Origin of the sequence: Streptomyces sp. NPDC102467 (assembly GCF_044765445.1) — a bacterium.
Taxonomy (GTDB): domain Bacteria; phylum Actinomycetota; class Actinomycetes; order Streptomycetales; family Streptomycetaceae; genus Streptomyces.
Genome location: NZ_JBIWKA010000009.1, coordinates 57672 through 172752, shown reverse-complemented (window position 1 = coordinate 172752; position 115081 = coordinate 57672). Strand labels below are relative to the sequence as shown.

At 71.5% G+C, this 115081-nt stretch carries 99 protein-coding genes (2 of these 99 only partly in view); 42 read left to right on the top strand and 57 right to left on the bottom strand.

All coding sequences use genetic code 11. From position 1 onward, the window contains the following. From ACIREE_RS20330 to ACIREE_RS20315, 4 genes are all read left to right on the top strand, one after another. Nucleotides 1-485 carry the 3' end of a sugar ABC transporter permease gene (locus tag ACIREE_RS20330; RefSeq protein ID WP_404153706.1) on the top strand. The gene continues 796 nt to the left of window position 1, outside the view, so the window shows 485 of its 1281 coding nt (coding positions 797-1281); its start codon lies beyond the left edge, outside the window; the stop codon is at nucleotides 483-485. 237 nt (nucleotides 486-722) lie between these two features. Next, nucleotides 723-2651: a 1-deoxy-D-xylulose-5-phosphate synthase gene (dxs, locus tag ACIREE_RS20325; RefSeq protein WP_404153703.1), complete on the top strand. Its 1929-nt coding sequence runs from the start codon at nucleotides 723-725 to the stop codon at nucleotides 2649-2651. Nucleotides 2652-2837: 186 nt separating this feature from the next. Further along, the gene (locus ACIREE_RS20320; protein WP_404153700.1) at nucleotides 2838-4373 is read left to right on the top strand and encodes an amino acid permease; all 1536 of its coding nucleotides are present in this window, start codon (nucleotides 2838-2840) and stop codon (nucleotides 4371-4373) included. Nucleotides 4374-4445: 72 nt separating this feature from the next. Next, on the top strand, nucleotides 4446-5912 hold the full coding sequence (locus ACIREE_RS20315; protein WP_404153697.1) for an ArnT family glycosyltransferase: 1467 nt from the start codon (nucleotides 4446-4448) through the stop codon (nucleotides 5910-5912). 29 nt (nucleotides 5913-5941) lie between these two features. On the opposite strand, the gene ACIREE_RS20310 is transcribed toward ACIREE_RS20315, so the two are convergent. Beyond that, nucleotides 5942-6292 (bottom strand): NTP pyrophosphohydrolase, encoded by a 351-nt coding sequence (locus ACIREE_RS20310; protein WP_404153694.1) that lies wholly within the window; start codon nucleotides 6290-6292, stop codon nucleotides 5942-5944. A gap of 63 nt (nucleotides 6293-6355) precedes the next feature. Here ACIREE_RS20310 and ACIREE_RS20305 point away from each other — a divergent pair, with 63 nt between their 5' ends. Next, complete coding sequence (locus ACIREE_RS20305; RefSeq protein ID WP_404153691.1) at nucleotides 6356-7387, top strand: hypothetical protein; 1032 nt, start codon at nucleotides 6356-6358, stop codon at nucleotides 7385-7387. A 66-nt stretch (nucleotides 7388-7453) separates the two neighbouring features. Here the strand turns inward: ACIREE_RS20305 and ACIREE_RS20300 are convergent, their stop codons facing one another. The 5 genes from ACIREE_RS20300 to ACIREE_RS20280 form a co-directional block, all read right to left on the bottom strand. Next, entirely contained in the window at nucleotides 7454-9595 is a 2142-nt protein-coding gene (locus ACIREE_RS20300; RefSeq protein ID WP_404153689.1) for a 3-hydroxyacyl-CoA dehydrogenase NAD-binding domain-containing protein, read from the bottom strand. Further along, nucleotides 9592-10818 carry a thiolase family protein gene (locus tag ACIREE_RS20295; protein WP_404153688.1) on the bottom strand — a complete coding sequence of 409 codons (1227 nt, stop codon included), beginning with the start codon at nucleotides 10816-10818 and terminating at the stop codon, nucleotides 9592-9594. Before ACIREE_RS20295 ends, ACIREE_RS20300 begins: the two co-directional genes overlap by 4 nt. A gap of 408 nt (nucleotides 10819-11226) precedes the next feature. Beyond that, nucleotides 11227-12498 carry an HRDC domain-containing protein gene (locus tag ACIREE_RS20290; RefSeq protein WP_404153686.1) on the bottom strand — a complete coding sequence of 424 codons (1272 nt, stop codon included), beginning with the start codon at nucleotides 12496-12498 and terminating at the stop codon, nucleotides 11227-11229. Nucleotides 12499-12606: 108 nt separating this feature from the next. Continuing rightward, nucleotides 12607-13269, bottom strand: a complete 663-nt coding sequence (locus ACIREE_RS20285) for a response regulator transcription factor (RefSeq protein ID WP_324773580.1) — start codon at nucleotides 13267-13269, stop codon at nucleotides 12607-12609. A 274-nt stretch (nucleotides 13270-13543) separates the two neighbouring features. Then, a complete protein-coding gene (locus ACIREE_RS20280; RefSeq protein WP_404153683.1) occupies nucleotides 13544-14311 on the bottom strand; it encodes a DUF3000 domain-containing protein in 768 nt (255 codons plus the stop codon). A gap of 99 nt (nucleotides 14312-14410) precedes the next feature. On the opposite strand from ACIREE_RS20280, the gene hemE reads away from it, so the two are divergent. Next, entirely contained in the window at nucleotides 14411-15490 is a 1080-nt protein-coding gene (gene hemE, locus ACIREE_RS20275) for a uroporphyrinogen decarboxylase (protein ID WP_404153680.1), read from the top strand. 23 nt (nucleotides 15491-15513) lie between these two features. Here hemE and ACIREE_RS20270 read toward each other — a convergent pair whose 3' ends face one another. From ACIREE_RS20270 to ACIREE_RS20260, 3 genes are all read right to left on the bottom strand, one after another. Next, complete coding sequence (locus tag ACIREE_RS20270) at nucleotides 15514-16449, bottom strand: NAD-dependent epimerase/dehydratase family protein (RefSeq protein WP_404153677.1); 936 nt, start codon at nucleotides 16447-16449, stop codon at nucleotides 15514-15516. Nucleotides 16450-16966: 517 nt separating this feature from the next. Beyond that, nucleotides 16967-18358, bottom strand: a complete 1392-nt coding sequence (locus ACIREE_RS20265; RefSeq protein WP_404153674.1) for an FAD-dependent oxidoreductase — start codon at nucleotides 18356-18358, stop codon at nucleotides 16967-16969. Nucleotides 18359-18368: 10 nt separating this feature from the next. After that, complete coding sequence (locus tag ACIREE_RS20260) at nucleotides 18369-19298, bottom strand: DUF4349 domain-containing protein (protein ID WP_404153672.1); 930 nt, start codon at nucleotides 19296-19298, stop codon at nucleotides 18369-18371. 143 nt (nucleotides 19299-19441) lie between these two features. Between ACIREE_RS20260 and hemG the strand changes: the two genes are divergently transcribed. Together hemG and hemQ are read left to right on the top strand one after the other, a co-directional pair. Continuing rightward, nucleotides 19442-20998: a protoporphyrinogen oxidase gene (gene hemG, locus ACIREE_RS20255; protein ID WP_404153669.1), complete on the top strand. Its 1557-nt coding sequence runs from the start codon at nucleotides 19442-19444 to the stop codon at nucleotides 20996-20998. A gap of 4 nt (nucleotides 20999-21002) precedes the next feature. Beyond that, nucleotides 21003-21734, top strand: coding sequence for a hydrogen peroxide-dependent heme synthase (gene hemQ / locus ACIREE_RS20250; protein ID WP_404153666.1), 732 nt, complete (start codon nucleotides 21003-21005; stop codon nucleotides 21732-21734). A gap of 71 nt (nucleotides 21735-21805) precedes the next feature. Here hemQ and ACIREE_RS20245 read toward each other — a convergent pair whose 3' ends face one another. From ACIREE_RS20245 to ACIREE_RS20230, 4 genes are all read right to left on the bottom strand, one after another. Then, complete coding sequence (locus tag ACIREE_RS20245) at nucleotides 21806-23407, bottom strand: alpha/beta hydrolase (protein ID WP_404153664.1); 1602 nt, start codon at nucleotides 23405-23407, stop codon at nucleotides 21806-21808. 161 nt (nucleotides 23408-23568) lie between these two features. After that, entirely contained in the window at nucleotides 23569-24339 is a 771-nt protein-coding gene (locus ACIREE_RS20240) for a DUF4142 domain-containing protein (protein WP_404153661.1), read from the bottom strand. 150 nt (nucleotides 24340-24489) lie between these two features. Continuing rightward, nucleotides 24490-25803, bottom strand: coding sequence for a DUF692 domain-containing protein (locus ACIREE_RS20235; RefSeq protein WP_404153658.1), 1314 nt, complete (start codon nucleotides 25801-25803; stop codon nucleotides 24490-24492). A 593-nt stretch (nucleotides 25804-26396) separates the two neighbouring features. Further along, nucleotides 26397-27149, bottom strand: a complete 753-nt coding sequence (locus tag ACIREE_RS20230) for an aminoacyl-tRNA hydrolase (RefSeq protein WP_404154255.1) — start codon at nucleotides 27147-27149, stop codon at nucleotides 26397-26399. An 85-nt stretch (nucleotides 27150-27234) separates the two neighbouring features. Between ACIREE_RS20230 and ACIREE_RS20225 the strand changes: the two genes are divergently transcribed. Together ACIREE_RS20225 and ACIREE_RS20220 are read left to right on the top strand one after the other, a co-directional pair. Next, on the top strand, nucleotides 27235-28107 hold the full coding sequence (locus ACIREE_RS20225; RefSeq protein ID WP_404153655.1) for an ATP-binding cassette domain-containing protein: 873 nt from the start codon (nucleotides 27235-27237) through the stop codon (nucleotides 28105-28107). Further along, nucleotides 28104-28772: an ABC transporter gene (locus ACIREE_RS20220; protein WP_404153654.1), complete on the top strand. Its 669-nt coding sequence runs from the start codon at nucleotides 28104-28106 to the stop codon at nucleotides 28770-28772. The genes ACIREE_RS20225 and ACIREE_RS20220 overlap by 4 nt, the downstream gene beginning before the upstream one ends. A gap of 29 nt (nucleotides 28773-28801) precedes the next feature. On the opposite strand, the gene ACIREE_RS20215 is transcribed toward ACIREE_RS20220, so the two are convergent. The 6 genes from ACIREE_RS20215 to zapE form a co-directional block, all read right to left on the bottom strand. Further along, nucleotides 28802-28945, bottom strand: a complete 144-nt coding sequence (locus ACIREE_RS20215) for a hypothetical protein (protein ID WP_404153651.1) — start codon at nucleotides 28943-28945, stop codon at nucleotides 28802-28804. Between the two features lie 16 nt (nucleotides 28946-28961). After that, complete coding sequence (locus ACIREE_RS20210; RefSeq protein WP_404153649.1) at nucleotides 28962-29822, bottom strand: polysaccharide deacetylase family protein; 861 nt, start codon at nucleotides 29820-29822, stop codon at nucleotides 28962-28964. A 164-nt stretch (nucleotides 29823-29986) separates the two neighbouring features. Beyond that, entirely contained in the window at nucleotides 29987-30874 is an 888-nt protein-coding gene (locus ACIREE_RS20205) for an ABC transporter substrate-binding protein (protein WP_404153646.1), read from the bottom strand. Between the two features lie 89 nt (nucleotides 30875-30963). After that, the gene (locus ACIREE_RS20200; RefSeq protein WP_404154252.1) at nucleotides 30964-31794 is read right to left on the bottom strand and encodes a polyphosphate kinase 2 family protein; all 831 of its coding nucleotides are present in this window, start codon (nucleotides 31792-31794) and stop codon (nucleotides 30964-30966) included. A 158-nt stretch (nucleotides 31795-31952) separates the two neighbouring features. Next, nucleotides 31953-33329 (bottom strand): alkaline phosphatase PhoX, encoded by a 1377-nt coding sequence (locus tag ACIREE_RS20195; protein WP_404153643.1) that lies wholly within the window; start codon nucleotides 33327-33329, stop codon nucleotides 31953-31955. Between the two features lie 138 nt (nucleotides 33330-33467). Continuing rightward, nucleotides 33468-34583 carry a cell division protein ZapE gene (zapE, locus tag ACIREE_RS20190; protein ID WP_404153641.1) on the bottom strand — a complete coding sequence of 372 codons (1116 nt, stop codon included), beginning with the start codon at nucleotides 34581-34583 and terminating at the stop codon, nucleotides 33468-33470. A gap of 37 nt (nucleotides 34584-34620) precedes the next feature. Between zapE and ACIREE_RS20185 the strand changes: the two genes are divergently transcribed. The 4 genes from ACIREE_RS20185 to msrB all read left to right on the top strand — a co-directional run bounded on the left by ACIREE_RS20185 (nucleotide 34621) and on the right by msrB (nucleotide 38052). Beyond that, nucleotides 34621-35442 carry a pyrimidine reductase family protein gene (locus tag ACIREE_RS20185; RefSeq protein WP_404153639.1) on the top strand — a complete coding sequence of 274 codons (822 nt, stop codon included), beginning with the start codon at nucleotides 34621-34623 and terminating at the stop codon, nucleotides 35440-35442. Nucleotides 35443-35575: 133 nt separating this feature from the next. Further along, nucleotides 35576-36049, top strand: a complete 474-nt coding sequence (locus ACIREE_RS20180; protein WP_404153636.1) for an indole-3-glycerol phosphate synthase — start codon at nucleotides 35576-35578, stop codon at nucleotides 36047-36049. Between the two features lie 157 nt (nucleotides 36050-36206). Continuing rightward, a complete protein-coding gene (murC, locus tag ACIREE_RS20175; RefSeq protein ID WP_404153633.1) occupies nucleotides 36207-37613 on the top strand; it encodes a UDP-N-acetylmuramate--L-alanine ligase in 1407 nt (468 codons plus the stop codon). Between the two features lie 31 nt (nucleotides 37614-37644). Next, nucleotides 37645-38052 (top strand): peptide-methionine (R)-S-oxide reductase MsrB, encoded by a 408-nt coding sequence (msrB, locus tag ACIREE_RS20170; RefSeq protein WP_404153630.1) that lies wholly within the window; start codon nucleotides 37645-37647, stop codon nucleotides 38050-38052. Here msrB and ACIREE_RS20165 read toward each other — a convergent pair whose 3' ends face one another. Together ACIREE_RS20165 and ACIREE_RS20160 are read right to left on the bottom strand one after the other, a co-directional pair. Beyond that, entirely contained in the window at nucleotides 38053-39333 is a 1281-nt protein-coding gene (locus ACIREE_RS20165) for a cytochrome P450 (RefSeq protein WP_404153627.1), read from the bottom strand. Beyond that, nucleotides 39330-40106, bottom strand: coding sequence for an alpha/beta fold hydrolase (locus ACIREE_RS20160; protein ID WP_404153624.1), 777 nt, complete (start codon nucleotides 40104-40106; stop codon nucleotides 39330-39332). The genes ACIREE_RS20165 and ACIREE_RS20160 overlap by 4 nt, the downstream gene beginning before the upstream one ends. Nucleotides 40107-40208: 102 nt before the next feature. Here ACIREE_RS20160 and ACIREE_RS20155 point away from each other — a divergent pair, with 102 nt between their 5' ends. Then, nucleotides 40209-41045 carry a pentapeptide repeat-containing protein gene (locus tag ACIREE_RS20155; protein WP_404153622.1) on the top strand — a complete coding sequence of 279 codons (837 nt, stop codon included), beginning with the start codon at nucleotides 40209-40211 and terminating at the stop codon, nucleotides 41043-41045. Between the two features lie 6 nt (nucleotides 41046-41051). Here the strand turns inward: ACIREE_RS20155 and ACIREE_RS20150 are convergent, their stop codons facing one another. Continuing rightward, the gene (locus ACIREE_RS20150) at nucleotides 41052-41681 is read right to left on the bottom strand and encodes a chorismate mutase (protein WP_404153619.1); all 630 of its coding nucleotides are present in this window, start codon (nucleotides 41679-41681) and stop codon (nucleotides 41052-41054) included. Between the two features lie 17 nt (nucleotides 41682-41698). Beyond that, complete coding sequence (locus tag ACIREE_RS20145) at nucleotides 41699-42190, bottom strand: hypothetical protein (RefSeq protein ID WP_404153616.1); 492 nt, start codon at nucleotides 42188-42190, stop codon at nucleotides 41699-41701. A 212-nt stretch (nucleotides 42191-42402) separates the two neighbouring features. On the opposite strand from ACIREE_RS20145, the gene cyc2 reads away from it, so the two are divergent. Both cyc2 and phsA read left to right on the top strand, forming a co-directional pair. Beyond that, entirely contained in the window at nucleotides 42403-44631 is a 2229-nt protein-coding gene (gene cyc2, locus ACIREE_RS20140; protein ID WP_404153614.1) for a germacradienol/geosmin synthase Cyc2, read from the top strand. A gap of 75 nt (nucleotides 44632-44706) precedes the next feature. Further along, nucleotides 44707-46623: an O-aminophenol oxidase PhsA gene (gene phsA, locus ACIREE_RS20135; protein ID WP_404153612.1), complete on the top strand. Its 1917-nt coding sequence runs from the start codon at nucleotides 44707-44709 to the stop codon at nucleotides 46621-46623. Here phsA and nhaC read toward each other — a convergent pair. From nhaC to ACIREE_RS20120, 3 genes are all read right to left on the bottom strand, one after another. After that, entirely contained in the window at nucleotides 46620-48140 is a 1521-nt protein-coding gene (gene nhaC, locus ACIREE_RS20130) for a Na+/H+ antiporter NhaC (protein ID WP_404153609.1), read from the bottom strand. The genes phsA and nhaC overlap by 4 nt on opposite strands. A gap of 165 nt (nucleotides 48141-48305) precedes the next feature. Beyond that, nucleotides 48306-49391, bottom strand: a complete 1086-nt coding sequence (locus ACIREE_RS20125) for a P1 family peptidase (protein ID WP_404153606.1) — start codon at nucleotides 49389-49391, stop codon at nucleotides 48306-48308. 59 nt (nucleotides 49392-49450) lie between these two features. Beyond that, nucleotides 49451-50206, bottom strand: coding sequence for a GntR family transcriptional regulator (locus ACIREE_RS20120; protein ID WP_404153603.1), 756 nt, complete (start codon nucleotides 50204-50206; stop codon nucleotides 49451-49453). A gap of 349 nt (nucleotides 50207-50555) precedes the next feature. Here ACIREE_RS20120 and ACIREE_RS20115 point away from each other — a divergent pair, with 349 nt between their 5' ends. Together ACIREE_RS20115 and ACIREE_RS20110 are read left to right on the top strand one after the other, a co-directional pair. After that, a complete protein-coding gene (locus ACIREE_RS20115) occupies nucleotides 50556-51569 on the top strand; it encodes an asparaginase (protein WP_404153600.1) in 1014 nt (337 codons plus the stop codon). A 139-nt stretch (nucleotides 51570-51708) separates the two neighbouring features. Further along, the gene (locus tag ACIREE_RS20110) at nucleotides 51709-52311 is read left to right on the top strand and encodes a PDZ domain-containing protein (RefSeq protein WP_404153598.1); all 603 of its coding nucleotides are present in this window, start codon (nucleotides 51709-51711) and stop codon (nucleotides 52309-52311) included. Between the two features lie 27 nt (nucleotides 52312-52338). Here the strand turns inward: ACIREE_RS20110 and ACIREE_RS20105 are convergent, their stop codons facing one another. Next, on the bottom strand, nucleotides 52339-53091 hold the full coding sequence (locus ACIREE_RS20105; protein WP_404153595.1) for a metallophosphoesterase: 753 nt from the start codon (nucleotides 53089-53091) through the stop codon (nucleotides 52339-52341). A 312-nt stretch (nucleotides 53092-53403) separates the two neighbouring features. Here ACIREE_RS20105 and ACIREE_RS20100 point away from each other — a divergent pair, with 312 nt between their 5' ends. Together ACIREE_RS20100 and ACIREE_RS20095 are read left to right on the top strand one after the other, a co-directional pair. Then, entirely contained in the window at nucleotides 53404-54540 is a 1137-nt protein-coding gene (locus ACIREE_RS20100; RefSeq protein WP_404153592.1) for an aminopeptidase P family protein, read from the top strand. A 6-nt stretch (nucleotides 54541-54546) separates the two neighbouring features. Then, on the top strand, nucleotides 54547-55455 hold the full coding sequence (locus ACIREE_RS20095; RefSeq protein WP_404153589.1) for an aminoglycoside phosphotransferase family protein: 909 nt from the start codon (nucleotides 54547-54549) through the stop codon (nucleotides 55453-55455). 200 nt (nucleotides 55456-55655) lie between these two features. Here the strand turns inward: ACIREE_RS20095 and treZ are convergent, their stop codons facing one another. Continuing rightward, the gene (treZ, locus tag ACIREE_RS20090) at nucleotides 55656-57401 is read right to left on the bottom strand and encodes a malto-oligosyltrehalose trehalohydrolase (protein ID WP_404153587.1); all 1746 of its coding nucleotides are present in this window, start codon (nucleotides 57399-57401) and stop codon (nucleotides 55656-55658) included. A 190-nt stretch (nucleotides 57402-57591) separates the two neighbouring features. Next, on the bottom strand, nucleotides 57592-58443 hold the full coding sequence (locus tag ACIREE_RS20085) for a GNAT family N-acetyltransferase (protein ID WP_404154249.1): 852 nt from the start codon (nucleotides 58441-58443) through the stop codon (nucleotides 57592-57594). A 197-nt stretch (nucleotides 58444-58640) separates the two neighbouring features. On the opposite strand from ACIREE_RS20085, the gene ACIREE_RS20080 reads away from it, so the two are divergent. Beyond that, nucleotides 58641-59192 (top strand): FHA domain-containing protein, encoded by a 552-nt coding sequence (locus ACIREE_RS20080; protein ID WP_404153584.1) that lies wholly within the window; start codon nucleotides 58641-58643, stop codon nucleotides 59190-59192. Nucleotides 59193-59347: 155 nt separating this feature from the next. Further along, the gene (locus ACIREE_RS20075) at nucleotides 59348-59788 is read left to right on the top strand and encodes an SSI family serine proteinase inhibitor (protein WP_404153582.1); all 441 of its coding nucleotides are present in this window, start codon (nucleotides 59348-59350) and stop codon (nucleotides 59786-59788) included. Between the two features lie 49 nt (nucleotides 59789-59837). Here the strand turns inward: ACIREE_RS20075 and ACIREE_RS20070 are convergent, their stop codons facing one another. Next, the gene (locus ACIREE_RS20070; RefSeq protein WP_404153579.1) at nucleotides 59838-61082 is read right to left on the bottom strand and encodes a M14 family zinc carboxypeptidase; all 1245 of its coding nucleotides are present in this window, start codon (nucleotides 61080-61082) and stop codon (nucleotides 59838-59840) included. Nucleotides 61083-61475: 393 nt separating this feature from the next. Here ACIREE_RS20070 and ACIREE_RS20065 point away from each other — a divergent pair, with 393 nt between their 5' ends. Then, nucleotides 61476-62642: a cytochrome P450 gene (locus tag ACIREE_RS20065; RefSeq protein WP_404153576.1), complete on the top strand. Its 1167-nt coding sequence runs from the start codon at nucleotides 61476-61478 to the stop codon at nucleotides 62640-62642. Here the strand turns inward: ACIREE_RS20065 and treY are convergent. Then, nucleotides 62602-65061 (bottom strand): malto-oligosyltrehalose synthase, encoded by a 2460-nt coding sequence (treY, locus tag ACIREE_RS20060; RefSeq protein WP_404153573.1) that lies wholly within the window; start codon nucleotides 65059-65061, stop codon nucleotides 62602-62604. The two genes, ACIREE_RS20065 and treY, sit on opposite strands and share 41 nt — an antisense overlap. An 81-nt stretch (nucleotides 65062-65142) precedes the next feature. Here treY and ACIREE_RS20055 point away from each other — a divergent pair, with 81 nt between their 5' ends. Next, nucleotides 65143-66408: an MFS transporter gene (locus tag ACIREE_RS20055; protein WP_404153570.1), complete on the top strand. Its 1266-nt coding sequence runs from the start codon at nucleotides 65143-65145 to the stop codon at nucleotides 66406-66408. Between the two features lie 9 nt (nucleotides 66409-66417). Here the strand turns inward: ACIREE_RS20055 and glgX are convergent, their stop codons facing one another. Then, a complete protein-coding gene (gene glgX, locus ACIREE_RS20050; RefSeq protein ID WP_404153567.1) occupies nucleotides 66418-68535 on the bottom strand; it encodes a glycogen debranching protein GlgX in 2118 nt (705 codons plus the stop codon). A gap of 161 nt (nucleotides 68536-68696) precedes the next feature. Between glgX and ACIREE_RS20045 the strand changes: the two genes are divergently transcribed. From ACIREE_RS20045 to ACIREE_RS20030, 4 genes are all read left to right on the top strand, one after another. Further along, nucleotides 68697-69488, top strand: coding sequence for a Tat pathway signal sequence domain protein (locus ACIREE_RS20045; protein ID WP_404153564.1), 792 nt, complete (start codon nucleotides 68697-68699; stop codon nucleotides 69486-69488). Between the two features lie 58 nt (nucleotides 69489-69546). Beyond that, nucleotides 69547-70866 carry a copper amine oxidase gene (locus tag ACIREE_RS20040; RefSeq protein WP_404153561.1) on the top strand — a complete coding sequence of 440 codons (1320 nt, stop codon included), beginning with the start codon at nucleotides 69547-69549 and terminating at the stop codon, nucleotides 70864-70866. 114 nt (nucleotides 70867-70980) lie between these two features. Then, the gene (locus ACIREE_RS20035; RefSeq protein WP_404154246.1) at nucleotides 70981-72249 is read left to right on the top strand and encodes an SAV2148 family HEPN domain-containing protein; all 1269 of its coding nucleotides are present in this window, start codon (nucleotides 70981-70983) and stop codon (nucleotides 72247-72249) included. Nucleotides 72250-72340: 91 nt separating this feature from the next. Then, nucleotides 72341-73087 (top strand): 3'-5' exonuclease, encoded by a 747-nt coding sequence (locus tag ACIREE_RS20030; protein ID WP_404153559.1) that lies wholly within the window; start codon nucleotides 72341-72343, stop codon nucleotides 73085-73087. A 52-nt stretch (nucleotides 73088-73139) separates the two neighbouring features. Here the strand turns inward: ACIREE_RS20030 and ACIREE_RS20025 are convergent, their stop codons facing one another. Then, a complete protein-coding gene (locus tag ACIREE_RS20025) occupies nucleotides 73140-74018 on the bottom strand; it encodes a phosphotransferase enzyme family protein (protein ID WP_404153556.1) in 879 nt (292 codons plus the stop codon). Nucleotides 74019-74208: 190 nt separating this feature from the next. On the opposite strand from ACIREE_RS20025, the gene ACIREE_RS20020 reads away from it, so the two are divergent. The 6 genes from ACIREE_RS20020 (at nucleotide 74209) to ACIREE_RS19995 (ending at nucleotide 80660) form a co-directional block, all read left to right on the top strand. Continuing rightward, entirely contained in the window at nucleotides 74209-75132 is a 924-nt protein-coding gene (locus ACIREE_RS20020) for a carbohydrate ABC transporter permease (RefSeq protein WP_404153553.1), read from the top strand. Further along, a complete protein-coding gene (locus ACIREE_RS20015; RefSeq protein ID WP_404153550.1) occupies nucleotides 75132-75962 on the top strand; it encodes a carbohydrate ABC transporter permease in 831 nt (276 codons plus the stop codon). The genes ACIREE_RS20020 and ACIREE_RS20015 overlap by 1 nt, the downstream gene beginning before the upstream one ends. Then, nucleotides 75962-77251 (top strand): ABC transporter substrate-binding protein, encoded by a 1290-nt coding sequence (locus ACIREE_RS20010; protein WP_404153547.1) that lies wholly within the window; start codon nucleotides 75962-75964, stop codon nucleotides 77249-77251. The genes ACIREE_RS20015 and ACIREE_RS20010 overlap by 1 nt, the downstream gene beginning before the upstream one ends. Before the next feature lie 66 nt (nucleotides 77252-77317). Continuing rightward, a complete protein-coding gene (mgt, locus tag ACIREE_RS20005) occupies nucleotides 77318-78529 on the top strand; it encodes a macrolide-inactivating glycosyltransferase (RefSeq protein ID WP_404153544.1) in 1212 nt (403 codons plus the stop codon). A gap of 274 nt (nucleotides 78530-78803) precedes the next feature. After that, a complete protein-coding gene (locus tag ACIREE_RS20000; RefSeq protein ID WP_404153542.1) occupies nucleotides 78804-80012 on the top strand; it encodes a S8 family serine peptidase in 1209 nt (402 codons plus the stop codon). Nucleotides 80013-80105: 93 nt separating this feature from the next. Further along, on the top strand, nucleotides 80106-80660 hold the full coding sequence (locus ACIREE_RS19995; RefSeq protein ID WP_404153540.1) for a DUF1697 domain-containing protein: 555 nt from the start codon (nucleotides 80106-80108) through the stop codon (nucleotides 80658-80660). Here the strand turns inward: ACIREE_RS19995 and ACIREE_RS19990 are convergent. Next, nucleotides 80644-81537 (bottom strand): aldo/keto reductase, encoded by an 894-nt coding sequence (locus ACIREE_RS19990; protein ID WP_404153538.1) that lies wholly within the window; start codon nucleotides 81535-81537, stop codon nucleotides 80644-80646. The two genes, ACIREE_RS19995 and ACIREE_RS19990, sit on opposite strands and share 17 nt — an antisense overlap. A gap of 242 nt (nucleotides 81538-81779) precedes the next feature. Here ACIREE_RS19990 and ACIREE_RS19985 point away from each other — a divergent pair, with 242 nt between their 5' ends. Further along, nucleotides 81780-82784, top strand: coding sequence for a ketopantoate reductase family protein (locus ACIREE_RS19985; RefSeq protein ID WP_404153535.1), 1005 nt, complete (start codon nucleotides 81780-81782; stop codon nucleotides 82782-82784). A gap of 64 nt (nucleotides 82785-82848) precedes the next feature. Further along, complete coding sequence (locus tag ACIREE_RS19980; RefSeq protein WP_404153532.1) at nucleotides 82849-83442, top strand: TIGR03086 family metal-binding protein; 594 nt, start codon at nucleotides 82849-82851, stop codon at nucleotides 83440-83442. Here ACIREE_RS19980 and ACIREE_RS19975 read toward each other — a convergent pair. Continuing rightward, nucleotides 83432-84730, bottom strand: a complete 1299-nt coding sequence (locus ACIREE_RS19975) for an MFS transporter (protein WP_404153529.1) — start codon at nucleotides 84728-84730, stop codon at nucleotides 83432-83434. The two genes, ACIREE_RS19980 and ACIREE_RS19975, sit on opposite strands and share 11 nt — an antisense overlap. An 83-nt stretch (nucleotides 84731-84813) precedes the next feature. Between ACIREE_RS19975 and ACIREE_RS19970 the strand changes: the two genes are divergently transcribed. Further along, entirely contained in the window at nucleotides 84814-85794 is a 981-nt protein-coding gene (locus ACIREE_RS19970) for a DUF5937 family protein (RefSeq protein WP_404153526.1), read from the top strand. Nucleotides 85795-85884: 90 nt separating this feature from the next. Here the strand turns inward: ACIREE_RS19970 and ACIREE_RS19965 are convergent, their stop codons facing one another. From ACIREE_RS19965 to ACIREE_RS19880, 18 genes are all read right to left on the bottom strand, one after another. Beyond that, the gene (locus ACIREE_RS19965; RefSeq protein ID WP_404153523.1) at nucleotides 85885-86631 is read right to left on the bottom strand and encodes a sirohydrochlorin chelatase; all 747 of its coding nucleotides are present in this window, start codon (nucleotides 86629-86631) and stop codon (nucleotides 85885-85887) included. A gap of 8 nt (nucleotides 86632-86639) precedes the next feature. Next, the gene (locus ACIREE_RS19960; protein ID WP_404153520.1) at nucleotides 86640-87569 is read right to left on the bottom strand and encodes an ABC transporter permease; all 930 of its coding nucleotides are present in this window, start codon (nucleotides 87567-87569) and stop codon (nucleotides 86640-86642) included. Next, on the bottom strand, nucleotides 87556-88347 hold the full coding sequence (locus ACIREE_RS19955; protein WP_404153517.1) for an ABC transporter ATP-binding protein: 792 nt from the start codon (nucleotides 88345-88347) through the stop codon (nucleotides 87556-87558). The genes ACIREE_RS19960 and ACIREE_RS19955 overlap by 14 nt, the downstream gene beginning before the upstream one ends. A 63-nt stretch (nucleotides 88348-88410) precedes the next feature. Continuing rightward, complete coding sequence (locus ACIREE_RS19950) at nucleotides 88411-89523, bottom strand: aliphatic sulfonate ABC transporter substrate-binding protein (RefSeq protein ID WP_404153514.1); 1113 nt, start codon at nucleotides 89521-89523, stop codon at nucleotides 88411-88413. Between the two features lie 256 nt (nucleotides 89524-89779). Next, nucleotides 89780-91129 carry a sulfate adenylyltransferase subunit 1 gene (locus ACIREE_RS19945; protein WP_404153512.1) on the bottom strand — a complete coding sequence of 450 codons (1350 nt, stop codon included), beginning with the start codon at nucleotides 91127-91129 and terminating at the stop codon, nucleotides 89780-89782. Between the two features lie 2 nt (nucleotides 91130-91131). Further along, nucleotides 91132-92067, bottom strand: a complete 936-nt coding sequence (cysD, locus tag ACIREE_RS19940; protein WP_404153509.1) for a sulfate adenylyltransferase subunit CysD — start codon at nucleotides 92065-92067, stop codon at nucleotides 91132-91134. Next, on the bottom strand, nucleotides 92064-92660 hold the full coding sequence (gene cysC / locus ACIREE_RS19935; RefSeq protein ID WP_404153506.1) for an adenylyl-sulfate kinase: 597 nt from the start codon (nucleotides 92658-92660) through the stop codon (nucleotides 92064-92066). Before cysC ends, cysD begins: the two co-directional genes overlap by 4 nt. After that, on the bottom strand, nucleotides 92653-93375 hold the full coding sequence (locus tag ACIREE_RS19930; RefSeq protein ID WP_404153504.1) for a phosphoadenylyl-sulfate reductase: 723 nt from the start codon (nucleotides 93373-93375) through the stop codon (nucleotides 92653-92655). The genes cysC and ACIREE_RS19930 overlap by 8 nt, the downstream gene beginning before the upstream one ends. Beyond that, entirely contained in the window at nucleotides 93372-93560 is a 189-nt protein-coding gene (locus ACIREE_RS19925; RefSeq protein WP_404153501.1) for a hypothetical protein, read from the bottom strand. The genes ACIREE_RS19930 and ACIREE_RS19925 overlap by 4 nt, the downstream gene beginning before the upstream one ends. Further along, on the bottom strand, nucleotides 93557-95254 hold the full coding sequence (locus tag ACIREE_RS19920) for a nitrite/sulfite reductase (protein ID WP_404153498.1): 1698 nt from the start codon (nucleotides 95252-95254) through the stop codon (nucleotides 93557-93559). The genes ACIREE_RS19925 and ACIREE_RS19920 overlap by 4 nt, the downstream gene beginning before the upstream one ends. Nucleotides 95255-95591: 337 nt before the next feature. Continuing rightward, nucleotides 95592-96173, bottom strand: a complete 582-nt coding sequence (locus ACIREE_RS19915; RefSeq protein WP_404153496.1) for a GNAT family N-acetyltransferase — start codon at nucleotides 96171-96173, stop codon at nucleotides 95592-95594. Between the two features lie 46 nt (nucleotides 96174-96219). Next, nucleotides 96220-97506, bottom strand: a complete 1287-nt coding sequence (locus ACIREE_RS19910) for a GAF domain-containing protein (protein WP_404153493.1) — start codon at nucleotides 97504-97506, stop codon at nucleotides 96220-96222. A 240-nt stretch (nucleotides 97507-97746) separates the two neighbouring features. Beyond that, a complete protein-coding gene (locus ACIREE_RS19905; protein WP_404153491.1) occupies nucleotides 97747-99390 on the bottom strand; it encodes an acyl-CoA dehydrogenase family protein in 1644 nt (547 codons plus the stop codon). 52 nt (nucleotides 99391-99442) lie between these two features. Beyond that, on the bottom strand, nucleotides 99443-100423 hold the full coding sequence (gene sbnA, locus ACIREE_RS19900) for a 2,3-diaminopropionate biosynthesis protein SbnA (RefSeq protein ID WP_404153488.1): 981 nt from the start codon (nucleotides 100421-100423) through the stop codon (nucleotides 99443-99445). A gap of 61 nt (nucleotides 100424-100484) precedes the next feature. Next, complete coding sequence (gene sbnB, locus ACIREE_RS19895) at nucleotides 100485-101513, bottom strand: 2,3-diaminopropionate biosynthesis protein SbnB (RefSeq protein ID WP_404153485.1); 1029 nt, start codon at nucleotides 101511-101513, stop codon at nucleotides 100485-100487. Then, nucleotides 101510-102517 (bottom strand): TauD/TfdA family dioxygenase, encoded by a 1008-nt coding sequence (locus ACIREE_RS19890; protein WP_404153482.1) that lies wholly within the window; start codon nucleotides 102515-102517, stop codon nucleotides 101510-101512. The genes sbnB and ACIREE_RS19890 overlap by 4 nt, the downstream gene beginning before the upstream one ends. 12 nt (nucleotides 102518-102529) lie before the next feature. After that, nucleotides 102530-104632, bottom strand: a complete 2103-nt coding sequence (locus ACIREE_RS19885) for an amino acid adenylation domain-containing protein (RefSeq protein WP_404153480.1) — start codon at nucleotides 104630-104632, stop codon at nucleotides 102530-102532. A gap of 4 nt (nucleotides 104633-104636) precedes the next feature. Next, nucleotides 104637-107042, bottom strand: a complete 2406-nt coding sequence (locus ACIREE_RS19880; RefSeq protein ID WP_404153477.1) for a Pls/PosA family non-ribosomal peptide synthetase — start codon at nucleotides 107040-107042, stop codon at nucleotides 104637-104639. A 604-nt stretch (nucleotides 107043-107646) separates the two neighbouring features. Here ACIREE_RS19880 and ACIREE_RS19875 point away from each other — a divergent pair. Both ACIREE_RS19875 and ACIREE_RS19870 read left to right on the top strand, forming a co-directional pair. Further along, nucleotides 107647-108846 carry a YihY/virulence factor BrkB family protein gene (locus ACIREE_RS19875; protein WP_404153474.1) on the top strand — a complete coding sequence of 400 codons (1200 nt, stop codon included), beginning with the start codon at nucleotides 107647-107649 and terminating at the stop codon, nucleotides 108844-108846. Between the two features lie 43 nt (nucleotides 108847-108889). After that, the gene (locus ACIREE_RS19870) at nucleotides 108890-109618 is read left to right on the top strand and encodes a helix-turn-helix domain-containing protein (RefSeq protein WP_404153471.1); all 729 of its coding nucleotides are present in this window, start codon (nucleotides 108890-108892) and stop codon (nucleotides 109616-109618) included. A gap of 41 nt (nucleotides 109619-109659) precedes the next feature. Here ACIREE_RS19870 and ACIREE_RS19865 read toward each other — a convergent pair whose 3' ends face one another. Next, on the bottom strand, nucleotides 109660-110028 hold the full coding sequence (locus ACIREE_RS19865; protein WP_404153468.1) for a VOC family protein: 369 nt from the start codon (nucleotides 110026-110028) through the stop codon (nucleotides 109660-109662). Between the two features lie 96 nt (nucleotides 110029-110124). On the opposite strand from ACIREE_RS19865, the gene mmuM reads away from it, so the two are divergent. Further along, nucleotides 110125-111078, top strand: coding sequence for a homocysteine S-methyltransferase (gene mmuM / locus ACIREE_RS19860; protein ID WP_404153466.1), 954 nt, complete (start codon nucleotides 110125-110127; stop codon nucleotides 111076-111078). A 205-nt stretch (nucleotides 111079-111283) separates the two neighbouring features. Next, nucleotides 111284-112675: an RICIN domain-containing protein gene (locus ACIREE_RS19855; RefSeq protein ID WP_404154244.1), complete on the top strand. Its 1392-nt coding sequence runs from the start codon at nucleotides 111284-111286 to the stop codon at nucleotides 112673-112675. Between the two features lie 10 nt (nucleotides 112676-112685). Here ACIREE_RS19855 and ACIREE_RS19850 read toward each other — a convergent pair whose 3' ends face one another. The 3 genes from ACIREE_RS19850 to ACIREE_RS19840 all read right to left on the bottom strand — a co-directional run. Continuing rightward, nucleotides 112686-113834, bottom strand: a complete 1149-nt coding sequence (locus ACIREE_RS19850) for a serine hydrolase domain-containing protein (protein WP_404153464.1) — start codon at nucleotides 113832-113834, stop codon at nucleotides 112686-112688. A 93-nt stretch (nucleotides 113835-113927) separates the two neighbouring features. Further along, entirely contained in the window at nucleotides 113928-114662 is a 735-nt protein-coding gene (locus ACIREE_RS19845) for a hypothetical protein (RefSeq protein ID WP_404153461.1), read from the bottom strand. 190 nt (nucleotides 114663-114852) lie between these two features. Further along, nucleotides 114853-115081, bottom strand: partial view of a hypothetical protein gene (locus ACIREE_RS19840; protein ID WP_404153459.1) — the 3' portion only. 1142 nt of this gene lie beyond the right edge of the window; only the last 229 of its 1371 coding nucleotides appear in the window; its start codon lies off the right edge, out of view; the stop codon is at nucleotides 114853-114855.

Below are 115081 nucleotides of genomic sequence, written 5' to 3'. Positions count from 1 at the left end.
GCCTGCCGCTCGCGGTGCTGCTCTTCGCGATCGTCCTGGTCGGCTCGGACTTCGTGCTGCGCCGCACCACGTACGGCCGCAAGGTCTTCGCGCTCGGCGGCAGCGTCGAGGCGTCGCGCCGTGCCGGTATCAACGTCACGGCGGTGCGGGTCTCCGTGTTCGCCATCGCCGGTCTGTTCGCGGCGGTCGGCGGTCTCTTCTGGGCCTCCAAGATCGCGGCGGCCAACCAGAGCGCCGGCTCCGGTGACCTCCTGATGAACGTCATCGCCGCGGCCGTCATCGGTGGCACCAGCCTCTTCGGTGGCCGGGGCCGCACGTGGAACGCGCTGCTCGGTGTGCTGGTCATCACGTCGATCCAGTACGGCCTGGCGCTCCAGGGCATCGCCACTCCGATCCAGTACATGATCACCGGCGGTGTGCTCCTCGCCACGGTCGTCATCGACTCGATCACCCGCAAGACCCAGAAGTCGGCCGGCCGCGCCTGACCGCTTCTGACCCGGTTCACCTGGGCTGACTGTGCCCGGCGTCAAGGACGACGCCGGGCACAGTCATGTCCGCGCGCTCCTCGTAGGAACGCATGTTCCCATCAGGGAGGGCCGGTCGGGTGGTCGGCAACGCACAGCCCGCCCGCCGCCCACGACGGCGGAACATTAGACTCGACAGACCCGGCAAGCTCGAACAGCTCAGCCAGCTACTCACAGCTCTATCGCAAGGAGGCACGGGTGCCGCTGCTGACCCGCATCAAGGGACCGCGCGATCTGGACCGACTCACCCTGGAGCAGCTGGACCAGCTGGCGGGAGAGATCCGGACCTTCCTCGTCGACGCGGTGTCCAAGACCGGCGGCCACCTCGGCCCCAACCTCGGTGTCGTCGAGCTGACCATCGCCCTGCACCGCGTCTTCGAGTCGCCCCAGGACAAGGTCCTGTGGGACACCGGTCACCAGTCGTACGTGCACAAGCTGCTCACCGGGCGCCAGGACTTCTCCAAGCTGAAGATGAAGGGCGGCCTCTCGGGCTACCCCTCGCAGGCCGAGTCCGAGCACGACGTCATCGAGAACTCGCACGCCTCCACCGTCCTCGGCTGGGCCGACGGCCTCGCCAAGGCCAACGAGGTGCGCAAGAAGGACGACCACGTCGTCGCGGTCATCGGTGACGGCGCCCTCACCGGCGGCATGGCCTGGGAGGCGCTGAACAACATCGCGGCCGCCAAGGACCGCCCCCTCGTCATCGTGGTCAACGACAACGAGCGCTCGTACGCTCCCACGATCGGCGGCCTGGCGAACCACCTGGCCACTCTGCGCACCACGGACGGCTACGAGCGCTTCCTGGCCCGCGGCAAAGACCTCCTCGAGCGCACCCCGGTCGTCGGCAGGCCGCTCTACGAGACCCTGCACGGCGCCAAGAAGGGACTCAAGGACTTCATCGCGCCGCAGGGCATGTTCGAGGACCTGGGCCTGAAGTACGTCGGCCCGATCGACGGCCACGACATCGAGGCCCTGGAGTCGGCGCTGGTGCGCGCCAAGCGCTTCGGCGGCCCGGTCATCGTGCACTGCCTCACCGAGAAGGGCCGCGGCTACACGCCCGCCCTCCAGGACGAGGCGGACCGCTTCCACGGCATCGGCCCCATCCACCCCGACACCGGCCTGCCCGTCAAGGCGTCCGGCGCCGACTGGACCTCCGTCTTCGGCGACGAGATGGTGCGGCTCGGCGAGGAGCGCCAGGACATCGTGGCCATCACGGCGGCGATGCTGCAGCCGGTCGGCCTGAAGAAGTTCGCGGACGCCTTCCCCGACCGGGTCTACGACGTGGGCATCGCGGAGCAGCACGGCGCGGTGTCGGCGGCGGGCCTGGCGGCGGGCGGCCTGCACCCCGTCTTCGCCGTCTACGCGACCTTCCTCAACCGCGCCTTCGACCAGCTCCTGATGGACGTGGCCCTGCACAAGTGCGGCGTCACCTTCGTCCTGGACCGGGCCGGTGTCACCGGCACCGACGGCGCCTCGCACAACGGCATGTGGGACATGTCGATCCTCCAGGTCGTCCCCGGCGTGCGGATCGCCGCCCCGCGCGACGCCGACCAGGTCCGCGCCCAGCTGCGCGAGGCCGTCGCGGTGGAGGACGCCCCGACCGTCGTGCGCTACTCCAAGGGCGCGGTCGGCCCGGCCGTCGAGGCGATCGGCAAGGTCGGCGGCATGGACGTGCTGCGCGAGCCCGGCTCGGACCGGCCCGACGTGCTGCTCGTCTCGGTCGGCGCGCTGGCGCCCATGTGCCTGGAGATCGCCACGCTCCTCGACAAGCAGGGCATCACGACGACCGTCGTCGACCCGCGCTGGGTCAAGCCCGTCGACGAGGCGATGGCCCCGCTCGCCGAGCGGCACCGCGTCGTGGTGACGGTGGAGGACAACTCGCGGGTCGGCGGTGTCGGCTCGGCCGTCGCCCAGGCCCTCCGCGACGCCGGCGTCGACGTCCCGCTCCGCGACTTCGGCATCCCGCCGCGCTTCCTCGACCACGCCTCCCGCAAGGAGATCATGGCGGAGATCGGCCTCACGGCCCCCGACATCGCCCGCCAGGTCACGGGCCTGGTGGCAAAGCTGGACGGCCGCAATGAGCGCGACCGTTCCGCGCAGGAGGAGATGGAGCCCGCTCGGGACTGAGCGCCGCGCCACGGGGCTCCGCCCCGGACCCCGCTCCTCAAGCGCCGGAGGGGCTTGATCGGGCCGGACTCACCCATCGGGGGGTCCGGCCCGGCTTCTTTCGCGTGAACCTGTAGGACTGATCAGCCCGCCGGCGGCAACTCGTCCCGATCATGTCGGGGACGACAAGGCGCACGGAGGCAACCGGTGACCACCCAGCCAGCAGCGGGACGCGAACGCAGCGGCCTGTTCAGGACGAAGTCCATCGAGCAGTCCATCAAGGACACCGAGGAACCCGAGCACAAGCTCAACAAGTCGCTCTCCGCCCTGGACCTCACGGTCTTCGGCGTCGGCGTCGTCATCGGCGCCGGCATCTTCGTGACCACGGGCACCGTGGCCAAGAACTACGCGGGCCCCGCCGTCGCCCTGGCGTTCGTCGTCGCGGGCATCGTGTGCGCGCTCGCGGCGCTGTGCTACGCCGAGTTCGCCTCCACCGTCCCGGTGGCGGGCTCCGCGTACACCTTCGCGTACGCCTCGCTCGGCGAGTTCGTCGCCTGGATCATCGGCTGGGACCTGGTCCTGGAGCTGGCCCTCGGCGCGGCCACCGTCTCCGTCGGCTGGGCGGGATATGTCCAGTCGCTCCTCGACAGCTGGGGCATCCCGCTGCCGACGGCGCTGCTCGGCCCGTCCGACGGCAAATTCGGCTTCAACCTCGCCGCCGCGCTGCTGATCCTGGTGATGACCGCTGTCCTGGTCGTAGGCGTCAAGCTGTCCGCGCACGTCACCTCGATCGTCGTCGCCGTCAAGGTGCTCGTCGTCCTGATCATCATCGCCGTCGGCAGCTTCCACATCGTCGGCGCCAACTACTCGCCGTTCATCCCGCCGAAGCAGGACGTGTCCGGCGGCTCAGGAGCCGGCGCGACGCTCCTCGAAACGATCTTCGGCTACACCCCCTCGGCCTTCGGCATCATGGGCATCTTCACGGCCGCCGCCATCGTCTTCTTCGCGTACATCGGCTTCGACGTCGTCGCCACCGCCGCCGAGGAGACCGTCGACCCGGCCAAGGACGTACCGCGCGGCATCATCGGCTCGCTCGCCATCTGCACGATCCTGTACGTCGCCGTGTCGATCGTCGTCACGGGCATGCAGAAGTACAGCACCCTCAGCGCGGAAGCACCGCTCGCCGACGCGTTCAAGGCGATCGGCCAGCCGTTCTGGGCGGGTCTCATCAACTTCGGCGCCATCATCGGCCTGGTCACCGTCGTCATGATCCTGCTGCTCGGCCAGGGCCGCGTCTTCTTCGCGATGAGCCGCGACGGGCTCCTGCCGAAGGTGTTCAGCGAGGTCCACCCCACGTTCCGTACGCCGTACCGCTCGACGATCATTCTCGGCGTCGCCTCCGCGATCCTCGCCGGGTTCGTCTCCCTCGAAGAGCTGTCCAAGCTGGTCAACATCGGCACGCTGTTCGCCTTCGTCGTGGTCGCCCTCGGCGTGATCATCCTGCGCCGCACCCGCCCCGACCTGCCCCGCGCGTTCCGCGCCCCCTGGGTGCCCGTGCTGCCGATCGCCTCGGTCGCCGCGTCGGTGTGGCTGATGCTCAACCTGTCGGTGGAGACCTGGCTGCGCTTCCTCGCCTGGATGGTGCTCGGCCTCGTCATCTACTTCCTCTACGGCCGCAAGCACAGCAGGCTGGAGCAGAGCAGGCTGGAGCAGGGCACGTCGGAGCGCGACAACTCGCAGTAACCGTCAACGAATACACCCGGCCCCGTATGTCCCGCTTCGATGCGGACTGCGGGGCCGGATAGTTTGGCGCCCATGCTCACCGAGGCGCGGACATCACTACCGTACGTATCCGAACACCCTCGCGCCTCGGACCAAGGACCCGCGCCCGGGTACTGGCGGCGCCTGGCCCCGCTCCTCGCCGTCCTCGCCTGCCTCACCCGCGTGCCGTCCTTCGTCCGGCCGCTCTGGAACCCAGACGAGGGCTATCTCGCCGTCCAGGCACGGATGTTGGCGCACGGCGGCCGGCTCTACGAGACCGTCGTCGACCGCAAACCACCGCTCGTGCCCTGGCTGTACGAGGCCGCGTTCGCGGTCTTCGGCTCCGGCTCACTCACCCCGCTGCGGGTCTGCGCGGTCGCCGCACAGCTGGCAACAGCCGTAACTCTCGCCTCGATCGCACGCCGACGCTGGGGCGACACCGCGGGACGCACCGCGGGCGTGCTCTACCTGCTGGCCTCCGTCGGGCTCAACCCGGAAGATGCGCAGGCCGCCACCTTCGAGGTGTTCATGCTGCCGTGGACCGCGGCCGCCCTGTGGTGCGCGGACCGGCGCCGGTGGAGCCTGTGCGGGGCCGCCGTCGCCTGCGCGTTCCTCGCCAAGCAGACCGGGGGAGCGGTCCTCGTGCCCGTCGCCTGGATGCTGTGGCGGTACGGTGCGCCCCGAAGGGACCTGGCGCGGTGCGCGGCCGGGGCGGCGCTGCCCGTCCTCGCGGCCGCCCTCGCCACCGACCCGGCGGGCTTCCTCTTCTGGACGGTGACCGGCTCGGGCGCGTACGCCTCCTTCACCGGCTCCGAACTCCACGTACTGGCACGGGGGTTGACGAACGCGGCGATCCTCGCGGTGGCCTGCGCCGGATTCCTGCCCGCGATCGTGCGCGCGCCGCGCGCCGCCCGTACGGGGTGCGGAGAGCTGTGGCTGTGGCTCGGGGCATCCGCGGGCGCGGTGCTCATCGGCTTCCACTTCTTCGGCCACTACTACCTCCAACTCATCCCACCGCTCGCCCTGTTGGGCACCGCCGCACTGCAGGCCCTGCCGCGCGAACGCCTCGGCGCGGCGCTGCTCACCTCCGCGTGCTGCTGCGCGCTGTTCCTCACGTGGGGGATGCTCGCGCCGCGCCCCGAACTCGCGCACGCCCAGCGGGTCGCGCAGGAGGTGCGGGCGCGCTCGACGCCGGGCGAGCCGGTCCTGGTCTGGGGCATGCACCCGGAGACGTACTGGCTGGCCGACCGGCAGCCCGCGACCCGCTTCCTGACGGCCGGGCTGCTCACGAACTACAGCGGGGGGCGGGACGGGCCGCAAGTGGGGGAGAAGTACGCGGTGGCGGGCGCCTGGGGCGCCTTCCGGCAGGAGTTCGCGGCGCGGGCGCCACGGCTCGTGGTGGACGACTCCCGGGGAGCGCCCTACGGAGTGCAGCGGACGCGGTCCCTGCGGCGGATACTGATGCCCTACGAGGTGGCGGGGAACGTGGACGGCGCCGTGGTGTACGTGCGGCGGGGCTGAGTTCGGGGTAGTGGGGGCATGGGTCCGCGCTACGGGTAGACCGTCCGCGGCCCCACACAGCGCGCCCCCGACTCCTCGACCCTGCGCCGCAGTTCACGGTCGGCCGTCACGACCACGCACGGCCCTGCCGCACCGGCCGCCACCGCCACGATATGGTCGTCGCCCTCGCCCGGCGCCTCCTCGACACGGACCCCGGGCACCGCCTCGACACCCCGGGCGCGCCCCTCGACCACCAGCACCACCTCCTCCTCCGGATGCCGCTCGGCGTAGACCGCGAGCCGGTCGCGCAGGCGCACGGCGGCACCGTGCCGGTCGCGCCACCAGCCGTCGGGTACGGAGCCGACGACATTCGCGCCGTCCACCACCAGGAGAGTCGTCATGCGGGAACGGTACGTGCCGGGGGTGGGACAAGGGCATGACACGCCCCCATTTAAGGTGGAGCGGTGAACGGCGACTGGCTGATACACGCACGCGACGGCAGACTCTGCGCCTACGCGTACGCCCCCGACGGCGACGCGGTCGTCTGCCGCACCGAGCGCACGCCCGGCGGCGCCTGGAGCGACCCCCGCACCGTGGGCGGCGACCAGCGCCTGCACACGGTCCTCGCCCTGGCCCAAGGCCCCGGCGGGTACACCCACTTGGTGTCCTGGCGCCCCACGGTTCCGGGCGAGTCGGGTCTGGTCCACTCGACACACTTCCAGCCGCACCTCGCCGCGCTCGACTGGACTTCCATCGGCCATCCGAACAGGACGGGCGACCGCACGGGACCGCCCGCGGTGGCCGTCGACGCCCAGGGCCGCGCCCACGTCTTCGTCCGCAACAAGGGCGGCGGCGTCAGCATGCGTGCCCAGCTGGAAAAGGGCGGCTGGGGCCCCTGGCGCGACCTCAAGGGCAAGGGCACCCGCGGTCAACTCGCCGCGGTGGCAAGCGAGTCGGGGCTTGTCGTCCTGTACGCGGCGACCGCGGACGGCATTCTGCGCTGGCGCCAGGAGAAGCCCGGCGGGACGCCGGTGCTCGACGAGAAGCCGCAGCCGGCGGCCGTGCGCCCGGACACCCTGCGCGCCCTGGCCACGTCCCCCGAGCACACCACGCTCTTCTACACGGACGAGGACGGCGACCTGTGCGCCTGGCGCGGCGACGACGCCCCGGTGCCCGTCATGGCCGCGGCCGGCCCCGGCACCGTGGCGGCGATCCGCTGCTCGCTGGACGGCGTGGACTGCACCCTGCTCGCCCAGCGCGCCCACAGCGGCCGTATCGCCTTCGCCGCGTACCCGACGGAACTGGAGTCGGCCGGTGCCTGGTGGGCGGAGTCGGGCCCGGCTCTGCCCCCGGACGCGCGGATCGCCCTGGCGGAGGACGCGGGCGGCCGGGTGGTGGCGGCGACCTACGTCCCCGGCAACCCGCCCCGCATGCACCTCACCCGCCGCAAGGACGAGCCGGGCCTGGCCCTGGAGGCATGGCACCAGCTGTACTGAGAGCCTGCCTTGAACGCGAAAGCCGCCCCCACGTCGTGAGGGCGGCTTTCGGTGGAGCAGAGGTGGCTACGCGGGCACGCTGGCGACCCCGGCCTCCAGGAACCGCTTGCCGGTGACCCGCTCCGAGACACCTTCACGGTCCAGGTACGGCGTGATCCCGCCGAGGTGGAAGGGCCAGCCGGCGCCCGTGATGAGGCACAGGTCGATGTCCTGGGCCTCGGCGACGACACCCTCGTCGAGCATGAGCCCGATCTCCTGGGCGACGGCGTCGAGCACGCGGTCGCGGACCTGCTCCTCCGTCAGGACGACATCGCCCTGCTTGAGGAGCGCGGCGACCTCCGGGTCGAGCTCCGGCTTGAAGCCGTTCTCGGCGGAGTACACGTAGAAGCCGCGCTTGCCCGCCTTCACGACGGCCGCGAGGTTCGGGGACACGGTGAAGCGCTCCGGGAAGGCGCGGTTCAGGGTCTCCGAGACGTGCAGACCGATGGCCGGACCGACGAGCTCGAGAAGCACCAGCGGCGACATCGGCAGGCCCAGCGGCTCGACCGCCTTCTCGGCGACCTCGACGGGGGTGCCCTCGTCGATGACGTTCTGGATCTCGCCCATGAAGCGGGTGAGGATGCGGTTCACGACGAACGCCGGGGCGTCCTTCACAAGCACAGCCGTCTTCTTCAGCTTCTTGGCGACGCCGAACGCCGTGGCGAGCGCCGCGTCGTCGGTCCGCTCGCCGCGCACGATCTCCAGGAGCGGCAGGATCGCGACCGGGTTGAAGAAGTGGAAGCCGACGACCCGCTCGGGGTGCTTCAGCTTCGACGCCATCTCGGAGACCGACAGCGAGGAGGTGTTGGTGGCGAGGATCGCGTGCGCCGGGGCGACCGCCTCGACCTCCGCGAACACCTGCTGCTTGACGCCGATCTCCTCGAAGACGGCCTCGATGATGAAGTCCGCGTCGGAGAAGCCCTCCGCCTTGTCGAGGACGCCGGAGACGAGCCCCTTCAGGCGGTTGGCCTTGTCCTGGTTGACGCGGCCCTTGCCGAGCAGCTTGTCGATCTCGGCGTGGACGTAGCCCACACCCTTGTCGACGCGCTCCTGGTCGATGTCGGTGAGGACGACCGGGACCTCCAGGCGGCGCAGGAACAGCAGCGCGAGCTGCGAGGCCATCAGGCCCGCACCCACGACGCCGACCTTCGTCACCGGACGCGCCAGGCTCTTGTCCGGGGCGCCGGCGGGACGCTTGGCGCGCTTCTGCACCAGGTTGAACGCGTAGATGCCGGACCGCAGTTCGCCACCCATGATCAGGTCCGCGAGGGCCTTGTCCTCGGCGTCGAACCCGGCCTGCAGGTCACCGCTCTTCGCGGCGGCGATGATGTCGAGCGCGCGGTACGCGGCCGGGGCCGCCCCGTGCACCTTGCCGTCGGCGATGGACTTGCCGCGCGCGACGGCCTGGTCCCAGGCCTCGCCGCGGTCGACGTCCGGACGCTCGACCTTGACGTCGCCCTTGAGGACGTTCGCGGTCCAGATCAGCGACTGCTCCAGGAAGTCCGCACCCTCGAACAGGGCGTCCGCGATGCCGAGTTCGAAGACCTGCTTGCCCTTGAGCTGCTTGTTCTGGTTGAGCGAGTTCTCGATGATCACCGAGACGGCCTTGTCGGCGCCGATCAGGTTCGGCAGCAGCGCGCAGCCACCCCAGCCCGGGACCAGACCGAGGAAGACCTCGGGCAGCGAGAAGGCGGGGAGCGCCTTCGACACGGTGCGGTACGAGCAGTGCAGACCGACCTCGACGCCACCGCCCATGGCGGCACCGTTGTAGTACGCGAACGTCGGCACGGCCAGGCCCGCGAGGCGCTTGAAGACCTCGTGGCCTCCCTTGCCGATGGCCAGCGCGTCGTCGTGGTTCTTCAGCAGCTCGACGCCCTTGAGGTCGGCGCCGACCGCGAAGATGAACGGCTTGCCGGTGACCCCGACACCGACGATGTCGCCGTCGGCCGCCTCCTTCTCGACCTGGTCGATGGCGACGTTCAGGTTCGCCAGCGAGCCCGGCCCGAAGGTGGTCGGCTTGGTGTGGTCGAAGCCGTTGTCCAGCGTGATCAGCGCGAACCGGCCGGCCCCGTACGGCAGATCGAGGTGCCGTACGTGCGCGGAGGTGACGACCTCGCCGGGGAACAGCTCGGCCGCGCCCTTCAGGAGCTCAGCGGTGGTGGTGCTCACTTGTCGCCTCCGGCGTCCTTGTGGTGCGGGTTCTCCCAGATCACCGTGGCGCCCATGCCGAAGCCGACGCACATGGTGGTGAGGCCGTAACGGACCTCGGGCTGCTCCTCGAACTGACGGGCCAGCTGCGTCATCAGACGCACACCCGAGGAGGCCAGCGGGTGGCCGTACGCGATGGCGCCGCCGTACTGATTGACGCGCGCGTCGTCGTCGGCGATGCCGTAGTGCTCCAGGAAGGCGAGCACCTGGACCGCGAAGGCCTCATTGATCTCGAAGAGGTTGATGTCCTCGATGGACAGGCCCGCCTTGGCGAGCGCCTTCTCGGTGGCCGGGATCGGGCCGTAGCCCATCACCTCGGGCTCGACGCCCGCGAAGGCGTACGACACGAGACGCATCTTGACCGGGAGGTCGTTCTCCCGGGCGAACTCCTCGGAGGCGATGATCGAGGCGGTTGCGCCGTCGTTCAGACCGGCCGCGTTGCCCGCGGTGACGCGGCCGTGCGTACGGAACGGCGTCTTGAGGCCCGCGAGGTTCTCCAGGGTCGTCCCCGGGCGCATCGGCTCGTCGGCGGTGACCAGACCCCAGCCGGTCTCGCCCACCTCGGCGTTGGTGTTGCGCACCGAGATCGGGACGAGGTCCTGCTGGATCTTCCCGTTCGCGTAGGCCTTCGCGGCCTTCTCCTGCGAGCGCACGGCGTACTCGTCGGCGCGCTGCTTGGTGATGCTCGGGTAGCGGTCGTGCAGGTTCTCGGCGGTCATGCCCATGAACAGGGCGGACTCGTCGACCAGCTTCTCGCTGACGAACCGCGGGTTCGGGTCGACGCCCTCACCCATGGGGTGGCGGCCCATGTGCTCGACACCACCGGCGATGACGGCGTCGTACGCGCCGAACGCGACGGAGCCGGCGGCGGTCGTGACGGCCGTGAGCGCACCGGCGCACATACGGTCGATGGAGTAGCCCGGGACCGACTGCGGCAGCCCGGCGAGGATGCCCGCCGTGCGGCCGAGGGTCAGGCCCTGGTCGCCGATCTGGGTGGTCGCGGCGATGGCGACCTCGTCGATCGCGGCCGGGTCCAGGTTCGGGTTGCGGCGCAGCAGCTCCCTGATGGCCTTCACCACGAGGTCGTCGGCCCGGGTCTCGTGGTAGATGCCCTTCGGGCCCGCCTTGCCGAACGGGGTGCGGACGCCGTCGACGAAGACGACGTCCCTGACGGTACGAGGCACGATGGCTCTCCTCCAAGATGCGGGACGGCACTGCCACGGCGCGCGGCTGAGCGCGCGCTCATGCCCTCATGCTACTTGCGGGTAACCATGCTGCCCAGCCCCCTCGCCCCAAGCGGCGAACGTCACACTTGCGCTGCCGCTGGGGGGCGGGTCATTTGGTGCGGGGTGCGTCGTGCCCCGGGAGGTTGTGGGGCCGCCGCGGGCCGGCGGGACTTCTCACGCAGTTCCCCGCGCCCCTAGGTGGTTCTTCGTCCGCGGGCCGGTGGGGGCTGGTCGCGCAGTTCCCCGCGCCCCTGGAGGTGCGCACTGCGTGCGCTACCTCCAGGGGAAGGCGCGGCGAAGCCGCAAGCCTTCAGGGGCGCGGGGAACTGCGCGAGAAGTCCCCACGGGGCCGCACCCGGCAACGAGTCAGCGGGACGCCAGCGCCGCGACCAGCACGGGAGTGACCTGCTCCACCTGCCAGCGCCGCGCCCCGTGCGAGGAAAGCGCGGCACCCACCGACTCCGCGTCCACAACCGACGGCGGCTCCCAGCACACGCGTCGCACCGTGTCCGGCGTGATCAGGTTCTCCTGCGGCATGTTCAGCGCTTCGGCCAGCGTCGACACCGCCGCGCGCGCCGCGGAGAGCCGGGCCGCCGCGGCCGGGTCCTTGTCCGCCCAGGCGCGGGGCGGCGGCGGCCCGGCCATCTGCTGTCCGGGCTGCGGCAGCTCCGCGTCGGGGAGCTCCTTGGCCCGGTCCACGGCGGCCTGCCACTGCTCCAGCTGACGCCGGCCCATGCGGTGCCCGAAACCGGGCAGTCCGGAGAGCGTGTGCACGTTGGGCGGCAGGGCGAGGGCGGCCTCGACGATCGCCGTGTCACCCAGCACCTTGCCCGGTGACACGTCACGGCGCTGCGCGACCCGGTCCCGCGCGGTCCACAGCTCGCGGACGACAGCCATCTGCCGGCGCCGGCGCACCTTGTGCATGCCGGACGTCCGCCGCCACGGGTCCTTGCGCGGCGGCGCGGGCGGCGCCGACGCGATCGCGTCGAACTCCTGGTGGGCCCAGTCGAGCTTGCCCTGCCGGTCGAGCTCCTTCTCCAGGGCGTCCCGCAGATCGACGAGCAGCTCGACGTCGAGGGCCGCGTAGCGCAGCCAGGGCTCGGGCAGCGGCCGCGTCGACCAGTCGACCGCCGAGTGCCCCTTCTCCAGTACGTAGCCCAGAACGTTCTCGACCATCGCGCCGAGTCCCACGCGCGGGAACCCGGCGAGCCGGCCGGCCAGCTCGGTGTCGAAGAGCTCGGAGGGCACCATGCCTATTTCGCGCAGACACGGCAGATCCTGAGTGGCGGCGTGCAGCACCCACTCGGCGTCCTCGATGGCCGCGCCGAAGCCGGACAGGTCGGGGCAGGCGACGGGGTCGATGAGCGCGCTGCCCGCACCTTCGCGGCGCAGCTGCACCAGATAGGCGCGCTGTCCGTAGCGGTAACCGGAGGCTCGCTCGGCGTCGACGGCGACAGGTCCGGTGCCCGCGGCGAAGGCCGCGACCACCTGCGCGAGCGCGGCCTCGTCGGCGATCACCGGCGGAATGCCCTCGCGCGGTTCCAACAGGGGGATCGGCGCCGTTTCGACGTCGTCCGGAGGGGCGCCTCCGGTGGTGCGCAGTGAACTGTCTGCTGCGGTCTCTTGGGCGTCGGTCACCTGTCAAGAGTATCTGTGAACGCACGGCGCCCGTCGACGGAACGTTCCGTCGACGGGCGCTGAAGGTACGTAAACCGGAAAGATCCGGCCAGACGGCGATCAGTCGGTTCAGTGAATGATTCCGGTGCGCAGGGCGACCGCCACCATTCCGGCCCGGTCGCCCGTGCCGAGCTTGCGCGCGATCCGGGCGAGGTGGCTCTTGACGGTCAGTGCGGAGAGGCCCATCGAGACGCCGATGGCCTTGTTCGACTGGCCTTCGGCGACGAGGCGGAGCACCTCCACCTCGCGTCCGGACAGTTCGCGGTAGCCGCCCGGGTGGCTCGGGGCGCCCGGGGGACGGCGGTGCATACGGGCGGCCGCGGATCCGATCGGTGCGGCGCCGGGGCGGTTGGGGAGTCCTACGTTCGTACGGGTGCCGGTGACGACATAGCCCTTGACGCCGCCCGCGAGGGCGTTGCGCACGGCACCGATGTCGTCGGCGGCGGAGAGGGCCAGCCCGTTGGGCCAGCCCGCGGCTCGGGTTTCGGAGAGGAGCGTCAGGCCGGATCCGTCGGGGAGGTGGACGTCGGCTACGCAGATGTCGCGGGGGTTGCCGATGCGGGGACGAGCCTCCGCGACGGACGAGGCCTCGATCACGTCACGCACACCGAGCGCCCACAGATGGCGGGTCACGGTGGAACGTACGCGGGGGTCGGCCACGACCACCATCGCGGTCGGCTTGTTCGGGCGGTAGGCGACCAGGCTTGAGGGCTGCTCGAGGAGAACGGACACCAGGCCTCCTGGGGTGGGGACGGAGCCGGCTCGGGGGTGCGGCGGGAAACGAACCGTGCTTTCAAGGTCACAGAGGTCTTCGGCAGCAAACCCGCCCGCCTTTAGAGAAAGATCACGATTTGGTGAGTAACAATTCGTGCAATTCGGACAGAGTATCGATCATCCGAAGACCGAACCGAATCGAAGGGGACGCACAACGAGGTTCGGCCGCGTCGGGGCACTCGCCGACGCGGCCGAAAACAGCCCCTATAAAGAGGCCTTATTGGAAGGAGATTCAGGAGGGCTGGGGGCCGCGGCGCTGTGGCAGCGTGACCACCGCGCTGTCCGGGCCGTTCGGGCCGTTCGAATCCGTCACCACCGGCGGCAGGCCCCCGACCTGGCACAGCAGCTCGCACCACGCGGCGAGATGCGCGGCCGTGTCGGGCACGCCGCCCGGGCCCTCGCGCGGCGTCCAGGACGCGCGGATCTCGATCTGTGAGGCAGGAGGCCGGTCGCCGATCCCTCCGAAATAGTGCGAACTGGCGCGGGTGACCGTGCCGGACGGCTCCCCGTACGCGAGGCCGCGGGCCGCCAGCGAACCCGTCAGCCACGACCAGCAGACGTCGGGGAGCATCGGGTCGGCGGCCATCTCGGCCTCCAGTTCCGCGCGCACCAGCGTCACCAGGCGGAACGTGCCGTGCCACGCCTCGTGCCCGGCCGGATCGTGCAGCAGCACGAGGCGGCCGTCGGCCAGCACGTCGTCGTCATCGTTGTCGGCGGCGTCGGCGGCCGCGTCGACGACCGTGGCCTCCAGCGCGTAGGAGAAGGGAGCCAGGCGCTGTGGCGGGCGCGTGGGGTCGATCTCGATCTCCGGGCGCAGCCGCGCGGACCGCAGGGCGTCGACCGCCGAGCGGAAGGCCTGGGGAGTCGACGGAGCCGTGTCGTCCTCTTGTGCAGCGTTCATGTCCCGAGCGTTCTGCCCCTCCCGCACCGATTCACTCATCCCGTCCGAGTCGCCAGAGTCTTCCGGGCTGTCGGACCGTTGTCCCTGAGCCGCAGCCATGCCGGGAAGGTTAAGGGGAACGAGCGCCGTGCGCAGGTAGGGACACCCGTCGCCGACGCCGTTCTCCCGACACTTGGGGGCCGTGCGAGACTTTCCGGCGTGAGTGCCAACACCGAGGCCACGGGCCAGCAGCAGTCAGCGACGAACGACGCCGTCAAGGATTCCGCCTTCCTCAAGGCGTGCAGGCGCGAGCCCGTGCCGCACACGCCGGTGTGGTTCATGCGCCAGGCGGGGCGCTCGCTGCCCGAGTACCACAAGGTGCGCGAAGGCATCCCGATGCTGGAGTCGTGCATGCGGCCCGAGCTGGTCGCCGAGATCACGATGCAGCCGGTCCGCCGGCACCACGTCGACGCGGCGGTCTACTTCAGCGACATCGTCGTGCCGCTCAAGGCCATCGGCATCGACCTCGACATCAAGCCCGGTGTCGGCCCCGTCATCGCCAACCCGATCCGCACCCGTGCCGACCTCGCGCAGCTGCGCGACCTGACCCCGGAAGACGTCTGGTACGTCACCGAGGCCATGGGCCTGCTGACCGCGGAGCTCGGCGGGACGCCGCTCATCGGCTTCGCGGGCGCGCCCTTCACCCTCGCCAGCTACCTCGTCGAGGGCGGCCCGTCGCGCAACCACGAGCACACCAAGGCGCTCATGTACGGCGACCCGCAGCTCTGGGCCGACCTGCTCGACCGCCTCGCCGAGATCACCTCCACCTTCCTGAAGGTGCAGATCGAGGCGGGCGCGAGCGCCGTGCAGCTCTTCGACTCGTGGGTCGGCGCACTCGCCCCTGCGGACTACCGGCGCTCGGTCCTGCCCGCATCGCAGAAGGTCCTCCGTGCCGTCGAGCCGTACGGCGTCCCGCGCATCCACTTCGGTGTCGGCACCGGTGAGCTGCTCGGCCTCATGGGCGAGGCCGGCGCGGACGTCGTCGGCGTCGACTGGCGGGTGCCGCTCGACGAGGCCGCGCGTCGCGTCGGGCCCGGCAAGGCGCTGCAGGGCAACTTCGACCCCGCCATTCTCTTCTCCACTCGGGAAGCGGTCGAGGAGAAGGCGCGCGAGGTGCTCGACGCCGCCGCCGGCCTGGAGGGCCACGTCTTCAACCTCGGGCACGGCGTGCCGCCGAACACCGACCCGGACGCGCTGACCCGCCTCGTGGGGTACGTCCACACGCAGACCGCGCGCTGACCCCGCGCACGGGCCCCGGCCGCTCAGCCGGCCGGGTCCCAGCGCAGTTCCCGGTCCTCGACGCCGTGGACGCCGTCCGCCGACCACAGCGCGGCCAGTGAGGCGTGCAGGGTGTGCCCCGGAGCCCAGCCCAGCTCCCGCCGCGCGGCGGTGATCCGGGCGCACTGCCAGGGCACCTCGGGGGAGCGGCCGACCGCGCCGAGATTCTCGATCACTTTGCCGCGGAAGCCGGACGCGCGCACCAGGCCGTGCACCAGGTCGCGCAGCGGGACGGCGTGGCCGCTGCCGATGTTCAGCAGCGGCGGCAGCGGGCGCGGCGCGGTGAGGGCCATGGCGGCGGCGGTCGCCACATCGCGTACGTCGACGAAGTCGCGGTGCGCCGACAGGTCGCCGACCTGGACCGTACCGGCCGGATCGTGGCGCGTGGCGGCCCGGAGTTCGGCGGTGAGGCGGCCCGGCAGGCCCGCGCTGGGCGCGCCGGGGCCGACCGGGTCGGTCACGCGCAGCACGACCGAGTCGAGCCCGGAACCGGTGACCGCGAGGGTGCCGGCGAGCTTGCTCGCGCCGTACGCGGAGACGGGCCGGGCGGGTGCGTCCTCCGCGGTCTGCTCGCCGAGGATCGTCGGCCCGTACTCGGCGACGGAGCCGAGGTGGACCAGGCGCGCGGTAGGCGCCGCGCTGTGCAGTGCTTCGCACAGGACGGCCGGGCCACGGGAGTTGGCCTCGACGAGGGTGAGGGCGCTGCCGCCGACGGCTCCGACGCAGTTGACGACGGCGTCGGGCGAGGCGAGCTCGACGAGACCCGCGAGGGCGCCCGGCTGGACCGTCGCGAGATCGAAGCGCAGGTCGTCGTCGGGGTGACGGCCGCCGGTGAGCAGCCGCACGCCCGGCAGGGCGCGCAGCCGTCCCGCGATGTGTCCGCCCAGGTATCCGTTGGCGCCGAGAACGAGAATGCGCACGGCCCCCTCACGCTCCCTTCGGGAGCAGCGAACGGTGCAGGGCGGACGCGGCGCGGGCCCGGCCGTGGTCGACAAGAGGTGCCGTGGTCATGGGTGCTCCCGGGAATTGGTCTTGTGGTGGTGCGGGAGTGGGCGAGGTCATGGCCCGGCGAGCGATGTGATCAGGCGTGGGCGGTGGCACTGCCCAGGTGACGGACGGCGACGGCCGCGTCCGGTCGACATCCGGCAGGGAACGCGGCACAAACGGTGGTGCGGGCACGGCGGGGCTCCGCGTTCGCCGTCCCCTCCCGTCGGGCACGCGACGGCCCCCACCGTCGTGTGCCCGCCCCCCCCCAGCGGCGCGACCCCGCTTCACGGTGCGTGGCCGTGCCGCTCTGACGCGTCACATAGTGCGTCCCGCTCACGTGTTGTGGGCGGGTTCCGCGAAACGTGGCGGAAAGTTGCCGACAGCCCGTGAACGGTGCGACGGGTGGTACTCAGGGGCGTGAAGTGCGTGCTGGTGTGCACGCCTGCGCGCTCATCCGGCCGCGCGGACCGCCGCCACCGCTTTGCGCGCCGCTACCAGCACCGGATCCCACACCGGTGAGAACGGCGGGGCGTACCCCAGATCCAGCGCCGTCATCTGCTCCACCGTCATCCCCGCCGTCAGCGCGACCGCCGCCACGTCGACCCGCTTCGCGGCGCCCTCGCGGCCCACGATCTGCACCCCGAGCAGCTTTCCGGTGCGCCGCTCGGCGAGCATCTTCACCGTCATGAGCGCCGCGTCCGGGTAGTAGCCCGCCCGGCTCGTCGACTCGATGGTCACCGTCACGAACTGCAGCCCGGCGCGGCGCGCGTCCTTCTCGCGCAGCCCCGTGCGCGCGATCTCCAGCTCGCACACCTTGCTCACCGCGGTCCCCACGACACCGGGGAAGGTCGCGTAACCCCCGCCCACGTTCGACCCGATGACCTGCCCGTGCTTGTTCGCGTGCGTGCCGAGCGCGATGTGCCGCTCGCGCCCCGCCACCAGGTCGAGGACCTCGACGCAGTCGCCGCCTGCCCAGATGTCCTCGTGGCCGCGCACCCGCATCGCCAGGTCCGTGAGGAGCCCGCCGTGTTCTCCCAGGGGCAGTCCGGCGTCCCGGGCGAGCGAGGTCTCCGGCCGCACGCCGATGCCCAACACCACGACGTCCGCGGGGTATTCGGCGTCCTCGGTCGCCACGGCCCGCACCCGGCCGTCGTCCCCCGTGCGGATCTTCGTCACCCCGGCGTCGTCGACCATGGTGATGCCCATGCCCGTCATCGCCTCGTGCACCAGGCGGCCCATGTCCGGGTCGAGCGTCGACATCGGCTCGGCCCCGCGGTTGACGACCGTCACCTCGTACCCGCGGTGGAGCAGCGCCTCGGCCATCTCCACGCCGATGTACCCGGCGCCCACCACGACCGCCCTGCGGCCCCCGGTCGCCCGCAGGGTGTCGAGCAGCGCCTGCCCGTCGCCGAGCGTCTGCACGCCGTGCACCCCGGCCGCGTCCATTCCGGGCAGGTCGGGCCGGACCGGGCGCGCCCCCGTCGCGATCACGAGCTTGTCGTACCCGACCCAGGACTCGTCTCCGCCGTCCAGCTCACGCGCCCGCACCCGCCGCCTGCCGACATCGATCGCCACGACTTCGGTACGCATCCGCAGGTCGATGTCGCGCGCCCGGTGCTCCTTTGGCGAGCGCGCGACCAGTTGGTCCCGCTCATCGACCAGGCCGCCCACCCAGTACGGGATGCCGCACGCGGAGAACGACGTGAAGTCCCCGCGCTCGAAGGCCACGATCTCCAGCTCGTCGGGGCCGCGCAGCCGACGCGCCTGCGACGCGGCGGACATGCCCGCCGCGTCACCACCGATGATCACAAGCCGCTCACGCGCAGGGTTCTCAGTGCTCATGCGCCACACGCTACGTCGGCTGCCCGGGGCGGTCCTGCCCGTCGCCGCGCCGAGGCCGCCGGGGCCGGACGAAGCGCAGCCACAGGAACAACAGCAGCCCCGCCACCGCGGCGAACGGCAGGACCGCGGCGAGTGCCATCGCCACCCACTTCAGCGCCGTCACGAAAGCGGCCCAGCCGCCCGACAACGCGTCGAGGAAGCCCGGATCGTCGTCACCGCTCCCGGCCTTGGCAGGGGTTTCGGACAATTTCAGGGTGATCGTCGCGAGCGTCGTCCGGTCCTTCAGCGACGCCTGCTGCGCGAGCAGCGCCTCCAACTCCGACTGGCGGCTGCTCAACTCCCCTTCCAGCGTCACCACATCGCTCAACTTCGTGGCCCGGTCCATGAGTTCACGGACCCGCGCCACGCTCGCACGCATCGACGCGATGCGGCTGTCCACGTCGACGACCTGATCGGTGACGTCCTTCGCGGTCGCGTTCAGCTCCAATACGCGCCCTGCGCCCGCTAGTTGGTCGAGTACGTCCTCGTACGCCCCTTGCGGTACGCGCAGTGTGACGCGCGACCGCTCGCGACCGTGGCCGTCGCGGTCCGTCGTCTCGTTCCCGACGAGGCCGCCCGCGTCCTCGGCAGCGGTGCGTGCCCTGCTCAGGGCGGCCGGCACGTCCTTGACCCGGACGGAGAGGGTGGCCGTGCGGATGATGTGGACGCCCGTGAGCTTCGGCGGCTTCTTGGCACCCGATGCCGCGCCGCCGCCTCGGCCGCTGTCGGCGGCCGCGCCCGCGTCCGGCCCGGCTTTGGCACCCGCGGCGCTCTTGTTGTCGCCGTCCCCGCTGTCGTTCGCGCCCGAGCAGCCCGCGAGGGCGAGTGCCGCGGTGAGCAGCAGCGCGGCCAGGGCCCGCGCGGGCCGTGGGCGCGGACGTGTCGTACGGGACGTGTGCATGGTCGTACCCCCGGGGGACGTGACGGTGATCGGACGCCTCCTTCGACGCGCCACTGGGCCGTCCGGTGGTTGCCGGAGGGTCCCGAACCGGTCACGGTCCGGACTCGGCAGAGGCGACGGCGGCGTTCTGAGAGAGTGGGGGCATGCGCGAAACGGACACAGGTACGGGAACGGGACGGGGCCGGAAAGTCCTCGTCATCGGCGGCGGCATCGCGGGCCTCGCGGCAGCGCACAGATTGCTGGACGACTCCGCGGACGACCCGGTCGAGGTGACCGTCCTGGAGGCGTCCCCCCGGCTCGGCGGCAAGCTGCACGCGGGCCGGATCGCCGGTGCGCGCGTCGACCTCGGCGCCGAGTCGATGCTGGCGCGCCGCCCCGAGGCGGTGGGCCTGGCCCGCGAGGTCGGCCTGGCGGACCGGCTGCAGCCGCCCTCCACGGCGACCGCCGCGATCTGGACCCGCGACACGCTGCGCCCCATGCCCAAGGGCCACGTGATGGGTGTCCCCGGCAGCGCCGAAGCGCTCGCCGGGATCCTCTCCGAAGAGGGGCTGCGGCGCATCGCGCAGGACGCCGACCTGCCCCCCACGAAACTCGGCGACGACGTCGCCGTCGGCGAGTACGTCGCGGCCCGCCTCGGCCGCGAGGTCGTCGACCGCCTCGTCGAACCGCTGCTCGGCGGTGTCTACGCCGGCGACGCCTACCGCATCTCCATGCGCAGCGCGGTCCCCAACCTCTTCGAGGAGGCCCGCCGCCACCCCACCCTGATGGCCGCGGTGCGCGCGATCCAGGCCCGCACCGCGGAGAACCAGCAGCCGGGCCCGGTGTTCATGGGCATCGAGGGCGGCGTCGGCACCCTGCCCGACGCGGTCGCGGACGCCGTGCGCAAGAAGGGCGGCGAGATTCTGACGGGGGTGCGCGTGACGTCCCTGCGCGCCCACAGCAGCCTCGTCGAGCAGCGACCGCGCCGCGGCACGCGCCCCGCCACGAAGAACGAGCGCACCGCCACGCGCCGCGGGCCCCGCTGGCGTGTGGTCACCGAACAGAGCCGCACCTTCGAGGCGGACCAGGTGATCATCGCGCTGCCCGCTCCCGCCGCGGCGAGCATGCTGCGCACCGCGTCCCCGATGGCCTCACAGGAACTGCGCGGCATCGAATACGCCTCGATGGCCCTGATCACGATGGCGTTCCGGCGCAGCGAGACCCGCTTCCCCGAGGGCAGCGGCTTCCTGGTCCCGCCCGTCGACGGCCACACCATCAAGGCCGCCACGTTCGCCTCGCACAAGTGGGGCTGGATCGGCGCCGAGAACCCGGACCTCTTCGTCGTACGCACCTCCGTCGGCCGCTACGGCGACGACAAGGACCTCTCCCGCGCCGACGCCGACCTGGTCGACGCCTCCCGTCGCGACCTGGGCGCGGCCACCGGCCTGACGGCGGCCCCGGTCGCGGCCCTCGTCACGCGCTGGCAGGACGGCCTGCCGCAGTACCCCGTCGGCCACGCGGACCGCGTCGCCCGGATCCGTGCGCACATCGGGCAGCTCCAGGGCCTCGCCGTGTGCGGAGCCGCGTACGACGGCGTCGGCATCCCCGCGTGCATCGCGGGCGCGTACGCCGCCGTCGACGAGCTGCGCGGCGACACCGGCGCCCGCGACGACCTGAAGGCGAACCCGGTGCAGAGCCTGCACGGCGGCGCAGGAGAATAAGGGCATGAGCGACGACACCCCTACCACCGACCCGGCGCGGATCCCGAACAAGGGCAAGCTGGCCAAGGACCTCAACGAGGCCATCCGCTACACCCTCTGGTCGGTCTTCAAGCTGAAGGACGTACTGCCGGAGAACCGCGCCGGCTTCGCGGACGAGGTCCAGGAGCTGTTCGACCAGCTCGCCGCCAAGGACGTCACGGTGCGCGGCACGTACGACGTGTCCGGGCTGCGCGCCGACGCCGACCTCATGATCTGGTGGCACGCCGAGACCTCCGACGAGCTGCAGGAGGCGTACAACCTCTTCCGCCGTACGAAGCTGGGCCGCGCCCTCGAGCCGGTGTGGTCGAACATGGCGCTGCACCGCCCCGCCGAGTTCAACCGCTCGCACATCCCGGCGTTCCTGGCCGACGAGACGCCCCGCAACTACGTCTCCGTCTACCCCTTCGTGCGCTCCTACGACTGGTACCTGCTGCCCGACGACGAGCGCCGCACGATGCTCGCCGACCACGGCAAGATGGCCCGCGGTTTCGCGGACGTGCGCGCCAACACGGTCGCCTCGTTCTCGCTCGGCGACTACGAGTGGATCCTCGCCTTCGAGGCGGACGAGCTGTACCGGATCGTCGACCTGATGCGTCATCTGCGTGCGTCCGAGGCGCGCCGGCACGTCCGTGAAGAGGTGCCGTTCTACACGGGTCGCCGCAAGAGCGTGGCCGAGCTGGTGGCGGGGCTCGCCTAGTTCCTCCAGCCCCCTGGAGCGGGCGTCACGGGGCTCTGCCCCGGACCCCGCTCCTCAAGCGCCGGAGGGGCTTATTTGCCCCCGAGCGGCGCAGGCTCAGGATGTGGAGCACAAGCCGCGCCGCCCGGCCCAGGCACCATCCCGTCCAGCAGATACGCGTCCAGGTGCCTGTTCACACACGCGTTGGCGCCTCCGGCGATACCGTGCGTCCCCGCCCCCCGCTCCGTCACGAGCACCGACCCGGCGACCCGCCGGTTCAGCTCGCGCGCGCCCGCGTACGGCGTCGCCGCGTCCCGCTCGGCGGCCAGGATCAGGGTGGGCGGCAGCGCCCCGGGTGCGGTCCGCACGTCGACCGGCTGCTGTCGCGGCGCGGACCAGTACGCGCACGGCAGGTTCGTCCATGTGTTGTCCCACGTCTCGAACGGCGCGGTGCGCGCGAGCCGCGTGCTGTCGCGGTCCCAGGTACGGAAGTCCGTCGGCCAGGGCGCGTCGTTGCACTCGATCGCCGTGTAAACGGCGCCGCTGTTCTCGTTCTCCACGGCGGCCCGCGGGCTCGGCGCGGCCTGGTTGATCAGCGGCTTCGGGTCGCCCTTCACATACGCGGAGAGGGCCACGGCCCGCATCGGCCAGTAGTCGTCGTAGTACCCGACCTGGAGGTACGCGGACTGCAGCTGCCCGGGGCCGACCTTGCCGCCGGCCGGCTTGTGCGCCAGCTCGGCCCGCACCCGCTCGTAGGACGTCAGCACCTTCTCGGGCGTCGAGCCCAGGTGGTACGTGTCGTCGTGCTTGGCGACCCACGCCCGGAAGTCGGCCCAGCGGCGCTCGAACGCGGCCGACTGCTCCAGGTTGGTGGAGTACCAGATGCGGTGCGGGTCCGGATCGACCGCCGAGTCGAAGACCAGGCGCCGCACGTGCGAGGGGAACAACTGCGCGTAGACGGCCCCGATGTACGTCCCGTACGAGCCGCCCAGGTACGTCAGCCGCTGCTCGCCGAGCGCGGCCCGCAGCACGTCCAGGTCCCGGACGTTGTTCAGGGTCGTGTAGTGCCGCAGGCCCGGGTTCCTCGTCGCGCAGCCGCGCGCGTACGCCTGCGCCCGCGCGATCCGTTCCCTCTTGTACGACTCCGAGGGGTGCGTCGGCGCCTGCGTGGGCCCCTTCGCGAGCCGCTTCGGGTCCTTGCAGGACAGCGGCGCCGACCGGCCCACGCCGCGCGGCGCGTACCCCACGAGGTCGTACGCGGCGCTGATGCGCTTCCACTCGGGCACCACGCCGACCAGCGGGAAGTACATGCCGTTGCCGCCGGGGCCGCCCGGGTTGAAGACGAGCGCGCCCTGCCGCGCGGCCTTCTTCCCGCCCTTCTTCCCGGTCGCCTTGACGCGGCTGACGGTCAGCTTGATCTGTTTGCCGTCCGGATGCGCGTAGTCCAGCGGGACGGACACGGTGGCGCAGGTGACCGGGGCGGGCAGGTCCTCCACGGCCGGGCACCTGGTGAAGCGGAGGCCCGCGGCGGCGGCGCGCTGCCCGGCGACAGCGGTACCCAGCGTTTCGGTACCCACCGTCTCCGGGGAGCCGGGCGCGACGGGGTGGGCGCTCGCGCTGCCCGCCGGGGCGCTCACGAGGGCCGAGAGGATCAGTGATCCCGCGGCGGCGTAGAGGGCGGATGCTGCTCTCATCGCTTGGATGCATCCCTTTCGTCGAGCTCCCGAACCGCTGCGGCTCGCGGACGAAGGCCAGAAGTCATAAGTAAAAGGGATACTTGGGGCGGTCGTTGAAGATGTAAAGCACCTGGTCGCCGTGTCGGATCAATGACTCCGATGCGCCGCCCGGGTGATTCTCATGTCCTGGGGCGGGACGCCGCAGGCGGCAGGGTCAGTGTCGGCGTCGGGGTGACCGGAGTCGCCGAGTCCGGGGATGTGGTCGGTCCCGGCGGGGCGGGGGAGCGGGTCGCGGGCGGCGGGCTCGCCGTGGCCGCGTTCCGGGCCAGCGCGTCGAAGTCGACGAGGCCGGTGGCCTCCAGGACCTTGATGTGGTCGAGGACGGTGGTGTTGGCGTCGTCCGCGAGGTCCCGCACGAGCGAGTTGCGGGTCGAGGCGCGTACCTGGGCCACCAGCGCGAACACCTGGCCGTGCGCGCGGCGCAGGATGTTGGCGAACGCGCGCTGGTAGTCGTCGCCTTTCGCGGCGGTCAACGTCCGCAGCCAGCCCTGCTGTTGGGGGTTCGGCTGGTTCGGCAGCTCCAGGTTCAGCTGGGCCGCGACCTCGCGCACCCGGGCGTCCAGGAACGTGTGCCCCTCGACGAGATGCTTGCCCGCCGTCTCGACGGCCTTGCTGGGCGCCCGCTCCTCGGCCTGCTGGCCTGCAGGCATCTCCCACAGTCCGGCGAGCCGCACCTTCGTGATGAAGAGACGGTCGGTGGCCGACAGCGGGCCGAATCTGGTCGGCACGGTCTGGGTGTTGAGCGTGTCCAGGCCGGTGCCCGAGCGGTCGGCGTACGACCAGACAGGAAAGACGAGCGCGGCGATCGTCGCCACGATCCCGGTGACGATGAGCGCGGCGCCGGTGACACGGATGCCGCCGGACGGTTCGGTGGACGAGAGCAGTCGCATGGTGCCTCCTGGTGCGGCACCGCACGCTAGTGCGCCCTGGGCACGGAGTGCCGGGCATCAGCCACGACTACGTCAACGGCCCTACAGGGCGCGGGGGTTGTGCGGCCCGCGCGCCCCGCACGGGACAGTACGGGTCGAGCCCGGCGGCGGTCAGCCGCGGCGCAGAGCGAACCGCGCGGCCCGCAGCGCCCGCGCCATCGGGCGCCCCGCCAGCGGCGAGGGCCCCGAACGGTCCAGCCACCAGTCGGTCAGCCGCTTGCGCGCGAACGGTTCGTCGACACGCTGCCCGATCAGCAGGCTCTCGGCGAAGTCGAGCGCGTCGCGCCGGTAGCCGTCGGTCATGGGCCGCCGCCGGGCGTACTCCAGAAACGCCGTGCGGTACGCGCTCCGGCCCAGGATCTCCGGCAGTTCGGGGGCCACCTTGGCGACGACGTCGGCCCGCTTGGCAACCAGGGCCTGGCTCTGCACGGCGAGCCGCGCGTCGTCGAAGCCTTCCGGGGCGGGAGCGCCCGCGACGAGGGAGGAGAGCAGGGCGGCCTGGGCGAGCGCGACCCGTTCGCGTACCGATTCCTTGACAGGCTTGTCCCGCAGCGGAGTTGACGGTGCGGCGGAAGGTGCCGCGGGTGTGGCGGCGGCCGCCACGGTCTCCCGGATCTTCGCCACCTCCCGCTCCAACGCCGTCTCGTCGTAGGGGAAGTTCTCGTCCCGCTCCAGCAGCACGCCCGGCGGCGTCACCCGCGACGCCAGATCGGCCAGGATGCCGAAGACGGGCGGCGGCACCGGATGGGCGTGGCTGTCGTGCCAGACACCGTCCCGCTTGAAGCCGCCCGCGACATGGACGTACGCGATGGACTCGACCGGCAGCTCGTCCAGCGCCTCGGCAGGATCCTCGCCGCGGTTCACGTAGTTGGTGTACAGGTTCGCCACGTCGATCAGCAGCCGCACGCCGGTGCGTTCCACGAGCTCGTACAGGAACTGGCCCTCGGTCATCTCCTCGCCCGGCCAGCCGAACAGTGCCGCGATGTTCTCCACGGCCAGCGGCACGGGCAGCGCGTCCTGCGCGATCCGGACGTTCTCGCACAGCACGTCGAGCGCGTCGCGGGTGCGCGCCACGGGCAGCAGGTGCCCCGCCTCCAGGAGCGGCGACGCCGTGCGCTCACCGCCCGCCCGTACGAACGCGATGTGCTCGGTGACCAGCGGCGAACCCAGTGCCTGGGCGCGCGCGGCGAGGTCCGCGAGCCGGTGCTCGTCCGGCCGCTCCGCTCCGCCGAGGCCGAGCGAGACGCCGTGCGGCACGACGGTGACGCCCCGCTCGCGGAGTCGCAGCAGGGAGTCGGGCAGATGGCCCGGGCAGAGGTTCTCGGCGACGGCCTCGACCCAGTCGATGCCGGGCATGGCCTCGATGATGTCGGCGATCTCCGGTCGCCAGCCGATCCCGGTGCCCAGACGTGTGTGCTGTTGCATGGCGGTCCCCCTCCTCTGCCCCTGCCGTGACGGTGCGCTGCGGCGTGCTGTTGTCATCACCCCGGGGGACCCGGGTGAACCCAGGAGGCAGGACGTTCAGAGCAACATTTGAGGTTTCCCGTCCGGCCATCGGCCGGGAGCGAGTGTGAGGGTGTGGCCGCCGCCGGTGGCTGAGCCGGCATCGGCGGCGGCCTGTAAGCACGGGAGCGCGCGTCTCCCCCCTGCGCGGTTCTCGTGCTCACCGTCCTCACCGCCCCTGAGGCGTGCGGGAGTTCGCCCCGCAGGGTTCGGAGGACGAGGCCGGGGCGAGCGTCGGCGTGAACGACCCGGCCGCATGGGGTGCTGTGCGGGCCCGGGGTCCAGGGGGGCGGAAGGCGGTCGGCTCACCGATGTGCCGGAGGCGACCCGTCCGAGTGTGAATACTCGGACGCGTCGATGCTAGGCCGCCGGGCGCCCGGCCGCCAGGGTACGAACCCCCGCAATTCGGACCCGCGCGCCGACCCGGGCGGACGCCGGATGACCGAGTGGCGGGCGGGACGAACGGTGCCGCCGGTTCCCGGTCTCCCGCCGGTCCGGTGCGCGGGTGCGGCGGCTCAGCGCCGGCCGAGCCCCGACAGCAGTCCGCCCTCGCGCGCCCCTTCGGCCACCACCGTGCACGACCCCGGCGCGATCTCCGTGAACCCCGCGTCCCGCACCACCGGCAGCCCCGCCCGCGTCAGCGGCTCCCAGCGGGACCGGTCGGCCGTCCGCACCGACAGCGGGAAGCCCGCCTCGCGCCACTCCTTGCGGTCGGCGTCGGACAGCTCCCACCAGGCCAGCTGGGCCCCGTGGCCGGCCTGCGCCATGGCCTTGCCCGCCGTCATGTCGAGGTCGGGGTTGAGCCACAGCACCGGCGCGGCGGGGTCCGGGGCGGGCGGCGGCTCGGGGTCGTCCAGGTCCGTGCCGGACACCTGGAGCTTCGCCAGGTCCTTGGGCCAGCCGTCGAGCGGGACCGGCGGGAAGACCCGCACCTCGGCGCCGCCGGGACCGGTGACCGTGATGCCGTCGAGGGTCTCCGCGCGGCGCCACTCCGCGCCCCGCGCCCGCCGCACCACCTTGCGGATCCGGGCGTCCTGCCAGTCCCGCATCACCGCCGCCCACGCGCCGTCGCCGACGGACCGCTCGTCGCCGAGGATCACCAGCACCGCGCGCGCCGCCGTCTCCAGGGCGTCCGTGCGGGCCGGCGGGGCGGCGCGCTCGATGCGCACCACCAGCGGCAGCACGAACTGCGGAGCCTCGTCGCGCGCGGTGCGCTCGTCGCGGAACGGGCTGTCGGGTGCCTGGGGCGTGCTGGTGTCGTTGCTGATGTCATCGCTGGTCACGCCCTCCAGTCTGCCAGCAGCCCGCGCACCCCCCGCCCCGTGCGCCGCAGGCGTACGCCAAGATGACCGGATGCGCCCCGACCCGCCCACAGGACACCTCTCCCTTCGCAACGTCGGCCGCCGCTACGGACTGGGTGGGCCCTGGGTGCTGCGCCGCGTGGACCTCGACGTGCCCGCGGGCGCCCTGGTCCGCGTGCAGGGCGCCAACGGCACCGGCAAGTCGACGCTGCTCAGGCTCGCCGCCGGGATCGACGCGCCCAGCGAGGGCCGGGTCGCCGGCCGCCCGCGCACCGCCTATGTCCCCGAACGCTTCCCGGCCGCCCTGCCGTTCACCGCGCTCGGCTATCTCACGCATCTGGGCCGCGTGCACGGTCTCGTACGGGCCGCGGCCGAGCGGAGTGCGGGGGCGTGGCTGGAGCGGTTCGGCGCCGCCGGGCACGCGCGCACCCCGCTGGCCGAGCTGTCCAAGGGCAGCAGCCAGAAGGTCGCCGTCGCCCAAGCCCTGCTCGCCGCACCGGAGTTGCTCGTCCTCGACGAGGCGTGGACCGGGCTCGACGCCGCGGCCCGCGACGAACTGGACCGCGCCGTCGCCGAGCGCACCGCGGCCGGTGGCGCCGTACTCTTCGTCGACCACGACCCGGCCCGCCTCGCGGACGCCCCCGACGCCACATACCTCATCGAGGGGTCAAGTCTCAGCAGAATCAAGGACTTTGATGCCCCGTCAGTATCTATGCAGCCATCCGTCGCCGTCACCGCCACGGGGGCGGCGGCCGACCCCGACCTCCCCCACCCGCACACCCTGACCCGGCTCGACGCCCGCACCGTACGCGTCACCGTGCCGGCCAGCCACTCCGACACCGTTCTCCGTACGCTGCTGAACGCGCGGCCGCCCTGGCACGTCGTCGCCGTCCATGCCGAGCCCGCACCTTCGGAGGGCCGATGACCACCGCCCTGCTCACCTACCAGTCGGCGCTGCTGCTGCGCTCGCAGCGCTGGGTCGCGCCGGTCGTGCTGTACGCGGCGTTCCTCGGGATCGGGGTGCAGACGGGGCAGCCCGTGCTCGACTCCCTCGGATACGCGGCCGCGGCGCTGCTGCCCGTGAGCGCCTGGCTGGTGCGGATCTGCGTCTCCAACGAGCCGCCCGCCGCCCGCAGTTGTACCGCGGCGGCGACCGCACCCTGGCGCGCGCACCTGGCGAGCCTGGTCACGGCCCTTCTGACGGCGACGGTGCTCGGCGCGGCGGCGACGGTCGTCGTGGCGCTCATCAGCGACGGCGCGAGCACCGACCACAAGGTCGAGGTGCCGGTGCCGCCCGCGGCCGGAGCCGGCCTGCTCGCCATGCTGGTGTGCGCCCTGACCGGCGTCGCCATGGGCGCCGTCACGGCCTGGCCGGTGGTACGCGGCCCAGGGCTCGGCGTGGCCGGCATGCTGCTCTGCGCGCTGCTCGCCCTGGTCGCGCCCGGCTCCCCGGCGCGCTCGGCTGTGACGGACCTGATCACGGGCTCGCAGGACGGCCGGGTGCCGGCCCCGCTGCTCCCGCTCGCCGCGGCCGCCGTGCTGGCCGCCGCCTGCGCGACAGCGGCCTGCGCCTTGTCGTCCCGCCGCTGAGCCTCAGCAGCACCGGGCGAAGACAGGTCCTAGCCGGAGCAGGCCGTGCGCTGCGCCTCCTGCCACTCGCACACCGGGCACAGGGTCGCGCCCTTGGTGGACTCCGGATACTCGGTGGGCTCGCGGCACAGCACGCACTCGGCGACCTGGACGTCCTCAGCGTTGTCCGTCATGCCTCTCAGCGTACGGTCACGCCTTCCGGGCCGCCCCGAGCAGCTCCGAGACCCGTACGAACCGGTAGCCCTTCGCGCGCAGCGCCGGCACCACGGCCCGCACCACCCGTTCCGTCGTCGGCGCCGCGCTGCGGGTGCAGTGCATGACGACGACCGACCCCGGCCGCACGCCGTCGAGCACCTGCCGTGTCACCGCGTCCGCGTCCGTCGCGAACGCGTCGCCGCTCACCACGTCCCACTGCACGGCGGTGACGCCGGTCGGGGTGAGGGCCCGGAGCGCCGCCTGGTCGTAGCAGCCGCCGGGGAAGCGGAAGTACGGCACCACGTGGGCGACCCCGGCCTTGCGGAACGCCGTGAACGCCCGCTCGACGTCCGCGCGCATCCGCCCGGCCGGCACCGTGGGCAGGCCGTAACAGTCGCCGGTGAAGGCGTAGTGGCTGTACGAGTGGTTGGCGACCTCGAAGAGCGGGTCGCCGCCGATGTCCCTCGCCTCTGCCGGGTACTGATCGGCCCAGCGCCCGGTCATGAAGACCGTGGCCGGAACCTTCAGTCTGCGCAGCGTGGCGACGAGCCGGGGGTTGTCGAAGTGCTCGCCCGAGGCGGCGCGCGGACCCTGGTCGGCGGTCATATCGGCGTCGAAGGTGAGCGCGACCGTGCGGTTCTTCGACTTCAGGGCGCTTTTGAAGACGGGAGTGAGGCCGGCGGGACCCGGGGCGAGGGTCGGCGGCTCGGTCGGCGCCACGGCCGAGGAGCTCGCGGCGGGCGGGCCGGTCCGCCCCGGGTGCGAGGGCTCGGTGCCGCCGGAACAGGCGGCGGCACCGAGGGCGAGGGCGCCGAGGGCGCAGGTCAGTGCGGTACGACGGAGGGGGCTGATCACGCGGCGACGATAACTCCGCAAATGGGATTATCTGCGTAAATAAGGCGCCCGCCTCGCGTCGCGACACCCTCCGCTCCCCGAACGGCTCAAAGGGGACTCGAAGGGAACCCGGAGGAGACTCGAAGGGGACTCAAAGGGGAAGGCGCCGGCCGTCGCAGCAGGGCTCAGCGCTGCCCGCGCTGCCGCAACGCCCCCGCCACCCCGTCGAAGAACGCCGCATGCGCGGCCGCGCTGGCCGCGATCTCCGGGTTCCACGGCAGCACGACGGCCCGCTCGGCCACGGCCGCCCACTGCTCGTCCCCCGCGTACTGCTCCGGTGGCGCCGCGTTGGCCCGGGCGTCCACCAGCACCACATCCGGCGCAAGTTCGGCCGCGTCGGCCCAGGTCCCGGTGTGCCAGTTGGCACCGGGCCCCTCGGGCGGCTCCACCGTGCGCACCCCGAGTCCCGTCAGCGCGCTCAGGTCGGGCCATTTCGCGGGCCGCGCGAGGTGCACGCTGTCGGGTCCGCCGGGCGACAGCGCCAATACCCGCACTGCGCCTGCCTGTTCGGCCGTCGCGGCCAACTCTCTCTCCGCCCGGGTGAGTTCACCGAGCGCCGCGGATCCTTCTGCCGCCCCGAGGGAGCGCCCGAGCTCCGCCACCCGTTCCCTTACGGCGGCGAGCCCGCGCCCCTGCCCGACATCGATCACGGCGACCGGTACATGCTCCTCCAGATGTTTCGCCACCTCCGGTTCGACCCCGTACACCTGGCCGCCGCCGTACGTCAGCGCCACCACGAGGTCGGGGCGCACCGCGAGCACGTCATCGAGCCCGAGCCCCGCCCCGGCCCCCAGGTACGCGATGTCGCCGAGGGGCAGCGCCCCGGACTTGGCGCGATCGGGACTCTCCCCGTCGTGGTACGAGCCGAAGATGCCCACGGGACGTATGCCGAGATCCCACAGGCTCGCCCCTGCCTGTATATACGCGGCGACCCGCCCCGGCGCCTCTGGCGCGGCGGCGACATGTCCGCGGTCGTCGGTGAACTCCCACGCTGTGGATGACCGTTCTTCCATCCCGGGACCCTGCCCAGGCCACGAGCGCACCACTCCGCCCGAACCCGCCAAATCCGGCCACCTGTACGGCACTTGGGAGGAGAGGCAGGTCAGGTGGCAAGGAGTCGCTTGCGGCTCGCCGCCACGTCGAAGTCGGCTTTCGGGTACTGCGGATCGATGTCCTCGAGGTGGTCCAACAGCAGTGTGCCGACCGCCCAGTTGCGGTACCACTTGCGGTCGGCGGGCACCACGTACCAGGGCGCTTCCTCGGTGGAGCACCGGTCGAGGGCGATCTCGTACGCCTCCTGGTACGCGGGCCACAGCGCCCGGTCCTCGATGTCACCCGGACTGAACTTCCAGTGCTTGTCCGGATTGTCGAGCCGCGCCAGCAGCCGCCGTTTCTGCTGCTCGTAGGAGATGTGCAGGAAGCACTTCAGCACGGTCACGCCGTCGTCGGCCAGCGACTTCTCGAACCGGTTGATGTGCCCGTAGCGCCGACCGATCTGACCGGCCGGCACCAACTCCCTTACGCGTGCGATGAGTACGTCCTCGTACTGGGACCGGTCGAAGATGCCGATCTCGCCCGGCTGCGGCAGCGCCTTCATGATGCGCCACAGGAAGGGGTGGGCGAGCTCTTCGGGCGTGGGCGCCGCGAACGCCCTGACGCGGCACCCGGCCGGGTTCAGCGCACCGATCACATGCTTGACGGTGCCGCCCTTGCCGCTGGTGTCCATGCCCTGGAGGATCAGCAGCACGCGGCGCCGGTCGCCGGCGGAGCCCGCCGCCCACAGGCGCTCCTGGAGACCGGCGAGGCGCTCGCCCGTCCGGGCGGTCGCCGCGACTCCCTCCGCCTTGGTGCGCGGTCCGCCGGGCGTACCGGCGGGATCGTACGAGGTGAGGGCCGTCTGCTTGCCCCCGGGGATGCGCAGCAGCTCGCGCAGTGGGACGGCGGTCGCGGAGCCGTTGCCGCCCTTCTTCGCGCCTTCGCCCTTGCCCTTGCTCCTGCTCTCGCTCCTGGACGTGGACTTGGCCACTGCGCACCCCTCACGGTCGGATCCTTCGATCCTGCGTCGGCGCGGGCGGCGCCGCTATAAGTGCGCTACTTCTGCCAGGGGCCGGTTACGGCGAACGTCGTCCCGGGCGTATAGCAGTTCACGTACATGGTGCCGCCGTCCGGTGCGAACGTGACTCCGGCGAACTCGCCCCACGCGGGCGCCTCGGCCGTCCCGATGTTCTGGCGGCCGCGCGCCATCGCGTACACGTCGCCCTTGCGGGTCACGCCGAAGACGTGTTGCGCGCCCTCGCCGTCCTCGCAGACCATCAGGCCGCCGCTGGGCGCGAGACAGATGTTGTCGGGCTCCTCGCCGGGCAGCTGCACATCGGTGCCGGGGCCGAAGACGATCACCAGGGTGAGCCTGCGCGCGGCGGGGTCGTAGCGCCATATCTGCCCGAAGTGGTCGGCGGCGGACCCCTCCCTGCTCCTGGCGTACGACGACACGAAGTACACGCACGATCCGCCCCAGTAGCACCCCTCCAGCTTCTGGCCGTGGGTGATGCCCTTGGGTCCGAAGTCCTGGTTGCGGATGGGTGTCTGAGCGGCCAGCGGGTCCGGTACGTCGACCCATTCGATGCCGCCGAAGCTCGCCCCGGTCTCCTGCACCGCCGACAGATCGGGGACGCCGGGCACCCGCATCGCCTGGAGCGTGCCGCCCGCGCGCAGTGAACCGAGGCCGCCGCGCGGCTTGTTGGGCAGGAACCGGTAGAACAGCCCGAAGGGCTTGTCGAACGCGTCCTCGGTCTCGTACACGACCCCGCGCCGCGGATCGACGGCGATCGCCTCGTGCTGGTAGCGGCCCATCGCGGTCAGCGGGACGGCTCCCGAGCGGTGCGGGTCGGCGGGGTCGACCTCGAAAATGAAACCGTGGTCCTTGGTGTAGCCGTTCGTGCCAGCCTTGTCCTCGGTCTCCTCGCAGGTGAGCCAGGTACCCCAAGGGGTGTGCCCACCGGCGCAGTTGACAGCCGTACCGGCGATGGCGACCCGCTCGGACAGTACGTTGTTGTGCCGGTCGAGGGTGAGCGCCGTACAGCCGCCCTTGCCCATCGGGTCGTACGTGAGCCCGTCGACGGTCGGCACGGGGACCTTGCCGGTGACCCGGTTCTCGTGGTTGCGCACGAGATGGACGCGGCCCTGTCTGCCGGCGAAGGCGGCCATGCCGTCGTGGTTGCTGGGTACCGGGCCTTCCTTGGACCGGAGTTGATCGCCCTCGCGTGAGAGGACCTGGTAGCGGAACCCCTTGGGGAGATCGAGCAGACCGGCCGGGTCGGGCACCAGGGGGCCGTAGCCGGTGCGGCCCTGGGCGGCGGCGGAACCGGCGAACAGCTCGGAGAGGGTTCCGGCGAAAGCGATACCCACCCCCAAGGCGCCGGTGCGGGCGAGGACTTGACGTCGTGTTGCGGACAGCCGTGTTTCAGACATGGGGCAACCTCCTGTTGGCGGACAGGAACTGTGACCCGGTGTGTCTATCACGCACGCTTGTTCGCGTGAACCACGCGCGTAGCAACCGCAGTTGGGGGCCGGTTACTCGTGTCGCACAGCCCACCCCCGACGCGGGCATCACGCGTGGACGAGCCCCTTGGCGTCGCGCGCCAGGGCGGTGAGCCGCGAGATCGCCCGGAAGTACTTCTTCCGGTATCCGCCGTTCAGCATCTCCTCGCTGAACAGGGCGTCGAACGGCTGCCCCGAGGCGAGCACCGGGATCTCCCGGTCGTAGAGCCGGTCGGCGAGGACCACGAGCCGCAGGGCCGTCGACTGGTCGGGAACGGCGGAGACGTCCGTCAGACAGACCGCCCGCAGCTCGTCCGTCAGCGCGCCGTACCGGCTGGGGTGCACCCGCGCCAGGTGCTCGAGCAGGTGCGGGAAGTCGTCGAGCGAGGCGCCCTCGGTGGCGTACGCGGCCTTGGTGACCTGTTCGTCGGAGAACGGCGCGGGGGCCTCGGGCAGGCCACGGTGCCGGTAGTCCTCGCCGTCGATGCGCAGCGGCCTGAAGCGCGCGGACAGGCCCTGTATCTCGCGCAGGAAGTCGGCGGAGGCGAACCTGCCCTCGCCGAGCTTGCCGGGCAGTGTGTTCGAGGTGGCGGCGAGCGCGACGCCCGCGTCGACCAGCTTGCCGAGCAGCGTGGAGACGAGGACGGTGTCGCCCGGGTCGTCGAGCTCGAACTCGTCGATGCAGAGCAGCCGGTGCTCGCTCAGCGTGCGCACGGTCTGCTGGAAGCCGAGGGCACCGACCAGGTTCGTCAGCTCGACGAACGTGCCGAACGCCTTGTGCTCGGGCGCCGCGGGGGTGGCGTGCCACAGGGAGGCCAGGAGGTGGGTCTTGCCGACCCCGTACCCGCCGTCGAGGTAGACGCCGCGGGGGCCGGTCGGGGCGGCGGGCTTCTTGCCGAAGCCGAACAGGCCCCGCTTCTTGCCGCCGCCGGCGGCGTGCGCCCCGCCGAGGCCGGCGGCGAACGAGCTCAGCACCTGCACGGCCTGGGTCTGGCTCGGCTGGTTCGGATCAGGGATGTACGTGTCGAAGCGGGCGGAGCTGAAACGGGGCGGCGGCACCATCTCGGCGACCAGACGCTCCGCGGGAACGTGCGGCTCACGGGCGCACAGGGACTGGGGCGCCGCGTCGGCTATGGGGCTGCTGCCCGTCTGGCGGGCGCCGGTGGCTTCGGTGGAGGACGACACAGCTCCGCAGCTTAGTAGCCGTGGCACACTGCTCGTCATGCGACGCCTGTTCCCTGTGACGTACGAAACAGCAGATCACACGGGTGGGGAGGGACACGGGGGGCCCGAGGGACCCTTGGGCCGTGAGTGGAGCCTCGACCAGCTCGCCGACGCCTACGCGTATCCGGCCGAGGTGACGGGAGAGGTGTGGCTGCGCGCCAACATGGTCTCCACCCTCGACGGCGCCGCCCAGCACGACGGCCGTTCCCACCCCATCTCCTGCCCCTCCGACATGCGGATCTTCGGCACGCTGCGCGGTCTCGCGGACGCCGTGGTCGTCGGCGCCCAGACGGTCCGCCAGGAGGGGTACCGGCCGGCCCGCCCCCGCGAGGCGTTCGCCGCGCGCCGGGCGGCGGCCGGGCAGGGCCCAGCGCCCTCCATCGCCGTGATCAGCGCGAGCCTCGACCTGGATTTCGGCCTTCCGCTTTTCACCGAGCCACTGTCGCCGACGTACGTCGTCACCGGCGCGGCCGCGCCGCAGGACCGGGTGGCGGCGGCGCGGAAGGCCGGCGTCGAGGTGCTGGTCGCGGGGGAGGGCGCCGGTGTCGAGCCGGAGCGCGCGGTGGGGGCGCTGGCCGAGCGGGGCCTGACGCGGCTGCTCACGGAGGGCGGGCCGCGGATGCTGGGCCAGTTCGTGGCCGCACAGGTGCTCGACGAGCTCTGCCTGACGGTGTCGCCGCTGCTCACCGCGGGCACGGCGCAGCGCATTGCCGGAGGCCCTGAGCTGGCCCTGCCGGAACGTTTCGAGCTGGCATCTCTCCTGGAAGAGGACGGTTTCCTCTTCACCCGATACCGTCGAAGCCGACACTCGGCGGAATGATCCGTTCCGTTTAGCTTTCGCTGGGCACACTAAATCTGGCAGGCCCCGTGCGGCCACGGGGCAGGATGGTTTCCGCAGATCCCCAGGGGCCGGTCGCAGGACGGCCCACGGCAGGAGTAGAAGGGCGCCCGTCGTGTTCACGAGCGTATTGATGATCGAGAAGGCCCTGACGTCCGCCGACGTGGAGTTCGTCACCACCTTGCACGGCGACGAGGAGGTCTCCTTCCACGTGCTGCTCCAGCCCCGCGGCGACCAGGCGGACCGCCTGCTGCGAGCCATCGACGACGTCGCGATGGGCGAACTGGACGAGGCGGCCCGGGAGGACGAGGTGCCCGAGGGCGACGAGGCCAAGGCCCCCGCCGAGCAGGCGCTGAGCGTCTCCCTCGCCGCGCTGCACCAGGCCGGCTGCGCCGCGGAGGGACGGCTCATCGAGGACCACCCGCTCGACGCGCTCAGGGCGCTCGTCGACGAGGTGAGGGCGGACGAGGTGATCGTGCTGACCGACCCGCACTACGTCGAGGAGTTCTTCCACCGTGACTGGGCCTCGCGGGCCCGGCACAAGGTGGGCGTGCCGGTTCTGAAGCTGTTCTCGTACAGCAAGGCGTGACGCCGGGCTCGGATGCGGGACGGACGGGGCCGAGGCAATAGGCTTGGCCCGGTCCGTGGTCGAAGTGACCACGAACCGGGTCACCCGAAGAACCTCGGTACAACGACCGCAGCGGCCCGCCGCAGAACCGCAGAAGATCCTCAGGGGAGAGACACGTATGGCACCCGGCCTGCCCACTTCTACCGCCGCCATGGACCGACCGCACTTCATCGGCATCGGCGGCGCCGGAATGTCGGGCATCGCCAAGATCCTCGCCCAGCGCGGCGCCCGGGTCGCCGGCAGTGACGCCCGGGAGTCCGCCACGGCCGAGGCGCTGCGCGCGCTCGGCGTCACGGTCCACATCGGACACGACGCGGCCCACCTCGCCCCCGACTCCACCTGCGTGGTCGTCTCGTCCGCGATCCGTGCGGACAACCCGGAGCTGGCGCGCGCCGCCGAGCTCGGCATCCCCGTGGTGCACCGCTCCGACGCGCTCGCCTCGCTCATGGACGGCCTGCGCCCGATCGCGGTGGCGGGCACCCACGGCAAGACGACCACGACGTCGATGCTCGCCGTGTCCCTCGCCTCCCTCGGCCTGAGCCCGTCGTACGCGATCGGCGGCGACCTGGACGTCCCCGGCTCGAACGCGGTGCACGGCGAGGGCGACATCTTCGTCGCCGAGGCCGACGAGTCGGACCGCAGCTTCCACAAGTACAAGCCGGAAGTCGCGATCATCCTCAACGTCGAACTCGACCACCACGCCAATTACGCGTCGATGGACGAGATCTACGACTCCTTCGAGATCTTCACGTCGAAGATCGTCCCCGGCGGCACCCTCGTCATCGCCGCCGACCACCCCGGCGCCGTCGAACTGGCCCGCCGCATCCGCGACACGACGTCCCTCAAGGTCGTCACGTACGGCGAGTCGCAGTCCGCGGACATCCGCATCCACAAGGTCACGCCGCGCGGCCTCAGCAGCGAGGTGACGGTCCTGCTCGACGGCAAGCTGCTCACCTTCACCGTCTCGGTCCCGGGCCGCCACTACGCGCACAACGCGGTCGCGGCGCTCGCGGCGGGCGTGGCGCTCGGCATCCCGTCCCGGAACCTGGCCGGGGCCCTCAAGTCGTACACCGGCGTCAACCGCCGTCTCCAGCTCAAGGGCGAGCAGGGCGGCGTACAGGTCATCGACTCGTACGCGCACCACCCCACGGAGATGGCGGCCGACCTGGAGGCGATGCGCGCCGCGGCCGACGACGCCCGGCTGCTGGTCCTCTTCCAGCCGCACCTCTTCTCCCGCACCCAGGAACTGGGCAAGGAGATGGGCGAGGCCCTGGCGCTCGCGGACGGCTCGGTCGTCCTCGACATCTACCCGGCCCGCGAGGACCCGATCCCCGGCATCACCAGCGCCTTGATCGTCGACGCGGCGCGCGCCGCAGGCGCCGACGTCCAGGCGTCCCACGACAGGACGGCGGCCGTCGAGGCGATCGCGGGAATGGCGAAGCCCGGTGATCTCGTTCTCACCATGGGCGCGGGCGACGTCACGGACCTCGGCCCGCGCATCCTGGACCACCTAGCACAGCGCTGAAGCGAAGGCCGAAGCAAAAAGGGAGTGCCTCATGTCGTACGACGTCGAGAAGCCGGACGAGCAGTGGCGCGCGGAGCTGAACCCGGGGGAGTACGCGGTACTGCGCCAGGCCGGCACCGAGCCCGCCTTCACCGGTGAGTACACGGACACGAAGACGCAGGGCGTCTATGCCTGCCGGGCATGCGGCGCCGAGCTCTTCACCTCCACCGAGAAGTTCGAGTCGCACTGCGGCTGGCCGTCCTTCTACGACCCGAAGGACTCGTCGGCCGTCGAACTCATCGAGGACCGCACCCACGGCATGGTCCGCACCGAGGTGCGGTGCGCACGCTGCGGCTCGCACCTCGGGCACGTCTTCGAGGGCGAGGGGTACCAGACGCCCACGGACCAGCGGTACTGCATCAACTCGATCTCGCTGCGGTTGGAGCCGGTCGAGGGCTGATCAGGCCGCTGTCCCTGACAGGTCCCAGGGGCGCAGCACCGGCAGCGCCTTGATCCCGTTGATGAAGTTCGACACCAGTCGTCGGGGCGGCCCGGCGAGCGTCAGGGTCGGCAGGGCCCGGCCCACCTCTTCGTACAGCACCCGGAGCTGGAGCCGCGCGAAGTGCGCGCCGAGGCAGACGTGCGGGCCGTCGCCGAAGGAGACGTGCGGGTTGGGGGTGCGGGCCGGATCCAGGCGGAAGGGGGCGGGGAAGACCCGCTCGTCGTGGTTGGCCGAGGCGTGCAGGACCACGACCTTGTCGCCGCGCTGGATGCGCGCTCCCGCGAGGGTCGTGTCGCGGGTGGCCGTGCGACGGAAGGTGAGGACCGGCGGGTGGCGGCGGAGCAGTTCGTCGGTCGCCGTCGTCAAGTCGAGTTCTCCTGACCGTAGTTGGGCGTACGTCGACGGGTGCTCGGCAAGCAGGGCCAAGGCTCCGGGCGCCGCGCCGCGGACCGTGTCGTTGCCCGCGACCGTCAGGAGGAAGAAGAACATCTGCCGCTCGGGCGGGGTGAGTTCGGGGTCCGTCGCCAGCGTCGTCAGCACGTCGTCGGCGGGGTGGGCGCGCTTGTGGGCCGCCAGCTCGTCCGCGTACGCGAACATGTCGGCCAGCGCCGACGGGGAGCGCGAATTCAGCGGTCGGCCCGCCGCGTCGAGCAGCGGCGTGGGGGACTCGTCCGGGTCCTGGTAGCCGATGACCCGACGCGTCCAGTGCAGCAGCAGCGCGCGGTCGGACTCCGGGACGCCGAGGAGATCGGCGAGGTTGAGCAGGGCGTAGTCGTCGGTGACGGTCGTGACCAGGTCGACCGCCTTCTCCTCCCCGGCCCCGCCCGGTCCCTCAAGTGCCGTGCTGAGCAAGGACGTTGCGCGTCGACGCGCCGCTCGCCCGAACGCCTCCACGCGGCGCGGGGTGAACGCCCGGCTCACCAGGCGGCGCAGCCTGCCGTGCGCCGGCGGATCCTGGTTGAGCATCATGCCGCGGATGAAGGGCAGGTCGGCCGGGTCCGGATCGCGGATCTGGGTGGCTCCCAGGTACGAGGAGTACGCCGACGTGTCCTTGAGGACCCGCACGACATCCGCGTGCCGGGCCACCGCCCAGAAACCGGGCCCCTCCGGCCAGCCGAGAACCGCCGGCTCCGCTTGCCAGGACACCGGGTGGTCGTCGCGCAGCACCCGGTAGCGCTCGTGCGGCGGCCCGTGGGCGTACAGCCGCGGATCGAAGACGTCGGGGGCGGCCCCCGTCATACGCCGTCCGCCCGCAGGAAGTCCTCCACCACCCGGATCAGCGCGAGCGGCGCCTCGTCCATCGCGTAATGGCCGCACACCGGCAGGTCGACCAGCTCGCCGCGGCTGAACCAGTGCAGCCACGTCGCCCGCATCAGCTCCGCGGGCAGCGCCGGGTCCAGCTGCCCCGTCACCGCCAGCGCCGGCGTCGTACAGCCCTCCAGATCGTGGTGGAAGTCGTCGCCGGTCCACGAGTCGAGCCAGGCGCGGAACGCCTTCGCGTCGCTGCACGCCACCGACCGCGCCGTCATCCGGTCCAGCCAGGCCGCCGGACGGACACCGCCCGTGGTGATGTCGAGGATGGTGCGGCGGTGCGCCGGTTCGATGTCGGCCGTCGAGAACAGTTCCCACCGCTGCGGCGGCAGTGCCAGGCCCGACGCCGGGACCGGCGAGACCCCCGCGATGCGTCGCACCCGCTGCCGGTGCGACGCCACGACGCGCTGCGCCACCGTGCCGCCCATCGAGTGCCCGATCAGCGAGAACCGCTCCCAGCCGAGCCGGTCCGCGAGCGCCAGCACATCGGCCGCGCCCTCGGCCGTCGTGTACGCGCCCGGGATGTCCTTCGCCTCCCCGTAGCCGCGCAGATCCACGAACGCGTACTCGAAGGAGACCCGGTCCAGATCGGCGACGACCGGCGCGAACGCGGAGCGGTCGGCGAACCAGCCGTGCACCGCGATCACCTTGTGCGGACCGTCTCCGTGCAGTTCATGAGGAAGAAGGAAGGTGGAGGCCACGTCGACTCCCGGGGGATGGGGCGGTGCGGGTCGCGTCCACGGTGGCGCGGCCCCGGGCGGGCCACAAGGGGGCGTGCCCCGGCGATCGGCGACAATGGGCGGGTGACCTCCCCCGACGCCTCCCGTACCGTTCCCGACCGCCCGGATCTGCGCGCCGACTGCGGCAACTGCTTCGGTCTGTGCTGTGCCGCGCTGCCGTTCGCCAAGTCCCAGGACTTCGCGCGGGACAAAAGCGCGGGCACGCCCTGCCACAACCTCCAGGACGACTTCCGCTGCGGCATCCACACGCGGCTGCGCGACGAGGGGTACCGGGGGTGCACCGTCTTCGACTGCTTCGGCGCGGGCCAGAAGATCTCGCAGGTCACCTTCGAGGGCGTCAGCTGGCGCGAGCGCCCCGAAAGCGCGCGGGCGATGTTCGAGATGTTTCCCGCCATGCGTCAATTGCACGAGCTGCTCTGGTACTTGAGCGAAGTGCTGGAGCTGCGCCGGGCCGAGCCCGTGCACCGCGACGCCCGCCGCGCCCTCGACGACATCGAGCGGCTCACGCGCGCGGACGCCGACGAACTGCTCGCGGCCGATGTGCCCGCGATCCGCGCCGACGTGAACACGCTGCTGCTCAGGGCGAGCGACCTGGTGCGTGCCGAGGTGCCCGGCCGCAAGAAGAACCACCGCGGCGCGGACCTCGTCGGCGCCCGGCTGCGCGCCGCCGGTCTGCGCGGCGCCACACTGCGCGGCGCCCTCCTCGTCGCCGCCGATCTGACCGGCGCCGACCTGCGCTCGGCCGACCTGATCGGAGCGGACCTGAGGGACGCTCGGCTCGACGGCGCCGACCTGACGGGCAGCATCTTCCTCACCCAGGCCCAGCTGAACGCGGCCCGCGGCGACCACGCCACCAAGCTGCCCCCAGGGCTGACGCGGCCCGCGCACTGGGGCGCATGAGCCGCCTCAGACCGCGCAGACCGACGGCAGTGCCCGAGCCAGGCCCTTGAGGTGAAGGGCGTCGAAGCGGTGGGAGTGGGCGTCGCGCAGTGCCGCCGCAGTGAGCAGCGGCACGCATGCCGGGGTGGCGCGAACGGGCGTCAACTGCCGGAGCGCGCCCAGGAGTTCGGTGGTGATCCGGTCGAGTGCGGGCCGCACCTCCGTCGCCAGGTCGGGGCGGCCTGTCGGGCGCTGCTCGGGATGGGCGTCCCAGCGGGCGTAGAGGCCGCGCTGCACCACCTTGTTGGCCTCGATCTGGTCGCGGAAGACAGCCTGGGCGAGCGCCGGGTCGAGGCCGAGCGCCGCTGAACGCGCCGCGACGTCGTCCAGGATCTGCCGCTCGCGCGCCGGGTCGTCGATCGGTGCAGGCGTGCCGTACTTCGCGGCGGCGACCTTGTCGGCGAGGGCGATCCTGCGCGCCGCGAGCGAGGTGACGGCGGCGAGCGGGCGCGGCTCGGCGTGGGTGACCGAGGGGGTGGGGGTGGCGGCCGGGGCGGGGAGCGCGGCGCCGCCGAGAGAGAGCGCGGCCGTCGCGCCGAGGGCGAGCAGACAGCGAGCGGCCGCGCGGAGGCCTCGGGCTCGAAGGGGTACGGGCATCGGGGCCTCCTGGTCTGTCACCGCTTCGGGCGCTTCAGGCGCTTCAGGGTGTGGAACTCGCACAGGTCCGGGTCGTCGGTATAGGTGTACAGGACGGGCTCGGCACGGGTGCCGCTCACGTAGTAGGGCACGGTGTACTTCCCGCCGTCGGGGTCGACGTGCGGGTCGGGAAACGTCAGGTCGAGATCCGCGTCCGCCTGGTCGCCAGGAGTCGCGAGGTCCCAGGAGCCGGTCGTGAGGGCGGGACGCTCCTCCTGGGGGAGTCCGCCGAACGGCTCGGGGTCGGGCCAGTCGCGGGTCGCGGTGAAGGAGTTGTCGGCGCGCAGGGTGAGGTCCCCCGCGGGGTGGTCGTGCCAGTCGCCGTGCCAGGCGCCGAGGAGGTCGGAGGCGGTGAGCCCGGCAGGGGTCTCGCCCTCCGGGCCGCAGGACACGTAGCGGCCCATGCAGCCGGTGGTGGTCACCGCGGCGAGGACGGTCAGTGCACAGGTCACGACAAGGGTGCGGAACATGGCCCCTCCAAGGCGAAGAACGCGTCCCCCGTTATTTTGAACGCGTTCAAGTGTGGGGGAGCGTACCGTACGGGCGCCCGCCTCCCGCAAGGGCCGCCGCTTCCCCGGAGGACCCCGCTCATTCGTCGTTCACGCGTTCGTCGTTCACGCGATAGGACGATCATGCGCCGCGCCGTGGATGGCAGTTGGAAGCCCTGGGTAGGGCCGCGCACATGACTCAGCAGTCCTCACAGCCGTTCCGCCTGCCGCGCTTCTACATGCCTTATCAGGCGCGGCTCAATCCCCGCCTCGACGAAGCGCGCGCCCACTCGGCCGAGTGGGCGCGCGAGATGGGCATGCTGGAGGGGAGCGGCGTCTGGGAGCGGAGCGACCTCGACGCGCACGACTACGGTCTGCTGTGCGCGTACACGCATCCCGACTGCGGCGGCCCCGCCCTCTCCCTGATCACCGACTGGTACGTGTGGGTCTTCTTCTTCGACGACCACTTCCTGGACATGTACAAGCGCACGAACGACCGGGAGGGCGGCAAGGCCCACCTCGACCGGCTGCCGCTCTTCATGCCCATGCACCTCGACACCCCGGTGCCCGAGCCGACGAACCCCGTCGAGGCGGGCCTCGCCGACCTGTGGCGGCGCACCGTGCCCGCGATGTCCCTCGACTGGCGACGGCGGTTCGCCGCATCGACCGAACATCTGCTCAACGAGTCGATGTGGGAACTCTCCAACATCAACGAGGGCCGCGTCTCCAACCCCGTCGAGTACATCGAGATGCGCCGGAAGGTCGGCGGTGCGCCCTGGTCCGCGGGGCTCGTGGAGTACGCGACCGCCGAAGTCCCCGCGTCCGTCGCCGAGTCGAGGCCGCTGCGCGTGCTGATGGAGACGTTCTCCGATGCCGTGCACCTGCGCAACGACCTCTTCTCGTACGAGCGCGAGGTCCGTGACGAGGGTGAACTGTCCAACGGTGTCCTGGTGTTGGAGACCTTCTTCGGCTGTACGACGCAGGAGGCGGCGGAAGCCGTCAACGACGTGCTCACCTCGCGCCTGCACCAGTTCGAGCACACCGCGTTCACCGAAGTGCCCGCACTCGCCCTGGAGAAGGGGCTCGCGCCGGACGAGGTCGAGTCCGTCGCCGCGTACACCCGGGGGCTGCAGGACTGGCAGTCCGGCGGACACGAGTGGCACCGGCGGTCGAGCCGGTACATGAACAAGGGGGCCGTCGAAGAGCCCTCGCCGCTGCGTGGGCCGACCGGGCTCGGCACCGCCGCCGCCGACGTGCCCGCGCTGCTCGACGCGGTGGGGGCGGAGCGGCTGCGGGCGTACACCCACGTGCCGTACCAGAAGGTGGGTCCCTCCCGGCTCCCCGACTTCTACATGCCGTTCGAGGTGCGGCTGAACCCGGCGCTCGACGGCGCGCGCGCACGGCTCGTCCCCTGGGCGCATCGCATGGGCATCCTCGGCGAAGGCGTCTGGGACGAGGACAAGCTCGCCGCGGCCGACCTGGCGTTGTGCTCCGCGGGCATCGGCCCGGACAGCTCGCCCGAGGCCCTCGATCTCAGCGCGCAGTGGCTCGCCTGGGGCACCTACGGGGACGACTACTACCCCCTGGTCTTCGGGCACCGGCGCGATCTCGCCGCGGCCAGGCTGTGCACCGAGCGCCTGTCGGCCTGCATGCCACTGGCGGACGAAGCCGTCCCGGCACCGGCCAACGCCATGGAGCGCGGCCTCGCCGACCTGTGGGCGCGCACGACCGCGCAGATGACGGCGGAGCAGCGGACCACTTTCAAAGCCACCGTCGACGTCATGACGGAGAGCTGGGTGTGGGAGGTGCTGAACCAGATCCAGAACCGCATCCCCGACCCCGTCGACTACCTGGAGATGCGCCGCGCCACCTTCGGCTCCGACCTCACCATGTCCATGTGCCGCATGGGCCACGGTCCCGCCGTGCCGCCCGAGGTGTACAGGACCGGACCCGTCCGGGCCCTGGAGAACTCGGCCGCCGACTACGCGATGCTGGTCAACGACGTGTTCTCGTACCAGAAGGAGATCGAGTACGAGGGCGAGATCCACAACGGGATCCTCGTCGTGCAGAACTTCTTCGGCATCGACTATCCGACGGCGCTCGGCATCGTGCACGACCTCATGACGCAGCGCATGCAGCAGTTCGAGCACACCGTCGCGCACGAACTCCCCTTCCTCTACAAGGACTTCAAGCTGTCCCGTGCTTCCCGGACCGCACTGGACGGCTACGTCGAGGAACTACGGAACTGGATGGCGGGCATCCTCAACTGGCACCGCAAGGTGGACCGTTACCGCGCCGATCACCTGGCGAGCCGCACCCACGGCTTCGTACCGGACCGGATCCCGGCCGCGCCCCGTTGCGCAACCTTCGCGTCCGGAATGCGGCCTTCATGGAACCTGACCGGTGCGCTGGGGGTCTCTTGAGGTGAGCGGCCACTGACCGGCCGTACAACGGGGGACACGTCGAGAACGACGAGAACACACGGGGGTGTTCTTACCTTGACCGAAATCATCGAACGCACCACGGACGCACCGAACTCAGCCGAAACGTCGACCGGAACAGACGCACAGGCGGGACCGGACCGGGCCGCCGCCGGATCGGGCGAACTGGCGCCCTACATCGCGCCGTTGACGGTTCCGCCCGTCCTGCGGCCCGGCACCGACGACGTACGCGAGGAGACGGAGATCGCGCTGCGGCCCACCTGGCAGCGCCTGCACCCACAGCTCCCGCCCACCCTCATGTGGGGGTACGAGGGCTCGGTGCCGGGCCCCACCATCGAGGTGCGGCGCGGGCAGCGGATCCGGATCGCCTGGACGAACCGCATCCCGAAGGGCAGCGAGTACCCGGTGACGGCGGTGGAGGTGCCGATCGGGGCGCCGAACCCGAGCACCCGGCCCGGCCGTGACGGCGTGCCGCCCAACGCGGACGTCGCCGCGCTGCCCGCCTGGTCCGTGACCCACCTGCACGGAGCGCAGACCGGCGGCGGCAACGACGGCTGGGCCGACAACGCCGTGGGATCCGGCGACGCCCAGCTCGCCGAGTACCCGAACGACCATCAGGCCGTGCAGTGGTGGTACCACGACCACGCCATGAACATCACCCGGTGGAACGTGCACACCGGCCTCTACGGCACGTACCTGATCCGCGACGACGAGGAGGACGCACTCCAACTCCCATGCGACGAACGGGAGATACCGCTGCTGCTCGCCGACCGGAACCTGGACACGGACGCCGACGGCGCGCTGAACGGCCGGCTGCTGCACAAGACGGTCGTCGTCGACCCGAAGAACGCGGAGACCGGCAAGCCCGTGACCCTGCCGTTCACCGGCCCGTACACCACCGTCAACGGCCGGATCTGGCCGTACGCGGAGGTCGACGCTGCATGGCACCGCTTCCGCCTGGTGAACGCGTCGAACGCCCGCATCTTCGACCTGGTCCTGATCGACGAGCACGGCCGGCCGGTGCCGGGCGTGCTCCACCAGATCGGCAGCGACGGCGGGCTGCTGCCGCGCCCCGTGCCGGTCGACTTCGACGCGGCGCTGCCGACGCTCACGGTCGCCCCGGCCGAGCGGATGGACCTGCTCATCGACTTCGGGGCGCTCGCCGGGCGGCGGGTGCGACTGGTCAACAAGGGGCCGAACCGGGCGCCGGGGCTGCCGGACGTGCCGGGCAACGTGCCCTATCCGCACGTGCTGGAGTTCCGGGTGGACGACAACTGCGCACCCGATTCGTTCGCGCTGCCCGAGGTGCTCTCCGGCTCCTTCCGGAAGCTGACACACGACATCGAGCACGGGCACCGGCTGATCGTGCTGACCCCGCCCGCGACCAAGGGCGGCGGCGGACATCCCGAGATCTGGGAGATGGTGGAGGTCGAGGACCCCGCGGGCGTCCGACTCCCCGCCGACGGCATCATTCAACTCGTCAATGACAAAGGCCAGTTGAAGACGTACCGGCGGATCTCCCGGACCTTCAACGACGGGCTCGGCTTCACCGTCGCCGAGGGCAGCTACGAGCAGTGGAGCTTCCTGAACCTCGCGGTGAACCCGCCGGTCGTACACCCCATGCACATCCACCTGGCGGACTTCCAGATCCTCGGCCGCGACGCGTACGACGCCGCCGGCTTCGACGTGACCGTGGGCGGCACGGTCGCGCCGGTCACGTACGACCCTGCGACCGTGATCCCGTTGCCGCCCAACGAGCAGGGGCACAAGGACGTGTTCCGCGCCCTGCCCGGGCAGATGCTGCGCGTCATGGGCAGGTTCGACGGGGCGTACGGCCGCTTCATGTACCACTGCCACCTCCTCGAACATGAGGACATGGGCATGATGCGGCCGTTCGTCGTGATGCCCGAGGAGGCCATGAAGTTCGACCACGGGGCCGGCCACGGCGGCGGCCACGGAGGCCACGCGGCCTAGACGGTCGCGGGACCGGTCGCGGGATCGGTCGCGGGATCCCCGGTGGCGGTCCGGCTGCGCGCCGGGGCGCTCCGGGCGATCCCGAAGCCCGTGTATCCGCAGATCACCGCGAACACGGCGCCCAGGTAGCAGAGGAACGCGTACGGCGCGTACGAGAGCGTCGCGACGCCCAACGTGGTGGACATGTACATCCCCGCCTCGCTCCACGGGACCAACGGCACCATCACCGTGCCGGAGTCCTCCAGGGTGCGGGAGAGGTTCTTCGGCTCCAGGCCGTGGCGCGCGTAGACCTCCTTGAAGCCCTCGCCCGGGATGAGGATGGTCAGGTACGAGGTACCGGTGGCCAGTGCCACGCCGATCGACGAGCCCACCGTCGCCAGGACGATGCCGCCGGTGCGCCGGACCCGCTTGAGGAGGCGGGCCATCAGGACGTCCATGCAGCCGGCCTCGGTGATGATGCCCGCGAAGGCGAACCCGGCGAGGCCGATCAGGACGACGCTCGTCATCGAGGCAAGGCCGCCTCGGTTCAGCAGCGTCTGAGCGGCGGCCGGAATGGAGTGCGCGTCGAACCCGTGGGCCGCCAGCATGTCGACACTGAAGCCGTCCGACGCGGCCGTGCTCAGATCGCTCAGCGAGAAGCCCTGCACCACGCCGCCCAGCACCGCGGCGACGACCGACGACAGGATGATCGTGGGCAGCGGCGGCTTGCGCAGTACCGCGCCGACCAGGACCACCAGCGGCGGCAGGAACAACAGCGGGCTGAACGTGAACGCCTTGCCGAGAAAGTCGAGAAGCTCCTCCGTGTCCTTGTTCGTGCCCGCGGTGGAGCTCGGGTGCTGGGTCAGACCGAGGAGGAAGTAGAGGACCAGCGAGACCAGTGCGGCCGGCACCGTCGTGTAGAGCAGATGCCGGATGTGCGCGAAGAGATTGGCGCCCGCGACGACCGGCGCGAGGTTCGTGGTGTCCGACAGCGGTGACATCTTGTCGCCGAAGTACGCGCCCGCGACGATCGCGCCCGCCGTCATCGGCAGCGACGCGCCGAGACCGCCCGCCACGCTGATCAACGCCACACCGACCGTGCCGACCGAACCCCACGACGTCCCCGTCAGCGTGGAGACCACCACGGTGACCAGGAACGACACCACGACGATCCAGTCCGGGGCGATCACGCGGAGCCCGAAGTCGACGATCATCGGGATGGTGCCGCTGATCATCCAGGTGCCCGTGAGCATGCCGATGGATATGAGGATCAGCAGCGCCGGCATCGTCGAGTCGATCTTGCGGCGGATGCCCGTCAGCATCTCCTCCCAGCTCACCCCGAGCCATAGGGCGAAGGCCCCCGCGAACGTCGACGCGACGATCAGCAGGATCACGGGGGCGAGATCCAGGACGACCGTGCCGGTGACCAGGAGCGCGATCATCACGACGACGGGGGTGAGGGCCTGGGCGAAGGTCGGCACGCGACGGGGTGTCTCTGCCGGAGCGGACGGTGTCTCTGCCGGGGCGGACTCGGGCACGGGTCACTCCTTTCGGAGTATTCGGGGTATTCGGAGTGTTCGGCGTATTCGCGTTACTCGGAGTATTGGGCGGTGTCGGGGGCAGGGCGGGGCGGCCCGTCGGCTGTCCCGGCAGGCTGAACTGTCATGTGGGTCAGGTGAGTTGGCGGAGGTGAGCCGGTTCGGTCACGGCGTGTGCGGCGACCGGCCCGGCCGACCGAGGCGTACGGGATCGACCAGACGGACGAGATCGTCCGCGGGGAGCGCGGGGGCGTGGTGGCCCCGGACGCCGGTCGTCGGGAGGGCGGCGAGCAGGGCGCCGAGAACGGCCTCCTCGGTGGCGTCGGCGGCCGCCCGGAAGAACAGGTCGAGGAGCGGGCCGTCCTCGGCCAGGGCCGTGGCCCGGCGGACCGGGCCCGACGGGGAGTGCGGGACGCGCTGCGTCGTCGACCAGGCCAGCGCGTACTCCCCGCTGCCGTGCTGGACGATGCCGCCGGTCCGGGCGAGGCCGACGGTCGTGCGCCTCGCGATGCGGCGCAACTGACGGGCGTCGGCCGGGGCGTCCGTGGCGACGAGGACGACACAGGAGCCGGCGCCGCGCGCGAACTCGGCCTGCTCGCGCGCCTGTTGAGGAGTGAGGGTGCGGCCCACCGGCACGCCGAGCACGGTGAGGTCTTCGGCCAGGCCGAAGTTGGCCAGGACCAGGACGCCCAGGGTGAAGCGGGTTCCGTCACCCGCGTCGACGAGGCGTGAGCTGGAGCCGATACCGGCCTTCCAGCCGAAGGAGACCATGCCGGTGCCCGCGCCCACGGCCCCCTCGGGCACGGGGCCGCCGGACGCCGCGGCGAGCGCCTCGACGATGTGGTGCGGGCGTACGTGCAGGCCCCGGATGTCGTTGAGCCAGCCGTCGTTGCACTCGAAGACCGCCGGGTTGACGGTGCCGGTGGAGGTGCCGATCTCCGGGTGCCCGTCCAGCGCGTGCCGGGCCAGGCCTTCGAAGGCGGCGCCCACACCGAGGGTGTTGGTCAGCGCCAACGGGGTTTCCAGCACGCCCAGTTCGGCGATCTGGCTCAGCCCCGTCGCCTTCCCGAACCCGTTGACGACCTCGAGGCCCGCGGCCGGCTTGTCACGGAACACCGAGCCGGGTGCCGGGACGACGACGGTCACTCCGGTGCGCACCGACGGCTCCGACGACTCCGACGACTCCGCGTCATCGCGTACGAGCGTGACGTGGCCGACGCGGACGCTCGGCACATCCGTGAGGCTGTTCATCGGCCCGGTCGGCAGGCCGCCCGGTATCAGGCCCAGGTCGCGAGGGCGGGGCTGCCGTGTCACTGCGCGGTGCGCCCGGTACGCCTGGCAGGCCCGGTGTGCCCGGTGTGCCCGGTGTGCCCGGTGTGCCCGCTGTGGTGCGCGGCCGGCGGCTGACCGGGGCCGGAGTCGGCCTGCATGGCCTGCAGCAACTCCGTCTCCACCAGCGAGAGGTGAGCCCCCATCAGGCTCGCCGCGAGATCACCGTCGCCGTCCGCGACCGCTTCCGCCATCGCCTCGTGATCGGCAAGGGACGTCTCCGTGTGCGCGGGCCGCGACGTGACGCCGCTGCGCAACACGATCACCTGCTGCTGCACCAGCCACACCTGCTCGGCGATCCGCGGGCTGTGCGCCGCCTCCATCAGAGCCCGGTGGAAATCCAGGTCCAGGCTGTAGGGGAGCTTGCGGCCCGTCTCGTGGGACTTGCGGGAGCGCTCGCACACCTTGAGCAGGCGGGTCACCTCCCGCTCCTCGCGACGGTGCGCGGCCATCCGCGCCGCCGCGCACTCCAGGGCCGAGCGCAGTTCGAAGAGCGCCGCGACGTCCTCGGGGCGGGCGGCGAAGACCACGGCGCCCTTGTTCGGGACGTGCGCCAGCAGGCCCTCACTGACCAGCTGCCCGATGGCTTCGCGCAGCGGGCCCCTGCTGATGCCCAGATCGCGGGCGATCTCCACCTCGTTGAGACGGCTGCCGGGCGGCAGTACGCCGGTGAGGATGCGCTCGCGCAGCATCTCCACGATCTGTCCCGCCAGGCCGCGGTGGACCAGTCCGGTCACGGGAACCTCCAAGGAGCGAGGGGCCGGTTGGGGGCGCGGGCTCCGAGGCCCGCGAACTGTCGACAGTCAACGGTAAAAGTGTTGACAGACGACAGTGGACAGGCGGACAGGGTCGGCTGTCAACGGTTTCCGCTGATCGTCTTCTTCTGCGGACAACTGTCGACACCGGGTGCCTGAAACTGATAACTGTCGACAGTTCGAAAGTCTGCGAAGACCGCACGAACCGCATCGAGAGACCGATCGAACGAAGGGGACGAGCATGACTGCCGTAGACGCGACTGCCGTAGACGCGACCGCCGTAGACGCGACCAGCGCAGACACGACTGCCGTAGACGCGACTGCCGGAGACGTGACTGTTGGAGACGCGAGGGAACCCGGCGCACCCGAGCGGGAGGCGTATCCCGTGCTCGCCGAGGTGTGGCGGGGTGACTTCCTGGAGTCCGTGCACCACGGCGCCGTCGTGGTCCTCGGCGCCGACGGCCGCCCCGTGCTGGCCGCGGGCCCTGTCGACGTTCCGATGTACCCGCGCTCGTCCAACAAGCCGCTGCAGAGCGCCGGGATGCTCCGCGCGGGCCTCGACCTCGACGGCGAGCTGCTCGCCCTTGCCTGCGCGAGCCACTCCGGCGAGGCCTTCCACCTCGACGGAGTACGGCGCATACTCGCGGGCGCCGGACTCGACGAGGACGCCCTGCGCTGCACCGCGGCGCTCCCCATCGGCGCGGTGTCGGGGCCCGCGCACCTGGCCGCCGGGCTCGGCCCGACCCGCATCACCATGAACTGTTCGGGCAAGCACGCCGCCATGCTGGCCACGTGCGTCGCCGCCGGCTGGTCCACCGACGACTACCTCGACCCCGGGCACCCCCTCCAGCGCGCCCTGCAAGACACCCTGGAGGACCTCGCAGGCGAGAAGTCCACGGCGGTCGGTGTGGACGGCTGCGGCGCGCCCCTGTTCGCGCTCACCCTCACGGGCCTCGCCCGCGCCTTCGCCCGGATCGCGACCGCTCCGGCGGGCAGCCCCGAAGCGCGGGTCGCCGCCGCGATGAACGCCCACCCCGAGTACGTCGGCGGCACCGGCCGTGACGTCACGGACCTCATGCGGGCCCTGCCCGGCGCCGTCGCCAAGGACGGGGCCGAGGGGGTCTACGCCCTCGCCCTGCCGAACGGGTCGGCCATCGCGCTGAAGATCGCCGACGGCGGTCAGCGGCCCCGGCCCGTCGTCATGACCGCGGCTCTGCGCCACCTCGGCGTGGACGTCGACTCCGACCCGCGGCTGTCCGCCCTCACCGAGGCGCCGGTCCTCGGGCACGGTGAACCGGTGGGCGCCGTCAGGCCGTCGGCGGTGCTCACCGAGTCGACCGGCTGACCTGCGCGGACGCCGGGGCGGACGCCGGGGAATTCGAGCGGGGTCCGGCACTCTCACTCGTTCGGGGATCGTCGCGGGAGGGCATGGAGGGTAGGGCTGTGGCCGGAGCGAGTGACCCAGGGACCGGAGGCGGCGAGCCATGGAACACACCGTGTTGCGTCCCAAGCCCATGCCGGGCGCACCGGGGCGCGCCCCCGGGAAGCCCGGCCAGGACCCCCGGCCCGCCCGGCGCCCGCATGCCGCGCGGCGGCGCGGCAGCCGCCTGTTCAGCCTGCTGACGGGCCTGTTGTTCGCGCTGGTCCTGGTGCTGGCAGGAGTGGGCCTCGGCACCGTCGGCGCCACCGTCATCGGCATGAGCAGACTGGCCGAGATGCAACAGAAGGCGGCCGCCGGGACTCCGGCGAAACCGTCCCCGCGCGCGAACGCATCGGCGCCCATGAGCGCGTCGGCACCGGCCCCGGCGCGAGCCGTCGCGCGGGGCAGCCTCGGCCTGGAGGTGGTCGACGCGCCTAAGGGGCCCGGCGCACTCGTCGTCGCCGTGCACGTCCCCGGACCCGGGTACGCGGCCGGACTGGTGCGCGGCGACATCCTGTTGAGTCTCGGCACGGCGGGCATCGGCTCGGCCGGAGATCTCGCGGCTGTCGTCTCGGATGCCCGGCCGGGACATCAGCTAACTATGACGGTGCGTCACATCAATGGTGTGCGGCAGGCGTTGGCGGTGATTCCAGGTGTGGTGACGTGACGCCGGTCCGGTTCGGTCAAGACGGGTTCAGACCGTGCGGAAATGCGTCGTCAACCGCCGCTCGTCGTCCAGTACATGGAAGGCCAGGCCCACCGGCGCCTCCCGGTCTGCGAACTGCTCGCCCTCCCACGGCATCCGCAGCGTCCACGTCACGCCGGGCCCCACGACCAGCGGCCGCCCGGCGAACGTGGTCGCGGCCGGGGTGTGTGCATGGCCCGTGATCACCGCGACGATCTCCGGTCGACGCTCCAACAACCGTGCCAGAGAACGGGGTTGGGACAGTTGGTAACGGTCGGGCAGCCGGTGGTGCAGGGCCAGGGGCGGATGGTGGAAGGCGATCAGGACGGGCGTCTCGCCGTCGAGCGCGTCGAGCTCCTCCTCGATCCAGGCGTACGTCTCGTCGTCCAGGGTTCCGTCGTCCGCACCCGGGACGCTGGAGTCGCACATGAGCACGACCGCGCTGCCTACCCGGTGCGCACGGTTCACCGGGCCGTCGCCTCCCGGTTCGCGCAGCAGGGCCTTGCGGTACGGGACACGGCTGTCGTGGTTGCCCGGGCAGGGCAGGACGGGGAACGGCGTCGCCGGGTCGTGCAGCCCGAGCAGTCCGGCCGCCTCCTCGTACTCCGCCTCGGCGCCGTGGTCCGCGATGTCCCCGGTGACCAGGAGCGCGTCCAGCGGGCCCGGCAGTGCCCGCAGATGGTCCAGTACGCGGCGGGCCCGCTCGGTGGCGCGCGGGGAACCGTCGAGATGCAGATCGCTTATCTGGGCCAGCACGAGCATGGCGTACGTCCTTAGAAGAGTCGGCCTCGGTCCTTAACGGATAGTGGCGATCTAACCATTAGGTCTAATGCCACAGCAATGCCCTTCCATTAATGGCTCAATCGCTGATGCCGCACGCGCGCGTGACCGTACGACGGACGGAGTGACGGAAGTGATGGACGGAGCGATGGCCGAGGCGATGGCCGGGGGCGGACTCGCGCCGTCCCGCGCGGCCGGGCAGGATGCTGCCGTGGACTCCGTGGCCCGGTGTCCCCCTTGTTCTCAACGTTCTTGTTCTCGACGTTCTTGTTCTTACGTAACGGAGGCCCGGCCATGACGACCGGCACGCCCGCGCCCTTCTGCGCCACCGACTACAAGGCCCGTATGGACCGTGCCGCGCAGTCCGCGGCCGACGCCGGGCTCGCGGGGGTGCTCGTCGCGCCGGGACCCGACCTGGTGTGGCTCACCGGGTACCAGGTGCCGGCCGACACCGAGCGGCTCACCCTCCTGGTGCTCGCCGCGGGGCAGGAGCCGACCCTGATCGTGCCCGCCCTGGAAGCACCCGACGCCGCCAAGGCCACGGGCGCGGGCGCGATGACCCTGCGCGACTGGACCGACGGCAGGGACCCGTACGAGATCACCGCTCCGCTGCTCAGGTCGAAGGGGGACTCGGGTCGCTTCGGCGTCAGCGACAACGCCTGGGCCATGCACCTGCTCGGTCTTCAGCGCAACCTGCCCGACACCTCGTACGTCTCCCTCACCGAGGCCCTGCCGATGCTGCGCGGGGTCAAGGACGCCGCCGAGCTGGAGCGCCTCGCAGCCGCGGGTGCCGCCGCCGACGCTACGTACGAGGAGATCAAGAAGGTTCCCTTCGCAGGGCGCAAGGAGATCGACATCTCCCGTGAACTCGCCGACCTGCTCGGGCGGTTCGGGCACGAGCAGGTCGACTTCACTCTCGTCTGCTCCGGTCCCAACGGCGCCAACCCGCACCATGCGCCGGGCGACCGCGTCGTCCAGGACGGCGACATGGTCGTCCTCGACTTCGGCGGTCTCAAGCACGGCTACGGCTCCGACACCAGCCGTACCGTGCACGTCGGCGAGCCCACCGACGAGGAGCGGCGCGTCCACGACATCGTGCGCGAGGCGCAGACCGCGGCCTGCGACGCCGTCCGGCCCGGCATCGCCTGTCAGGACGTCGACCGGGTCGCCCGCAAGGTCATCACCGACGCCGGGTACGGCGAGTACTTCATCCACCGCACCGGCCACGGCATCGGCGTGTCCACGCACGAACCGCCGTACATGGTCGAGGGCGAGGAGCAGCCCCTCGTCCCCGGCATGTGCTTCTCGGTCGAGCCCGGCATCTACCTGCCCGGCCGCTTCGGCGTCCGCATCGAGGACATCGTCACCGTCACCGAGGACGGCGGGAAGCGCCTCAACTCCACCGCCCGGGACCTGGCGATCGTGGGCTGACCGACGATGCCGCCGACGCCGGAGCAGCCCACCGCAGCGGCGGTGCGCCGCCTTCTGGGGACACTGCTCCCGGACAGCGGCGGCGCCGAGGTGCGCCCTGTGACCGAGGGCGGCGAGCACTCCACCTGGTGGGTGGGCACCCGGCATGTACTGCGGATCGCCCCCGACAGGCCGGTGTCGCAGCGCCTGCGCCGTGAAGTGCGGCTGCGGGACCTGCTGCGCCCCTACGTAGGCGTCGCCGTGCCCGCGTCCGTCGCGGCGGGGGAGTGGGCGCCCGGCCTCGCCTACACCCTCGACACCCGGCTGTCCGGCGAGTCCGCTGAGGTCCGCGACGTCACCGCGGCCGGCGAGGAGGATCTCGCGGGGCTGCTCACCGGCCTGCACGCGGTGCCTGCCACCCGGGCCGTGCCGCTCGGCGTCCCGAAGGTGGCGCCGCGCTCCCTGAAGAACCTGCGGCGGACGGCCGAGGCCGCGGCCGGCATGCTCGCCGACGCGGACGAGTTCGAGGCGGCGAGGCTCGCCCAGCTGACGCCTCAGGCCGTCGCCCAGCTCGGTCCGCAGTCGGACGCGGTGCTCGTCCACCACGACCTGAAGGGCGAGCATCTGACCGTGTCGCAGGACGGCCGTGTGCGCGGCGTTCTCGACTGGGCCGACGCGGTGGTCGGTGACCCGGCCGAGGACATCGCGGGGCTCGCGATCGCGGTGGGCGCGCGGGCGGCGGTGCGCTCCGCGACGCTGGCCGGGTACGGGCCCCGGGTCTGTCTGCGGGGCCTGTGGCTGGCCCGGTGCGGCGCCCTGGTGCGGCTCGCCGACCGGCTCTTCGGGCCCAACACCGACAGTCCCGTGGCCCTTTTGCGGGCCCAGCTGGAGCGGGCCTGGGAGCCGATCCTTTTGGAGCTGGTGTCGGAGGGCTGAGCTGGTGCGCGGCTTCTCGTCCTCCGGGCGGTCTCGTCGCCGGGTGCCGCCCGGTGGGGGCCGGTCGCGCAGTTCCCCGCACCCTTGAGGCGGCGAGCACGGGCCCTCTGAGATGGCGCACGAAGTGCGCCTCTCAGGGGCGCGGGGAACGGCGCGAGAAGTCCACACCGGGCCGCACCCGACGACGAAACCTCATCCCCCTACGGCGCGACAGCGACCACGCACGACTCCGCCGGGACCGTCAACGCCCCGTCGTCCCCGGGCAGTTGCACCGGCTCCCATGCCGCGAGGACCTGGGCCACCGGCCGCCCCAGCGGGATCGACACCGGCCGCCCCGACAGGTTCACCGCCACCCGGAGGTCGCCCCGGCGGTACGCGATCCAGCGGGCCTTCTCGTCGTAGGCGACCTTGACCGCCGCCAGATCCGGATCCCGCAGGTCGGTGCGGGCGCGGCGCAGGGCGATCAGGTCGCGGTACCAGGCCAGTACGCGCGCGTGGTGACCCGCTTCCGGTTCCGACCAGTCGAGGCAGGACCGCTCGCGCGTGGCCGGGTCCTGCGGGTCCGGGATGTCCTTCTCCGCCCAGCCGTGCGCCGCGAACTCCCGTCGCCTGCCCGTGCGTACGGCATCGGCGAGCGCCGGGTCGGTGTGGTCCGTGAAGTACTGCCACGGTGTGCTCGCCGCCCACTCCTCGCCCATGAACAGCATCGGTGTGAACGGGCTCGTCAGGACCAGCGTGGCCGCGCACGCGAGCAGGCCCGGTGAGACGGTGGCGGCGAGCCGGTCGCCCTGGGCGCGGTTGCCGACCTGGTCGTGGGTCTGGGTATAGGCGAGCAGGCGGTGCGCCGGGATGCGGGCGCGGTCCACGGGGCGGCCGTGGTGGCGGCCGCGGAACGTCGAGTAGGTGCCGTCGTGGAAGAAACCGCGCGTCAGCGTCTTGGCGACGGCGGCCAGTGGCTCGCGCGCGAAGTCGCCGTAGTAGCCCTGCTGTTCACCGGTCACGGCCGCGTGCACGGCATGGTGGACGTCGTCGTTCCACTGCGCGTGCAGGCCGAGGCCGCCGTCGGCGCGGGGCGTGATGACGCGTGGGTCGGCCAGGTCGGATTCGCCGATCAGGAACAGCGGGCGGCCGAGCCGGCCCGCGAGCTCGTCCGCGGCCGCCGACAGCTCCTCCAGGAAGGGCAGGGCACGCTGGTCGTGCAGCTCGTGGATCGCGTCGAGGCGCAGACCGTCGATGCGGTAGTCGCGCAGCCAGGCCAGCGCGCTGCCGAGAAGAAAGGCGCGCGTCTCGTCCGAGCCCGGCGCGTCCAGATTCACGGCGCTGCCCCACGGCGTGTGGTGCGTGTCCGTGAAGTAGGGCCCGAACGCGGCCAGATAGTTGCCCGCCGGGCCCAGGTGGTTGTGCACGACGTCGAGGACGACACCGAGACCGAGCTCGTGCGCCGCGTCGACAAAGCGCTTCAGCGCCTCGGGGCCGCCATACGGTTCGTGCACGGCCCACAGACTGACCCCGTCGTACCCCCAGCCGTGCCGGCCGGGAACGGGACACAGCGGCATCAGCTCGACGTGCGTGACGCCGAGTGCGGCCAGATGGCCGAGTCGAGCCGCGGCCGCGTCCAGCGTGCCCTCTTTCGTGTACGTGCCCACGTGCAGCTCGTACAGGACCGCTCCGGTCAGATCACGCCCCGCCCAGTCGCCGCGCCACTCGTGCTGCTTGTGGTCGACGACCGCGCTGAGCCCGTCGGGCCCGTCCGGCTGGCGGCGCGAGCGCGGGTCGGGCAGCACGGGACCGTCGTCCAGCGCGAACCCGTACCGCGTCCCGTCCTGGGCGTCGTCCCGCCCCGCCCACCATCCCGCACGGTCCGGATCGCGCTCCAACGCGCGCGTGGCGCCGTCGCAATGGAGCGTGACTCGCTCGGCCTGTGGTGCCCACACCTCGAACTGCACGGTCGGTTCCCCCTCGTAGCCGGATGTCTGCCGACAGTGACGACGCGTCCATGGTGCGTCAGGCGTGATCGTTCCGCCGGGAATTCACCACTACTGGTTCCGCACTTTTGTAAGTCCGGGTTCTGGTGCGGCCGGTTCTTCACGAGGCCGTTTCCTTGCGAGGCCGTTTGTTCGCGAGGCCGGGGTCCGGTCACACCCAGTGGACCCGCTTCTGCGTCACCGGGTACCCGGCCTTCTTGAAGTTCGCCGCCATGGGGAAGTTGCCCTCATCCGTAGCAGCGTCGATGGCATCCGCGCCGCGCTCGACAAGGAAGTGCGTCGACTCGGCCAGAAGGTCGTACGCGTAACCATGTCCGCGCTGCTCGGGCACCACCCCGATGAAGCCGATGCAGGGCCCCGTCCGGTTGTACGCGGGCACATGAATACCTGCGAGTTCCCCGTCGGGCGTGTAGGCCAACTGCAGCCACTCGCGCGGCGACGGACACCAGTGGAAGAAGTCCAGCTCTTCCTGCGCGGCCTGATCAATACCGCCCTGCTCGATAGCGAGCAGGGCGTGCGCGTCGAGCGTCACCGAGTGCACGCGGCGCAGCACGTCCAGGACGACGGCGTCGTCCGGCTCGGGCCGGAACTCCAGGCGCCCCGGCCGCTCCGGCAGACCGTTCTCCGGTGTCCAGCGGTAGCGGAAACGCTCCACAAGGAGGCGCATACCCGCCCGCCGTGCCGCTTCCATGCGCGCCTCGGCGGCCGCCCGCGCTTCGGGGCGCTCCGTCCAGTCGGCGGGCAGGATCAACTCGTACTCGACGTCGTACGGGGCCTGCTCCAGCAGGGCGACACCCGCCTCGATGTCGTCGTCGGGCACGTCGAACCAGTTCAGGTTCACCGGCTTCTCGTCGTCCGGGCCGCCCCACCAGGCGGCTCGCGCGACCACGCGTCCCGCACGCAGCGCCACCCACGTCCAGGCCGGGTCGTAGTCGCCGCCCTCGGCGACGGTGCGGTAGTCGACTCCGGTGATGACGCGGCCGACCAGGCCGGGATCGTCCATCGCGCGAAAGAGGTGGGCGTCGTCCTCGGTGAGGGGGCGGACCACCAGGTCGTCCGGCGCCTTCGGTGCAGAGGTCAAGAACTCTCCTTCTGGGGCGGCCTGTTCGTGGCCGCGGCCGGGCGAACGTAACAGCGGGCACGCCCGTGACGCCCCTCTTTTTCTGGACACTCCGGCCGCACTGCCCGACAATCACAGGCGTGACGTCCTCTTTTGAACACCACACGTACCCGGCGCGGCTGACCGACGCCGAGCGGGATCGTGCGCTGAAGGTGCTCAGGGACGGCGCCGCGCTCGGACGGCTCTCGCACGACACGTTCGTGCGCCGCATGGAGCTGGCGTTCGCCGCCCGAAGGCCCGCCGAACTCGACGCGCTCACCGCCGACCTGCGCCATGAGAACCGCTGGTCGCGGGCGGTGCTCGGCGCCGTGGGCGCGGTCTCCGGATTCACCGTACGACTGCGCAGGGCCTGGACCGTCGAGCGGCTGCCCAAGCTGCTGCTGCCCCCGCAGGGCAACCCCTACCCCCTGCGCATCGGCCGCGACCCGGCCAACGGACTGCGACTCAGCCACGACACGGTCTCCCGGGTGCACGCCGAGCTGACCCGCCAGGGCGGCATGTGGGTACTGCGTGACCTCGGCTCCACCAATGGGACGTCCGTGAACGGGCGCAGGGTGACCGGCGCCGCCGTCGTCCAGGACGGCGACCAGGTCGGCTTCGGCCACATGTCGTTCCGGCTGTCCGCGAACTGAGCCCGGCTGTCCGCCGACTGACCGTTCCCGGCATCCCGTTCGGGTGGATGGCGCCCCGTACCAGGTGAATCGCGGGCCTCGCCGTGTCGATGCTTTCACCGGTGCGGGGCGACTGCCCGCGCGCTCCTGAACGCGAGGAACGAACGGTGACATCCATGGCTCTTGTCTCGGTCCCGGCTTCGGCCCGGAAGGTACGCACCGCCCTGCTGGCCCTGGCGGCCGTCGGCGCCCTGCTCGGCACGGCGGCCGGCACGGCGCAGGCCGCCCCGCGGCAGACGCCGCCCGGCAACTGGGTCCACGTGGCCGTCATGCAGGGCGACTCCGCTGTCGGAGCCGTCAACGACACGCTGCTGCGCTGCTCCCCGAGGGCGGCGGGCAGCCACCCGCACGCCGCGCGGGCCTGCGCCGAGCTGGCGCTCGCCAAGGGCAGCATCGCGGAGATCCGCGCCGTGGAGACGTCCTGTCCCATGATCTACAAGCCGGTCACGGCATTCGCCTACGGAATGTGGAACGGCCGCCGCGTCGCCTACGCCCGCAACTTCGCCAACGAGTGCGCGATGACCGCCTCCACGGGATCGCTGTTCGCGATCAGCTGACGCACAGGACCGGCCGCCCCACGCCTACGGGTCCGGCTGATCCGTGGGATCACCCCTCCTGGGCGTGGCGGACCGCCGCGATCGTCGTCCGTGCCTGGTGCTCGATCTGGTGGGCCACCGGCACCCAGCGCGCCCCGAACCGGTCCGCGTACACCTCGCACCAACGGGTGACGAGCGCGTCGAGGCGGGGCGTGGCCGGATCCTGGGCCTCCTCCAGGACCCGCAGCAGCATCGCGGCGGCCCGCAACGGGAGGCGCCGGGCGAACGCGTCGATGCTGCCGACGTACGCCATCGTCGCGTCCGGCGGCGGCGGTTGCAGCCAGTCGTCCGCCAGACCCGGCACCAGGCTCAGGGCCCAGCGGGCCGCCCGCAGCAGCGGTCCCGTGGTGTCGGGCAGGCGGGGCAGGGTCTCCATGAGGATCTCCTCCACGAGCCTGGTGTCCCGGCTCAGCCGCGCCGAGATGCGCCGCAGCGCCCGCTCGGGCGCCGGATGCGGCGCCGGGTCGTCCACCAGGTCGCTGGCCCACATCGGCACCTCGACGATCGCCGTGGAGCCGCCGTAGCGGTGGGCGTGGTGCCAGGTGGAGTGCCGGGCGTCGTCGGGCAGGCTCGGGAACGCGGCCTGTACGTCGGGGTCGGGCATCACATGGACCCCCGGCCCGGACGTCGGCCAGCCCGCCGCGTCCGACGCTCCTGTCTCCACCGGTATGTGCAGCTCGGCAGCCGACTTCGCGAACGCCTCCGCGAGCCCCGGAATGTCCCGGGTCAACTGCACCCAGCTGCCACCGAGTTCGGTGCCGTGCAGTGACACCTGGAGGTAGGGCCGCAGCTCGTCGATGACGCCGGTGAGCGTCGTCGTCTCGGGCGGCAGTCGGTCCGGAGGGAGCACCGACGGCGACCACTCGGGCTGCTCGGGGCCCGCGGGGCGGAAGAAGTGCCGGTGGTACTCGAGCAGGGTGCGCGGAGCGGGTGTGCGGTGCAGAGAGGCGCCGTCCGGGTCGGCGCACAGCAGGAAGTGCCACGACCTGTCTGCTCTCAGCGACGGTTCGTGCAACGCCTGTTCGGCCAGGTGCAGCGCAGTGAGGCCGCCCGTCGGTTCGTTGGCGTGCGCGCCCGCGACGATCAGGACGGTGCGCAGGTCGTGCCCGACGGACAACAGATGCAGGGGGCGGCCGGCACGCGACGTGCCGACCTGGCGTATCCGGCACAGGTCGGGTCGGTGGGCAGCCAGCTCCCGCGCTGACTGGGCCAGTTCGGCCGAGGTGGGGTACCGCTGATCCGTCAGATGACTCACCCCCGTTGGTGCTCCCGGCGTCAGCACCCGCAGTACCCCACGCCCGGCCGCACCTGTCAAGAAGGCGTGTAGCGCGGCTCATTGCTGGTGCAGGCTACGCCTCGCGCGCGGGCGGCGCGTCTCGATGACGGTCCCGGACAGCGTGAAGCGTGCATGGAGGTGCCGCGGCACGCCCCCCCCGGGGCCTCCGCGCGGCTTCGGAGCCGGGACCCGCCGGACGCTTCCTGCCGGGTGCGCGGCGCACGGCCACGGACGCCCGACCGCCCTGCGCGCGAGGCGCTGTCGTCACCCGTACGGCCGTACGAGGACTGCGGGCCGGCGCCCCCGGTGGTGCCCTGGGAAGAGTCGCGCGCAGCAACCGGTGCGCATACCGGCTCAGAGGGGAGCCCCGCGGTGCTGTGCCCTTCAGGCCCGGCCATACGTCCCAGCGCCCCGGGCCCGCACGCGCGCCGCGCCCCCGCGCCGCCGCCGAGCCTCGCGGACCCGGACGTGGCCCGCGACCCGTACCCGCTGTATCGCACCCTGCGCGACGCCCACCCGCTCTTCGAGGACGAGCCCTTCGGCGCGTGGCTGCTGAGCCGCTACGTGGATGTGCGTGCGGCGCTGACCGACCCCCGCATGGTCGCCCCACCCTCCGGCCGCGACTCCGCCCACCTGGAAGAGGCCACACGTACCGCGCATCACGCCCTTGCCTCCCCGGCCCTGCAGGGGCGCGCGCTGGCCGCATTGAAGGCGGGCGCGGACCGTACGGCCCATGTACTTGCCCGCCGCCTCAGCAGTCGACGGGAAGCCGACCTGGTCGAGGAGTTCTGCCACTGGCTGCCCGCCGCCGCGGTGGTGGCGGCGCTCGGCCTGCCCCACGAGGACACCGCCCGCGTCACCGACTGGTGCCGCACCGGCCCGGCCCGCCGCGGCGCCGTCCCCGCCGGTCTGGGCGTCTTTCTGCGGCCCCACGTCGTACGCCGCCGCGCAGAGCCGCGGAACGACCTCCTGTCGGTGCTGTGCGCCGCGCGGGCCGACGGGCGGCCGCTGTCCGACGACGCGGTCACCGGTGTCGTCGCGAACCTGCTCGACGCGGGCGGCGAAGCCACCGACCGGGCCCTGGCCTCGCTCCTCGCCAACCTCCTGGACCATCCGGCACAGCTCGCCCTCCTGCGGTCGAGACCCGACCTGGCGGGCGCGGCCTGGGCCGAGTCGCTGCGCCACGACCCGGCCGTGCACATCGTGCTGCGCCGCGCTCTCGCGCCGGTCGCGGTGAGCGGCGGCACGATACCGGCGGGCGCCACCGTGGCGTGCCTGGTCGGTTCGGCGGGCCGGGACGCCGACCGGTTCACCGACCCCGACCGCTACGACATGTTCCGCGCGGCACCCGGGCGGCAAGCGTTCGGCGCGGCCCTGAGCGAGGGCCTGTGCACTCAACTCGCGCGCCTCACCGCCGAATCGGGCCTGTACGCCCTGCTCGACGCGCTGCCCGGCGTGTCCTGGGCGCCCGGGTTCCGGCCCGTCCCCGAGGGGCTGCTCACCCGGTCTCCTGCCGCTCTTCACGTACGTCTGAGCTGACGTCTGAGCCGACTTCTGAGCCGACCTCTGAGCCGACCTCTGAGCCGACCTCTGCGCTGACTTCGGACCGGACGAGCAGTGCCACCGGCAAGCGCCCGAACAGGTCCGCCACGCGCGCCTGGCCACTGAACTTCCGTTCGGAGTCGAGCAGTTCGGTCCACTCGCCCTCCGGGAGCCTGAGTTTCGTGTCCCGCCATCCGCCGGCCTCGGCCAGCCGCAGGGACAGCCGGGTCACCGCCACCACCACACGGCCCGAGCGCACATAGGCAACGCAGTGCCCCTCGGCCGCCCCCTCCGCGGACAAGGGTTCATAGGCCGCCGCGCCACCGAACCAGTCCGGGTGCTCCTTCCGAAGGCGCAGGGCCGCCCTCGTGAGTGCCGCCTTCTCCTCGGAGAGCGCGCCGCGCTCCTTCACGTCGAACGACGCGGGCTTCCGGTTGTCCGGGTCCACCAGAGCGCGGTACTCGTACTCGGTCCCCTGGTACAGGTCCGGTACGCCCGGCATCGTGAGGTGGGCCAGGGCCGCGCCCAGGATGTTCGCCCGCACGTGGGGCGCAAGCTCCGCCATGAAGCGCAGCACCTCGTCTCCCGGCGGGCCGCACGGCCCGGACGCCACGAAGGCCCGCAGCGCGCTTTCGTAGGCGGCGTTCTGCTCCGTCCACGTGGTGAACAGGCCCGCCTCGCGCGCGTGCTTGAGCAATGCTTCCTGAAGCCGCTCCGGGTCCGCGGGGCCGAGTCCTGCCACGGTCTGCCAGGCGGCCCACGCCAGTTGCGGGTCCGGGGCGCTGGTGCTGCCGCCGTGGGCGGTCCGCTCCGTCACCCGGGCCAGCAGCGTCTCCCACCGGTCGGGGCACTGGGTGAGCGCCGCGATGCCCGCCCGGACATCCGCGCTGCGTTTCGTGTCGTGGGTCGACAGCACCGTCGACGTGTACGGCCAGGCCCGCTGCACACGCGCGCAGTACGCGTGGAACGCCCCGGCCGGGACCGCCGGGCTACGGGGACAGCCGCCCACCTCCAGAGCCGACAGGAGCGGCGTGTGCCGGTAGAACGCCGTGTCCTCGACCGACTTGGCCCGCAGCGCCGACGAGGTCTGCGCGAACCGCGCCCGGAACGCCGTGTGCCGGGGGCCGTCACCGTGCCGGCCGAGCGCGAGACCCCGTACGGCGTCGACAGCGCGAGCCTCCTCGGGCACCGTGAACACGGCTTTCGCGTCGGCCGCGTCGGAGGCCGTCAGGACCGTCTCCGGATCGACGCCCCCCGCCACGTACGGCCGGTACACCGGGACGCGCACCAGCAGCTCGCGCAGGGCCGTGCGCAGCGCCCAGGGAGCGTGGTCGCGCAGTTCCGGCGTCAGGGCGCACAGCTCGACCGCCTCCCGGGTCAGCCGGTCCACTTCGGTGGCCAGCTCGTGCGTGACGACCCGGAGGGCGGCGCGGCGCACGGTCGCCGCCCACTGGCCGCCCCGGTCGGCCGCGACGTCCGTGAACCGGCGGAACAGGCCGAGGAGCTCATCCGCCCCCGCCGGGTCGGTGAACAGGCCGTCGATGTGCCGCAGCGCGTCGTAGCCGGTGGTGCCGGCCACCGGCCAGGCGGCGGGCAGTTGCTCGTCGTCCTCCAGAATCTTCTCGACGACGGTCCACCGGCCGCCGGTCGCGTCGCTGAGCCGCCGCAAGTAGGTGCCCGGGTCGGCGAGCCCGTCGGGGTGGTCGATGCGCAGACCGTCGACGACGCCTTCGCGCAGGAGACGCAGGACGGTCGCGTGGGTCGCGTCGAAGACCTCGGGGTCCTCCACGCGCACCGCGATCAGGTCGGAGATCGTGAAGAAGCGCCGGTAGTTCAGCTCCGTGCGCGCCAGCCGCCACCAGGCCGGGCGGTACCACTGGGCGTCCAAAAGCTCCGGCAGCGGCAGCGTACGGGTGCCCTCGCGCAGGGGGAACTCGTGCTCGTAGTAACGCAGTACGTCGCCGTCCACCTCGAAGTGGGGCAGTTCGTCGCCGATGTGATGAGCCAGGACGGGCATCAGGACCCGGCCGTCCTGCGCCTGCCAGTCGATGTCGAACCAGCGCGCATACGGGGACGACGGTCCGTCGCGCAGTACTTTGTACAGCTGCCGGTTGTGGCGCACGGCGGCGGCCATGTGGTTGGGCACGATGTCCACGACAAGGCCGAGCCCGTGCTCGTGGGCCGTCCGGGCGAGTGCCCGCAGGCCGTCCTCGCCGCCCAGTTCGCCACGTACGCGTGCGCTGTCCACCACGTCGTAGCCGTGGGTCGAGCCGGGCACGGCCTCCAGGACCGGCGACAGATGCAGATGGGAGATCCCCAGGGAGGCCAGATACGGGACCGCGGCCGCGGCCGCGGCGAAGCCGAGATCCGGTTGCAGCTGGAGCCGGTAGGTGGCCGTCGGGTGCTGAGGCGTCATGCGAATCTACTTACCCCCACCGCCGCCTTTCGTGCGTTCACCACATGCGGGCGGCGCGTCGCGTGTCGTTAGCGTCATCCGATGAACAGCAAGCCCAGCACGCCCAGCACATCCACCACGCCCAGCTCAGCTGTGAAAGCGCCCAGCGCGCTCGATACGTACCGTCAGGTGATCGCGGTGACCGGCCGGCTGCTTCCGGTCGTCTCGTTCTTCGGGCGGCTGCCCGTCGCGGTGATTCAGTTCGGCAGCGTGCTGCTGGTGACCCGTACCAGCGGTTCGCTCGCCACCGGCGGCACCGTCGCCTGCGCCCTCGCGCTCGGCCAGGTCGCCATGGGGCCCTTTGTGGGGCGCCTGGCCGACCGGCACGGCCAGCGCCCGGTCGTGCTCGCCTTCGCGCTGCTCAACTCCGCCGCCATAGCCGCCTACACGCTCGGCGCGCTGTACGGCCTGCCCACGCTTCTCCTGGTCGCTCTCGGCATCCTGGCGGGCGCCACCGTGCCCGGTGTCGGGCCGCTCGCGCGCGCCCGCGGGGTCGCGCTCGTGCGCCGCGAGGGGGCGGACGAACGGGTCGTGAACGCCGTCCTGTCGCTGGAGTCCACCATGGACGAACTCTCCTTCGTCCTCGGCCCCGCCTTCATCGGCATCGCCTCCGTGGTGGCGCACCCCGCCTACGCGTTCGGGGCCGCAGCCCTGCTGGTCGCCCTCTGCGGCGCCGGGTTCGCGCTGCACCCCACGGCCACCGCCGCCCCCCGTACCGCGGCGGACGCGCGGCCACGCGCGCGGGGCGACCGGGCCCGGATGCCGCGCCAGGTGCACCTCGTGCGCGTCGGACTCGTCCTGCTGGGCGTCCTCCTGGGCGGCTGCGGCGCCGGGATCACCGCGCTGACGCAGGAACTGGGCCACGAGGACCAGGCAGGCCTCGTCTACGCCGCGATGGGTGTCATGAGCGCCGTCGTCGGCCTGTCGATGGCCGCTGTGCCCGAGCGGCTCGCGCTCCCCGTCCGCTGGCGCGTCGCCACCGGCGCGGCCGCCCTCCTCTCGCTGCCGCTGACCGTCACCCACACCATGCCGCTCCTGTACGCCGCCGTGACCGTCTTCGGCGCCCTCTTCGCCCCGAACCTGATCACCGGGTTCGGGCTCACCGAACGGGCCGTGCCCCGCGAACGGCTCGCCGAGGGCATGACGGTCGCCGCGAGCGCCTTCGTCGGCGGGCAGGCCGTCACGCTCGCCGTGGCGGGCCGGCTCGCACAGGCCCACGGGCCCGCCGTGGCGTTCGCGGTGGGCAGCGCGGCGGCGGCCCTCGCCTTCGTCGTCGCGCTGCGCGTACGGCCCCTCCAGGCACTCTGAGGGCAGGCCCTACGCGGGCCGTCGCAGCACCGTGAGGCTCCGGCCGGCCAGCATCAGCCGGTCGCCCGCCTGCACCTTCTGGCCGTCGTCCGCGGGCAGCCCGCTCGGCAGCGCCGTGTCGACGACCGCCTGCCACTGACGGCCGTGATCCACCGGCACCACGAACTCCAGCTCCTCCGGTGAAGCGTTGAACAGCAGCAGGAACGAGTCGTCCATGATGCGCTCGCCGCGCGGGCCCGGCTCCGAGATCGCGTTGCCGTTCAGGAACACCGAGAGCGCGCTGGCCTGCGCCGCCCCCCAGTCCTGCTGGGTCATCTCCTCGCCTTCCGGAGTGAACCAGGCGATGTCCGACAACTCGTCGTGCGTGCCCTCCACCGGGCGGCCGTGGAAGAAGCGGCGCCTGCGGAACACCGGATGCTCGCGGCGCAGCCGCACCATCGCGCGCGTGAACTCCAGGAAGGGCTCGGGCGGGGCGTCGGAATCCGCCCATTGCACCCACGCCACCTCGTTGTCCTGGCAGTACGCGTTGTTGTTGCCGCCCTGGGTGCGTCCGAACTCGTCGCCGTGGCTGAGCATCGGCACGCCCTGCGACAGCATCAACGTAGCGACGAAGTTACGCATCTGGCGGGCCCGGAGATCCAGTACGTCCGCGTCGAAGGTCGCACCCTCGGCGCCGCAGTTCCACGACCGGTTGTGGCTCTCCCCGTCCCGGTTGTCCTCACCGTTGGCGTCGTTGTGCTTGTCGTTGTACGACACCAGGTCGTGCAGGGTGAAGCCGTCGTGGCAGGTCACGAAGTTTATGGACGCCAGAGGACGACGGCCGTCGTCCTGGTAGAGGTCCGAGGAGCCGGTGATCCGGCCCGCGAACTCGGCGAGCGTGCGCGGCTCGCCCCGCCACAAGTCCCTCACGGTGTCGCGGTACTTGCCGTTCCACTCGGTCCACAGGGGCGGGAAGTTGCCCACCTGGTAACCGCCCTCGCCGACGTCCCAGGGCTCCGCGATCAGCTTCACGCGGGAGACCACCGGGTCCTGCTGCACCAGGTCGAAGAACGACGAAAGTCGGTCCACCTCGTGGAACTGCCGCGCCAAGGTGGCGGCCAGGTCGAAGCGGAACCCGTCGACGTGCATCTCCTCCACCCAGTAGCGCAGCGAATCCATGATCATCTGGAGCACGTGCGGGGACCGCATCAGCAGCGAGTTCCCGGTCCCCGTGGTGTCCTCGTAGTAGCGCGGGTCCTCGGCCAGCCTGTAGTACGACGGATTGTCGAGGCCTTTGTAGGACAGCGTCGGGCCCAGGTCGTTGCCCTCTGCCGTGTGGTTGTAGACCACGTCGAGGATGACCTCGATGCCCGCCTGGTGCAGGGCCCGCACCGCCGACTTGAACTCCAGTACCTGTTCGCCCCGGTCGCCCCATGACGCATACGTGTTGTGCGGGGCGAAGAAGCCGATCGTGTTGTAGCCCCAGTAGTTGTTCAGGCCCATGTCGACCAGCCGGTGATCGTTGACGAACTGGTGGACCGGCATCAACTCCAGTGCGGTGACGCCCAGTTCGGTGAGGTGATCGATGATCGCCGGATGCGCGAGCGCCGCGTACGTGCCGCGCAGGTCCTCCGGCAGGGCCGGGTGCCGCATCGTCAGGCCCTTCACGTGGGCCTCGTAGAGCACCGTCTCGTGGTAATCGGTGCGCGGCGGGCGGTCGTCGCCCCAGTCGAAGTACGGGTTCACCACGACCGACGCCATCATGTGCGGCGCCGAGTCGAGGTCGTTGCGCTCGTCCGGTGCGCCGAACGGATATCCGTACACGGCCTCCGTCCAGTCGATGCGCCCGCTGATGGCGCGCGCGTACGGATCGAGGAGCAGCTTCGCCGAGTTGGTGCGCAGACCGCGCGCGGGCTCGTAGGGACCGTGCGCACGGTAGCCGTACCGCTGCCCCGGCATGATCCCGGGGAGGTAGGCATGCCGGACGAACGCGTCGGATTCCCGTAACTCCACGGCGGTCTCCGACCCGTCGTCGTGCAACAAGCACAACTCGATTCGGTCCGCGGCTTCCGAGAAGACCGCGAAGTTCGTACCGGCGCCGTCGTACGTGGCGCCGAGCGGATACGCCTGTCCAGGCCAGACCTGCATGGTGACGACTCTTCCACTTCCGGCCCGGCGGTCCGGGCGACATCAGTCAGTCTCTCCCCCGAAAGTGGCGGAACCACCTACGAGTTGGGTCCCTCTTACATGAAGACCACGTAATTCCGGTATGCCCGCGCGTGGGACTGCCGGGGAAGCAGGGGGTAGATGTGCGCGAGCTGGCTAGTAGACATCTCGGGAAGCTGGTGGCGACGGTGGCCCTCGCGGTCACGGGGGCCGCTGTGGCCGTCGCCGTGGGCCTGCCGGACGACGGAGGGGGCGCGGGGGGTGCGTCCCGCGCGGGGGCCGCGCAGCAGGACGCGGTGGCCCCGGCGGGCAAGGTCGAGGCAGCCCCCGCAGAGGGGGACAAGGGGGTCGGCAGGGACCCGCTCACCGACGCCGAGATCGACCGCGCCGAGAATCTCGCGGTGCGGAACAACGGCCTGCGGATGAAGGCCCGGGACGTGGAGGGCGACCGGGGGCCGCAGCACCTGTCGACGAACCTGACGGAGATCGACCCGGGCCTGACCGGCGCCGCCGCGGGACAGCGCCGCGCGGACGTCGTCTCCTACGACTACAAGAGCGACTCCGTCATCACCAAGACCGTGAACCTCGACACCGGCAAGGTGGAGGACACCCGGAGCGACCAGGGAGTGCAGCCGCCGCCCAGTCAGGGCGAACTGGCCGAGGCCACGCAGCTGTTGATAGCGAACAAGCTCGGTGCCGACCTGAAGAGCGACTACAAGGACGCCACGGGCAAGCAGCTCACGAAGGCGGAGCAACTGCATCTCAGCGGCATGGTGTTCCGCAAGACGACCGTCGCGAAAGTCCCCTCCGGCCTCACCGCCTGCGGGAAGCACCGCTGCCTGCGCGTCGTGGTCAAGGTCAAGAACGGGCCGTGGATCGACACCCGCGCCCTCGTCGTCGACCTGAGCGACCGCACGGTCGGCCGCCTCGCCTGAGAGCCGTCCCGGCACCGAACCCTCCACATACTCCTCCTGCACAAGGGAGCCCTTCCGTATGCACGTCAACAGAGTTCAGCGCGCCGGCAGACGGCCCGCTGCCGTCCTCGCCGGCCTTTCGGTCGCCACGCTCCTGGGCACCGCTCTCGCCACCGCCCCTTCCGCCACGGCGGCCCCGCCGCAGGCGCCCGCGGCCGCCGGCCCGGCCTGCTCGGCCGCGTACCAGATCGAACAGACCCTCGACGGCGGTACCACCTGGCGCATGTGCTGGCACTACAACACCCTCTCCGGACTCGTCCTGGACGAGGTGAGCTACCAGCCCAAGAGCGAGCCGAAGCCGATCCGTGTCCTCACCAGTGCCCGGCTCGCGCAGGTCCATGTCCCCTACGACGACGGGGAGGCCGAGTACGACGACGTCACCGGCACCGATTTCGGCCAGGCCCTGCAGAACCTCAGGCCGGCCGAGTGTCCTGGTGGCACCATCAAGACGGTCAAGGTCCCCGACCGGGGCAATGTGACGGGACTGTGCACGACCACGCGTGCGCGCGGGCACGCGTACCGGCTCAATGACGACGAGTCGACCGGCGGCAGCGGCAAGCTGTACAGCGCCCAGGGCAAGGACCTGCTCGTCTACACCGTCAACAAGGCGTCCTGGTACGAGTACATCACCGAGTGGCGTTTCTCCTCCGACGGCACCATCACCTCCAACATCGGTGCCACCGGCAGCCTCTCCCCGTACGACTACAAGGGCACCGACGGCAAGGGCTGGCCCATCGGCAAGGGGGCGAGCGCCTACGCCGAGAGCCACAGCCACAACGTCTTCTGGCGGCTCAACTTCGGCCTCGACGGCTCGAACAAGAGCAAGGTCGAGCAGTACGACTCCAAGGTGACCCCGCCGCGCGGCAGCGGTTCGCCCACCACGAAGACCACCAGGACGCCCGTCACCAAGGAACTCGCCGGTGACGTGAAGGACCTGCGCTGGTGGCGCGTGGTCTCCACGGCCGGCAAGAACAAGGACGGGCACCCCAGGTCCTACGAGTTCGTGCCCGGCCGCTCGGCCAAGTTCCTCGGACGCCCGTTCACCAAGCACGACGTGTACTTCACCGAGTACAAGAAGTGCGAGCAGTACGCGAGCGACAACCCCGCGGCGAGCTGCGGTGGAACAAGTGTGGACAAGTGGGTCACCGGTCAGGCGCTGAACCATCCGATCGCCTGGGTCAACGTCGGGTTCCACCACATCGCCCGGGACGAGGACCAGCAGCCCATGCCGGTCCACTGGCAGGGCTTCTCACTGGCTCCCAGGGACGTGACCGCTATGAGTCCGCTCACTCCCGCCGACCTGGCGGACCAGAACGGCGTGCCCAGAAACGGTAGTTGAGAAACTCGCATCTCCATCGGGCTGCACCGCCCGCCGCTCCCGGAGTACCCTTCCTTGATCGTTGCTGGGGGAGTGCTCGACAAGCTCGGGGGAGCGGAAGGCGGTGCGGAGCGGGTGAGCTCGGGAGGGCTTGAGCTGCCCCCTGGTGACGAGGGTCACGAGGGCCAGGAGGGTTCGGTGGCAGCCTCCGCGGACATCCCGCCCGGAGCGGTGTCGCTGGCTCGGCCCATGGATGTGGGGTCGCAGATCGGACCCGAACTGGACTGGGGCACCGACGCGTGGCGCGAGGTTCGTACGCGCGCCCAACGAGCGGGGCGCGCGTACATCTGGCTGAATCTGGTCGAGCAGCGGCTGCGTGCCGTCGTCGCGGCCGTGCTGCGTCCGATCTATGAGCCCGTGCACAGTGACGACTGGGTCGTGGCCGCCGCCGGGCCCGCCGGACAGGAGTGGGTGCAGCGGGCCGTCGCCGTGCGCGAGGTCAGCCGACGCAAGGGCTACCTCCTCGACCCGGCCGACGACAACGTGCTGTCCTTCCTCACGCTCCCGCAGCTGCGGGAGCTGATGGTGCAGCACTGGCCGTGCTTCGAGCCGTACTTCGACGACCGGCGCGACGTCGAGCTCGCCCTGGACGAGCTGGAGGTCACCCGCAACGTGGTCTCCCGCAACCGTGCCCTGTCCGAGACGGTCCTCGCCCAGGCCGAGCGCGCCTCGGCCCGCCTGCTGGAGATGCTCGGCGCGGGCTCCGACGTCCCCTCGGCCCGCCGGCTGCCCATCGACGCCGTCGAGAGCCTGGTCGGCGACCGGTACGCGGACGTCGTGGGTGTGCACCCGGACCGGGTACGGCTGCTGCGCCAGTTCCCCGCCGAGGACCTCTTCGGCGGCGCCCGGCGGCTGGACGCGATCGGGATCGGGCTGAACCTGCTGGTCCAGAACTTCTCCGGCCGCCGCCTGATGCGCCTCGCCGAGTCCGGCTGCCGGACCCGGCTTCTCTTCCTGAACCCGGCGTCCAGCTCGGTCAAACGCCGCGAAAGGGAACTCGGTATCAAGCGGGGCGAGTTGAGCCGTGCGGTCGAGATGAACATCCTGCACATGCGTCGCGTACGGGCCCGGCTTCGCGACCCCGGCGCGTTCGAGATCCAGGTCTTCGACGAGACTCCGCGCTTCACCGCGTACCTCGTCGACGGCGACGGTTCGGACGGTGTCGCGGTCGTCCAGTCCTACCTGCGCCGCACGCGCGGGATGGAGGCGCCGGTCCTCGTACTGCGCGGTGGCGGGCGCCTGGTCAAGGCGGGCGCCCCGGCGGACATGGGGGAGAACGGGTTGTTCGTGACATACCGGGACGAGTTCGAGCAGGCGTGGGCGGACGGCCGCCCGGTGTCGTAGGAGCCGCCCGGGACCGGCGCCGGACGCATTGTCAGTGGCGCATGCGAAGGTGGTGGTCACTGGGGGAACGCACCACGAGAAGGGGGCTGCCATGGGCTGGCACCGGGAGCTGATGGTCGGCTTCGACCTGGAGACGACGGGGACGGATCCGCGTGAGGCGCGCATCGTCACGGGCGCTGTCATAGAGGTCAGGGACGGCTCGGTCCTCGGCCACCGGCAGTGGCTCGCCGACCCGGGCGTACCGATCCCGGACGAGGCGGTCGCCGTGCATGGGATCAGCAACGAGCGGGCGACGGCGGAGGGCGCGCCGGCCGACCGCGTGGCCGAGGCCATCGCGGAGGTGCTCGTCGGGTACTGGCGCACGGGCGTCCCGGTGGTCGCGTACAACGCGACGTTCGACCTGACCCTGCTCTCCGCCGAGCTGGCCCGGTACGGACTGCCCTCGCTGCGCGACCGTCTCGGCGGCACGGAGCCGGCCCCGGTGATCGACCCGTACACGATCGACCGCACCGCCGACCGCTACCGCCGCGGCAAGCGCAACCTGGAGGCGGTCTGCACCGAGTACGGCGTCACGCTCGACGCCGCGCACGACGCCTCGGCGGACGCCCTGGCCGCCGTGCTGCTCGCCCGCGCGATAGGCGACCGCCATGCGAAGGTCGCCTCCCTCGGCCCGGCGGAGCTGCATCGCCGACAGGTGGAGTGGTACGCGCAGTGGGCGACGGACTTCCAGAACTTCCTGCGGAAGAAGGGCGACGCGGCGGCGGTGGTGGACCCGGCGTGGCCGATAAGGGATCTGGAACCCTCCAGCCCTGCCCCTTCCAGCCCGTCCGGTGTTTGAGGAGTGGAGGTCCGGGGGCGAAGCCCCCGTGTGAGCGGCGCCGCGGCCAGGCTCAGAACGGATACCACCGCACGGAGGCGTCCCCGTCGCGCAACGACGCCACCCGCCGCCGAAACTCCGCCAGGGCCGACGGGTTACTGGGCGCATGCTGTGCAACCCACGCGCAGGAAGCAGTCTCCCGCGCCCCGCGCAACACCCCACACCCCTCCCACTCCCGCACATCCCACCCGTACGAGGCGACAAACCCGGCATAGGCCGCCGCGGGCAACCCGTACCGGTCGAGCGACAGCGCCATCACCACCAGATCGTGCTCCCGCAGATCCGACGAGAACGTTTCCAGGTCGACGAGGACGGGCCCGTCGGGCCCGATGTGCACATTGCGGGGCAGGGCGTCACCGTGGATCGGCCCGGGGGTGAGCCGCGGGGTCAGCGCGGCGGCGGCCGCCGCGAATCCGTCGCGCCGCTCGCGCAGATACGCCGCGTCCGCCGGGTCGATCGCGGAGCCCGCGAGCCGCAGCCACCGCTCGACGCCGCCCAGCAACTCCCGCCGGGGCAGCGTGAACGCGGTCGGCGCGGGCAGCGCGTGCACGAGCTTCAACAGCTCCGCCAGATCACGCGGCTCCGCGGGCCGCACCGACGCCGGGATGCGCTGCCACACCGTCACCGGGTGTCCGTCGACCAGGAGCGGCTCGGCCTTCGCGGCCCGCACCGCCGGTACGCCGTGCTCGGCGAGGTACGCGGCGATGGCCAGCTCGCGGCGGGCGCGGTCCAGGAGTTCGGGCGCCCGGTCGGTGCCGCGGCCCACCTTGACGACGAGGTCGCCGGCGGCGAACACCGCGTTCTCGCCGAGAGCGAGCAGCTCCGCGCCGCCCGCCGGGCCGTCCACGACACCCGCCTGAGCCAGCACGTCCCGTGCCCGTGCCTCGTCCATCACTCGCCTCCCGCATGCCTGCCGATACCGGCCCGGTCCCTACCGGCCCAGTCTCGCACCCGTCCGTATGTCTTGACGTCGCAGGACCGTGTCAGGACCATGACGGAGGCCGCCGGGGCGGCCGGAAGCCTCAGAGCCTGTCTTTGAACGCCGTCCGCAGCGCCCGAAGGACCCCGAAGGAGTCGCATCCGTGACCTCGGCGACCGCACCAGCACGGACGGGGCAGCGCCCCGCGTCCGGACCGCCCGGGGAGCAGGGCGCCTGGTTCCTGGTGCTCCCCGCTCTCCTCCCCATCCTGGTCCTGAGCGTCGGCCCGCTGCTGTACGGGATCGGGCTCGCCTTCACCGACTCCCAGTCGGGCCGCACCACGGCGACCCAGTGGGTCGGCACCCTCAACTTCCGGGATCTCTTCCACGACACCCTGTTCTGGGAGTCGTTCCGCATCGGCCTGCTGTGGGCGGTCGGTGTGACGGTGCCGCAGTTCCTGCTCGCCCTCGGTCTCGCGCTGCTGCTCAACCAGAACCTCCGCTTCCGCTGGCTGGCGCGGGCCCTCGCGATCGTGCCGTGGGCGATGCCGGAGGTCGTCGTCGGCATCATGTGGCGCCTCGTCTACCACCCGGACGCGGGCATCCTCAACGAGACGCTGCGCGACCTCGGACTCGGCGACGGGCGCGACTGGCTCACCGGTCTCGCCACCGCGCTGCCCGCCGTCATCGTCGTCGGCGTCTGGGCGGGCATGCCGCAGACCACGGTCGCGCTGCTCGCCGGGTTGCAGCACACCCCGCGTGAACTGCACGAGGCGGCCGCCATGGACGGGGCGGGCGCCTGGCGCCGGTTCCGCACGGTGACCTGGCCGGCGATCCGCCCGGTGGCCCTCGCCATCAGCGCGCTCAACTTCATCTGGAACTTCAACGCCTTCGCCCTGGTCTACGTCCTGACCAACGGCGGGCCCGGCGGCCGCACCCGGCTTCCCATGCTGTTCGCGTACGAAGAAGCCTTCCGTTACGGCCAGTTCGGCTACGCGGCGGCGATGGGCTGCGTCATGGTCGCCGTCATCTCGGTCCTCCTCGCCCTCTATCTGGTGGGCCGTCTGAAGGGGGGCGACGAGCTGTGATGAAGCCGTCCAGGCCTGCCCGCGCGGGCCAGTACCTCGCGCTCCTGGCCTATCTCGTCTTCCTCGTCTTCCCGTTCCTGTGGCTGATCTCCACGGCGTTCAAGCCGCCGCGCGAACTCGCGAGCCTGCACCCCACCTGGATCCCCGAGGACCCCACTTTCGCCAACTTCCGGCAGGCCTTCGACGAACAGCCCCTGCTGCGCGCCGCGGGCAACTCCCTGCTCGTGGCGGTCAGCACCGCCGTGATCGCCCTCGTCATCGCGACGCCGATGGCGTACGTCATGGCGCGTCACCGCTCGTTCGTGTCGCGAGCGGCGACCGGCTGGGTGGTGGTCAGCCAGGCGTTCCCGTTCGTCCTGGTGATCATCCCGCTGTTCCTGATCCTCAAAAATCTCCACCTGATCAACGCCCTCCCCGGCCTGATCATGGTGTACGTGGTGTGGGCGCTGCCCTTCGCGTTATGGATGCTCGTCGGCTATGTCCGGGCCGTACCAAGGGAGTTGGAGGAGGCCGCGGCGGTCGACGGGGCGGGCCGGTTGCGCGTCCTGGTCTCCGTGACGGCGCCGCTGCTCGCGCCCGGCATCGTCGCGACGGGCCTGTTCGCGTTCATCAGCGCGTGGAACGAGTTCTTCTTCGCCCTCGTCCTGATGAAGACCCCGGAGCGCCAGACGCTGCCGGTGATCCTGACCCATTTCCTCGGCGCCGAGGGCGTCGCCGACCTCGGTCCGCTCGCCGCCGCGGCGTTCCTGGCGACGCTGCCGTCACTGGTGATCTTCGCGGTCATCCAGAAGCGGATCGCGGGCGGCATGCTGGCAGGAGCGGTGAAGTGATGCGGAACGTACGCACGTCGGTTCTCGCCCTCGCCGCGTCGCTGACGCTGCTCATCGCCGGCTGCTCATCGGGATCGGAGGAGACCGGCGGCCCCGTCACCCTGGAATTCCAGTCGCTGGCCTGGCAGAAGGAGTCCGTCGACGCCAGCAAAGAGCTGGTGAAGGAGTGGAACGCGGCGCACCCCGACATTCAGGTCAGGTACATCCAGGGCAGCTGGGACAGCGTCCACGACCAGCTGCTCACTGCCTTCGAGGGCGACGAGGCGCCCGACATCATCCACGACGCCTCCGACGACCTGGCCGACTTCGCGTACGGCGGCTACCTCGCCGATCTGCGTGACTACCTGCCCCAGCGGCTCAAGTCGGCCATTGCACAGCCCAGTTGGGAGACGGTGACGTTCGGGGACGGGGTGTACGGGGTGCCGTTCCTCCAGGAGCCGCGTGTGCTCGTCGCCAACGCGACCCTGTTGAAGAAGTCGGGTGTCCGGGTGCCGACGCCGGAACGCCCCTGGACCTGGGCCGAGTTCCGGCAGGTCACCCGGCGGCTCAGCGGCAAGGGCGCGTACGGGGTCGCCTGGCCGCTGAAGGAACCCGTGTCGGCGACGCTGAACCTGTCGCTGTCCACGGGCGGGCAGATGTTCCACCGGGGCGCGGACGGCAAGGTGACGGTCCGTTTCGGCGCGGCGGACGCGGTCGTGCCGCGCACCGTGCACGATCAGGTGAACGTCGACGGCAGCGCCTCCGGTACGACGCTCGGCATGGGCGGCTCCGACACGCTTCCCGGGTTCTTCGCGGGCAAGTGCGCGATGGTGCCGCTCGGCTTCTCCTACCGGCAGCAGATCGTGCAGCAGGCGCCCAAGGGGTTCGACTGGCAGGTGCTGCCCGCGCCGGCCGGGGCCGACGGCCTCGCCCAGGGCGTCAGCCCGCAGACCCTGTCCGTCTCCGAGGACAGTCCGCACAAGAAGGAGGCCGCCGAGTTCATCGACTTCCTCCTGCGGCCGCGCAACATGGTGCGGCTCGCCCTGGGCGACTGGATGCTGCCCACCGGTACGCAGGCACTCCAGGACCCCGCGCTGCACACCACGAAGTACGGCTGGGCGACCGGCACCGCCCTCGCCGCCCACCTGCGTTCGGCCCCCGCCCAGTCCGTGCGCGGCTACCCCGAGTGGAAGGACAAGGTGGCGACGCCCGCGCTGCAGGAGTACTACAGCGGCGCGATCGGCCTCGGTGAACTCCGGCACCGCCTCGTCGACGACGGAAACCTGGTGCTCGCGCGCTACCAGAGGTAGCCGACAGAGAGCGGCTTCCCGGATATGTGATTGCACGAGACGTATCGTCTTGTCTAAGGTGGGCGTATGACGAACCCGGAAGACCGCAAGCGTGCCCACATCGCCATGTTCTCCATCGCCGCTCACGGACACGTGAACCCGAGTCTGGAAGTGATCCGGGAACTCGTCGCCCGTGGACACCGCGTCACGTACGCGATCCCGCACCTCTTCGAGGAGAAGGTCGCCGAGACCGGCGCCGAGCCGGTGCTCTACCGCACCATCCTGCCCGGACCCGACGACGACCCGGCGGCCTGGGGGACCACGCTCCTGGACAACGTGGAACCGTTCCTGAACGACGCGATCCAGGCGCTGCCGCAGCTCATCGAGGCCTACGAAGGGGACGAGCCGGACCTCGTGCTGCACGACATCGCCTCGTACCCGGCGGGCGTCCTCGCCCACCGCTGGGGCGTGCCCGCGATCTCCCTCTCACCGAACCTCGTCGCGTGGCAGGGGTACGAGGAGGAGGTCGCCGAGCCGATGTGGGCGGAGCCCCGGCGGACTCCGCGCGGCAAGGCGTACTTCGACACGTTCACCGGCTGGCTCAGGGAGAACGGGGTGCGCAAGACCGCCGAGGAGTTCTGGGGCCGCCCGGACCGTTCCCTCGTGCTCATCCCCAAGGCCCTGCAGCCGAGCGCCGACCGGGTCGACGAGAAGACGTACACCTTCGTCGGTGCCTGTCAGGGCGACCGGACCGCGCAGGGCGACTGGGAGCGCCCGGCCGGCGCCGAGCGCGTGCTGCTCGTCTCGCTCGGCTCGTCGTTCACCAAGCAGCCCGGCTTCTACCGGGAGTGCGCCAAGGCCCTCGGTGATCTGCCGGGCTGGCATGTCGTGCTCCAGGTCGGCAAGCACGTCACGGCCGACGACCTCGGCGAGCTTCCCGGCAACGTGGAAGTGCACCAGTGGGTACCGCAGTTGGCGGTCCTGAAGAAAGCCGACGCGTTCATCACGCATGCCGGCGCGGGCGGCAGCCAGGAGGGCCTTGCCACCGCGACGCCGATGGTCGCTGTCCCGCAGGCCGTCGATCAGTTCGGCAACGCCGACATGCTGCAGGGCCTCGGGGTCGCCCGGCGCGTCCCGATGGAGGAGGCGATGGCCGGGAAGCTGCGCGAGACGGTCCTCGCCCTCGTCGACGACCCGGAGGTGGCGCGCCGCCTCGCCGTGCTCCAGCAGGAGATGGCGGACGAGGGCGGCACGCAGCGGGCAGCCGACCTCATCGAGGCCGAACTGCCCGCGCGGTAGAGAGCTTCACTCGTACAGCGTGGTGGAACGCCGTCGCTGAGCCTGTCTCTGCCGGACGGACCTCATTGGAGGTGATCCGTCCGTTTTGTTATTACAGAAGCTTGTTGAACAAGTCACAGGTGTATGTAGGTCTTGATCTGGTCGCGTCAATCGGTCAGGGTTTCGTCTCAACCCCCGGAGATCTTCCGGAGATTGCCGGGGACGGCACGAAATTACGCGCCCCCACGCGCGTAGATCCTCAACCCCCCACATCACCACGAGGAGACCCCTCTTCATGGCAACACACAAGCGTGCGCGCACGATGAAGCTGACCGCGGCGATAGCCACGGCGGCGACAGCTGTGGGCGTGACGGTCTTCACCGGCAGCTTCGCGGGAGCCGCGGCCCCCGCCCAGGGCAAGGTCTATGGTCTCGACGCCAAGGGCGCCGTCTCCGGCAGCTACATCGTGCTGCTCGACCAGAAGGCGAACGCCACCGCCAAGAAGGACCTGGCCAAGAGCTATGGCGGCACCCTCAAGCGGAACTACGCCTCCGCCGTCAACGGCTTCTCGGTGAACGGCCTCTCGGAGACCGAGGCCAAGCAGCTCGCCGCCGACAAATCTGTCGGCAAGGTCGTCCAGAACAAGAAGTTCCACATCGACGCGACCCAGGACAACCCGCCGTCGTGGGGCCTGGACCGCATCGACCAGGCGGACGCCGCGGGCGACGGGAAGTACACCTACCCCGACGCGGCGGGCGAGGGCGCCACCGCGTACGTCATCGACACCGGCGTGCGGATCAGCCACAAGGACTTCGGCGGCCGCGCCTCCTCCGGCTTCGACGCCATCGACAACGATGACAACGCCGACGACGGCAACGGGCACGGCACGCACGTCGCCGGCACCATCGCCGGTACCGCGCACGGCGTCGCCAAGAAGGCGAAGATCGTCGCCGTCCGTGTCCTCGACAACGAGGGCTCCGGCACCACCGAGCAGGTCGTCGCCGGCATCGACTGGGTGACCCAGAACCACAAGGGCCCCTCCGTCGCCAACATGTCGCTCGGCGGCGGCGTCGACGAGGCGCTGGACGCGGCGGTGCAGAAGTCGATCGCGTCGGGCGTCACCTACGCGGTCGCGGCGGGCAACGAGTCGGCGGACGCCTCCACGTCCAGCCCGGCCCGCGTCCCCGAGGCCATCACGGTCGCCTCCTCCACGAAGGACGACGAACAGTCGGACTTCTCCAACTACGGCTCCGGTGTGGACATCTACGCCCCCGGCTCGGACATCACCTCCGACTGGAACACCGGCGACGACGCCACCAACACCATCTCCGGTACGTCGATGGCGACCCCGCACGTCGTCGGTGCCGCCGCCGTCTACCTCGCCGGGCACCCGGACGCGGCCCCGGCCGACGTCGCCAAGGCGCTGACCGGCGGGGCCACCCCCGACGCCATCACGAACGCGACCGAGGGCACCCCGAACAAGCTCCTGAAGATCGTCGAGTAGCACGACTCCAGCGACCGGCGGCCGCCGCGCCCACCCCCACGGGGCACGGCGGCCGTCCCGCGTCCGCCCACCGTGTCCGCCTATCGTGTGCGGATGACGACCAAGAGATACGCGGCACTGCTGCGCGGCATCAACGTGGGTGGCAACAAAAAGGTCCCGATGGCCCAACTGCGCCCTCTGATGGAGGGGTTGGGCTACACCGACGTCCGTACCTACCTGCAGAGCGGCAATGTCACCTTCGCCGCCGACGGCGGCGACGAGGCGTCGCTGGAGCGGGACGTCGCCGCGGCCGTCGCCGCAGAATTCGGCTTCTCGGTGGACGTCGTCGTACGGGACCACGCCTACCTGCGCGCGGTCATGGAAGCGTGTCCCTTCCCCGCGGCCGCACTCCAGGGCAAGCAGCTGCACGTCACGTACTTCTCGGCGCCCGTGAGCACCGAGCGGTTCGCCGGGATCGACCCGGCGGCGTACGCACCGGAGGACTTCCGGCTCGGCGACCGCGCCCTGTACCTCTACGCCCCCGACGGCCTCGGCACGTCGAAGCTGGGTGCCCAACTCGGCCGCCCCGCGCTGAACAAGGGCCTGATCGCGACGAGCCGCAACTGGAACACCGTGGTCAAACTGGTGGAGCTCACGGACGAATCGTGAGCGCGTCGAGCCGGGACATGTCGTTCGCGGTGAGCCGTACGCGCGCCGCGCCGAGGTTCTCCTCCAGGTGCGCCGGCGACCCGGTGCCCGGCGTCGGGCAGAGCACGGGCGAGTGGTGCAGCAGCCAGGCGAGAGCGATCTGCGACGGGGTCGCGCCGTGTGCCGCCGCGATCTCCGCGCACACGGGGTGACCGGCGAGGCTCCCGTTGCCCAGCGGGAACCAGGGCAGGAACGCGATGCCGTGCGCCTCGCAGAGCTTCAACAGCGGTTCGGCCGCGCGGTCCAGAAGGTTGTAGCGGTTCTGCACGGAGGCGATCGGGACGATGTCCAGGTCCAGGGCGGCCCGCAACTGCTCGGCCGTGACCGAGTCGAGGCCCACGTGCCGGATCTTGCCCGCGTCCCTCAACTCCCACAGCGCGCCCAGCTGTTCGGCCACCGCGACCTCGGGGTCGAACCGGTGCAGCTGGTACAGGTCGATACGGTCGAGGCGCAGCCGGCGCAGACTCGCCTCGCACATCGCGCGCAGCCGCTCGGGGCGCCCCTCGATGTGCCAGGCCTCGGCCGAATCACGGACGACCCCGCCCTTCGTGGCGATCACCAGGCCGTCGGCGTACGGATGCAGGGCCGCGGCGACCCGCTCCTCCGCCACGTCGGGCCCGTAGTTGTCGGCGGTGTCGACCAGCGTCACACCCAGCTCCACGGCGCGGCGCAACAGCGCGGTCGCGTCCGCGTCGGTCCCGCGCGCCCCCCAGCAGCCGGGGCCCGTCAGATGCACGGTGCCGTAGCCGAGGCGGCGTACCGGCAGGTCGCGGCCGATACGAAACGTCTCCCGATGCTCCTGGAACGCGTGGGGCTCCTGCGGTGCGGGGTGTGTCATGACGTGACGGTATCCAACGCGTCCCGCACGGCCTCGCGGCGCGGTCGCGGGGACCGGCGCCGCGTCGATCCGCTCGGCCAGCCGCCACTGCTGCGCCGCGGACAGGGCGCCGAAAGCCGTGACGAGCAGGCAGCCGAGCCCCACTGCCCACACTGCCCGATGAACGCGCACGATCGAGAGTTTGCCCGATCGCAACAGGCGTGTCGGTGGCCCCTGCAACCGTCCATGAAAGGCTCGCGGACATGCGCTATCTCATCATCGGAGCAGGAGCGGTCGGTGGCGCCATCGGCGGCCGGCTCGCGCAGTCGGGTCACGATGTCGTCCTCGTCGCACGCGGCACGCAGTACGAGGCGCTGCGCGACCGGGGTCTGGAGCTCCAGACCCCGGACGGGCCGCACACCCACCGGCTGCCCGTCGTCGACGGCCCCGAGGCGCTCGGCAGCCTGGACGCCGACGACGTGCTGATCCTCGCCGTGAAAACCCAGGACAGTGCCGCCGCGCTCGCCGCCTGGGGCGCGCGGCCCGTCGCGGGCGGCGGCACCGCGGCCCGGCGGCTGCCGCTGGTGTGCGCGCAGAACGGCGTGGAGAGCGAGCGGCTCGCGCTGCGCACCTTCCAGCGCGTGTACGCGATGTGCGTGTGGCTGCCCGCCGGCTTCGTGGAGCCGGGCGTCGTGCGCGCCGACGGCACCCCGCTCACCGGCATCCTGCACCTGGGCCGCTACCCCGAGGGCAGCGACGACACGGCGCGGGCGATCGCCGCCGACCTGGAGCGGTCGCATTTCGAGGCCCCCGTCGCCGCCGACGTCATGCGGTGGAAGTACGCCAAACTCCTGTCGAACCTGGCCAACTCGGTCGAGGCGGTCTCCGGCGTGATCGACGGCGAGGAGGGACTCGCCCTGATCCGGCGGGCCCGCGCCGAGGGCGAGGCCGTGCTCGCAGCCGCCGGCATCGCGTACACACCGCAGGACGAGGAGCAGAAGGTACGGGCCGACAAGATCCGGTTCGAGCCGTACGGCGGGGAGCCGCGCGGCGGCGGCTCCTCCTGGCAGTCCCTCAACCGCGGCACAGGCACCATCGAGGCGGACTACCTGAACGGCGAGATCGCCCTCCTCGGACGGCTGCACGGCGTGCCGACCCCGGTCAACGACGTCCTCCAGGAGTACGCCAACGAGGCGGCCCGGCAACGGCGTTCGGCGGGCGCGACGTCCGTGACCGAGCTGACCGCGGCGGTCGACGCACGCGGCTAGCGCCCCAGGGCCCTGTCGCGTTTGTTCAAGAGGGACCGGTGCGCCGCGCCCTAACGTCGGCGCCATGGAAGAACGTATGGACACCGTGTACCCGTACCTCGTGGAGGCCGCCGCCGAGGCCGCACGCGTCGCCGCGGGCGTCGGGCCCGACCGGCTCGACGCCCCGTCCGGCTGCGGGGAGTGGGACGTGCGCACCCTCGTCAACCACTGGGTGGTGTACAGCTCGCACGGCCTGGAACACCGCGCCCGGCGCCTGCAACTGCCCGGGGAGCTGACCGGGCGCGACTTCACCGCCGACGCGGACTGGGCCACGCAGTACGCGGCGCAGCTCGACCGGGCCGTCACCGCCTGGGCCGCGCCCGAGGTCTGGGACGGGGACATCGACCTCGGCTTCGCCCGGCAGCCCGCCTCCGAGGTCGCCGCCCTCATCTGGGCCGAACTCGTCCTGCACGGCTGGGACGTGGCCCACGCCACCGGCCAGGAGTTCCGCGTCTCGGACGGCGCGGCCGCGCTGCTGCTGCACGTGGTCGAGAAGAACGCCGCGATCTACCGCCAGTACGAGGGCTTCGCCGAACCCGTCGAGGTGGCCGCCGGGGCGTCCGTGTACGAGCGGGCACTCGCGGGGAGCGGACGGGATCCCGTGCCCGTCAGGAGCTGACGGACACACCGTGTTCCCCGTGCTCGCCACGCCACGTGTCCCGCCGTGCCCGGCGCACGGCGGGGCCCACCCCCAGACCCGCCGCGACGAACAGCACCCCGAGCACGGCCCAGCCCGCCGGCCCGTGGTCGATGGCCGTGACCGTCACCAGGGCCGGCGCGGCCATCGTCGCCGCGGCCTGGCCGGAGTTGAACACGCCCTGGTAGACGCCCTGCGCGCGGGCGTCCGCCAGTCCGTAGCCGACGGTCCAGCCGCCCGCGGCCGACAGCACCTCGGAGAGCACCTGCACCACCGCGCCCACCAGGAGCACCGCAAGCGCCCACAACGGTGACAGGCCCGCCGTGCACCCGAACACCGCGCACGCCAGCGCCATCAGCAGCCCCGCGCGGCGCATCGCCCGGACCGCGCCCGACAGGTCCTCCACGCCCCGCGTCACCCGCACCTGGAGCAGCGCGACCAGCACGCAGTTGAGGATCATGATGAGCGCCGCCGACCAGAGCGGCGCGTCCGTGTGCTGCACCACCCACAGCGGCAGCCCCACCTCCAACAGGCTGTACTGCAGGGCAAGTACGGCATTGAAGAGCGTCACGCTCAGGTACGGCAGATCGCGCACCGCCCGCCAACGGCTCCCCACAGGCGCGTCGTCCACGGGCCGCCGCGCCGTTCCGCCCGGCAGCCGGTGCACCATCAGCGCCGAGCCGACGAACCCCGCCGCGTCGACGAGGATCAGGGCCGTGTACCCGGCGGGGCTGTCCAGCTGGAGCGCCAGCGCACCGAACGCGCCGCCGACGCCCATGCCCACGTTGGTGACCATCCGCAAGTGCGCCCGGCCTTCCACGCGGGTCCGGGCGGGCAGCACATCGGCGTACAGCGCGTTGCGCACACCCATGCTCGCCTGGCACAGCGCGGCATAGACGATCGCCGTCGCCAGGAAGGAGGCGTACGAGCCGATCACCGTGTACGCCGCCAGCGCCAGGCCGCACCCGATCCACAGCACGGTCAGCACCGGCCGCCGCCCCCACCGGTCGGAGGCCCGCCCCGCGGGCACCCCCGCCGCGATCCCGAACAGGCCCGCCACGGTCAGGCCGAGCCCCACCGAGGTGGCACTCAGACCGACGATCCGCGTGAAGTACAGAACGCTGACCGGGAAGAACAGCCCGCGCCCGAACGCGTTGAGGAGCGTCAGCAAGGAGAGGCGCAGCAGCAGGGGATCGGTGGGCAGCATTCCGGCGAACCGGGTGGCGGGCGCGGCGTCGACGGATCGCGGCTCGGTCGGCGTAGTGGTCATGCACACAGCGAACCTGGGTTCCGGGGCGCGTGACATTCCTTTAGCGTGCCGCTAAGGGTCGAGGCGGCGGGGAGGGCGGATCGGTGATCGAGTTCCGGTTCGTCGTCGGTGACCTCGCCCGTACGTCGTTCGCCTACTCGCCCCTCCAGGAGGCCGTGTACTCGCTGCGCTGCCGGCGCGACCCCGCACGCTATCCGCACCAGCGGCCCTGGCTGCGCAGGCTCGGCCCCGCCTTCCGGCGCCAGGACACCGAACTGCTCACCGCGCTCATCGCCCCGAGCCTGTGGATCCCGGACTTCCTCACCCCGCGCCCCGACCGGCCGAGGCCCGCCTTCGCCCAGCAACTCGCCGCGCTCGGCCGCACCCCGCCGCACGTGCTGGAACCGGGGTTCGGCGCGGCGTACGGCACCGCCCCGCTGCCTCCCGTACTGCGCCGGGGCCTCACCGACCCCGCCGGCTTCCTCGACCGGATCGTCCGTGCCCTGGACGCCTACTGGCAGGAGTGCCTGGCCCCGGACTGGTGGCCGCGCGTCCACACCGTCCTGGAGGCCGACCTCGCCCACCGCGGCAAGGTCCTCGCGGAGGAGGGCGCGGGCGCCCTCTTCGCGAGCCTGGATCCGCGGCTGAGCTGGAGCGGTGAAGTCCTCACCCTGGTCAAGAAGTTGGACCGGCACCCGTGGCCCGAGGCCGACATCGGCATCGGCGGCCGGGGCCTCGTCCTCGTCCCCACGCTCTTCGCGCAGGGCGCCCACACCATGATCGACCCCGCCCTGCCCCCGCTCCTCTCCTACCCCGCGCGCGGCCGCGCCACGATCTCCGAGACACCGCCCCCCGCCACCGGCGAAGCCCTGACCCGCCTGCTCGGCCCCGCCCGCGCCCGCATCCTGCGCCTGCTCGCGGAACCCGCCTCCACAACAGAACTCGCCCACCGCCTCGCCGTGACCCCGGGCGCGGTGAGCCAGCACCTCTCGATCCTGTACGACGCGGGGCTGCTGTCGCGGGCACGCAGCGGGCGCAGTGTGCGGTATGTGCGCAGTGAGTTGGGGGAGCGGTTGTGCGGGTGAGGGGGCCGGGGGAGTCGGCGGGGGAAGCGACGAGGAGTCGGTGGCGGCGCCGTTGAGGAGCTGACCGGGGAACAGGGCTTCTGCCGGGCCTCAGGCCCCGACTGCCGCCGCCAACTCCCGTACCAGCGCCTCTTGATACCGCCGCACAAGTACCCGCGCCACATCCGGCGCGGGGCCCAGTACATCGGCCAGGACGTCCGCCTCCGCCGCGCCCTGGGCGATGCGGTCCGGGAGGCGCCCCGGGGCCAGCACGTACGGGGCGACCGCGACGCGCTCGCAGCCGAGGGCGCGGAGTTCCCGTACGGCGTCGGCCGTACGGGGCAGGGATGCGGAGGCGAACGCAGGTCGCACGGCGCACCAACCGGTGTGCCGCCACTCCCGCGCGATTTCAGCGATCACTGCGATCGCCTCCGGGTCGGAGGAGCCCGCCGAGGCCAGGACGACCCCGGTCGTGGGCTTGTCGGCCGGGGTCAGCCCGGCCTCGTACAGGCGTCGTTCGAGCGCTGAGAGGAGGAGGGGTGACGGGCCGAGGACGTCCGCTTGGCGGATACGGAGCGCGCGGGGGGCCTCGCGCAGCACCGCCGGGATGTCGGACTTCGCGTGGAACGCGCGGGTGAGGAGGAGGGGGAGGGCGACGACATCGCGTACGCCCTCCGCCGCCAGGGACTCCAACACCCCGCGCACCGAAGGGATGTTGAATTCCAGGAACGCCGTCTCCACCCGGACACCGGGCCGCTGTGCCCGCACCTCGCGCACGAGGGCGTGCACCGTCGCGGCGTGCCGCGGGTCGCGGCTGCCGTGGGCGATCACCAGCAGAACGGGCGGAGTGTGGTGCATGGAGTGGCTCAGTTCCGGACGAGGAGGCCGCGACTGCGCAGGACGCGGCGCTCCAGCGGGCTGAAGATCAGCAGGTCGATGACGATACCGACGATCAGGATGAGCAGGATCGCCAGGAACACCATGGGCATGGAGGAGGCGTTGCGGCCGTTCTCCAGGAGCTGGCCAAGGCCGATGCCGAGGTCGGGCGAGGACGCGATGATCTCGGCCGCCATCAGGGAGCGCCAGGAGAACGCCCAGCCCTGCTTGAGCCCCGCCAGATAGCCGGGCAGCGACGCGGGCAGGACGATGTGCCACAGCCCGCGCACGCCCGTGGCACCGAGGGTGCGGCCCGCGCGCAGGAACAGCGGCGGCACCTGGTCGACGCCGGAGACGAGGCCGTTGGCGATCGAGGGGACGGCGCCGAGCAGGATCACCGCGTACATCATCGAGTTGTTCAGGCCGAGCCAGAGGACGGCCGGGGGGACCCAGGCGACCGACGGCAGCGACTGGAGGCCGGAGAGGATCGGGCCGATCGCCGCGCGCACGAACTTCACCCGCGCCACAAGGAGGCCCAGCGGCGTACCGATGACGAGCGCGAAGAGGAAGCCGAGCAGGCCGCGCGAGACGCTCGTCCAGATGTAGCCGAGCAGCTCGCCCTTGAGCCAGGCGTCCTGCACCTCGTCCCAGACCGCGGACGGCGAGGGCAGCTTCGTAGGATCGTCGACGATCTTGAAGGAGACCAGCGCCTGCCACACCACGAGCACGACCAGGACCGCCGTCAGCGGCGGCAGGATCTTCTCGCGGAACGTCCGGCTGAACGGGACGCGTCCGGTGTCCACCGTGGTGAGGGCGTCCAGTCCTGCCTCCAGGCCCGCCAGATCGTCCTTGCCGGTCTTGCGGGGCAGGTCGGTCGGCTCGGCCTCGTCGACGGCGGCCGTCGGTTCAGTCCTTGCCATGACGGCGGATCTCCCCACGCAGTTGTTCGGTGATCTCGACGGAGAGTTCGGCCACGTCCGCGTCCTCGATGCGGCGCGGCTGCGGGATGTCCACCGTCCACTCGTGCGCGATCCGGCCGGGCCGTGACGACAGCAGCACCACCCGCTCCGCGAGCCGCACCGCCTCGCGCACGTTGTGCGTGACGAACAGGACGGAGACGTTCGTCTCGCGCCAGATGCGGGTCAGCTCGCCGTGCAGCACGTCACGCGTGATCGCGTCGAGCGCCGCGAACGGCTCGTCCATCAGCAGAAGCCCGGCGTCCTGGGCCAGCGCGCGCGCCAGGGCCACCCGCTGGCGCATACCGCCGGACAGTTCGTGCACGCGCTTGCCGTACGCGTCCTGCAGCCGGACGAGTTCGAGCAGTTCCTCGGCGCGGGTGCGCCGCTCGTTCTTCGCGACTCCCCTCAGTTTCAGGGCGAGTTCGATGTTCTTGCCCGCGGTCAGCCACGGGAACAGGGCGTGCTCCTGGAACATCAGGGCGGGTCGCCCGTCCGTCGCGATGGCGCCCGCCGACGGCCGGTCGAGGCCGGCCACCAGGTTGAGCAGCGTCGACTTGCCGCAGCCGGAGGCCCCCAGGAGGGTGACGAACTCGCCCGGCGCGACATCGAGCGTGATGTCGTCCAGGACGAGCTGGGGGCCGGCCGGCGTGGCGAAGGACTTCGAGACGTGCTCGATCCGGGCCGCCCTGCCGCCCGTCGCGGCGGCGGAGTCGCCCGCCTTGGCGAGAGTCGTAGCCATGGTCGTCACCTCCTGGGGAATCCTGTGAATTCGTGAATCCGGATAACTCGGCTTGGTTAGCGGTTACTTGACGCCGAGACCGGCGTCGTCGACCTTGACGCCGCCCTCGGCCACGAGGACCTTGTTGAGCGGCTTCAGGTCGTAGATACCGGCCAGGTCCGGCTTCTCCAGGAGGCCCGCCTTCACGGCGTGGTCCGCTTCGGAGTCGAGGGTCGAGGCCAGCGGGTCGTCGGTGAAGTCGATGGACTTCCACGCCGGGTCGAGCACGTTCGCCGGCAGCGCCTTGCCCGAGTCCTTCTCCAGCTGCTTGTTCGCGGCGGCCTTCGCGTCGTCCGGGTTGGCCTTGATCCACGCGTTCGTCTTCACCGAGCCGCGCAGCACGGCCTCGACGACGTCCGGGTGCTCCTTGAGGAACGACTGCTTCACGATGATGTTCGTGATCACGAACTTCTTGTCGGGCCACAGGTCCGACTCGTCGAGCAGCACCTTGCCGCCCTCGGCGACCAGCTTGGAGGCGGTCGGCTCCGGCACCCACGCGCCGTCGATGGAACCGGACTTGTAGGCGTCCGGCGTGATCTTGTTGTCCGTGCGGACCACGGACACGTCGCCCTTGCCGGAGTTCGCGTCGACCTTCCAGCCCTTCTCGGCGACCCAGTTCAGGAACGCGACGTCCTGGGTGTTGCCGAGCTGCGGGGTGGCGATCTTCTTGCCCTTGACGTCGTCCAGGGACTTGATCTTCTTCGGGTTCACCACGAGCTTCACGCCGCCGGAGGCCGAACCGCCGATGATGCGCAGCGACTTGCTCTTCGACTTGGTGTAGCCGTTGATGCTGGGGGAGGGGCCGATCCAGCCGATGTCGATGGAGCCGCTGTTGAGCGCCTCGATCTCGGAGGGCCCCGCGTTGAAGATCTGGTACTTCGCCTGCGTCCCCTTGAGCTCCTTCTGGAAGAAGCCCTTCTGGTTGCCGACGAGGGCGGTGCCGTGGGTCAGGTTGCCGAAGTAACCGATCTTCACGGTGTCCGCGGAGAGGGCCTTGCCCTTGGCGGAGACGTTCTCCTTGGAGCTGGCGTCGCTGTCCGAGCCGTAGCCGCAGGCCGTCGCGGTGAGCGCGAGGAGCGGCAGCGCGGCGACGGCGACGAGGCCGCGGCGCGTCAGGGTGGAACGGTTGGCAGGCACGGGAGGCTTTCCCCTCGTTGGCCCGGCGGTCACGCGGTCAGGGCGTGGCCGGGACGGCGGCAGGTCTTCGTTTTCGACGAACGGTGTTCGGGCGAACAGTGTTCTGATGGACGGTGCGGGGGGTGTGGGCGCGCAGGCAGTGCGCGGACGTCAGCACGCACATCGCCCGACCCCGCCCTGTCCGCTGCCGAGGGCGCCGCTGCCGACGCGGCCGCCCTCTTTCGCGAACGTCCCGTAGTAGTCGATGAAGGCCATGTCAGAAGTCCCAGCCGTCTTCGTCGTCGACGGCGACCGGCGTCTCGGCGGCGGCGAACGACTCGCCGGCCATGCCCGCCGCGAGGGTCGTCCCGTCCGACGGGTCGATCAGCAGGAACGAGCCCGTGCGCCGCGAGTCGGCGTAGTTGTCGAGCGCGAGCGGCTCGGCGGTACGCACCTTGACGCGGCCGATGTCGTTGGCGACGAGCTGCCCCGGCTCGGGGTGCTGGGAGAGGTCGTCGAGCGTGAGCCGCGACGGGATCTCCTTGACGATCGCCTTGACGGTGCGGGTGGTGTGCTTGAGCAGCACCCGCTGCCCGACGACGAGTGGCGTGTCGGCGACGTGGCAGACGGTCGCCTCGACGTCCTGCGAGGTGGCGGGCGCGTCGCCGCTCGGCACGATCAGGTCGCCGCGCGAGACGTCGATGTCGTCCTCCAGGAGGAGGGTGACGGACTGCGGCGTCCACGCCACGTCGACGGACCGGCCGAGCAGGTCGATCCCGGAGACCTTCGAGGTGCGGCCTGACGGCAGTACGGTGACGGACTCGCCGACGCGGAACGTGCCGGCGGCGATCTGGCCCGCGTACCCCCGGTAGTCGGGGTGCTCGGCGGTCTGCGGCCGGATCACGTACTGCACGGGCAGCCGGGCGTGGCAGCCGGTGAGGTCGTGGCTGACCGGCACCGTCTCCAGGTGCTCCAGGACGGTCGGGCCGCCGTACCAGTCCATGTTGGCGGAGGGCTCCACGACGTTGTCGCCGGCCAGCGCCGAGATCGGGATCGCGGTGATCTCCGGGACGCCCAGGCCGGCCGCGTACGCGGTGAACTCCTCGGCGATCTTCGCGAAGACGCTCTCCTTGTACTCGACGAGGTCCATCTTGTTGACCGCGAGGACGACGTGCGGGACGCGCAGGAGCGCGGCGACGGCGGCGTGCCGGCGGGTCTGCTCGATGACACCGTTGCGCGCGTCGACCAGGACCACGGCGAGGTCGGCGGTGGAGGCACCGGTGACCATGTTCCGCGTGTACTGCACGTGACCGGGGGTGTCGGCGAGGATGAAGCGGCGCCGGGGCGTGGCGAAGTAGCGGTACGCCACGTCGATGGTGATGCCCTGCTCGCGCTCGGCGCGCAGGCCGTCGGTGAGCAGCGCGAGGTCCGGCTCGGCGGCGCCGCGCGAGCGCGAGGCGGACGCGACGGCCTCCAGCTGGTCGGTGAGGACCGACTTGGAGTCGTGCAGCAGGCGGCCCACGAGCGTGGACTTGCCGTCGTCGACGGAGCCGGCCGTGGCGAACCGCAGCAGGGTGGTGGCCGAGAGTCCGGCCAGCTCTTCGGTCGTGGTGCTGGTGGTGCTCATGTCTAGAAGTACCCCTCGCGCTTGCGGTCTTCCATCGCGGCCTCGGACATCTTGTCGTCGGCGCGGGTGGCGCCCCGCTCGGTGAGCCGGGACGCGGCGATCTCGACGATGACCTTCTCGATGGTCGTCGCGTCCGAGTCGACGGCGCCGGTGCAGGACATGTCGCCGACGGTGCGGTAGCGCACCTGCCGGGTCTCGACGCTCTCGCTGTCCTTCGGGCCACCCCACTCGCCGGCGGTCAGCCACATGCCGTTGCGGCTGAACACCGGGCGCTCGTGGGCGTAGTAGATCTCGGGCAGGTCGATGTTCTCGCGGGCGATGTACTGCCACACGTCCAGCTCGGTCCAGTTGGAGAGCGGGAAGACACGGACGTGCTCGCCGGGCGCGTGGCGGCCGTTGTACAGCTGCCACAGCTCGGGGCGCTGGCGGCGCGGGTCCCACTGGGAGAACTCGTCCCGCAGGGAGAAGACGCGCTCCTTGGCCCGCGCCTTCTCCTCGTCGCGCCGCCCGCCGCCGAAGACCGCGTCGAACTTCTCGGCCTGGATCTTCTCGGTCAGGGGCAGCGTCTGGAGCGGGTTGCGGACCCCGTCGGGCCGCTCCTTGAGCACGCCGCGGTCGATGTAGTCCTGCACGGAGGCGACGTGCAGGCGAAGGCCGTGCTCGGCCACGACGCGGTCGCGGTACGCCAGCACCTCGGGGAAGTTGTGCCCGGTGTCGACGTGCAGCAGCGAGAAGGGGATCGCGGCGGGCGCGAACGCCTTCAGCGCCAGGTGCAGCATGAGGATCGAGTCCTTGCCGCCGGAGAAGAGAATCACCGGCCGCTCGAACTCGCCCGCGACCTCGCGGAAGATGTGCACCGCCTCGGACTCCAGAGCGTCCAAGTGGCTCAGCGCGTAAGGGCTGTCGGTCTCCTCGGAGACGGTCACTACGGTCGTCATACGGCGAGACCCCTTTCGGTGAGCAGTGCACGCAGCTGGGCCGCGGACTCCTGCACGCTCTGGTGGTGCGACTCGATGCGCAGGTCGGGCGATTCAGGTGCTTCGTACGGGTCGTCGACCCCGGTCAGCCCGGAGATCTCACCCGCCGCCTGCTTGGCGTAGAGCCCCTTCACATCGCGTACGGAGCACACCTCCACCGGAGTGGCGACGTGCACCTCCAAGTACGCGGTGCCGCCGACCTGGTGGCGCTTGCGCACCGCCTCGCGGCTGTCCGCGTACGGCGCGATGACCGGGACGAGCGTCAACACGTCGTTACGGGCGAGGAGTTCGGCCAGGAAGCCGATGCGCTGCACGTTCGTGTGCCGGTCCTCGCGGCTGAAGCCGAGGCCCGCCGAGAGGTACTCGCGGATCTCGTCGCCGTCGAGCACCTCGACGCGGCGGCCCTCGGCGCGCAGCGTGTTCGCCAGCTCGTACGCGATGGTGGTCTTGCCGGCGCTCGGCAGACCCGTGAGCCAGATGGTGGCTCCGGTCACTTGCTTCTCCAAAGTCTCTGTCGGGCCCACGAGTTCGGCCGCTCCGGTGGCCTCAGCCATGGATGCCGCACTCGGTCTTGTTGCGGCCCGCCCAGCGTCCCGCGCGGGCGTCCTCGCCCTCCAGGAGACGGCGGGTGCACGGGGCGCAGCCCACGGAGCCGTAACCGTCCATCAGTAGCGGGTTGGTGAGGACGCCGTGCTCGGTGACGTAGGTGTCGACGTCGTCCTGCGTCCAGCGGGCGATCGGGGAGACCTTCACCTTCCGCCGCTTCTCGTCCCAGCTGACGACCGGCGTGTTCGCGCGGGTCGGGGACTCGTCGCGGCGCAGGCCCGTGGCCCACGCGGCGTACTTGGCAAGGCCCTCCTCGAGGGGCTTCACCTTCCGCATCGCGCAGCACAGGTCGGGGTCGCGGTCGTGCAGTTTCGGGCCGAACTCGGCGTCCTGCTCGGCGACGGTCTGCCGGGGGGTGAGCGTGATGACGTTCACGTCCATCACGGCCTCGACGGCGTCGCGGGTGCCGATGGTCTCCTCGAAGTGGTAGCCGGTGTCGAGGAAGACGACGTCGACTCCGGGCAGAGCGCGCGAGGCGAGGTGGGCGACGACCGCGTCCTCCATGGACGAGGTCACGCAGAACTGCTTGCCGAAGGTCCGCGTCGCCCACTGGAGGATCTCCAGGGCGGACGCGTCCTCCAGGTCACGCCCGGCCTGCTCGGCGAGCGCCTTCAACTCTTCGGTGTCCCCTTCGGTGTCCGAAGAGATCTGAGTCGTCGTCATATCTGTTCCCCTCCACCGTCGTTGCGCTGAAGCCCCCGGGACAGCAGCCCGAGGAACTTCAACTGGAAGGCTCGATTGCATGCCGCGCATTCCCAGGCGCCGTGACTGCCTTCGATGGCTTCATTCGGCCGAAGGTCCTCGTCGCCGCAGTAGGGGCAGTAGAAGGGGGCCGCGCGTTCGCTCATGAGAGGGCCTCCTCGGAGGCGCGGGCGGTCCAGGTGGCGAACCGCTCGCCGTCCTCGCGCTCCGCCTGGAAGCGCTTGAGGACCCGCTCGATGTAGTCGGGCAGTTCGGTCGCGGTGACCTTCAGGCCACGCACCTTGCGGCCGAATCCGGCCTCCAGGCCGAGCGCGCCGCCCAGGTGCACCTGGTAGCCCTCGACCTGCTCGCCGTCCTTGTCGAGCATGAGCTGGCCCTTGAGACCGATGTCCGCGACCTGGATACGGGCGCAGGCGTTCGGGCAGCCGTTGAGGTTGATGGTGATCGGCTCGTCGAACTCCGGGACGCGGCGCTCCAGTTCGTCGATGAGCGAGGCGCCGCGCGCCTTCGTCTCGACGATGGCGAGCTTGCAGAACTCGATGCCGGTGCAGGCCATGGTGCCGCGCCGGAAGGGCGAGGCGTTGACCTTCAGATCCAGCGCCTCCAGGCCGGCGACGAGCGACTCGACCTGCGCCTCCTCGACGTCGAGCACGATCATCTTCTGCTCGGCGGTGGTCCGCAGCCGGCCGGAGCCGTGGGCGCTCGCGACTTCGGCGATCTTGGTGAGGGTGGTCCCGTCCACGCGGCCGACGCGGGGTGCGAAGCCGACGTAGAAGCGCCCGTCGTGCTGCCGGTGCACACCGAGGTGGTCGCGCCAGACGCCGGCGGGCTGCTCGGGCGCGGGCCCGTCGACGAGCTTGCGCTTCAGGTACTCGTCCTCCAGGACCTGACGGAACTTCTCCGTGCCCCAGTCGGCGAGCAGGAACTTCAGGCGGGCGCGGGTGCGCAGGCGCCGGTAGCCGTAGTCACGGAAGATGCCGATGACACCGGCCCACACGTCCGGGACCTCGTCGAGCGGCACCCAGGCGCCCAGGCGCTGACCGAGCTTGGGGTTGGTGGAGAGGCCGCCGCCGACCCAGAGGTCGAAGCCGGGGCCGTGCTCGGGGTGGACCACGCCGACGAACGCGACGTCGTTGATCTCGTGGGCCACGTCGAGCTGCGGGGAGCCGGAGACCGCGGTCTTGAACTTGCGCGGCAGGTTGGAGAAGTCCGGGTTGCCGATGAAGCGCCGGTGGATCTCGTCGATGGCGGACGTGCCGTCGATGATCTCGTCCGCGGCGACTCCGGCGACCGGCGAGCCGAGGATGACGCGGGGGGTGTCACCGCAGGCCTCGGTCGTCGACAGGCCGACGGCCTCGAGCCGGTTCCAGATCTCGGGCACGTCCTCGATCCGGATCCAGTGCAGCTGGATGTTCTGCCGGTCGGTGATGTCGGCGGTGCCGCGCGCGAACTCCTGCGAGATCTCGCCGATGACGCGCAGCTGCTCGGTGGTCAGCCGCCCGCCGTCCACGCGCACGCGCAGCATGAAGTACTCGTCGTCCAGCTCCTCTGGCTCCAGGACGGCGGTCTTGCCGCCGTCGATCCCGGGCCGGCGCTGGGTGTAGAGACCCCACCAGCGCATCCGTCCGCGCAGGTCATTGGGGTCGATGGAGGCGAATCCGCGCTTGGAGTAGATCGTCTCAATGCGTGTCCGCACATTGAGACCGTCGTCGTCCTTCTTGAACTGCTCATTGCCGTTGAGCGGCGTGAAGTGGCCCACGGCCCACTGGCCCTCGCCACGGTGACGGCTCACCTTGCGGCGGGGCGCGGCGGCAGCGGGCTTTTCGGGGGTAGCAGCCATGGGTGTACGTCCTTCAGGGCAGGCTGAGTGCGGCTCTGACCGGCACACTTCGCGCGAGGGCGCGGCGGTGCGCAGGGAGATGCAGAGGGTGCGGGAAAGTCGGCGGTGCTGGTTCTCTCAGCGCGCCGGACAGATGGCGCTGGACATACGGCCGTAGTCGACGTGCCGTCGACTCACCAAGGCGATTCCAGCTGTAGACATGACGGAAGCGTGTCACGGGACTTTGGGCCCGGTCCACCATCGTCCGGGATTTGGACGCTCATGTCCCACATCGTGGACGATGGTGGCGCCGATCACACGCCGACCCGCCGAAAGGTCGCATACGCCCGTAATCGGCTCAGGCGGACGGGAACGCGCCGGGCCACGGACCCGGAGCCGCCACCTCGGGCTCCTCACCCGTCTCGGTCCTGAACAGCCGGAGTCCGCGCCGCTCGTAGTTGGCCATCGCGTGCTCCCCGTCGCGGCTGCACGTGTGCACCCACACCCGCTTCGTCGGCATCCGCTCCGGCAGGCGTTCGGCCAGGTCCCAGGCGCGCGCGATCCCGTACGACAACAGGTGCCCGCCGATCCGCCGTCCCCGGAAGGCCGGGATCAGCCCGAAGTAGGCGATCTCCACCACGCCGTCGTCGTGCGCGTCCAGCTCGACGAACCCGGCGGGCGTCCCCCTGTCGTAGGCGACCCACGTCTCGGCGCCCGGCCGCGCCAGCTGCTCCTGCCACTGCGCGTACGTCCAGCCGAGCCGGTCGACCCACTTGATGTCGCCGCCCACGGACGCGTACAGAAACCGGCTGAACTCGGGCGAGGGCACCTCGGCCCGCACGATCCGCACGTCACCCGCGGGCGGGACGGCGGGCCGCAGGTCGTCGGGGGAGGTCTGCTCGAGGTACCAGGTGGTGACGGTGACATTGCTGCTGCTCATGCGGCATATGGCATCACGCCCGAGGGGGCCGGGCCAAGGGCCGGTGTCAGAGCGCGGGCGTGCGGGCCCTGCGCACCGCCGGCGCCGTCGAGTGCGGCAGCAGGTCCAGCGGGTCGGGCGGCAGCAGCACCTGCACGTCCGCGTCCTCCAGGAAGCGGTACGGGCGATGCGCCAGCAGGCCACCGAGGTAGCGGCGCACCCGGGACAGCTCCGCGCGCACCGTCACCGTCCGCGCCGGGTCCCCGAACACCTCCTCGGCCAGGTCCGATGCGCTGCGGCCGCCCCGGTGACGGGCCAGCAGGAACAGCAACTCGGCGTGCCGCGGGCTCAGTTCATGGGTCCAGGAACCGGCAGGGCCCGACACCTCGACCGACCAGCGGCGCGGCCGGCTCACGTCCAGGAGTATCCGGGTCGCGCCGAGCGGCTCCGGGGCGTCGTCCACCACGAGCAGCCAGCCGCCGGGCAGCGGCGCCGCCTTGCACGCCCCGAGCGACGGCACGAAGCAGCGGCCCTCCGCGAGCGACTTGGGCAGGGCCACGCGGTCGAGCAGCGGCATCCCGGTGACCGCCGCCGTCCAGCCGTTGGCGTCGACGGCCAGCGCCCGGCCGCCGATCCGCGCGAGGGCCGGCGCCGCCACGGCCCGCAGCCGCTCCAGACTGCCCACGTGGACCTCGCGCAGCCGCGCCTCCGCGAGCTGCGCCACCGACCGCACCCACGACAGCGTTGCCGGATGTATCGACTCCAGCGGGCCGCTGACGTCCACCACCCCGAGCAGCCGCCCGTCGCGCGGATCCGTCACCGGCGCGCCCGTGCACGTCCACGTGTGGTGCGAGCGCACGAAGTGCTCGGCGGAGAACACCTGGACGGGCCGCCGGGTCACCAGCGGCGTCCCCACCCCGTTCGTACCGACGACGTCCTCGGCCCAGAGCGCGCCCACCTCGAAACCGAGCCCGTCGCCCTTGCGCAGCACACCCGGGTGCCCCTCGCGCCACAGGATCCGGCCGTCGGCATCACTGATCACCATGATGTGCTGCGCCGCATCGGCCACCGACACCAGCGCCTCGCGCAGCACCGGCAGGACGGGCAGCAGCGGCGAGGACCGGCGCCGCTCCTCCACCTCGTCGACACCGAGCAGCCCCGAGCGGAAGTCGTGGTCCGGATCGACGCCGCCGCGCAGCATCCGCCCCCAGGACTCGCCGATCTCCGGCCGGGGCATGACCCGCGGCCGCTGCCCGGCGAGCGTCGCCTCCCGCACGTCCCTGAGCAGCCGGGACGCGAGCGCCGCGTCCATCGCGGACAACCGCGCCAGATCGATCGTCGAGTCCGTGTTCATGCCTGAATCCTCGCAATGCGGGGAGTTACCCACTTCGGCACGTTCGAGCCACGGCAAGAGTGAGCCTCGGCAAGCACCGTTGCAACCCCCTGCAACCCTGGCGAACGACCGCGGAGAGTTTGAAACTGGCACCAACGCCGCCCCGGTGGCGTTCAAGCTCCTCACGGGGCCTGAAGAGCGGGGATGGTGCCGTGTCGGCGCAGCACCATCCCCGCCACAAGAAGCGTCCGGCCGATGTGGTCAGGACACCGGGCGGGCCCGCTCCACGATCTCCGTGAACGCCAGCGTGTGCGGCAGCGTCCCGAACGCCGCCCCCCGGTCCCCGCCGAGCCGCGACGCGCAGAAGGCGTCCGCGACATCGGCCGGCGCGTACCGCACGAGCAGCGAACCCTGCAGCACCAGCGCGATCCGCTCCACGAGGCGCCGCGCCCGCGCCTCGATGCCGTCCAGGTCGCCGAGTTCGGTCAGCAGGTCCTTCACGGCGGCGTCGAGGCGGTGATCGGCGCCGCGCGTCGCCCCCACCTCCAGCAGGAACGCGTTGAACGCCGCCGGCTCGCGCTGCAGCGCCCGCAGGACGTCCAGCGCCTGGATGTTGCCCGACCCCTCCCAGATCGAGTTCAGCGGCGACTCGCGCAGCAGCCGCGGCAGGCCCGACTCCTCCACGTACCCGTTGCCGCCGAGACACTCCAGGGCCTCGGCCACGAGCGGCGTGCACCGCTTGGTCACCCAGTACTTGGCGGCCGGCACGGCGAGCCGCAGGAACTCCCGCTCCCGCTCGTCGCCGCCGTCGGCCCGGTCCTGCGCCACCGCGAGCCGCAGCGCCAGCGTCGTCGCGGCCTCCGACTCGAGCGCCAGATCGGCCAGCACATTGCTCATCAGCGGCTTGTCGACGAGTTTCCCGCCGAACGCCTCGCGGTACGTGCAGTGGTGGATCGCCTGCGCCACCGCCTGCCGCATGAGCGCCGCGGAGCCGAGCACGCAGTCGAGCCGGGTCGCCGCGACCATGTCGATGATGGTGCGCACTCCGCGCCCCTCGTCCCCGACCCGCAACGCCCAGGTCCCGTCGAACTCGACCTCGGCCGACGCGTTCGACCGGTTGCCCAGCTTGTCCTTGAGCCGCTGGATCGCGAACGGATTGCGCGCCCCGTCGTCGAGCACCCGCGGCACGAGAAAACACGTCGGACCCGCGTCGGCCCGCGCGAGCACCAGGAACCCGTCCGACATCGGCGCGGAACAGAACCACTTGTGGCCGGTGAGCGCGTACGCCCCGTCGTCGGCGAGAGCGTCGGCACGCGTCGTATTGGCCCGTACGTCGCTGCCGCCCTGCTTCTCCGTCATCGCCATGCCGAAGAGCGACCCGGCCTTGTCCGACGCGGGCCGCAGCCCGGACTCGTAGACCGTGGATGTCAGTCGTGGCTCCCACACCGCGGCGAGGTCGGGCTGCGCGCGCAGCGCCGGGACCGCCGCGTGCGTCATGGACAGCGGACACAAGTGGCCCGCCTCCACCTGCGACCACACCAAGAACGCGGCCGCGCGCCGCAGATGGCCTGACGGTCGCGTCCACGCCGCCGTCAGGCCCGCCGAGACACCCTTGCCCAGCAGGCGGTGCCAGGACGGATGGAAGTCGACCTCGTCGATCCGGTGGCCGTACCGGTCGTGGGTGCGCAGGACGGGCGGGTTCTCGTTGGCGAGGCGCCCCCACTCCTGCGCCTGGGCGGAACCGGCGGCCCGGCCGAGCACCGTGAGTTCCGCCCGGGTCTCGTCCAGGAGCTCCGGGTCCAGATACCGCTCCAGGCCCTCGGTGAGGGCCCGGTCGGCGTCGAAGACGTCGTACCCCACCAGGGGCGGGGTCTGGTTGGTCACCGTGTGCGTGCTGCCCGACATGAGGCCGAACCTACCGGCGGCGTGGCCCGGACCGCGACCGCGCCGCCAGTGGTCAGACCGCCAAGGACGCCATCGCGGCCACCTCGCTCCGCTCGGCGTCGGCCTCGGCCGGTGGCCAGCCCTCGCGGTAGACGGTGTCCAGGTAGCGCTCACCGAGGTCCGGCGCGATCGCCACCGCCGTCAGGCCGCGCCGGCCGTGCTCGTCCAGCCAGCGCTGCGCACCGCTGATCACCGTGCCGGTCGAGCCGCCGAAGAGGAATCCCCTGCTCGCCAGGGACCGGCAGGCGCGGACGGTGTCCGCCTCCTCCACATGCACCACGTCGTCGATGTACGACCTGTCGAGCATGGGCGGCGGCACGCTCGTGCCGAGCCCGGGGATCAACCGACGGGCAGGCGCCCCGCCGAAGCTCACCGAGCCGACGCTGTCGACGGCGACGATGTGCACCCGGCGCCGCCACTGCCAGAACCACCGGGCACATCCCATGAGCGTGCCCGTGGTGCCGGCCCCGACGAACAGGACGTCCAGGCGCGGGAAGTGATCGGCGATGGCCGGGGCCGTGGTGCGGTAATGCGCCTTCCAGTTGGCCTGGTTGTTGTACTGGTCGAGCCACACGTAACGGTCGTCGGACGCGCACAGCGCCCGCACGTACGCGCGTCGCGCACCCAGCAGCCCCTCATTCCCTGCCGGGTCCTCGATGACGTGCACGCGGCTGCCGAGCGCCTCCATCAGCCGGATCGTGGGCTGGTTGCAGCGCACGTCGGTCACGCACAGGAACCGGTGGCCGCGGCTGGCCGCGATGACGCTGAGCGCCACCCCCAGGTTCCCGGACGAGGACTCGACGAGTACCGAACCGGGCCGCAGCCGACCGTCGCGCTCGGCGGCGTCCACCATCTCGGTGGCCGCCTTCAGTTTGATCGAACCGGCGAAATTGAACCCCTCGCATTTCAGATACAGCGGCAGCCCCAGCGCGGCCCGCAGGTCGACGTAGAGCTGTTCTTCGTTGAACCTCGCGGGTTCGGTGATGACAGGCATGGTTCCCCCCTCTTGTGTCCCCCGTGTCCCCCTCGTGCGCCACGAGATGTGCCGTAGGCCCTCAGCCGAAACGGCTCAACTCGTGGAAAAACCCCTCGACGACGTGGAGTTCGCCCCGCCGGGCCACCTCGTCGTGGACGAACCGGCCGACCGCGAGGTCGAGTACTCCCAGACCGAACGGTGAGAACACCACCGTGCGGTCCGCCGGCGCGGTGACCCGTCCGGTCAGTACGTCCTCCAGCGTGCCGTCGATGAACTCCCGCTTGCCAGTGAGCTGTTCGGCCAGATGCGGAGAGGTGTTCGCCTTGAGGCAGTGCTCGATGTCGTCCACGACATTGGCCGATGCCAGCAGGATCTCGGGCGCGAGGTCGCGCAGCGAGAGATGCAGCACCAGCGGGTGGTGGTCGAACCACGACGGGTCGTGGACGTGCGGTTCTGCGGCGATCGTCGCGAAGACCAGCAGGTCGCTCTCGCGGATCAGCGACTCCGCGGTGTCGTGCACCTTGACCCGCCCCTTGGTCCCGGCCCGCTCCAGATAGCCGCGGAACCCCTCCGCGCTCTCCGCGGACAGATCGTGCACGCCCGTCTCGTCGAACTCCCAGCCGTTGGCGGTCAGATGGGTGTGGACGTAGCGGGCGATGAGCCCGGTGCCGAGGAAACCGACGCGCGCCGGACGGGTCCTGGTGCGGCTGAGCCGGTCGGCGGCGAGCACTGCCGAGGACGCCGTGCGGGTGGCGCTGATGACCGAGCTCTCCAGGCAGGCGTACGGGTACCCGGTGCCGGGATCGTTGAGGATCAGCACGGCCGACGCCCGGGGCAGGCCCGAGCGGGTGTTCTCCGGGAAGCTGGAGATCCACTTCAGGCCGTCCACCCGCAGCGGCCCGCCGAGCGAGGCGGGCAGCGCGATGATCCGCGCCGACGGACGGTCCGGGAAGCGCAGGAAGTACGACGGCGGGTTCACGGTGTCGCCCGCGCCGTGCAGCCGGTACACGGACTCGATCAGCTCGGCGATCTCCACCTCCCGTGCGTACAGGGCCTGTTGGACCTGCCGGCCGGAGATCACGGCGAAGGTCGGAGTGGCGTCGCTCACGTGGCGCTCACCTCGACCGTGGGTGCGCAGTCGGCGAGCCGGACCGGGTCGGCGAGCCCGGCGAGGACCTCGCGCGGTCCGTCGAAGGGCTCTCTGCTGTGCGCGGTGCGGAGGTTGTCGATGAGCAACAGGTCGCCGGAGTTCCACGGCTCGCGGACGGTGTGCGCGTCGTACACCTCGTTGATCGTGCGGATGACGTCCTCGCCGATCGGATCGCCGTTGCCGAAGCGCGTGGTGAACGGCAGCCCTTCGGGGCCGTAGACGTCGGTGAGGTACTCGCGCACCTCGGGTTCCATCGTCCACTCGCTGAGGAACGCGATCTGGTTGAACCACACAGGGCGGCCGTCGGCCGGGTGGTGGATCACGGCGCTGCGGCGCTGGCGGGTGCGCAGCGAACCGTCTGACTGCCAGTCGAAGTCGATGGCGTGGCTGCGGCAGTACCGGGCGATGGCGTCGCGGTCGTCGGTGCCGAAGGACTCGGCGGCCGACGCCCCGATCTCGTCGTGGTAGGTCCGTGCGAGGATCCAGCCCTCCTTCTCGAACCGTCCGGTCAGCTCGGCGGGCAGCGCGTCGAGGACGGCCGCCGCGTCGGCGACGCCGGTCGCCCCGCCGGACGCGGGTGCCTCCAGGCAGGCGAACAGGAGCATGCTGGGAAACTCCAGGGCGTAGCTCATCTCGTGGTGCATGCACATCTGCTGGTTCGGCGGCCACTTGGAGGACGAGTACACGCCCTCCGTGTACGTGCGCCGGGGTGCGAACGGCTCCTGGTCGGCCATCAGCGACTGGGCGAGGCGCCGGAAGACGCCGGCCATGGCGCCCGGGTCGGCGAGGCCGAGTCCGCGGACCAGGACGGATCCGTGGGTGGCGACGGCGGCCCGCAGCGCGTCGTGATATTCGGCAGCCCAGCCCTCGGGGTCGCCGCCGGCGGCGGCGCTCAACAGAGGTGGACTGCCCGGGACGAGCGAGATGTCGTCGGGTAGTGGGGACGGATTCGGACGGTGCATCGAGTCTTCCCTTCAGTGGCGCTGAGCTGTCGTCCGGTCGAGCAGTCCCGCGAGTTCCGCGAGGACCGGCCGGCTGACGACGTCCTTGAGGGTGATCACCCGGTCGAGGGCGATCACCAGCTTCACGGCGGAGAGCGAGGAGCCGCCGAGGTCGAAAAAGTGGTCGCGGCGGCCGATCCGGCCGGCCGGGACGCCGAGCACGTCGGCCCAGGCGGCGGCGAGCCGGCGCTCGGTCTCCGTGCGGGGCAGGTCGGTACTGCCGTCGAGCCGCTCGGCGAGCGCGGTGAGCGCCCGGCGGTCGGTCTTGCCGTTGGCGGTCAGCGGCAGCCGCTCGCGCCAGTGCACGACGGCCGGGACCATGTAGGCGGGCAGCGACGCGGCCAGGCGCTCCCGCACGACCCCCGCGTCGACCGGCCGCGGGCCGGTGCAGAACGCGGCGAGCTGCGTGCCCCGTACGACGATCACCGCGCCGTCGCGGACGCCGTCCACCCGCAGCAGCGCGTTCTCGATCTCGCCGATCTCGACGCGGAACCCGCGGATCTTCACCTGGCCGTCCCGCCGGCCGAGGAACTCCAGCTTCCCGTCGGGCAGCCAGCGCCCGTGGTCGCCGCTGCGGTACAGCCGCTCGCCCGGCCGGTACGGGTCCTCGCCGAACGCCGCCTTGGTGCGCTCGGGGTCGTTGACGTAGCCGCGCCCGACGCAGACCCCCGAGAAGACGATCTCGCCGGGCGCCCCGAGCGGCACGGGCACCAGGTCCTCGTCGACGACGTAGATCCGTACGTTGGCGACGGGCCGGCCGAGCGGCACCCGGTCGTGCTCCGGCACCCGGTCCATGACCTCGTGGTTGGTGTCGTCGGAGGTCTCGGTCAGCCCGTACGCGTTGACGAGCCGGACCCCGGGCCGCACCGTGAACCAGCGCCGCACGAGCTCCTTCTTCACCGCCTCGCCGGTCACCGACACGCAGTGCAGATCGGGCAGTTCGCGGGGCCGCGCGTCCAGTTCGGCCAGGACGGCCTCCAGATACGACGGGACCACCTGGAGCACATTGACCCGGCCCCGCTCGATGGTGTCCACGAACCGCGGCACGTCCAGGATCGCGTCCTGCTCCACAAGGAGCGTCCGCCCGCCCACGAGCAGCGCGGAGAGCAACTGCCACAGGGAGATGTCGAAGCACTGGGGTGCGGTCTGCGCCACCACCTGGCCGGTGCCGACGCCGAGGTCGTCGAGTTTGGCGAGTACGTGGTTGAGGAACCCGGCGTGCTCGCACATCGCGCCCTTGGGCTCGCCGGTGGAGCCGGACGTGAAGTAGATGTAGGCGAGTTGGCTCGCCGCGACGGGCACACCGAGATCGCCTTCCGCGTGCCCCTCGGCCATGGCGTCCGCCACGGAGAGGATGTCACCGGAGAAGGTGCCGGCGGAGAGGGTGCCAGCGGAGAGGGTGGTGTCGTTCTCGGTGATGACCAGGTCGCACTCCGCCCGCGCGAGCGTCGCCGCGATGCGGGCCGCGGGGAAGTGCGGCTCGATGGGCAGATAGACGCCGCCCGCCTTGAGGACGCCGAGGACGGCGGCCATCCAGTCCATGGTCCGCTCGCTCACCACCGCGACGACGCCTTCTGGCCGCAGCCCGCGCGCGAGCAGCGCCCGGCCGATCCTGTTCGCCCGGGAGTTGAGCTCCCCGTACGTCCACTGCCCGTCCCGCGCGACGACGGCCACCGCATCCGGGTGCGCGGCCGCCCGCTCCTCGAACAGCTCGTGCACGCGCCGGTCGGGCAGGGCGCGATGCGGGCCCGCCAACTCCTCCAGCTGGTAGACGAGTTCGTCCTCGGACAGTAGGCTCCGGCGGCCGGGTTCGATGAGTGCGGCGAGGTGGTAGCCGGCGATCCGGTCGGCCACCTCGCGGTCGATGACGTCGGTGCGGTAGCGCAGCCGCAGGACGCCGGCCGTGACGCTCACCGCGAGTACGGTGTCGTCGCGCTCGGCGGACAGCTCGGCGAGGACGCGCTCGTGCGCGGCCGCCAGCGCGGATTCGGATACCAACAGGCCCTGGGGAAGCGGTATTTCATACTCTGCCGTGCCCGGCCGCGGGTCGCGCGTCCACTGCGGGATCGTGGTCATGGCCCTACCTCCCCGTCGCCGGATTGCCGCCCCAACGCGCCCCTGCGGGCACCTGTTCGCCCTTCATCAGGAAGGAGTCGGGGGCGAGTACCGCGGCCTCGCCCAGCGTGACGCCGTAGTGCACCAGCGCACTGGTGCCGAGCGTGCAGCCGGCGCCCAGGGTGATGTAGTCGGACTTGAAGGTGCCGTCCTCCTGCGAGTGGGCCTGCACCTTGGTGTGCGCGGCGAGGGTGACGTCGTCGCCGATCGTCACCAGCGTGCGCTCGGTGATGGAGGCGCCGTCGTCGAAGACCCGGCGGCCGAGCCGGACGCCGAGCAGCCGCCACACCACGTTCTTGAACGGCGTCCCGTTGAACACCACGAGGTGGTTGTCGGGCACTTTCCACAGCCTTTCGTGCCACCGGAAGTACGGGTCGTAGATCGAGACCAGCTGCGGAACGAGCGGCCGGAAGCGGCAGATCAGCCGCTCGATGAGGATGTAGTAGCCGGTGCTGAAGGCGAGGCCGACGACCATGGAGGCGCCGATCAGCAGCCCGCCGGCCACGTCGTACAGGTCGAACGCGGCGAAGGCGATCACCGTCAGCGCGAACCAGTGCAGCCACCGCAGGAACAGATGCAGGGCCATGGTGCGCAGGTTGTGGCGGTTCTTCGCGGCCAGCCCGCGCCGCAGCTCGTCCCCCTCGCGCAGGTGGTCGAAGCGGGTGTCGCGTTCCACGGTGCGCGGGATCTCGAAGGGCGGCGAGCCGAGCAGCCCCACGCCCTCGCGGACCGGGCCTTCCAGCGGGATCATCACCTTCGTCGCGAGCAGGCAGTTCTCGCCGGTGCGGCCGCCCGCCGGGTAGGCGATGTGGTTGCCCAGGAAGTTGCGCGGCCCGATCGACGCCTGCGCGACGCGGAACGACGTGGCGGAGAAGTCGGCGTTCATGATCGACAGGCCGTCGGCGACCATTGTGCCGCTGCCGACCTTCGCCAGGTACGGCGACTCGTGACCCACCTCGGTACCGAAGTTGGAGCCGGTCTGCTCCACCTGCGAGAGGTCGTATCCGATGGCCCGCAGGTAGGGGACGATGTACGAGCTGTCGCCGCACAGCCACTTGAAGAACTTGAGGTTGGTCATCCGGGCGATCGTGCGGTGCACCGAGTAGTGCAGGCCGTACAGCGGGTACGTACGGTCCGGGCGCAGGATCGGCCGCAGCACGCGCGGCACCAGAGCCACGGTGGCGAGGCCGATGGCCAGGACCACCAGGAAGCCGACGATCGACAGACCGAGCGCCTCGGCGTAGAACGCGGGCGAGCTCAGGTCGTGGGAGTCGGGCTCGATCAGTACGTCAAGCGCGGGTGCCTCGGTGAGCAGCAGCTCGGTCCCGCCGATCGCGAGCGGCACGACGACGAGGAGCGCCTGGAGCAGACCGCCCACCGCGAACAGCACCCGGCGGGGGGTGGAGCAGGCGGCTTCCGGCACCCGGACGTAGTCGACGTCGGTGCGTTCGGCGGGGGAGCCGTGCCAGTGCTGCCCGGCCGGTACCGCGGCGCCGTCGTACAGCGCCGACGCGTGGCCCAGTTGGGCGCCGTCCCCCATGGACGTACCGATGTCGAGGACCGTCTTCTCGCCGACGAAGACGTCCTGGCCGAGGGTGACAGGCCCCGTGCGGATGACGCCGGCGTGGGCGTGATAGCCGAGGAAGTAGGCCTCCTTGCGGATCACGCTGCCCCCGCCGATCGTCAGCAGGTCGGTGCAGACGGGGATGGCGTGGGAGAGGATCGTGACGCGCGGGCCGATGCGGGCACCGAGCAGCCGCAGGTACAGCACGTAGACCGGGTTGCCGACGAACAGTGCCATCGGGTTCGCGTGCAGCAGTGATTTCACGAGCCAGAAGCGGAAGTAGGCGAGGCTCCACACCGGGAACTCGGTCTCCCGCCAGCGGCCGACGAGCAGCCACTTCGCCGCGATGGGCACCAGGCACGCGCCGAGGAACAGCGCCCCGCCGAACAGCGCGGAGCGCGTATAGACGTCGATGAAGCCGGAGCCCGCGGCGACCCAGGAGAAGCCCCGGGCGGCGAGTATCCCGGCGCCCGCGCAGTACAGGGCGAAGGTGAGCAACTGAAGCGCCCCGCACAGGAGATAGCGGGAGGTCCTGCCGGGTGGCGGAGGCGGCTCGGGCTCGAACACCTTCGCGACCGGGGCCTCGTCGAGGGCCGCCGCCAGACTGCGGATGGTCGGGTGTCCGTAGACGTCCTTCATCGAGACCGCCGGCAGGTCCGCGTGTTTGCGTACCCGGGCGCAGAAATGGGCCATGACAAGAGAGTTGGCGCAGAGATCGTCGAAGAAGTGACTGTCAGGTGGAACATGGTCCACACGGACGACACCGGCCAGGACTTCGGCGAGAACGCGTTCGGTGCCGATCGGCACATGAACTCCTCGTGCTGATACTCATGTTTCGCGCCATTTCTGAAATGACGGAACGCGCGCGAATTGAGTGTGGGTTGGATGTGCAGTGAGCGTGAGGAGCAAACGCGGATGAAGCGGGGTCACGTCTGATGACCCTGAAAGTTCCCCCGTGGTAAGTCCCCCCGGACTGTGCCCTGCCGGTCGGTGTTCGATCGGTCGACGGCGTGTGCACTGAATACGATCGGAATTCTTTCGGGTGACTCATGAACGCTTCAAGTCGGATTCGAGCATTGGCTGTTTCCGACAGCTTCTGACTGACGTGGTCATGCCCGATTTCGAGACGGCTCGGACGCTGTGCCGGGGAACTCACCGAAAAGACCGTGCAATTGTCGGTGTCGCTTCCGTTTTTCACTCTAGCGATTTCCGGCCAACGTGGCCATGGCGGAAATCGAAGGAACATTTATTCGAAAAGTTCTTCTGGGTTGCGGCGCTATTTCTGTTGCATTGCGCGACCGAATGGCACCGCTGGGAACAGTGGGTCGTGCCCGGACCGCCGCCGACGCGGACGCCCAGGCAGAGGCACCGGGGGATGAGTACACGTTCCCGTGGCGGATACCTTTGAGACGTGCAGCCAGCAAGTGAATCCCCCCCGCCGCCGTCCGGCCGACTCCACAGGGCCCGCGTTCTCTACCAGAACGTCTCAAAGCGCAGGACCGCCTGGCTGTTGCTCAAGGACACCGTCAACTCGTGCATGGAGTACCGCATCCTGGGCCTCGCGGCCGAGGCGGCGTTCTTCACCCTGCTGTCCGTCCCGCCGCTGCTGCTGTCGATGGTGGGCCTGCTCGCCTACGTCGACTCGTGGACCGGCGCGGACACGATCGCGGGCGTCCGCGACAACATCCTGGAGGCCTCCCGCACGGTCCTCACCGACCAGGGTGTGAAGGAGATCGCGCAGCCGATCCTCGACGACGTCATCAAGGGCGGCCGCCCCGATGTCATCTCGATCGGATTCCTCATCTCGCTGTGGTCGGGCTCGCGGGCCGTGTCGACGTTCGTGGACACGGTGACCGTGATGTACGGCCTGGACGGGGTCCGTGGCATCGTGACGACCCGGCTGCTCGCGTTCCTGCTCTTCCTCGTGGGGCTCGTCGTCGGCTCGGTGGCGCTGCCGCTGATGATCGCGGGCCCCGACGCGGTGATCGGCCTCGTCCCCTGGTCGGAGTCGGTCGTCCAGATCCTGTACTGGCCGGTCGTACTCGTCCTGTCCGTCGCCTTCCTGACGACGCTCTACCACGTGTCGGTCCCCGTGCGATCGCCGTGGATCGAGGACGTGCCGGGCGCGCTGGTGGCCCTCGCGATGTGGATCCCCGGCAGCTTCCTGCTCCGCCTCTACCTCACCAACACCATCGAGGGGCCGACGATCTACGGCTCCCTCGCGGCTCCCGTCGCGGTGTTGCTGTGGATCGGTGTCTCGGCGTTCGCGGTACTCGTCGGCGCCGCGGTGAACGCCGCGATCGACCGTGTCTGGCCGTCGGTCGCGACGGCCGCGGCGCGCGCCTCGAACGAGCGGGTGCGGTCGGCCGCCGCCGCGCAGTACATGGCCATCGCGGCAGGCCGGTCGACAGGGCACGAACAGGACCCGGACGACCCCGAGGACCCCGACATGCCGTCGGAGTTCCCGGAGCGCTGGTCGAAGTTCCTGCCCCCGACGGACGTGACGTCCCGCCTGCGTACGCACGTACGCCGGCACGGGGACAGTCAGGGGGACAGTCATGGGGACGGGCACGGGGACGGTCCGCCGCGTGACGAGGAGAAGGACGAGTAGCGCGGGCTGCTCGGTGCCATGAGCCTGCGTCTACGCTGCCGTCATGGACGTACGCGCAGGGCTTCCGGAGGGGCCGCGGGCTCGGGGGGCGTACGAGGAGCGGCCGAGCCGGGTCCCCGGCGCGGTGCTGTGGACGCGCGCCGCCGCCCCCGGCACCGCGGCGCCGAACCCCGTGCTGCCCGACGGCTGCATGGACCTGATCTGGAGCGAGGGGCGGCTGTTCGTCGCCGGGCCCGACACGCGCGCCCACCCGTCCGAGGACGGTGCGGGACGCCGGTACGCGGGCATCCGTTTCGCCCCCGGCTCGGCCCCCGCCTACCTCGGCGTACCGGCACACGAACTGCGCGACACCCGCGCCGAGTTGGCACACCTGTGGCGCGGTGCCGATGCCCGCCGGCTCACCGAGCGCATCGACGCGGCCGCCGACCCCACGGCGGAGCTGGAGCGGGCCGCCGTCCGTCTGGCCGCCGCCGCCCCGCCCGACCCGCTGCTCGCCCGCGTCGCGGCAGCACTGGCCGCGGGCCGCAGCGTCACCGAGACGGCCGCGGCGACGGGGCTCAACACCCGCCTGCTGCACCGGCGTTCACTGGCCGCGTTCGGCTACGGACCCAAGACGCTCGCCCGGGTGCTGCGGTTGCAGCGGGCCCTGGCGCTGGCCCGCGCGGGCGTCCCGTTCGCGGAGACCGCCGTCCGGGCCGGCTACACGGACCATCCCCATCTGGCCCGCGACGTGCGGGCCTTGACGGGCCTCACGCTCGGCCGCCTGGCCTGAGGGAAGCCTGCGCGGCTTGTCCGGATCAGGCATTGTCCGCATCAGGCGAACAGATCGACCTGATTCCCGTCCGGGTCGTGCACGACGGCGTAGCGCTGCCCCCACACCGCGTCCCACGGCTTGCTCTCGCCGTGGTGCCCCGCCCCCGTCAGCGCCGCGTACGTCGCGTCGACCCCGGCGGCGTCACCGCAGTGGAAGGCGAGCGCGATCCGGCCGCGGCCGCGGCCCGCGCCGCTGTCGTCCGGGTCGAACATGAGCCGGATGCCGCCGGGCAACTCCGTTTCCACGTGCGGAAGTTCCTCGGCGCCTTCGGGGAAGGAGAGGCCGAGGAGGCGGTAGAACGCGAGCGAGGCGGCCAGGTCGCGGGAGTTGATTCCGATGGCGTCCATGCGGACGGTGCTGTCAGTCATGGCCTCACCGTAGACACGCGGAGGCCGCTCGGTCTTGTACGAAACGGACCGGAGCGATCGCTCGCCGCGACCTGACGGCGACGTAGGCTCGACCGCATGACCAGCGACACCACGCCCGGCACAGGCACCGGCACCGGCCCCGCGCCGCTCAGCTTTCCCCGCGCTCTCGCCGCGTACCGGGCCGTCGTCCTGGACGGCGGTCTGTCCAACCAGCTGGAGGCCGCCGGGCACGATCTGAGCGACGAGCTGTGGTCGGCGCGGCTGCTGGCAGAGGAGCCCGAGGCGATTGTCGCGGCGCACCGCGCGTACTACGAGGCGGGCGCGAGCGTCGCCATCACCGCGAGTTACCAGGCCACGTTCGAGGGGTTCGCGGGGCGCGGCATCGGACGTGAGCGGGCGGCCGAACTCATGGCGCTGAGCGTCACGTTGGCGCGTCGGGCGGCGCGTGAGGTCCGGGCGGACCGGCCGCTGTGGGTGGCCGCGTCGGCGGGACCGTACGGGGCGATGCTCGCGGACGGCTCCGAGTACCGGGGGCGGTACGGGCTGAGCGTGGCGGAACTCGAACGGTTCCACCGGCCGCGCCTGGAGGTACTGGCGGCGGCGGAGCCGGACGTGTTCGCCCTGGAGACGGTGCCGGACGCGGACGAGGCGCGGGCGCTGCTGCGGGCGGTGCGGGGCCTCGGGGTGCCGGCGTGGCTCTCGTACAGCATCGAGGGGGAGCGGACCCGGGCCGGGCAGCCCCTGGAGGAAGCGTTCCGGCTCGCCGCCGACGCGGAGGAGATCGTGGCGGTGGGCATCAACTGCTGCGCCCCGCACGACGCGGACCGGGCGGTGCCCCTGGCCGCCCGCGTCACCGGCAAGCCGGTGATCGTCTACCCGAACAGCGGGGAGACCTGGGACGCGGGGGCGCGCCGCTGGGTGGGCCGGTCGACGTTCGGCCCGGAGCGGGTCGCGGGGTGGCGGGCGGACGGCGCGCGGATCATCGGTGGCTGCTGCCGGATCGGGCCGGCGGCGATCGGCGACGTCGCCCGAGCGGTATCGGGAGCCTGAACGGTATCGGGAGCCTGAACGGCTGCCGCGCGGTGCGCCGAACTCTCGCGGACCCACCAGTTCCGTCCGACCCGTTGACCTCCCCCCGGCCCCCTCATACCTTCGCCGTGTTCGTCATCGCGAGTGATGTTCGATATATCGGACGGAAGGTGGCCAGGTGATCGCCCAGGACCATGCACACCCCTCCCGGAGAAGCCTGTACGTGATGCTGCTGGCCGTGTGCTGTGCGCTGGCGGCGGCGTTCCTGCCCGCCGTTCCCGCCCAGGCGGCTTCGCAGTCGATCCCGAACGGCGGGCAGTTCACGACGAGTTCGGGCGACCCCGTGCACGCGCACGGCGGGGGCGTCATCAAGGTCGGTGCGTACTACTACTGGTTCGGCGAGCATCGGGGGGACGACAACACGTTCCTCTACGTGGACGCGTACCGCTCCACCGACCTGAAGAACTGGGAGTTCAGGAACCATGTCCTGACCCGGTCGAGCGCCGGTGAACTCGCCACGGCCAATATCGAGCGCCCCAAGGTCATGTACAACGCGGCCACCGGCAAGTACGTGATGTGGATGCACAAGGAGAGCGCGACCGACTACAGCCAGGCGCGGGCCGCCGTCGCCGTCTCCGACACGGTGGACGGCACCTACACGTACCAGGGCAGCTTCCGGCCGCTCGGCGCGCACATGTCCCGCGATCTCACCGTGTTCACGGACACCGACGGCACCGGTTATATGGTCTCCGCCGCCAACGAGAACTACGACCTGCACATCTACAAGCTCACCGCCGATTACACCGGCATCGCGAGTCTCGTCGCCAACCCGTGGCCCGGCGGCCACCGTGAGGCCCCGGCCCTCTTCAAGCGCGGCGGCGTCTACTTCATGCTGACGTCCGGGGCCACCGGCTGGAGCCCCAACCAGCAGCAGTACGCCACCGCAAGCTCCCTCGCCGGGCCCTGGACCGCGATGAAGAACGTCGGCGACTCGACGTCGTACGGCTCGCAGACGGCGTATGTCCTGCCGGTGCAGGGGAGTTCGGGCACCGGCTACCTCTACATGGGGGACCGCTGGGGCAACTCCTTCGGAACCAATGTCAACGGCTCGCGGTACGTATGGCTGCCGCTCACCTTCCCCAACACCACGACCATGACCATGAGTTGGGCGCCGGAGATCACCGTCGACGCCGCCGCGGGCACGATCGGGGCCACCAGTGCCACCTACGAGACGCTGGCCGCCCGGCACAGCACCAAGTGCGTCGACGTACCGGACCAGTCACTGCTCACGGGCAAGGCCGTCACGCAGTACACCTGCAACGGCGGCGCCAACCAGAACTTCTGGTTCAAGTCCGTCGGGAGCGGCTACTACGCACTGGTCGGCCGGGGCAGCTCCCTGTGCCTGACGGAGAACGCGGCGAGCGTGACCCAGGAGAACTGCACCGGCGCGACCACCCAACAGTGGAGCGCCACCGCTTCCGGCGGCTACACCACCCTCAGGGCCCGCGCCACCGGCGAATGCCTCGACGTGAACGGCGCGTCCACCGCCGACTCCGCCGCGATCATCACGTACGCCTGCAACGGAGCGACCAACCAGCAGTGGACACGCGCGAGTTGACCGTGTGGCCTCAGGCCCCGGCCGCCCGCACCATGGCCGCCACCAGACGCTGGTTCTCCGGCGCCGCGCCGCCCGGGAAGGCGAAGCGGCGCCGGGTGTAGCCGTAGGCGAGGCCCGTGCCCGGGTCCGCGAAGGCCTCCGAGCCGGCCGCGCCGCAATGGCCGAAAGCGTCCGCGCCCAGAGGCGGATAGCGCAGCCCCTCCGTCTCGAAGCCGAGCCCGAACGGGTCAGGCGTGGCGGTCACCAGGTCGGTGCCCGTCCAGTCGCGCCGCGTGAACTCCGCGATCGTCTCCGGCTTCAGGAGCGCGGGCCCGCCGTCCACCCCGCTGAGCGCCGCCGCGTACAGCCGGGCGAGACCGCGCGCATTGCCCACACCGCCGGCCGAGGCGGGCCCGAGGGCACGCACCGTACGGGAGTTGACGTAGGCGATGAGGTCGAACGACGGGTCGGCGGACTGATTGAAGGCGATCGCGGTGAGGCTGTCCTGCGCCGTGCTGTTCGCCTCCAGAAATGCCTGCTGTTCCGCGGTGGGGGCCATCGGCCGCGTCGGCTGGAACCTCGCCTCCTCGGTCTCCGGCAGACCCAGCCAGAAGTCGAGGTCGTGCGGCGCCCTGATCCGCTCCTCGTAGATCGCTTGCAGGGAGCGACCCGTCACCCGGCGCACCACCTCGCCCGTCAGGGCCCCGATCACCAGGGCGTGGTATCCGTACGCCGTACCCGGCTCCCAGAACGGCCGCTGCGTGGCCAGCCGTTCGGCGATCACCCGGTCGTCGGCGAGTTCCTCCAGGGTGAAGCCGCCATCGACCCCGATCAGGCCCGAGCGGTGCGCGAGCAGCTCGCGCAGCGTCAGGCGTTCCTTACCGTGGCCGGTGAACTCGGGCCAGTACGCGGACACTTCACGGTCCAGGTCGAGGACGCCGTCCTGGACGAGCAGCGCCACCACGAGGTGCGCGGCGCCCTTGGAGTTGGAGAAGACGGCGGTCAGCGAAGAGCCGTCGAACTCCTCGCCCGCCCACAGGTCCACGACCTGGCGCCCGTGCACGTACGCCGCGAGCTGCGCCCCCGGCTCGGCCGACTCCTCGGCGAGCACCGCCGCGAACTCCTCCCGGACTCCTTCGAACCCCGCCGCGACGGTTCCTTCGACCTCGATGCCGCTCATCGTCATGCCCCCATACGAGTTGACCGTGCCGTCTGGCTTCGGAGTGATCGAACCCTGGACGCGGCCCGGCTATTCCCGCCGTATCGGGTCGTCTCACCCGCCGGTCAACAGGCTTTCCAGAGACTCCAGTTCCCGTATGTACTCCTTCACGCCCAGCGGCGTCTTCCGGACCGCGGGGGCGTGCCGCGCCGAGTCCGCACCGAGGAACACATCCGTGTGCCGGCGCCGTCCCGCCCCGGTCTCCAGGAACAACGTCACCGTCGGGGAGGAAGCCGTGCTCCACGCCCGGTGCAGGGTGTGCGCCGGCAGGGCGTAGCTGCTGCCCGCGGCGTACTCGGCGACCTGGGTCAGGCGCAGCAGGGCCGGGCCCGCCGGTTCGAGCAGCCAGTCCGCCGTGTCCCGCGACAGCGACTCCCGGTACCGGGCCGCCTGCTCGCCGCCGTCCCGCGGGAGGGTGTCGTGCGCGTAGAGCTCCATCCGCAGCGCCCCGCGCACGATGTGCGAGGCGAGCGGGGAGCGGTGGTTGTGGATGTCCCCCGGGGCGCGCGTGCCCGGATGCCAGACGTGGGCGCGGAGCATGTGCCGCGGGCCGCAGTCGATGAGCAGCAGCTTGTCGAAGCCGAGGACGTGCCGGTACGAGAGCCCCGCCCGCGGCTCCGGGTCGATGTCGCCCGCCGTGACATCGCGGATGAGCCCCAACAACCGTCTGGGAGCGCCCAGTCGGGCGACGACGTCGTACGCCGCCCGGGTCAGTTCCGCCTCGGACGTATGCACGTCGAGGGCATCGGCGATCAGCCGCCGCGCCGATTCCGCCGGTCGAGCCCTCATGCCCACGTCCTCCCGCACGACTCCTTATTTGCTCATATATCCATAAGCCATGGGCCCGTTGTGCCGAAAGACCTTGGTAAGTCATCCATATCGGCCGCCGTGGCTCACTTGTGGCTCCGTGGCGTCCGCCTTGTGCGGCGTGGGTTCGGAGCAGCCGCGCGGAGGGCTGCTCCGAACCCACCCCGGTCGGTCAGTTGACGGCCAGAACAGCCTTGTTGTTCGTGAGGTCCGGGTCGAAGGCGAAGGGGTACTCGCCGAACTCGCCGAACGCGGGGTGGATGCTCACCGCGCCGGTCGCGCCGGGCACCACGGTGTCGATGCGCACGGAGAACGCGAACGTGCGCTGGGTGTCCTCGAGGACCCAGTACGGCAGGTTGCAGTCGTAGCGCGGGGCGCCCGTCCGCTTCGGGTAGTAACCG

Excerpts from the sequence above, each read along its gene's own strand:
- ACIREE_RS20315 (WP_404153697.1), top strand. The coding sequence starts at position 4,446 with ATGCTCACCGAGGCGCGGACATCACTACCGTACGTATCCGAACACCCT.
- ACIREE_RS20310 (WP_404153694.1), bottom strand. The coding sequence starts at position 6,292 with ATGACGACTCTCCTGGTGGTGGACGGCGCGAATGTCGTCGGCTCCGTA.
- ACIREE_RS20280 (WP_404153683.1), bottom strand. The coding sequence starts at position 14,311 with ATGGCTGCGGCTCAGGGACAACGGTCCGACAGCCCGGAAGACTCTGGC.
- ACIREE_RS20265 (WP_404153674.1), bottom strand. The coding sequence starts at position 18,358 with ATGAGCACTGAGAACCCTGCGCGTGAGCGGCTTGTGATCATCGGTGGT.
- ACIREE_RS20260 (WP_404153672.1), bottom strand. The coding sequence starts at position 19,298 with ATGCACACGTCCCGTACGACACGTCCGCGCCCACGGCCCGCGCGGGCC.
- hemG (WP_404153669.1), top strand. The coding sequence starts at position 19,442 with ATGCGCGAAACGGACACAGGTACGGGAACGGGACGGGGCCGGAAAGTC.
- hemQ (WP_404153666.1), top strand. The coding sequence starts at position 21,003 with ATGAGCGACGACACCCCTACCACCGACCCGGCGCGGATCCCGAACAAG.
- ACIREE_RS20245 (WP_404153664.1), bottom strand. The coding sequence starts at position 23,407 with ATGAGAGCAGCATCCGCCCTCTACGCCGCCGCGGGATCACTGATCCTC.
- ACIREE_RS20240 (WP_404153661.1), bottom strand. The coding sequence starts at position 24,339 with ATGCGACTGCTCTCGTCCACCGAACCGTCCGGCGGCATCCGTGTCACC.
- ACIREE_RS20235 (WP_404153658.1), bottom strand. The coding sequence starts at position 25,803 with ATGCAACAGCACACACGTCTGGGCACCGGGATCGGCTGGCGACCGGAG.
- ACIREE_RS20225 (WP_404153655.1), top strand. The coding sequence starts at position 27,235 with ATGCGCCCCGACCCGCCCACAGGACACCTCTCCCTTCGCAACGTCGGC.
- ACIREE_RS20220 (WP_404153654.1), top strand. The coding sequence starts at position 28,104 with ATGACCACCGCCCTGCTCACCTACCAGTCGGCGCTGCTGCTGCGCTCG.
- ACIREE_RS20215 (WP_404153651.1), bottom strand. The coding sequence starts at position 28,945 with ATGACGGACAACGCTGAGGACGTCCAGGTCGCCGAGTGCGTGCTGTGC.
- ACIREE_RS20205 (WP_404153646.1), bottom strand. The coding sequence starts at position 30,874 with ATGGAAGAACGGTCATCCACAGCGTGGGAGTTCACCGACGACCGCGGA.
- ACIREE_RS20195 (WP_404153643.1), bottom strand. The coding sequence starts at position 33,329 with ATGTCTGAAACACGGCTGTCCGCAACACGACGTCAAGTCCTCGCCCGC.
- ACIREE_RS20185 (WP_404153639.1), top strand. The coding sequence starts at position 34,621 with ATGCGACGCCTGTTCCCTGTGACGTACGAAACAGCAGATCACACGGGT.
- murC (WP_404153633.1), top strand. The coding sequence starts at position 36,207 with ATGGCACCCGGCCTGCCCACTTCTACCGCCGCCATGGACCGACCGCAC.
- msrB (WP_404153630.1), top strand. The coding sequence starts at position 37,645 with ATGTCGTACGACGTCGAGAAGCCGGACGAGCAGTGGCGCGCGGAGCTG.
- ACIREE_RS20165 (WP_404153627.1), bottom strand. The coding sequence starts at position 39,333 with ATGACGGGGGCCGCCCCCGACGTCTTCGATCCGCGGCTGTACGCCCAC.
- ACIREE_RS20150 (WP_404153619.1), bottom strand. The coding sequence starts at position 41,681 with ATGCCCGTACCCCTTCGAGCCCGAGGCCTCCGCGCGGCCGCTCGCTGT.
- ACIREE_RS20145 (WP_404153616.1), bottom strand. The coding sequence starts at position 42,190 with ATGTTCCGCACCCTTGTCGTGACCTGTGCACTGACCGTCCTCGCCGCG.
- cyc2 (WP_404153614.1), top strand. The coding sequence starts at position 42,403 with ATGACTCAGCAGTCCTCACAGCCGTTCCGCCTGCCGCGCTTCTACATG.
- ACIREE_RS20125 (WP_404153606.1), bottom strand. The coding sequence starts at position 49,391 with ATGAACAGCCTCACGGATGTGCCGAGCGTCCGCGTCGGCCACGTCACG.
- ACIREE_RS20110 (WP_404153598.1), top strand. The coding sequence starts at position 51,709 with ATGGAACACACCGTGTTGCGTCCCAAGCCCATGCCGGGCGCACCGGGG.
- ACIREE_RS20105 (WP_404153595.1), bottom strand. The coding sequence starts at position 53,091 with ATGCTCGTGCTGGCCCAGATAAGCGATCTGCATCTCGACGGTTCCCCG.
- ACIREE_RS20100 (WP_404153592.1), top strand. The coding sequence starts at position 53,404 with ATGACGACCGGCACGCCCGCGCCCTTCTGCGCCACCGACTACAAGGCC.
- ACIREE_RS20095 (WP_404153589.1), top strand. The coding sequence starts at position 54,547 with ATGCCGCCGACGCCGGAGCAGCCCACCGCAGCGGCGGTGCGCCGCCTT.
- ACIREE_RS20085 (WP_404154249.1), bottom strand. The coding sequence starts at position 58,443 with ATGGACGATCCCGGCCTGGTCGGCCGCGTCATCACCGGAGTCGACTAC.
- ACIREE_RS20075 (WP_404153582.1), top strand. The coding sequence starts at position 59,348 with ATGGCTCTTGTCTCGGTCCCGGCTTCGGCCCGGAAGGTACGCACCGCC.
- treY (WP_404153573.1), bottom strand. The coding sequence starts at position 65,061 with ATGACGCCTCAGCACCCGACGGCCACCTACCGGCTCCAGCTGCAACCG.
- ACIREE_RS20055 (WP_404153570.1), top strand. The coding sequence starts at position 65,143 with ATGAACAGCAAGCCCAGCACGCCCAGCACATCCACCACGCCCAGCTCA.
- glgX (WP_404153567.1), bottom strand. The coding sequence starts at position 68,535 with ATGCAGGTCTGGCCTGGACAGGCGTATCCGCTCGGCGCCACGTACGAC.
- ACIREE_RS20040 (WP_404153561.1), top strand. The coding sequence starts at position 69,547 with ATGCACGTCAACAGAGTTCAGCGCGCCGGCAGACGGCCCGCTGCCGTC.
- ACIREE_RS20030 (WP_404153559.1), top strand. The coding sequence starts at position 72,341 with ATGGGCTGGCACCGGGAGCTGATGGTCGGCTTCGACCTGGAGACGACG.
- ACIREE_RS20025 (WP_404153556.1), bottom strand. The coding sequence starts at position 74,018 with ATGGACGAGGCACGGGCACGGGACGTGCTGGCTCAGGCGGGTGTCGTG.
- ACIREE_RS20015 (WP_404153550.1), top strand. The coding sequence starts at position 75,132 with ATGAAGCCGTCCAGGCCTGCCCGCGCGGGCCAGTACCTCGCGCTCCTG.
- ACIREE_RS20010 (WP_404153547.1), top strand. The coding sequence starts at position 75,962 with ATGCGGAACGTACGCACGTCGGTTCTCGCCCTCGCCGCGTCGCTGACG.
- mgt (WP_404153544.1), top strand. The coding sequence starts at position 77,318 with ATGACGAACCCGGAAGACCGCAAGCGTGCCCACATCGCCATGTTCTCC.
- ACIREE_RS20000 (WP_404153542.1), top strand. The coding sequence starts at position 78,804 with ATGGCAACACACAAGCGTGCGCGCACGATGAAGCTGACCGCGGCGATA.
- ACIREE_RS19995 (WP_404153540.1), top strand. The coding sequence starts at position 80,106 with ATGACGACCAAGAGATACGCGGCACTGCTGCGCGGCATCAACGTGGGT.
- ACIREE_RS19990 (WP_404153538.1), bottom strand. The coding sequence starts at position 81,537 with ATGACACACCCCGCACCGCAGGAGCCCCACGCGTTCCAGGAGCATCGG.
- ACIREE_RS19985 (WP_404153535.1), top strand. The coding sequence starts at position 81,780 with ATGCGCTATCTCATCATCGGAGCAGGAGCGGTCGGTGGCGCCATCGGC.
- ACIREE_RS19980 (WP_404153532.1), top strand. The coding sequence starts at position 82,849 with ATGGAAGAACGTATGGACACCGTGTACCCGTACCTCGTGGAGGCCGCC.
- ACIREE_RS19975 (WP_404153529.1), bottom strand. The coding sequence starts at position 84,730 with ATGACCACTACGCCGACCGAGCCGCGATCCGTCGACGCCGCGCCCGCC.
- ACIREE_RS19965 (WP_404153523.1), bottom strand. The coding sequence starts at position 86,631 with ATGCACCACACTCCGCCCGTTCTGCTGGTGATCGCCCACGGCAGCCGC.
- ACIREE_RS19960 (WP_404153520.1), bottom strand. The coding sequence starts at position 87,569 with ATGGCAAGGACTGAACCGACGGCCGCCGTCGACGAGGCCGAGCCGACC.
- ACIREE_RS19955 (WP_404153517.1), bottom strand. The coding sequence starts at position 88,347 with ATGGCTACGACTCTCGCCAAGGCGGGCGACTCCGCCGCCGCGACGGGC.
- ACIREE_RS19945 (WP_404153512.1), bottom strand. The coding sequence starts at position 91,129 with ATGAGCACCACCAGCACCACGACCGAAGAGCTGGCCGGACTCTCGGCC.
- cysD (WP_404153509.1), bottom strand. The coding sequence starts at position 92,067 with ATGACGACCGTAGTGACCGTCTCCGAGGAGACCGACAGCCCTTACGCG.
- cysC (WP_404153506.1), bottom strand. The coding sequence starts at position 92,660 with ATGGCTGAGGCCACCGGAGCGGCCGAACTCGTGGGCCCGACAGAGACT.
- ACIREE_RS19930 (WP_404153504.1), bottom strand. The coding sequence starts at position 93,375 with ATGACGACGACTCAGATCTCTTCGGACACCGAAGGGGACACCGAAGAG.
- ACIREE_RS19925 (WP_404153501.1), bottom strand. The coding sequence starts at position 93,560 with ATGAGCGAACGCGCGGCCCCCTTCTACTGCCCCTACTGCGGCGACGAG.
- ACIREE_RS19920 (WP_404153498.1), bottom strand. The coding sequence starts at position 95,254 with ATGGCTGCTACCCCCGAAAAGCCCGCTGCCGCCGCGCCCCGCCGCAAG.
- ACIREE_RS19915 (WP_404153496.1), bottom strand. The coding sequence starts at position 96,173 with ATGAGCAGCAGCAATGTCACCGTCACCACCTGGTACCTCGAGCAGACC.
- ACIREE_RS19910 (WP_404153493.1), bottom strand. The coding sequence starts at position 97,506 with ATGAACACGGACTCGACGATCGATCTGGCGCGGTTGTCCGCGATGGAC.
- ACIREE_RS19905 (WP_404153491.1), bottom strand. The coding sequence starts at position 99,390 with ATGTCGGGCAGCACGCACACGGTGACCAACCAGACCCCGCCCCTGGTG.
- sbnA (WP_404153488.1), bottom strand. The coding sequence starts at position 100,423 with ATGCCTGTCATCACCGAACCCGCGAGGTTCAACGAAGAACAGCTCTAC.
- ACIREE_RS19890 (WP_404153482.1), bottom strand. The coding sequence starts at position 102,517 with ATGCACCGTCCGAATCCGTCCCCACTACCCGACGACATCTCGCTCGTC.
- ACIREE_RS19885 (WP_404153480.1), bottom strand. The coding sequence starts at position 104,632 with ATGACCACGATCCCGCAGTGGACGCGCGACCCGCGGCCGGGCACGGCA.
- ACIREE_RS19870 (WP_404153471.1), top strand. The coding sequence starts at position 108,890 with ATGGACGTACGCGCAGGGCTTCCGGAGGGGCCGCGGGCTCGGGGGGCG.
- ACIREE_RS19865 (WP_404153468.1), bottom strand. The coding sequence starts at position 110,028 with ATGACTGACAGCACCGTCCGCATGGACGCCATCGGAATCAACTCCCGC.
- mmuM (WP_404153466.1), top strand. The coding sequence starts at position 110,125 with ATGACCAGCGACACCACGCCCGGCACAGGCACCGGCACCGGCCCCGCG.
- ACIREE_RS19855 (WP_404154244.1), top strand. The coding sequence starts at position 111,284 with ATGCTGCTGGCCGTGTGCTGTGCGCTGGCGGCGGCGTTCCTGCCCGCC.
- ACIREE_RS19850 (WP_404153464.1), bottom strand. The coding sequence starts at position 113,834 with ATGAGCGGCATCGAGGTCGAAGGAACCGTCGCGGCGGGGTTCGAAGGA.
- ACIREE_RS19845 (WP_404153461.1), bottom strand. The coding sequence starts at position 114,662 with ATGAGGGCTCGACCGGCGGAATCGGCGCGGCGGCTGATCGCCGATGCC.